Origin of the sequence: Azospira sp. I13 (genome assembly GCF_003112695.1) — a bacterium.
GTDB lineage: Bacteria > Pseudomonadota > Gammaproteobacteria > Burkholderiales > Rhodocyclaceae > Azospira.
The window spans coordinates 166,759-247,920 of the sequence record NZ_BFBP01000007.1 but is presented as its reverse complement, the minus strand read 5'-3'; the positions used below and the strand labels follow the sequence as shown (position 1 = coordinate 247,920).

The 81,162-nt window shown below is 65.9% G+C and carries 71 protein-coding genes and 1 pseudogene (1 of these 72 only partly in view); 36 read left to right on the top strand and 36 right to left on the bottom strand.

The features are described from left to right. Together AZSI13_RS17540 and AZSI13_RS18300 are read left to right on the top strand one after the other, a co-directional pair. On the top strand, nt 1-555 hold a 555-nt coding region (locus AZSI13_RS17540; protein WP_268807513.1), incomplete at its 5' end, for a calcium-binding protein. Between the two features lie 79 nt (nt 556-634). Continuing rightward, entirely contained in the window at nt 635-4,555 is a 3,921-nt protein-coding gene (locus AZSI13_RS18300; RefSeq protein WP_109040637.1) for a M10 family metallopeptidase C-terminal domain-containing protein, read from the top strand. A 37-nt stretch (nt 4,556-4,592) separates the two neighbouring features. On the opposite strand, the gene AZSI13_RS07960 is transcribed toward AZSI13_RS18300, so the two are convergent. From AZSI13_RS07960 to AZSI13_RS07925, 8 genes and pseudogenes are all read right to left on the bottom strand, one after another. Next, nucleotides 4,593-5,513 (bottom strand): bestrophin family protein, encoded by a 921-nt coding sequence (locus AZSI13_RS07960; protein ID WP_109040636.1) that lies wholly within the window; start codon nt 5,511-5,513, stop codon nt 4,593-4,595. Then, entirely contained in the window at nt 5,510-6,331 is an 822-nt protein-coding gene (locus AZSI13_RS07955; protein WP_109040635.1) for a TatD family hydrolase, read from the bottom strand. Before AZSI13_RS07955 ends, AZSI13_RS07960 begins: the two co-directional genes overlap by 4 nt. A gap of 39 nt (nt 6,332-6,370) precedes the next feature. Further along, a complete protein-coding gene (locus AZSI13_RS07950; RefSeq protein WP_109040634.1) occupies nt 6,371-7,162 on the bottom strand; it encodes an enoyl-CoA hydratase/isomerase family protein in 792 nt (263 codons plus the stop codon). 44 nt (nt 7,163-7,206) lie between these two features. Next, nucleotides 7,207-8,457 (bottom strand): D-amino acid dehydrogenase, encoded by a 1,251-nt coding sequence (locus AZSI13_RS07945; RefSeq protein ID WP_109040633.1) that lies wholly within the window; start codon nt 8,455-8,457, stop codon nt 7,207-7,209. Nucleotides 8,458-8,462: 5 nt separating this feature from the next. Further along, nucleotides 8,463-10,703 (bottom strand): bifunctional (p)ppGpp synthetase/guanosine-3',5'-bis(diphosphate) 3'-pyrophosphohydrolase, encoded by a 2,241-nt coding sequence (locus AZSI13_RS07940; RefSeq protein WP_109040632.1) that lies wholly within the window; start codon nt 10,701-10,703, stop codon nt 8,463-8,465. A 71-nt stretch (nt 10,704-10,774) separates the two neighbouring features. Further along, nucleotides 10,775-10,942 (bottom strand): annotated as a pseudogene (gene rpoZ / locus AZSI13_RS07935) (DNA-directed RNA polymerase subunit omega); the annotation flags it as partial. A gap of 31 nt (nt 10,943-10,973) precedes the next feature. After that, nucleotides 10,974-11,582, bottom strand: a complete 609-nt coding sequence (gmk, locus tag AZSI13_RS07930; protein ID WP_109040630.1) for a guanylate kinase — start codon at nt 11,580-11,582, stop codon at nt 10,974-10,976. 17 nt (nt 11,583-11,599) lie between these two features. Next, nucleotides 11,600-12,466, bottom strand: a complete 867-nt coding sequence (locus tag AZSI13_RS07925; RefSeq protein ID WP_109040629.1) for a YicC/YloC family endoribonuclease — start codon at nt 12,464-12,466, stop codon at nt 11,600-11,602. Nucleotides 12,467-12,584: 118 nt separating this feature from the next. Here AZSI13_RS07925 and AZSI13_RS07920 point away from each other — a divergent pair, with 118 nt between their 5' ends. From AZSI13_RS07920 to AZSI13_RS07855, 14 genes are all read left to right on the top strand, one after another. After that, a complete protein-coding gene (locus AZSI13_RS07920; RefSeq protein ID WP_109040628.1) occupies nt 12,585-13,550 on the top strand; it encodes a serine/threonine-protein kinase in 966 nt (321 codons plus the stop codon). Then, entirely contained in the window at nt 13,547-14,458 is a 912-nt protein-coding gene (locus AZSI13_RS07915; RefSeq protein ID WP_109040627.1) for a PP2C family serine/threonine-protein phosphatase, read from the top strand. Before AZSI13_RS07920 ends, AZSI13_RS07915 begins: the two co-directional genes overlap by 4 nt. A 9-nt stretch (nt 14,459-14,467) precedes the next feature. After that, complete coding sequence (rph, locus tag AZSI13_RS07910) at nt 14,468-15,184, top strand: ribonuclease PH (protein ID WP_109040626.1); 717 nt, start codon at nt 14,468-14,470, stop codon at nt 15,182-15,184. A gap of 14 nt (nt 15,185-15,198) precedes the next feature. Then, nucleotides 15,199-16,116, top strand: coding sequence for a hypothetical protein (locus AZSI13_RS17505; RefSeq protein WP_165833389.1), 918 nt, complete (start codon nt 15,199-15,201; stop codon nt 16,114-16,116). A 5-nt stretch (nt 16,117-16,121) separates the two neighbouring features. Next, nucleotides 16,122-16,721, top strand: coding sequence for an RdgB/HAM1 family non-canonical purine NTP pyrophosphatase (gene rdgB / locus AZSI13_RS07900; protein ID WP_109040646.1), 600 nt, complete (start codon nt 16,122-16,124; stop codon nt 16,719-16,721). Nucleotides 16,722-16,757: 36 nt separating this feature from the next. Next, the gene (gene hemW / locus AZSI13_RS07895) at nt 16,758-17,975 is read left to right on the top strand and encodes a radical SAM family heme chaperone HemW (protein ID WP_109040625.1); all 1,218 of its coding nucleotides are present in this window, start codon (nt 16,758-16,760) and stop codon (nt 17,973-17,975) included. A gap of 290 nt (nt 17,976-18,265) precedes the next feature. Next, entirely contained in the window at nt 18,266-19,420 is a 1,155-nt protein-coding gene (gene nifV, locus AZSI13_RS07890; protein ID WP_109040624.1) for a homocitrate synthase, read from the top strand. Between the two features lie 14 nt (nt 19,421-19,434). Continuing rightward, a complete protein-coding gene (gene nifW / locus AZSI13_RS07885; RefSeq protein ID WP_109040623.1) occupies nt 19,435-19,767 on the top strand; it encodes a nitrogenase-stabilizing/protective protein NifW in 333 nt (110 codons plus the stop codon). Then, nucleotides 19,760-20,605: an electron transfer flavoprotein subunit beta/FixA family protein gene (locus AZSI13_RS07880; protein ID WP_109040622.1), complete on the top strand. Its 846-nt coding sequence runs from the start codon at nt 19,760-19,762 to the stop codon at nt 20,603-20,605. The genes nifW and AZSI13_RS07880 overlap by 8 nt, the downstream gene beginning before the upstream one ends. Nucleotides 20,606-20,626: 21 nt before the next feature. Then, nucleotides 20,627-21,709 carry an electron transfer flavoprotein subunit alpha/FixB family protein gene (locus AZSI13_RS07875; protein ID WP_109040621.1) on the top strand — a complete coding sequence of 361 codons (1,083 nt, stop codon included), beginning with the start codon at nt 20,627-20,629 and terminating at the stop codon, nt 21,707-21,709. Between the two features lie 12 nt (nt 21,710-21,721). Continuing rightward, nucleotides 21,722-23,020, top strand: coding sequence for an FAD-dependent oxidoreductase (locus AZSI13_RS07870; protein ID WP_109040620.1), 1,299 nt, complete (start codon nt 21,722-21,724; stop codon nt 23,018-23,020). 16 nt (nt 23,021-23,036) lie between these two features. Then, a complete protein-coding gene (locus AZSI13_RS07865) occupies nt 23,037-23,324 on the top strand; it encodes a ferredoxin family protein (protein WP_109040619.1) in 288 nt (95 codons plus the stop codon). Nucleotides 23,325-23,550: 226 nt separating this feature from the next. Further along, on the top strand, nt 23,551-24,006 hold the full coding sequence (locus tag AZSI13_RS07860) for a ferritin family protein (RefSeq protein WP_109040618.1): 456 nt from the start codon (nt 23,551-23,553) through the stop codon (nt 24,004-24,006). A 9-nt stretch (nt 24,007-24,015) separates the two neighbouring features. After that, on the top strand, nt 24,016-24,336 hold the full coding sequence (locus tag AZSI13_RS07855) for a ferredoxin (protein ID WP_109040617.1): 321 nt from the start codon (nt 24,016-24,018) through the stop codon (nt 24,334-24,336). A gap of 76 nt (nt 24,337-24,412) precedes the next feature. Here AZSI13_RS07855 and AZSI13_RS07850 read toward each other — a convergent pair whose 3' ends face one another. Beyond that, nucleotides 24,413-25,153: a hypothetical protein gene (locus AZSI13_RS07850; RefSeq protein ID WP_109040616.1), complete on the bottom strand. Its 741-nt coding sequence runs from the start codon at nt 25,151-25,153 to the stop codon at nt 24,413-24,415. Nucleotides 25,154-25,195: 42 nt separating this feature from the next. Then, the gene (locus tag AZSI13_RS07845) at nt 25,196-26,410 is read right to left on the bottom strand and encodes an HD-GYP domain-containing protein (RefSeq protein WP_109040615.1); all 1,215 of its coding nucleotides are present in this window, start codon (nt 26,408-26,410) and stop codon (nt 25,196-25,198) included. Between the two features lie 177 nt (nt 26,411-26,587). Here AZSI13_RS07845 and AZSI13_RS07840 point away from each other — a divergent pair, with 177 nt between their 5' ends. From AZSI13_RS07840 to purU, 5 genes are all read left to right on the top strand, one after another. Then, nucleotides 26,588-28,492 (top strand): ATP-binding cassette domain-containing protein, encoded by a 1,905-nt coding sequence (locus AZSI13_RS07840; RefSeq protein ID WP_109040614.1) that lies wholly within the window; start codon nt 26,588-26,590, stop codon nt 28,490-28,492. Between the two features lie 74 nt (nt 28,493-28,566). Beyond that, a complete protein-coding gene (locus AZSI13_RS07835) occupies nt 28,567-29,403 on the top strand; it encodes a phosphate/phosphite/phosphonate ABC transporter substrate-binding protein (protein ID WP_109040613.1) in 837 nt (278 codons plus the stop codon). 7 nt (nt 29,404-29,410) lie between these two features. After that, on the top strand, nt 29,411-31,834 hold the full coding sequence (locus tag AZSI13_RS07830; protein ID WP_109040645.1) for an EAL domain-containing protein: 2,424 nt from the start codon (nt 29,411-29,413) through the stop codon (nt 31,832-31,834). Between the two features lie 98 nt (nt 31,835-31,932). After that, nucleotides 31,933-32,541, top strand: a complete 609-nt coding sequence (thrH, locus tag AZSI13_RS07825; RefSeq protein WP_109040612.1) for a bifunctional phosphoserine phosphatase/homoserine phosphotransferase ThrH — start codon at nt 31,933-31,935, stop codon at nt 32,539-32,541. 7 nt (nt 32,542-32,548) lie between these two features. Next, nucleotides 32,549-33,409: a formyltetrahydrofolate deformylase gene (gene purU, locus AZSI13_RS07820; protein ID WP_109040611.1), complete on the top strand. Its 861-nt coding sequence runs from the start codon at nt 32,549-32,551 to the stop codon at nt 33,407-33,409. A 64-nt stretch (nt 33,410-33,473) separates the two neighbouring features. Here purU and AZSI13_RS07815 read toward each other — a convergent pair whose 3' ends face one another. The 5 genes from AZSI13_RS07815 to AZSI13_RS07795 form a co-directional block, all read right to left on the bottom strand. Continuing rightward, nucleotides 33,474-34,262, bottom strand: coding sequence for a phosphodiesterase (locus AZSI13_RS07815; RefSeq protein WP_109040610.1), 789 nt, complete (start codon nt 34,260-34,262; stop codon nt 33,474-33,476). Nucleotides 34,263-34,330: 68 nt separating this feature from the next. Continuing rightward, entirely contained in the window at nt 34,331-34,852 is a 522-nt protein-coding gene (locus AZSI13_RS07810; protein ID WP_109040609.1) for a hemerythrin domain-containing protein, read from the bottom strand. A 196-nt stretch (nt 34,853-35,048) separates the two neighbouring features. Next, nucleotides 35,049-36,545, bottom strand: a complete 1,497-nt coding sequence (amt, locus tag AZSI13_RS07805; RefSeq protein ID WP_109040608.1) for an ammonium transporter — start codon at nt 36,543-36,545, stop codon at nt 35,049-35,051. A gap of 12 nt (nt 36,546-36,557) precedes the next feature. Then, the gene (gene glnK / locus AZSI13_RS07800) at nt 36,558-36,896 is read right to left on the bottom strand and encodes a P-II family nitrogen regulator (protein ID WP_014235874.1); all 339 of its coding nucleotides are present in this window, start codon (nt 36,894-36,896) and stop codon (nt 36,558-36,560) included. Nucleotides 36,897-36,955: 59 nt separating this feature from the next. Continuing rightward, nucleotides 36,956-37,747 carry a TorF family putative porin gene (locus AZSI13_RS07795; protein ID WP_109040607.1) on the bottom strand — a complete coding sequence of 264 codons (792 nt, stop codon included), beginning with the start codon at nt 37,745-37,747 and terminating at the stop codon, nt 36,956-36,958. A 277-nt stretch (nt 37,748-38,024) separates the two neighbouring features. On the opposite strand from AZSI13_RS07795, the gene AZSI13_RS07790 reads away from it, so the two are divergent. The 6 genes from AZSI13_RS07790 to bamE all read left to right on the top strand — a co-directional run bounded on the left by AZSI13_RS07790 (nt 38,025) and on the right by bamE (nt 46,892). Next, the gene (locus AZSI13_RS07790; RefSeq protein WP_109040606.1) at nt 38,025-38,261 is read left to right on the top strand and encodes an accessory factor UbiK family protein; all 237 of its coding nucleotides are present in this window, start codon (nt 38,025-38,027) and stop codon (nt 38,259-38,261) included. 143 nt (nt 38,262-38,404) lie between these two features. Further along, a complete protein-coding gene (locus AZSI13_RS07785) occupies nt 38,405-39,910 on the top strand; it encodes a YifB family Mg chelatase-like AAA ATPase (RefSeq protein WP_109040605.1) in 1,506 nt (501 codons plus the stop codon). A gap of 71 nt (nt 39,911-39,981) precedes the next feature. Beyond that, entirely contained in the window at nt 39,982-41,175 is a 1,194-nt protein-coding gene (locus AZSI13_RS07780; RefSeq protein WP_109040604.1) for a multidrug effflux MFS transporter, read from the top strand. A 55-nt stretch (nt 41,176-41,230) separates the two neighbouring features. Then, a complete protein-coding gene (locus AZSI13_RS07775; protein WP_109040603.1) occupies nt 41,231-45,208 on the top strand; it encodes a response regulator in 3,978 nt (1,325 codons plus the stop codon). Further along, complete coding sequence (locus AZSI13_RS07770; RefSeq protein ID WP_109040602.1) at nt 45,205-46,374, top strand: two-component system response regulator; 1,170 nt, start codon at nt 45,205-45,207, stop codon at nt 46,372-46,374. The genes AZSI13_RS07775 and AZSI13_RS07770 overlap by 4 nt, the downstream gene beginning before the upstream one ends. Further along, nucleotides 46,371-46,892, top strand: coding sequence for an outer membrane protein assembly factor BamE (bamE, locus tag AZSI13_RS07765; RefSeq protein ID WP_201262333.1), 522 nt, complete (start codon nt 46,371-46,373; stop codon nt 46,890-46,892). Before AZSI13_RS07770 ends, bamE begins: the two co-directional genes overlap by 4 nt. A 493-nt stretch (nt 46,893-47,385) precedes the next feature. Here the strand turns inward: bamE and AZSI13_RS18165 are convergent, their stop codons facing one another. From AZSI13_RS18165 to AZSI13_RS07725, 8 genes are all read right to left on the bottom strand, one after another. After that, nucleotides 47,386-50,247: an EAL domain-containing protein gene (locus AZSI13_RS18165; RefSeq protein ID WP_109040601.1), complete on the bottom strand. Its 2,862-nt coding sequence runs from the start codon at nt 50,245-50,247 to the stop codon at nt 47,386-47,388. Continuing rightward, nucleotides 50,244-51,236 carry an ABC transporter substrate-binding protein gene (locus AZSI13_RS07755; protein WP_165833387.1) on the bottom strand — a complete coding sequence of 331 codons (993 nt, stop codon included), beginning with the start codon at nt 51,234-51,236 and terminating at the stop codon, nt 50,244-50,246. Before AZSI13_RS07755 ends, AZSI13_RS18165 begins: the two co-directional genes overlap by 4 nt. A gap of 191 nt (nt 51,237-51,427) precedes the next feature. Next, nucleotides 51,428-52,186 carry a tRNA (guanosine(46)-N7)-methyltransferase TrmB gene (gene trmB / locus AZSI13_RS07750; RefSeq protein ID WP_201262332.1) on the bottom strand — a complete coding sequence of 253 codons (759 nt, stop codon included), beginning with the start codon at nt 52,184-52,186 and terminating at the stop codon, nt 51,428-51,430. A 39-nt stretch (nt 52,187-52,225) separates the two neighbouring features. Continuing rightward, nucleotides 52,226-53,452 carry a hypothetical protein gene (locus AZSI13_RS07745; protein WP_109040599.1) on the bottom strand — a complete coding sequence of 409 codons (1,227 nt, stop codon included), beginning with the start codon at nt 53,450-53,452 and terminating at the stop codon, nt 52,226-52,228. Nucleotides 53,453-53,458: 6 nt separating this feature from the next. After that, complete coding sequence (locus AZSI13_RS07740) at nt 53,459-54,244, bottom strand: thiazole synthase (protein WP_109040598.1); 786 nt, start codon at nt 54,242-54,244, stop codon at nt 53,459-53,461. A gap of 63 nt (nt 54,245-54,307) precedes the next feature. Next, the gene (gene thiS, locus AZSI13_RS07735; protein ID WP_109040597.1) at nt 54,308-54,517 is read right to left on the bottom strand and encodes a sulfur carrier protein ThiS; all 210 of its coding nucleotides are present in this window, start codon (nt 54,515-54,517) and stop codon (nt 54,308-54,310) included. 168 nt (nt 54,518-54,685) lie between these two features. After that, nucleotides 54,686-55,918: a polyphosphate kinase 2 gene (ppk2, locus tag AZSI13_RS07730; protein ID WP_235609708.1), complete on the bottom strand. Its 1,233-nt coding sequence runs from the start codon at nt 55,916-55,918 to the stop codon at nt 54,686-54,688. A 158-nt stretch (nt 55,919-56,076) separates the two neighbouring features. Then, complete coding sequence (locus AZSI13_RS07725; protein WP_109040595.1) at nt 56,077-57,579, bottom strand: sodium:solute symporter family protein; 1,503 nt, start codon at nt 57,577-57,579, stop codon at nt 56,077-56,079. Nucleotides 57,580-57,923: 344 nt separating this feature from the next. Here AZSI13_RS07725 and AZSI13_RS07720 point away from each other — a divergent pair, with 344 nt between their 5' ends. Then, nucleotides 57,924-60,413 carry an EAL domain-containing protein gene (locus AZSI13_RS07720; RefSeq protein WP_109040594.1) on the top strand — a complete coding sequence of 830 codons (2,490 nt, stop codon included), beginning with the start codon at nt 57,924-57,926 and terminating at the stop codon, nt 60,411-60,413. Between the two features lie 100 nt (nt 60,414-60,513). Here the strand turns inward: AZSI13_RS07720 and AZSI13_RS07715 are convergent, their stop codons facing one another. The 3 genes from AZSI13_RS07715 to ubiB all read right to left on the bottom strand — a co-directional run bounded on the left by AZSI13_RS07715 (nt 60,514) and on the right by ubiB (nt 65,872). Then, entirely contained in the window at nt 60,514-62,031 is a 1,518-nt protein-coding gene (locus AZSI13_RS07715; RefSeq protein WP_109040593.1) for an aldehyde dehydrogenase family protein, read from the bottom strand. Nucleotides 62,032-62,076: 45 nt separating this feature from the next. Beyond that, on the bottom strand, nt 62,077-64,173 hold the full coding sequence (gene rocD / locus AZSI13_RS18295) for an ornithine--oxo-acid transaminase (protein WP_109040592.1): 2,097 nt from the start codon (nt 64,171-64,173) through the stop codon (nt 62,077-62,079). Nucleotides 64,174-64,330: 157 nt separating this feature from the next. Then, nucleotides 64,331-65,872 carry a ubiquinone biosynthesis regulatory protein kinase UbiB gene (ubiB, locus tag AZSI13_RS07705; RefSeq protein ID WP_109040591.1) on the bottom strand — a complete coding sequence of 514 codons (1,542 nt, stop codon included), beginning with the start codon at nt 65,870-65,872 and terminating at the stop codon, nt 64,331-64,333. 120 nt (nt 65,873-65,992) lie between these two features. Between ubiB and argS the strand changes: the two genes are divergently transcribed. From argS to AZSI13_RS07685, 4 genes are all read left to right on the top strand, one after another. Continuing rightward, nucleotides 65,993-67,735, top strand: a complete 1,743-nt coding sequence (gene argS, locus AZSI13_RS07700) for an arginine--tRNA ligase (RefSeq protein WP_109040590.1) — start codon at nt 65,993-65,995, stop codon at nt 67,733-67,735. A 33-nt stretch (nt 67,736-67,768) separates the two neighbouring features. Next, nucleotides 67,769-68,440 (top strand): SPOR domain-containing protein, encoded by a 672-nt coding sequence (locus tag AZSI13_RS07695; RefSeq protein ID WP_109040589.1) that lies wholly within the window; start codon nt 67,769-67,771, stop codon nt 68,438-68,440. 10 nt (nt 68,441-68,450) lie between these two features. Then, nucleotides 68,451-69,092: a thiol:disulfide interchange protein DsbA/DsbL gene (locus AZSI13_RS07690; protein ID WP_201262331.1), complete on the top strand. Its 642-nt coding sequence runs from the start codon at nt 68,451-68,453 to the stop codon at nt 69,090-69,092. 76 nt (nt 69,093-69,168) lie between these two features. Further along, a complete protein-coding gene (locus AZSI13_RS07685; RefSeq protein ID WP_109040588.1) occupies nt 69,169-69,954 on the top strand; it encodes an SDR family oxidoreductase in 786 nt (261 codons plus the stop codon). 309 nt (nt 69,955-70,263) lie between these two features. Here the strand turns inward: AZSI13_RS07685 and AZSI13_RS07680 are convergent, their stop codons facing one another. The 3 genes from AZSI13_RS07680 to AZSI13_RS07670 all read right to left on the bottom strand — a co-directional run bounded on the left by AZSI13_RS07680 (nt 70,264) and on the right by AZSI13_RS07670 (nt 72,959). Then, nucleotides 70,264-71,163: an adenylate/guanylate cyclase domain-containing protein gene (locus AZSI13_RS07680; protein ID WP_109040587.1), complete on the bottom strand. Its 900-nt coding sequence runs from the start codon at nt 71,161-71,163 to the stop codon at nt 70,264-70,266. A 104-nt stretch (nt 71,164-71,267) separates the two neighbouring features. Beyond that, nucleotides 71,268-72,164 carry a tRNA 2-thiocytidine(32) synthetase TtcA gene (gene ttcA, locus AZSI13_RS07675; RefSeq protein WP_109040586.1) on the bottom strand — a complete coding sequence of 299 codons (897 nt, stop codon included), beginning with the start codon at nt 72,162-72,164 and terminating at the stop codon, nt 71,268-71,270. A gap of 39 nt (nt 72,165-72,203) precedes the next feature. Next, nucleotides 72,204-72,959, bottom strand: a complete 756-nt coding sequence (locus AZSI13_RS07670; RefSeq protein WP_109040585.1) for a pteridine reductase — start codon at nt 72,957-72,959, stop codon at nt 72,204-72,206. A 101-nt stretch (nt 72,960-73,060) separates the two neighbouring features. Here AZSI13_RS07670 and AZSI13_RS07665 point away from each other — a divergent pair, with 101 nt between their 5' ends. Then, on the top strand, nt 73,061-74,224 hold the full coding sequence (locus tag AZSI13_RS07665) for a class I SAM-dependent methyltransferase (RefSeq protein ID WP_109040584.1): 1,164 nt from the start codon (nt 73,061-73,063) through the stop codon (nt 74,222-74,224). A gap of 70 nt (nt 74,225-74,294) precedes the next feature. Then, nucleotides 74,295-75,158 (top strand): type IV pili methyl-accepting chemotaxis transducer N-terminal domain-containing protein, encoded by an 864-nt coding sequence (locus tag AZSI13_RS07660; RefSeq protein ID WP_109040583.1) that lies wholly within the window; start codon nt 74,295-74,297, stop codon nt 75,156-75,158. 104 nt (nt 75,159-75,262) lie between these two features. Here the strand turns inward: AZSI13_RS07660 and AZSI13_RS07655 are convergent, their stop codons facing one another. Next, nucleotides 75,263-75,460, bottom strand: a complete 198-nt coding sequence (locus AZSI13_RS07655) for a hypothetical protein (RefSeq protein ID WP_109040582.1) — start codon at nt 75,458-75,460, stop codon at nt 75,263-75,265. A gap of 168 nt (nt 75,461-75,628) precedes the next feature. Here AZSI13_RS07655 and AZSI13_RS07650 point away from each other — a divergent pair, with 168 nt between their 5' ends. Beyond that, the gene (locus AZSI13_RS07650; RefSeq protein ID WP_109040581.1) at nt 75,629-75,823 is read left to right on the top strand and encodes a YjfB family protein; all 195 of its coding nucleotides are present in this window, start codon (nt 75,629-75,631) and stop codon (nt 75,821-75,823) included. A 151-nt stretch (nt 75,824-75,974) separates the two neighbouring features. On the opposite strand, the gene AZSI13_RS07645 is transcribed toward AZSI13_RS07650, so the two are convergent. Together AZSI13_RS07645 and AZSI13_RS07640 are read right to left on the bottom strand one after the other, a co-directional pair. After that, nucleotides 75,975-76,781: an alpha/beta hydrolase gene (locus tag AZSI13_RS07645; RefSeq protein WP_109040580.1), complete on the bottom strand. Its 807-nt coding sequence runs from the start codon at nt 76,779-76,781 to the stop codon at nt 75,975-75,977. Further along, nucleotides 76,781-77,422, bottom strand: a complete 642-nt coding sequence (locus AZSI13_RS07640; protein WP_235609707.1) for a glutathione S-transferase family protein — start codon at nt 77,420-77,422, stop codon at nt 76,781-76,783. The genes AZSI13_RS07645 and AZSI13_RS07640 overlap by 1 nt, the downstream gene beginning before the upstream one ends. A 65-nt stretch (nt 77,423-77,487) precedes the next feature. Here AZSI13_RS07640 and AZSI13_RS07635 point away from each other — a divergent pair, with 65 nt between their 5' ends. Continuing rightward, entirely contained in the window at nt 77,488-77,682 is a 195-nt protein-coding gene (locus AZSI13_RS07635) for a DUF2905 domain-containing protein (protein ID WP_109040579.1), read from the top strand. 3 nt (nt 77,683-77,685) lie between these two features. Here AZSI13_RS07635 and AZSI13_RS07630 read toward each other — a convergent pair whose 3' ends face one another. The 4 genes from AZSI13_RS07630 to AZSI13_RS07615 all read right to left on the bottom strand — a co-directional run. Further along, entirely contained in the window at nt 77,686-78,903 is a 1,218-nt protein-coding gene (locus AZSI13_RS07630; RefSeq protein ID WP_109040578.1) for a multifunctional CCA addition/repair protein, read from the bottom strand. A 5-nt stretch (nt 78,904-78,908) separates the two neighbouring features. Beyond that, nucleotides 78,909-79,547: a glutathione S-transferase family protein gene (locus AZSI13_RS07625; protein WP_201262335.1), complete on the bottom strand. Its 639-nt coding sequence runs from the start codon at nt 79,545-79,547 to the stop codon at nt 78,909-78,911. A 33-nt stretch (nt 79,548-79,580) separates the two neighbouring features. Further along, a complete protein-coding gene (locus tag AZSI13_RS07620) occupies nt 79,581-80,540 on the bottom strand; it encodes a complex I NDUFA9 subunit family protein (RefSeq protein WP_109040576.1) in 960 nt (319 codons plus the stop codon). 107 nt (nt 80,541-80,647) lie between these two features. Next, nucleotides 80,648-81,162: the 3' portion of a lytic transglycosylase domain-containing protein gene (locus AZSI13_RS07615; RefSeq protein ID WP_109040575.1), read on the bottom strand. The gene runs 1,504 nt beyond the window's last position; 515 of the gene's 2,019 nt are visible here — the last part of the coding sequence; its start codon lies off the right edge, out of view — the gene reads right to left on this strand; its stop codon occupies nt 80,648-80,650.

Genomic DNA, 81,162 nt, shown 5'->3' with positions numbered 1-81,162 from the left:
GAGAACCTGATCCATGAAGGCAGCAAGGCCATCACGGTGACGGGCAACGCCCTCAACAACCGCATTGAAGGCGGCGCCCTGAGTGACACCTTGAAGGGCGGGGCAGGGGATGATGTGCTGGTCGGCGGCGATGGTACCGACACCCTCATTGGCGGTGACGGTAACGACACTCTGACGGGCGGTTGGGGCAAGGATTTTCTGACCACTGGCCAGGGCAACGACAAGGTGGTGTTCGACTTCACCTTCCTGCCCTCCAGCGGCGAAATCGACGTGGTGACTGATTTCGCCGCCGGTGTGGACAAGCTGATCCTCAGCGGCACCGCTTTCACCGGCCTGAACTGGGTGGGCGGGTCCCTGGATGCCAGCCAGTTCGCCTCGGGCGCCGGCATGAAGGAAGCCCAGGGGGCCGATGTCCGGTTGTTCTACGACACCAAGACCGGCAATCTCTATTTTGATGCCGACGGCAATGGCACCGGGGATGGCGCCCATCTGGTCGCCACCCTGGGCACCACGGCCCACCCGGCCCTGACCGCAGGGGATTTCGGCCTGAGCTGATCCCCTTTTCCACCCTTGGTCCGGCCTGGGGCTGTCCCGGCCGGGCCTTCATGGCTCACCCCGCCACAGGAATCTGCCCATGGCTATCGTCAAAAGCTCCTGGACCTCGGCAAGCAGCTTCGAGCAGGCTGCCGCTCCCTTCGAAAACGCGCCGGCCATTGCCGATGCCATCGTTCTTGCCCAGCGGGCCTACTACAACGCCCTGACCTCGGGATTCAGCGGGTTCGATACGGAGAGTCCCACCTATGTGGCCGGCCTGCTCAACAACGGGGATCGGGTGGAGGAGTGGGGGAGCAAGCTGAATACCCTGGCGCCCAGCGTCACGCGTCTTGAATACACTTTCCAGGACACCCCCTACAAGGCCAGCCTGACGGGGGCCGTCACCGCCAAATTCAGTGCCGGTGGTGTCACGCCCGCCGGCACCATTACCGGCATGAAGGTGGTGGATACCCAGGGACGCTGGCAGATTTCCATGACCGGGGCCGACAATGTGGCCGTTGCCGACGATGCCCGGATGTCCCGACTGGAAATCGCTTCCCTGGACGATGCCGGCAATGTGGTGGCGAGCCTGACCTATCTGGGTGCCTTCACCGCTTCCGACAGCAATGGCCAGGTCTCCGGCAAGGTTACCGCCCTGATCTTCAGTGCCAATGGCCAGACCATCAACGCCAGCGGCAACTGGTTGTGGAGCGACGTTGCTGCCCTCGACAGCGCCACCAACAATGCCACCGCCTTCCTTTCCGGCCTGCTCAACGGTGCGGACACCATCACCGGCGGTGACGGCGGCGAGGAACTGAGTGGCTTCGGCGGGGACGACAAGCTGGTCGGCGGCGGCGGGGACGACCGTTTCCTGGCCGAGAGCGGCAATGACACCTATGACGGCGGCAGCGGTACCGATACCCTGGTACTGGAGGGTTTGGCGGCGGACTACAGTTTTTCCATTCCCTCGGCCACCACCCTGCGCATCACGGGTCACGAGCGCACCTTGACCGTCAGCAATGTGGAGCAGGTAGTATTCACCGATGCTCCGAACGTGGTGCGCCTGCTCAACCGCGACGGCGAGCGGGATCTCCTGGCCATGGCGGGTAGCCAGCAGGCAGATATCCTCACCGGGACGGATCAGGCCAATACCCTGGAGGCGCTGGGGGGCGACGACCAGCTTTTCGGCCAGGCTGGCGACGATGTGCTGGAGGGTGGTGCCGGCAATGACCTGCTCGACGGCGGCAGCGGCGCCGACCAGCTACGGGGTGGCGCCGGCAATGACACCTATGTGGTGGACAGTGCGGACGACCAGATCACCGAGCTGGATAAGGCCGGCAACGACACGGTCAATACGGANGAGAACCTGATCCATGAAGGCAGCAAGGCCATCACGGTGACGGGCAACGCCCTCAACAACCGCATTGAAGGCGGCGCCCTGAGCGACACCTTGAAGGGCGGGGCAGGGGATGATGTGCTGCTCGGCAATGCCGGTGACGACAAGCTGCTGGGGGGAGACGGCGACGACCGTTTCCTGGAAGAACTCGGCAACGACAGCTATGACGGCGGTGCCGGGGTGGATACCCTCTATCTCCCCGGCTCTGCTGACGACTACGGCTTCTCCCTGCCCACTGCCAGCGGCGTGAAAATTACCGGCCTGGGCCGTACGCTGACCGTGACGGGGGTGGAACAGGTGGTGTTTGCCGCCGATCCGGCCGCCATCCGCCTGCTCAATCGCGATGGCGCGCGGGATCTGCTGGCCATGGCCGGCAGTCAGCAGGCCGATGTTCTGACGGGTGACGACAAGAGTAATGTGCTCAACGGCGAGGGGGGCGACGATCTCCTGAGCGGCGGCGCCGGCAATGATGTGTTGAACGGCGGCGCTGGCAACGATACGTTGGAGGGTGGTAGTGGGGCCGATGTCATGACGGGCGGTGCCGGCAACGACATCTACATTGTTGATGACACCAGAGATCAGGTGTTGGAGTTGAGCGGTGGCGGCTATGACTGGATCAAGACCAGCCTGGCCAGCTACACCCTGGAAGCCAATCCCCAGGTGGAGGCCCTGAGCTTCACCGGTGACGGTGCCTTCACCGGCACCGGCAACGATCTGGCCAACCGCCTCAGCGGCGGTGCCGGCGACGACATCCTCAACGGCGGCCGCGGTGCGGACCGCATGGAGGGGGGACTGGGCAACGACACCTACTTCGTCGATAACGCCGGCGACGTGGTGCGGGATGAAGGGGGCGAGGCCGATACCATCAAACTGATCGGTGACGCCGTGACCAGCTACAGCCTTGGCGAGGGCATCGAAAATCTGGTCTACCTGGGCAGCAAGGCCATCACAGTGACCGGCAATGCCCTTGGCAACCGCATCGAGGGCGGCGCCCTGAACGACACCTTGAAGGGGGGGCTGGGGGACGATGTCCTGGTGGGCGGGGCCGGCAATGACATCCTGATCGGTGGCGACGGCGACGATGTGGCGGAGTTCTCCGGCAACTGGAGCCAGTATGCTGTGGCCAAGTCCGGTACCAGCTACGTCATCCAGGGCGCCGACGGCAAGGACACCCTGACCGGCATCGAGCGGGTGCGCTTCGGCGATGGTTCGTCCTTCGCCATCGAAGCCCTGCTGCCTGACGGAGGTGTGGACATTGGTGGTGGCAACGGCAACCAGACCCTGCCCTATTCCCTGCCCGACTATCTCCTGCCCGGCCTGATCGAGGATTCCAGCGTGCGCTGGAACAGCAATGCAGCCCTGGGCACGGCGGTCACCCTGAGCTACAGCTTCATGAACCAAGTGCCCTTCTACGCCAAAGTGGACGATGCCCAGGGCTTCAAGCCCATGACGGAAGTCCAGAAAACGGCGGTACGGGAAGCGCTGGCGGAGATTGCCCAGACCGCCAACATCACCTTTGTCGAGGTCAGCGACCTGGGCAGTGGCGGCCAGCTGCGCTTCGGTACCAACTTCCAGGCCGGCAGTGCCGGCTACGCCTATTACCCGTCCCGCTTTTCCAGCCTGGGCGGCGATGTGTTCCTGGCCAATAACCAGGATTCCAACACCGACTTCTCACCGGGCAGCTATGGTTGGGCCACGGTTATCCATGAAATCGGCCACGCCCTGGGGCTCAAGCATCCCCATGAATCCCCGGTGCTGCCGACGGCGGTGGATAGCGAACGCTACACCATCATGTCTTACGAACATCCGGCGGACAGCTATGTGGTGGAAGTCTCCGGCACGGCCCAGGCCTACAGCTACACCGCCTTTGAGTGGAGCGCCGAGTCCCTCATGACCTACGACATTGCCGCCCTGCAATACCTGTACGGCGCCAATGCCAACGGCCACGGTGGAGCCGATACCTATGCCCTGCCGACGGACCGTCCCTTCTTCATGACCCTGTGGGATGGCGGTGGTCTGGATACCCTGGATTGCTCCAACCAGACCCGGGCCTGCGCCATCGACCTGACGCCGGGCAGCTATTCCTCCATCGGCATGCTGACTTCGGCCTATGACCTGCTGCCGGCCTTCTATGCCGGGAGCCAAGTGCCCACCTACCTGGGCCATGACAACCTGGGCATTGCCTACGGCACGGTCATCGAGAATGCCGTTGGCGGCAGCAAGGACGACCATCTGACCGGTAACGGCGTGGCCAACACTCTGGATGGCGGCAATGGCAACGACTGGCTGTTCGGCGGGGCTGGCCGCGATGTCTTCCGGTTCACTACCCTGCTTAGTGCTACCGACAATGTGGACCGCATTGCCGATTTCACCACGGGTACCGACCGGATTGCTTTGGACACCAGCGTGTTCATGAGCCTTCAGGTGGGCAGCCTGTCCGGCGACGCCTTCTATGCCGCAGCTGGCGCTACGGCGGCCCAGGATGCCGGTGACCGCATCATTTACGACACCCAGAGCGGCGCCCTGTATTACGACCAGGATGGGGTGGGCGGCATGGCGGCCATCAAGTTTGCCATGCTCGACAACCATGCCGGCCTGACCGTGAAGGACTTCCTGCTCATCTGAGCATCCCGAACGTCAGGCCACCGGCCAGGGCTGGTGGCTACAGCAGCACGTAGCCTTGGGGCTGGCTGTCCGGCGGCAGGTCCGTATCGCCCAGGGCCTCGCCGAGGTCCACTTCCAGCATGCGTACCAGGGCATCCAGGGGCAGGTCGTTTTCCAGGGTACCGAAGGGCTCCTCCAGCTCATCGCCCAGGGCGTCCAGGCCGAAGAAGGTATAGGCCAGCACCGCCGTCAGCAGGGGCGTCGCCCAGCCGACGGAGCGGGCCAGGCCGAAGGGTAGCAACAGGCAGAAAAGATGGGCCGTGCGGTGCAGCAGCAGGGTGTAGGCAAAGGGGAGGGGCGTATTACGGATACGCTCGCAGGCGGCTTGCACAGCAGACAAGGCGAGCAACCGCTGGGTCAGCCCCTGGTACAGGATGTCGCCCAGGTGCTGGGCCCGCAGGGCGGCCACCAGTTCCTCGGCTTGTCTCCGCAACAGGGCGTCGGGCAGATTGCGGGTGCTGCCCAGTCGGGCCGTTTCTTCTTCTGGTAGAAAGGGAGCTGCTTCAGCCAGTGCATCGCGACCCCGCAGGCGGGCGGCCAGGGCGTGGGCGAAGGCCAGGCTGCGGCGAACCAGCCGGCGACGCAGGGCGACACCGGCGGCATCGTTTTCCAGCACCAGGGTCTCCCGGGCCAGGGAACGCAACTCCACGATCAGCGCGCCCCATTGCTTGCGTGCTTCCCACCAGCGGTCATAGCAGGCGTTGTTGCGGAAACCGAGGAAGATGGAAAAAGCCAGGCCCAGCAAGGCGAAGGGGGCGGCGGAATAATCGGGGAAGAGGTCGCCGTAGTGCTGTGCCGCCCAGGTGATGAGGGCGGCAAAGGTGGCGACAAAGGTGATCTGGGGCAGCACGTGGGGCACGATGGAACCGCGCCAGATGAAAAAGAGCTGGAGCAGGGAAGGGCGCTTGCGGACGATCATGGGGCAGCTCGGAAAGTGGCGGCCAGGCCCGGCAGGGCAGCCAGGGCGTTGGCGCTGGTGGCGGTAGTCACCGCTGCCAGGGGAATGCCCCGCAGTTCAGCCAGGGCCAGGGCAAAGCGGGGCAGGTATTCGGGTTTGTTGCGTCGGTCACTGCCGGGGGTGAGAAAGGCAGGGGGAATGTCCGGTGCGTCGGTTTCCAGCACGAGGGCCTCGAGGGGCAGGGTGGTGGCCAACTCCCGGATGCGGGTGGAACCGCTGAAGGTCATGCTGCCGCCAAAGCCCAACTTGAACCCCAGCGCGATGAACGCTTCCGCCTGCTGGCGGCTGCCGTTGAAGGCGTGGGCGATGCCACCCCGGGGGCGGAAGCGGCGCAGCTGCTTGAGGATCGGATCCACCGCCCGGCGGATGTGAAGAATCACCGGCAGGTCGAAATCCCGGGCGATTTTCAGCTGTTCGACGAAGAATGCCTCCTGCCGCGCCAGGCCTTCCCCCTGTTGCAACTGCGGGACATACAGGTCGAGGCCGATTTCCCCCACGGCCACCGGGGCCTGGGGGCCGCCCAGCTCCGCCGTCAGCCAGCGGCGCAGGATTGCGCAGTCCTCGTTCCCGGCGCGGGGAGTGTACATGGGGTGGATGCCGTAGGCGGGGAAGCAGCCGCCATAGCGGCGGCAGCAGGCCTGCACGTCCACGAAGGTGGCGGCCGCTACCGCCGGCACTACCTGGGCGCCTACCCCGGCCGCTTGGGCCCGGGCAAAAATGTCGTCCCGGTCGGCGGCGAATTCCGCCGCATCCAGGTGGCAGTGGGTGTCGATCAGCATGGCGGCCGGCGTGGCAGCGGGCAGGCGGTAGGCAGAGGGTCAGCTGCGGCCGAAGGCGGGTTTGCGCTTTTCCAGGAAGGCACCCAGGCCTTCGGCGAAGTCGTCGTGCACGGAGCAGGCAGCAAAGCTGGTCTGCTCGGCAAACAGCTGCTCGGGCAGGGAACTGCTGCTGGAAGCCTGGAGCAGGGCCTTGGTGCGGGCCAGGGCTTCCCGCGGGCCGGCGGCCAGGCGGCGGGCCAGCTTGAGGGTCTCGGTCTCGAGTTCGGCAGCGGGCACTACCCGGTTGATGAGGCCCCAATCCTTGGCCTGGGCGGCATCGAAACGATCCCCCAGCAAGGCGATTTCGGCGGCCCGCTTGGCGCCGACGGCTCGGGGCAGAAACCAGGTGGCGCCGCCATCGGGGGAGAGGGCGATGTGGCAGTAGGCCAGGGTGAAATAGGCCGTCTCGGCAGCCACTGCCAGATCGCAGGCGAGCATCAGGGAGAGACCGAAGCCCGCGGCGGCGCCATTGACGGAGGCGATCACTGGCTTGCCCATGCGGCGCACCTGCAGGGTGGTGGCATGGACGGCAGCAATGGTCTGCTCGAACAGGGCCTGGCGCTCTGCCGGCGGGAGGGCCAACTGGCTGTGGAACCATTTGAGGTCGCCACCGGCCATGAAATGCTCGCCGCCACGGATCACCACGGCCCCTACGTTGGCATCGTGTTCGGCCCGGGCGGTGGCGGCCCGCAGGTCTTCGATCATGGCCAGATTCAAGGCATTGAGGGATTCGGGACGATTGAGGGTCAGGGTCAGGACCCCGTCTTCCAGATGGGAAAGCACGGTGCTCATGGGTTGTCTCCTTTTTGGGTGGTGGTGGGGTGGCCTTTGCGGCCTTATGGTTGTGCCGTTCCGAGGAACGGGAAATCCGGCTCCGGCCGTTTGCCGGAAATGAGGTCTGCCAGGGCGGCGGCAGATCCGCAGGACAGGGTCCAGCCCAGGGTGCCGTGGCCGGTGTTGAGCCACAGATTGGGCAGACGGGTCCGGCCGACGAGGGGCACGTTGGACGGGGTGACGGGCCGCAGGCCGCACCAGTAAAGGGGTTCGGCGGCAGGGCGTAACTCCGGGAATAGCTCCAGGGCCCGCTGCAACAGGGCCTGGCAGCGTACCGGGTTGAGATCCAGGTTGTAGCCATTGAACTCGGCGGTGCCTGCCACCCGCAGGCGATCCCCCAGACGGGAAATGACGATCTTGCGCTCGTCGTCGGTGAGGCTGACGCTGGGAGCGACGCTGTCCGGCCCCAGGGGAATGGTGGCGGAATAGCCCTTGCCCGGATAGATAGGAGCGGCGACGCCGGTGCCTTGCAGCAGGTGTGGCGAATAGCTGCCCAGGGCCACCACATAGGCATCCGCCAGCAGCAGGTCGCCGCCGGCCACTACCCCGGCTACCTGGCCGCCAGCCACGGCGATTTTCTCGATGGTGCAGCCGTAGCGGAACTGGACCCCCCGGGCCGCCGCCTTTTCCGCCAGCAGGCGGGTGAACTGGTGGGCGTCGCCGGATTCGTCGCTGGGCGTGAAGTCGCCACCGACCAGACGGGACTGGATGCCGGCCAGGGCCGGTTCGATGGCGACACAGCGGGCGGCATCCACCGGCTCCCGGTCCAGACCGAATTCCCGCATCAGGGCCGCGGCACGGCAGGCTGCGGCGAATTCCTCGGGCTGGGTATAGATATGCAGGATGCCCTGGCTACGCTGGTCGTAGGCCAGAGTCAGCTCCTGGCGCAGGGCCTGCAGCCGGCCCCGGCTGTAGAGGGCAAGGGCGACGATACGACGGATGTTTTCCCGCGTGCGCCCGGGCGTGCATTGGGCGAGGAAGCGGACGCTCCAGGCCAACAGGGCCGGGTCCCAGCGCAGACGGAAGAGCAGGGGCGCATCTTCCTTGCCGAACCATTGCAGGGCCTTGAAAGGAGTCCGTGGATTGGCCCAGGGCTCGGCATGGCAGACGGAAATCTGGCCGCCGTTGGCGAAGCTGGTTTCCAGGGCGGCGCCGGGCTGGCGGTCCACCACCGTCACTTCATGGCCGGCCTGGGCAAGGTACCAGGCGCTGGTGACACCGACGACGCCGGCGCCGAGGACGATGACGCGCACCCGGCCTAGTCCTCCTGGCGTTCCCGGGTGATGCGCACTACTTCGGGAATCAGCCGCACCGCCCGCAGCACCCGGGCCAGGTGGGCCCGGTTGGCCACCTGCACGGTGAAGTTGAGGGTGGTGTAGAAGCCCGGGTCCGGGGCCATGGAGACCTTCTCGATGTTGGAGCCGGACTCGGCGATTTCGGTGGCCACCTTGGCCAGCACGCCCCGGGCATTGCGGGCGGCGACATGGATATCCACGTCGAAGAGCTTGCCGGGTTCCGGTTCCCACTCCACGTCGATCCAGCGCTGGGGTTCAGCATTGCGGGACTTGCGGATGAGCGCGCAGTCGTGGGTATGGACCACCAGGCCCTGGCCCTTCTTGATGGAACCGATAATGGGGTCGCCCGGAATGGGCCGGCAGCAGTGGGCCAGCTGGATAGCCATGCCTTCGGTGCCGCGGATGACCACGGAGGTATGGGTGGTCGGCTCTGCATTGGGTAGCGTCGCCTCGTGGGCCAGCAGGCGCCGCGCCACCACGGCGGCCAGGCGCTTGCCCAGGCCGATGTCGGTGTAGACCTCCTTGGTGGAGCGGCTGCCGCCCTCCCGCAGAACGGCTTCCCAACTGGCATCCGGCAGCTCCGAAGGGGTCATGCCGAGGCCGAACAGTTCCTGGTTCAGCAGGCGCTCGCCCAGGGCTGCGGATTCCTCGTGCTGGCGGGTCTTCAGGAAGTGGCGGATCTTGCTGCGGGCGCGGCCGGTCTTGACGTAGGAGAGCCAGGCCGGATTGGGGTTGGCGTGGGCGGCGGTGACGATTTCCACCTGGTCGCCGCTGTTCAGCTCGGTGCGCAGGGGCATCAGCTCGTAGTTGATCTTGGCGGCGACGCAGCGGTTGCCCACGTCGGTGTGCACGGCGTAGGCGAAATCCACCGGGGTGGCGCCCTTGGGCAGCGAGAAAATCTTGCCCTTGGGGGAGAAGACGTAGACCTCATCCGGGAAGAGGTCGATCTTCACATGCTCGAAGAATTCCGCCGAGTCACCGGCGGTGCTTTGCAGCTCCAGCAGGGATTGCAGCCAGCGGTGGGTCTGGTACTGCAGTTCGGCGGCGCTCTTCTCGGCATCCTTGTAAAGCCAATGGGAGGCCACGCCCTCCTGGGCCATGTGGTGCATTTCCTCGGTACGCAGCTGTACTTCCACCGGCGTGCCGTAGGGGCCGATCAGGGTGGTGTGCAGGGACTGGTAGCCATTGGCCTTGGGAATGGCGATGTAGTCCTTGAACTTGCCCGGCAGGGGCTTGTACAAGGCGTGCAGGGCGCCCAGGCCGAGGTAGCAGCTGGGTACATCCTTGACGACGACACGGAAGCCATAGATATCCAGCACCTGGGAGAAAGAGAGGCGCTTTTCCACCATCTTGCGGTAGATGGAGTAGAGGCTCTTTTCCCGGCCGAAAACCTGGGCGTCGATGCCGGATTCCCGCATCTTGGTCTGGATGCCGTCGAGAATCTTCGACAGCACCTCGCGCCGGTTGCCCCGGGCGGCCATGACGGCCTTCAGCAGCACCTGATAACGCATCGGGTGGGTGTGCTTGAAGGAGAGGTCCTGCAATTCCCGGTAGACGGTGTTCAGGCCCAGCCGGTTGGCGATGGGGGCGTAGATCTCCAGGGTTTCCAGGGCGATGCGGCGGCGCTTGTCCGGGCGCATGCAGCCCAGGGTCTGCATGTTGTGCAGCCGGTCGGTGAGCTTGATGAGGATGACCCGCAAATCCCGGGCCATGGCCAGGAGCATCTTGCGGAAGTTCTCCGCCTGGGCTTCCTGGTAGGAGGAAAACTCGATCTTGTCGAGCTTGGAGAGCCCATCCACCAGATCCGCCACGCCCTTGCCGAAGCGCTCGGCCAGCTCCTCCTTGGAGATGCCCGTATCCTCCATGGTGTCGTGCAGGAGGGCGGCGATGATGGCGGTGGCGTCGAGCCGCCATTCGGCGATGGCGCCGGCCACGGCCAGCGGGTGGGTGATGTAGGGCTCGCCGGAAAGGCGTTTCTGGCCCCGGTGGGCAGCCTCGCCAAAGGCAAAGGCTTCCTTCACCTTGGCGATTTCTTCCGGCTTCAGGTAATCGAGGCTGTCCAGGAAGACCCGGTAGGCCGGGTCGTCGTTGAACGGGTAGGGTGCGGCAGCCGCCGCAGGGTCAGGCGCCGGTGCGAAGGAAGTGGCAGACGGCGGCGTCGGAGAAGCGGGGGTGGGCGGGGCGGGGTCGGTAGCCGTATCCATGCCGTAAATCCTTCATCCCGCCCGATGCCTTATCAGGCCTGACCGCGATTGAGGATTTCGACGCCGAACTGGCCGGCAGCCAGTTCGCGCAGGGCCACCACGGTGGGCTTGTCCTTGCCGGCTTCCTGCATGGGAGTGGCGCCGTTGGCCAGTTGGCGGGCCCGGTAAGTGGCTGCCAGGGTCATCTGGAAGCGGTTGGGAATACGTTTCAGGCAATCGTCAACGGTAACTCGGGCCATGGTCCATCCAATCAATCAAAATTCGGAAAATTTAGAGCAGCGAAGCGAACAATCCGGCGTGGCGTTCCTGCTGCTCGGGAAGCTTCAAGCGCGTTGCGCGCACCACGGCCAGCAGGTCGGCGAGGGCCGTCTGCAGGTCGTTGTTAATAATAACATAGTCGAATTCGCCTACATGGCGCATCTCGTCCCGGGCGGCGGCCAGGCGACGGGTGATCACCGCTTCGCTGTCGGTGCCGCGGCCGGCCAGGCGACGAGCAAGCTCCTCCATGGAGGGCGGCAGGATAAAGACACCGATGGCGTCACCGAAGACCTTGCGCACTTGCTGGGCGCCCTGCCAGTCGATTTCCAGCAAGACATCCTGGCCGGCGGCCAACTGACCTTCGATCCAGGTACGGGAGGTGCCGTAGTAATTGCCGTGCACCTCGGCCCATTCGAGAAAGTCGCCGCGGGCGGCCATGGCCTGGAAGTCGGCGACGGCAGTGAAATGGTAGGCCTTGCCGTTTTCCTCACCGGCACGGGGTGCCCGGGTGGTGTGGGAAATGGAGAGGCCGATGGCTGGGTCGTTCTCCAGCAGCAGGCGGACCAGAGTGGTCTTGCCGGCGCCGGAGGGGGCGGTGACGATGTAGAGATGGCCGCTCATGGCTGTTCCTGACGTCCTTACTCGATGTTCTGGATTTGCTCGCGCATCTGCTCGATAAGCAGCTTGAGATCCATGGAGGCCTTGGAAACATCCGTCAGCACCGACTTGGAACCCAGGGTGTTGGCTTCCCGGTTCAGTTCCTGCATGAGGAAATCCAGGCGCTTGCCGGCGTTGCCGCCGGCCTTGAGGATGCGCTCCACCTCGGTGAGATGGGCCTGCAGGCGGGTCAGTTCCTCATCCACGTCGATGCGGGTGGCGTACAGCACCACTTCCTGCCGCACCCGCTCGTCGTCGGCGCTACCCAGGGCTTCCACCAGACGCTGCTTGAGCTTGTCCTGATAGGTGGCCTGGGCCTGGGGAATGAGGGGGGTGACGGCGGCGACGGTGGCGCGAATCTTGTCGACCCGTTCCTGGATCAGGCCGGCCAGCTTGGCACCTTCCCGGGCCCGGCTGGCGGTGAAATCGGCCAGGGCTTCCTGCAGCAGTTCCTGCACGGCGGCGTGCAGGGCAGCGGTATCGACTTCCTGTTCCCCGAGCATGCCGGGCCAGCGCAACACTTCGGCAACGGAGAGGGGGGCGGCGCCGGGCAGGGTCTGGCGTACTTCCCCTTCAAGAGATTTGAGTTGCGCCAACAGTTCGGCATTGACGGCCAGTTGGCGGTTCTGGTTCTGACCGGCCACCAGGTTCAGACGCAGTTCCACCTTGCCCCGGGAGAGGCGGGCGGTGATGGCTTCGCGCAGGGCCGGTTCCAGCACCCGCAGGTCGTCCACGATGCGGAAATGGATGTCGAGAAAGCGGGAATTGACGCTACGCAATTCGAGGTGCAGGGAGCCTCCCGCCACCTCGCGGGTTTTGGCGGCGTAGCCGGTCATGCTGTAAATCATGGAATTCCTTGGAATCGGAGGACGCGCGGCAGGGGGCGGCGAAGGGATATGCCAGCTTTACAGCCCGTGGGCAAAGCCTGACAATGCGCGGAAGAACCGTATCATAGCGTCGGATTTCATGGCGTCACAAGCCAACACACCCCTGCCTGCCGGATTTGTCTTGGAGGACTACCGCATCGAGAAACAGATCTCGGTGGGTGGTTTTTCCATCGTTTACCTGGCCCAGGGGCCGGACGGCAAGCCTGTGGCCATCAAGGAATACCTGCCGGCCAGCCTGGCCCTGCGGGGTGACGGGGAAACCAGGCCGAATATTTCCCAGGAGCATCTTTCTGCCTTTCGCTACGGCATGAAATGCTTCTTTGAAGAGGGGCGTGCCCTGGCCAAGCTGTCCCATCCGAACGTGATCCGGGTGTTGAACTTCTTCCGTGCCAATGACACCGTTTACATGGTGATGGAATACGAGCGGGGGCGCACCCTGCAGGAGTTCATCCAGAAGCACAAGGGCCACATCCACGAGAATTTCATCCGCGGCGTGTTCACCCGCATGCTCAACGGCCTGCGGGAAGTCCATTCCCACAAGCTGCTGCACCTGGACCTGAAGCCCTCCAACATCTACCTGCGGGCCGACAACACGCCGGTCCTCATTGATTTCGGTGCCGCCCGCCAGACCCTGCATTCCGACACCCCGATGCTGAAGCCCATGTACACCCCGGGCTTCGCCTCACCCGAGCACTATTTCAAGCGGGACGAACTGGGGCCCTGGAGCGACATCTATTCCGTTGGCGCCTCCATGTACTCCTGTCTCGCAGGGGCAGCACCCCAAGCGGCGGATGCCCGCATGGAGAAAGACCAGCTGCAGCCCGCCTCGGTACGCTGGGAGGGCCATTATTCAGACCAGTTGCTGGAGACTATCGACTGGTGTCTGTGCCTCAATCACCTGTATCGCCCCCAAAGTGTTTTCGCCCTGCAAAAAGCCCTCACCGAAGTGGTGGAGATGCCCGTCAAGGGCAAGCCTCAGGCAGATGAGCGAAGCGGCTGGCTGGACCAGCTGGTGGGCAAGATCAAGGGAATGACCGCTAAATGAAATTCACCGTCTATCAGGAAAGCCGCGTCGGCAAGCGGCAGAACAACGAAGACCGCATTGCCTACTGCTATTCCCGGGAGGCCGTGCTGCTGGTCGTCGCCGACGGCATGGGGGGGCATCACCATGGCGAGGTTGCGGCCCAGATTGCCGTGCAGAGCCTCACCTCCGCTTTCCAGCGGGATGCCCAGCCGGAAATCGACGATCCCTTCCTCTTTCTGCAGAAGGGCATGACCAATGCCCACCATGCCATCCTGGATTATTCCCAGGAACACCGGCTGAAGGATTCCCCCCGCACCACCTGCGTCGCCTGCCTCATCCAGGACAACATTGCCTACTGGGCCCATGCCGGTGATTCCCGGCTTTACCACATGCGCGACGGCAAGGTGCTGGCTACCACCCGGGACCATTCCCGGGTCCGCCTGCTGATGGATGAAGGCCTGATCAGCGAAGCTCAGGCTGCCACCCACCCGGACCGTAACAAGGTCTATAGCTGCCTGGGGGGCGAGAATCCGCCCGAGATCGAGTTCTCCCGCAAGACCCCCCTGGAAGTCGGCGATGTTCTGGTCCTCTGCACCGATGGCCTGTGGGGGCCGCTGCCCGGCGACATCATGGCCAGTTCCCTGAAGGGCGCCAACCTGATGCAAGCCGTGCCGATGCTGCTCAATCAGGCGGAAATCCGCTCCGGCCCCTATGGCGACAACCTTTCCGTAGTGGCCGTGCGCTGGGAACAGAGCTACAGCGAGGAAGCCTCCAGCACGGTGATGACCCAGACCATGCCCCTGGATGCGGTGACCACCAAGCTCGGCGAGTTCGGCCGGGACCCCACCTACAAGACCGATCTCTCCGACGACGAGATCGAAAAGGCCATCAGCGAAATCCGCTTCGCCATCCAGAAATACTCCAAGTAAGGAAATTCCATGCGTCCCAGCCAGCGCTCCGCGGACCAGCTCCGTACCGTCCGCATCACCCGCCGCTTTACCCGCCATGCCGAAGGTTCGGTGCTGGTGGAAATGGGCGACACCAAGGTGCTGTGCACCGCCAGCGTGGAAGAGAGCCTGCCGCCCTTCCTGCGGGGCAAGGGCCAGGGTTGGGTCACTGCCGAATACGGCATGCTGCCCCGCTCCACCCACACCCGTAGCGCCCGGGAGGCGGCTAAGGGCAAGCAGACCGGCCGTACCCAGGAAATCCAGCGCCTGATCGGCCGCTCCCTGCGCGCCGTCACCGACCTGAAGGCCCTGGGGGAGCGCCAGATCACCCTGGACTGTGACGTACTGCAGGCCGATGGCGGCACCCGCTGTGCCTCCATCACCGGCGCCTGGGTAGCCCTGTGGGATGCCTGCCAGTCCCTGGTGGCTGCCGGCAAGCTGGCGGAAAATCCCATTCGCGAACATGTGGCCGCCATTTCCGTCGGCATCTACCAGGGCACTCCGGTCCTCGACCTGGATTACCCGGAAGACTCCGGCTGCGATACCGACATGAACGTCATCATGACCGGCAGCGGCGGCCTGGTGGAAGTCCAGGGAACCGCCGAGGGCGAGCCCTTCAGCCGGCAGCAGATGAATGTCCTGCTGGATCTGGCCGAGGCCGGCATTCGTCAGCTCATCCACGCCCAGGAAACCGCCCTGGCGGATTGATTCGGAGCCATCCCATGCATCGCGCCAAGGATCAGGGGCTAGATCCCATCAAGGCCCTGTTGGACGACCTGGAACAGTCCATCGCCGATTTTGATCAGCGTCTGGAAAATGCCGTGGCCGATCCGGCAGTCACCGGCTTGCGTTCCCAGGCCAAGGATTTTCCCGCCATCGCGGCCGATGCCAAGCGGCAGCTGCCGCCGGAGCCGGCGCGGGCGCCGCAAGGTGTTGCGGCCCCAGCCGAGCCGGAGCCTGCGCTCCCATTCGTGGACCTGCTGGCGGAACTGGCCGAGGCGGCAGCCACCCGGACGGTGGACGATGCCGAGCAGCAGCGGCAACAGCAGGCCATGACCGAGCAGTTGCACCAGGATTTGAAGGCGGTGTTCGATTACTTCAACCAGCTCGTCCGCCACGCCAACACCCTGAAGCCGGCCCTGCCCCGGGTCTATCGCCTCAATGCCCGCAACCATTTCTCCGGTCTGGCCTGGCATGACGGTTTCGTGGATTACCGCAGCACCACCCGCTTCGATCGCAGCTACTACGAGAAGGTGCTGTTCCAGGTGCGTTACCAGGCGCCCCAGCCCCTGGTGGCGGTCTGCCCCCTGGACCAGGCTGCCATCCTGCGCAAGGAGCTGGAAATGGTGAACCTGCGGGTACAGCAGGAAGACAGCACCATGCTGCCGGAAGGCGGCCCCGGCCTGCGTTTCACCCTGCCGGAAGCCATTCCCATGCAGCTTTCTGTGGAGGCTGACTTCGCCAACCATGCCCTCGTCCTGCGTTGCCGCAATGCCGGTGCTTTCGGCCTTTCCGCCTTCCGCGTTGCCGGTGGCAGGATCACCCGCGCGCTCCTCGACGGCATCGGTCTGGTGCTGCTGGGCCGGAGCGATGCCATGCCCAAGGAACTGCAGCGCGTTCCCTACCAACGTCTCGATTGATGGCCATGCAAAAGATCGTTCTCGCCTCCAATAACGCCAAGAAGCTCAAGGAACTGTCGGCCCTGCTGACGCCCCTGGGCATCCAGCTTATTCCCCAGGGCGAACTGGGGGTACCGGAGGCGGAAGAGCCCCACCACACCTTCCTCGAGAACGCCCTCGCCAAGGCCCGCCATGCTGCCCAGCTGACCGGCCTGCCGGCCCTGGCCGACGATTCCGGCCTGTGCGTCAAGGCCCTGGGTGGCGCTCCCGGTGTGCAGTCGGCCCGCTACGCCGGCGAACCCAAGTCCGATGCCCGCAACAACGAGAAGCTGCTGGCCGCCCTGCAAGGTGTGGCCGACCGCCGTGCCCATTTCGTCTCCCTGCTGGTGCTGGTGCGCCACGGCGAAGATCCCCAGCCCCTGGTGGCCGAGGGCGAATGGCACGGCGAGATCATCGGCGATTACCGCGGCGAGGGGGGCTTCGGTTACGACCCCCTGTTCTACGTGCCGGCGGAACAGGCCACGGCCGCCGAGCTGGACGCCGAGGTGAAGAACCGTCTTTCCCACCGGGGCCAGGCCATGGCCCGGCTGATTGAACGCCTCAAGCAGGAACTCCCGGCGGCCTGAGGGTTCTCAGGACCGTCCGCTTCCTTTCGAGTTTCTGTGTCCCGCATCATTCCCATCGCCGTCGCCGGCAGCGCCCGCGCCGGCGGCAGCCCGCTGCACTTCACCAGCCCGCCGCCCCTGGCCCTCTACATCCACGTGCCCTGGTGCGTGAAGAAGTGCCCCTACTGCGACTTCAATTCCCACGAAGCCCGGCTGGAAAACGAAGAGGTCGCCTATGTGGCCGCCCTTATCGCCGATCTGGAGAGTGCCCTGCCTTCGGTGTGGGGGCGCAAGATTTCCTCCATCTTCATCGGTGGCGGTACCCCCAGTCTGCTCTCCGGCGACGCCCTCCATGAGTTGCTGACGGCGGTGCGTATGCGCCTGCCTCTGTTGCCTGAAGCGGAAATCACCCTGGAGGCCAATCCGGGCACGGCGGAGGCCGGCAAGTTCGCAGCCTTCCGCGAGGCCGGGGTGAATCGCCTGTCCCTCGGCATCCAGAGCTTCAACGACCGTCATCTGCAAGCCCTGGGCCGCATCCACGACAGCGCCGAGGCCCGCTTTGCCATCGAACTGGCCAAGCGCCACTTCGAGCGGTTCAATCTCGACCTGATGTACGGCCTGCCGGAGCAAAGCCTGGCCGAAGCCCAGGCCGACCTGGAAACGGCCCTCTCCTTCACCCCACCCCACCTTTCCTGCTACCAGCTGACCCTGGAGCCCAATACCCTCTTTGCCGCCCGGCCACCCGAGCTGCCGGAGGGCGATACCTGCGCCGACATGCAGGACGCCATCGAGGCCCGCCTGGCAGAGGCTGGTTACGTGCATTACGAAACCTCGGCTTTCGCCAAGCCCGGCTACCAATGCCGGCACAACCTCAACTACTGGACCTTCGGCGACTACCTGGGGATCGGCGCCGGGGCCCACGGCAAGCTCACCCTGCCGGACCAGGGGGGCTTTTCCGTGCAGCGGCAGATGCGCTGGAAGCAGCCCAAGCAGTACCTGGAACAGGTGGGTGCCGGCCGGCCCATCCAGGAGCAGCATGGGGTGACGGTGGACGACCTTCCCTTCGAGTTCCTCATGAATGCCCTGCGCCTCAACCAGGGCTTCGATCCGGCCCTCTTCGAACAGCGTACCGGCCTGCCCCTGCTGCTGGTCCGCCAGCAACTGGTGGCGGCCGTAGATGACGGCCTGCTCACCCAGACAGCCCAGTGCATCGCCCCCACCGACCAGGGGCGGCGCTTCCTCAATGCCCTGCTGACCCGCTTCCTCGCGGCGTGATTCTGGCGGGCGGTGTTCTCCCGCCCGCCGTTGCTTCCCTCAAACGCTCCGTTTCTCCCGGTCTTCCCCGGTTTCCCTCCAGCACTTTGCCGGCCTGAACCCAGGCCCCGCTAGCGGCTGTCTCCCCGCAGGGGCGAATTCCCTGCTGTGGGAAAAGCGACATTTGTCGCATTTCCGTCGTGTCCCATCAGCTCCTGCGGCAATTAAATAATTTGTTGATTTAATTGTGTTTATTTTGATGATCCAGGGCTGGCACCCTTATTGCTGAAGTCAGGGCAAGAGGCCATGCCATGACAACCATCACCATCAACGACACCACCCTGCGCGACGGCGAACAGACCGCCGGGGTGGCGTTCACCGCCGAGGAGAAGCTGGCCATCGCCCAGGCCCTGGCGGCTGCCGGGGTGCCGGAGATGGAGGTGGGCATTCCCGCCATGGGCGACCTGGAGCAGGAAGTGATCCGGGCCATTGCGATCCTCAAGCTGCCCAGCCGTCTTATGGTCTGGGGCCGCATGTGCGCGTCCGACCTGGCCGCCGCCCGCCGCTGCAATGCCCATATCGTCAATCTCTCCATGCCTGTATCGGATCAGCAGATCCGCCACAAGCTGAACAAGGACCACCGCTGGGTGCTGGAAAGCATCCGCCGTACCGTGGCCGAGGCCCGGGCCGCCGGGCTGGAAGTGGCGGTGGGGGGCGAGGATGCCTCCCGGGCCGATCCCGATTTCCTGCTGCGGGTCATGGAGGCGGCCCAGGCCGCCGGCGCCCGCCGCTTCCGCTTCGCCGACACCCTGGGCGTGCTGGACCCCTTCATCACCCACCAGCGCATCGCCGCCCTGCGGGCCAACAGCGACCTGGAAATCGAAATCCACGCCCACGACGACCTGGGGCTGGCCACGGCCAACACCCTGGCCGCGGTAACCGCCGGCGCCACCCACATCAACACCACGGTGAACGGCCTGGGCGAGCGGGCCGGTAATGCGCCCCTGGAGGAGTCAGTGATCGCCCTCAAGCACCTCTACGACATCGACAGCGGCGTCGATCCCCTGCAGCTGCCGGCCATCTCCGACCTGGTGGCCAAGGCTTCCGGCCGCCCCGTGGCGGTGAACAAGAGCATCGTCGGTGCCAATGTGTTCACCCACGAGGCCGGCATCCATGTGGATGGCCTGGCCAAGCACCCGGACAACTACCAGGCCTTCGATCCGGCGGAAGTGGGCAAGGGCCACCGCATCGTGCTGGGCAAGCATTCCGGCTCCACCGCCGTGATCCACGCCTACAAGGACCTGGGCATCGACATCGACGAGGGCATGGCCCGTCGCATCCTCTCCCGGGTACGCAGCTACGCCATGGCCTTCAAGCGCCCCCCGGGCTTTCGCGAACTGATGAGTTACTACCTGGAAGGCATGCAGGGGAGCGGCCGCCCGGCCCCCCGGCTGCACGTCGTCTGAACAAGGAGAAGCGTATGGAAACCCTGATGGACGAATTGCAGAAGCTCTCCACCGCCGAGGAATTCCTCAACTATTTCGGCCTGGACTTCGACCCGGCGGTGGTCAGCGTCTCGCGCCTGCACATCCTCAAGCGCTTCAACCAGTACCTGGCCCGGGAGGGCGGTCTGGAGGGCCTCAACCCCGGCCTGGCCCGCGCCAAGTGCGCCGAGCTGCTGGCCCGGGCCTATACCGATTTCGTCCATTCCAGCGGAGTGGAGCAGAAGGTTTTCAAAGTGTTTCAACAGGGCGTGCAGCGGGTGTCCCTCGACAGCCTGCGCCGCTCCCTAGGAGAGGCAAGCCATGCATAGCGTCGTCTGTATCAAGCAGGTGCCGGACTCGGCCCAGATCCGGGTGCATCCGGTGACCAACACCATCATGCGCCAGGGGGTGCCGGCCATCATCAACCCCTACGACCTGTTCGCCCTGGAAGAGGCCCTGCGCCTCAAGGACAAGTTCGGCGGCACCGTCACCGTGGTCACCATGGGCCCGCCCATGGCCGAGGCGGCCCTGCGCAAGTGCCTCTCCTACGGGGCCGACGACGCCATCCTGGTGTCCGACCGGGCCTTTGCCGGTTCCGACACCCTGGCCACCTCCTACGCCCTGGCCACGACCATCCAGAAGATCATGGGCAACATGCCGGTGGACCTGATCTTCACCGGCAAGCAGACCATCGACGGCGACACCGCCCAGGTGGGTCCCGGCATTGCCAAACGCCTCGACTACCAGCTGCTGACCTACGTCTCCAAGATCGTCGATCTGGATCTGGAGAAAAAGGAAATCACCGTGGAGCGCCGGGCCGAGGGCGGCGTGCAGCTCCTGAAGACCGCCACCCCCTGCCTGATCACCATGCTCGAGGGCACCAACGAGATGCGCTTCGGTGACCTGGACGACCTGTTCCGCGCCGCCCGTTACGACCTCAAGGTGTGGAACCGGGAAGCCGCCGGCATCGACGATGCCGAGATGATCGGTCTCAAGGGCAGCCCCACCGTGGTGAGCAAGGTCTTCGCCCCCCGCCCGCGCAGCCAGCGGGCCGAGATGGTGGAGACGGTGGACAACGATCCGAAGAACCTGGCCGTGACCCTCCTGGCCAAGGTGTTTACCCAGCATCCCAAGCTGGAAAAGGAAATCGCCAAGCGGGCGGGTTAACCAGGGAAGAGGACAACAGCCATGAGCGAACAAGCGAAAAAGCCGGCGAAGAAAAAGGTCGAACTGGACCCCCGCTTCGTCAATTACAAGCACGTCTGGGTGGTCATCGAGAGCGAACGGGGCGAAGTGCATCCGGTCTCCTGGGAACTGCTGGGCGAGGGCCGCAAGCTGGCTGATGCCCTCGGCGTACAGCTGTGCGGCGTGGTCATCTGCGGTCCTGGCGAGCGGGGCAAGGGCATCTGCGGCGAGGCCTTCACTTACGGCGCCGACAAGTGCTACCTGGTGCAGGATGATGTGCTCAAGGACTATCGCAACGAGCCCTACACCAAGGCCCTCACCGATGTGGTGAACGCCTTCCAGCCGGAAATCCTCATGCTCGGCGCTTCGACGCTGGGCCGGGACCTGGCCGGCTCCGTGGCCACCACCCTGGGCACCGGCCTGGTGGCCGACTGTACCGAGCTGGTGATCGAGACCGAGACCCGCAACCTGGCCTCCACCCGCCCCACCTTCGGCGGCTCCCTGCTCTGCACCATCATGACCCAGCGTCACCGGCCCCAGATGGCCACCGTGCGCCCCCGGGTGATGGCCATGCCTGAGGCCGACGCTAGCCGCACTGGCGAGATCGTCGAGGTGCCCTTCTCCATGATCGAATCCACCATTGTCACCAAGGTGCTGGAGTTCATTGCCGACGACACCCGGGACAAGCCCAACCTGCCCTTCGCCGACATCATCGTCTCCGGCGGCCGGGGTCTGAAGAAGCCGGAAAACTTCCAGCTGGTGTGGGACCTGGCCAAGGTCCTGGGGGCCGAGGTGGGCGCCTCCCGCCCGGTGGTGCAGGCCGGCTGGGCCGAGCTGGACCGCCAGGTGGGCCAGTCCGGCAAGACGGTGCGGCCCAAGCTGTACATCGCCGCCGGCATCTCCGGCGCCATCCAGCACCGGGTGGGCATGGACGGGGCCGACGTCATCATCGCCATCAACAGCGACCCCAACGCTCCCATTTTCGACTTCGCCCACTACGGCATCGTCGGCAACGCCATGACCATCCTCCCGGCGCTGACCGAAGCCTTCAAGGCCCACCTGGCGCAAGCCAGGAAAGCCGGCTAACAGGAGAACACCATGGCTGAAAAATTTGACGTGATCGTGGTCGGCGCCGGCATGGCCGGCAACGCCGCCGCCTACACCCTGGCCAAGGGCGGCCTCAAGGTGCTGCAGATCGAGCGGGGCGAAACCCCGGGCTCGAAGAACGTACAGGGCGCCATTCTCTACTCGGACGCCATCGAGAAGATCATTCCCGACTTCCGCGATGATGCGCCCCTGGAGCGCCACCTCATCGAGCAGCGGGTGTGGGTGCTGGACGACAGCTCCTATGTGGGTACCCACTACCGCTCCGAGGACTTCAACAAGCCGCCCTACAACCGCTACACCATCATCCGCGCCCACTTCGACCAGTGGTTCAACAAGAAGGCCCGGGAAGCCGGCGCCCTGACCATCTGCGAAACCACCGTCACCGAACTGCTGCTGGACGGCAAGAAGGTGGTGGGGGTGATGACCGACCGCAAGGGTGGCGAAATCTACGCCGATGCGGTGATTCTGGCTGACGGGGTGAACTCCCGCCTGGCCACCAAGGCCGGCTTCCACCCCGAGATCAAGCCCAAGGACGTGGCCCTGGCGGTGAAGGAAATCCACTTCCTGCCCCAGGAGACCATCGAGGCCCGCTTCAACATCGGTGAGGAAGAGGGCGTGGTCATCGAAATGGCCGGCACCATCTCCGACGGCATGATGGGCACCGCCTTCCTCTACACCAACAAGGAATCGATCACCTTGGGGATTGGCTGCATGTTGTCGGACTTCAAGAAGCAGAAGACCACGCCCTACGAGCTGCTAGACAAGATGAAGCAGCATCCTTCCATCGCCCCCCTGATCGAGGGCGGCGAAATGAAGGAATACGCCGCCCACCTCATTCCCGAAGGCGGCTACAACGCCGTACCCCAGGTCTATGGCGACGGCTGGCTGATCGCCGGCGACGCCGGCATGTTCGTGAACGGCATCCACCGGGAAGGCTCCAACCTCGCCATGACTACCGGCATGTTGGCGGCCCAGACCCTGGTGGAACTGAAGCAGGCGGGCAAGGCCTTCACTGCCCCCAACCTGGCCCAGTACAAGGCCAAGCTGGATGACAGTTTCGTCATGAAGGACCTGAAGAAGTACCGCCGTATGCCGGACATCTTCCACAAAAACAAACAGTTCTTCACCACCTACCCGGAGCTGATTTCCAAGGCGGCCCAGAAGCTGATCCGGGTGGATGGGGTGGACAAGAAGACCAAGGAAAAGGAAATCAAGCAGAGCTTCGTTGCGTCACGCTCCGTCTTCGGCCTGATCGGCGATGCCTTCCGTTTCTGGCGTGCCATGGAATAACCCGGAGGAAAGAACCATGTTGAAAGTCGAAGAAAAACTGTTCCAGGACCGCTACCGGGTCGATTCGGGCCGGCCCCACATCCAGATCAAGGACGGGGAAATCTGTACCCACAAGTGCGCCGAGCAGCAATGTACTGTGTGCTGTCCCGCCGGTTGCTACACCCAGGAGGGCAACGGCAAGGTGGTGCTGATTGCCGACGGTTGTCTGGAGTGCGGTACCTGCCGCATCATCTGCGACGAACACCGCAACCTGGAATGGGAATGGCCCCGGGGCGGTTTCGGCATCCTCTTCAAGTTTGGTTGAGGGTTGGAAAAATCTTTGCCACAGAGGGCACAGAGAACACAGAGTAAAGTCAAAACCGACTGGCATGCAGGCCAATAAGGACGCCATTCTTCACTGTGGCATGGCTAGGATAGCCGTCCCTTTTGGCTTCCCGGGCAGGCGCCCGTTACAGTCCTCCCCGCCTGGGAATGGCAAGAAAAACTCTGTGATCTCTGTGCCCTCTGTGGCTAAAAACGAAGGCTTAAAAATGGAAGACATTCACCTGTTCCTCGCCCACGCCATCACTCTGGAGCGGGATTCCGCCCGGCGCTACGAGGAGCTGGCCGAGGGCATGAAAACCCTGGGCGATCCGGAAGTGGCCGCCTTCTTCGAGCAGATGGCCCACTACTCCCGCCTGCATCTGGCCGAGGCGACGGAGCGGGGCGGCTTCCGCCACCCGCCCAAGCTGGAGGCCCACGAATACCAGTGGCCCGACGGCACCAGCCCGGAGACCGCCGCCTGGGCCGGGGTCGATGCCTTCATGGACGTGCCCTCCGCCCTGGCCCTGGCCCTGGACGGGGAGCAGCGCAGCCACGCCTTCTACGCCGGCATCGCCGCCACCACCACCAACCCCCGGGTCAAGCTGATGGCCGAAGAGTTCGCCGCCGAAGAAGGCGAGCACGTGGCCGAGCTGGAAAAACGCATCGCCAAACTTCCCGCCTGAGGAGGCGCCATGAAACCCAAGAAGCACGTTTTCGTCTGTACCCAGGGCCGGCCCCCCGGCCATCCCCGGGGCAGCTGCATGCAGAGCGGCGGTCAGGCGGTGATGCAGGCTTTCCTCAACGAGCTGGGCAGCCGCAACGCCTTCGACCGCTTCGCTGTCACCGCCTGCGGCTGTCTGGGCCCCTGCGACGGCGGCCCCCATGTGCTGGTCTATCCGGAAGGGGTGTTGTATCAGCGGGTGCAACCCGAGGATGCGGGAGAGATTTTCGACCAGCACCTGGAATTCGACGAGCCTGTGGCGCGTCTGCAGGCGGCCCCGGCCGTCTGGTAAGCCGGGCCCGGGAAAGCCTGGGACAGTCGGAGATGGGGCGTCGCCCCAGGACGGGGCGGTAGCCTGCCCTGACCGCCTAACGAGGTAGGGGCTGGTGGGCCTGCTGCTGGCGTTCCCAGGCAGCCCGTTCGGCGGCCCGTTGCCGTTCCTTGGCCAGCCGTTCCTTTTCCTTCTCGGCCACCCGGGCATCCCGGTCGGCCACCCGCTGCCGTACTTCCTCTTCCGAGGTGGCGCTGGAGCGGGCCGGCCCGTTGGGATTGCGGGCCTGCAGGCGTTCTGCCCGAGCCTTGGCCTCGGCCGCCTGCCGGGCGCGCCCGGCGGCAGCTTCCTGCTGCTTTTCCTTCTGGCGCTTTTCCCGATCCGTGGCGGCCTGTTGCTGCGCTGCCCGGTAGCGTTCGCTTTCCGCTTGCTGCTCTGCCGCCTTGCGCGGGGCCTCCGCCTGGCGCCGGGCTTCCCGGGTGGCCAGGACCCGGTTATTGACCTCCCGCTGCCGCGCGTTGGCATCCACTTCCTGGGCCTGGATGGCCTTGATGGCGGTGAAGCGGCGTTGCTTGGCCTCCTGGATGCAGGCGGTGACCAGCACTTTCTGCCAGCAGGCCTTTTCCTCGGCCAGGTATTGCTCCTCCGCCGTGATCCGGGCGGCTGCCGCTGCCTCTTTCTGGGCGCGAATCTGGTCTTCCAGCTGTTGCCGTTCGCTGTCGTTGATGGGGGCCCAGGTCTGGGCAGCAACGGGCAGGCTCAGACCCACCAGCAGGGTGATGCACAGGCGGGCGAGGGCAGGGGCCAGGGGCGGAAGGGCGGGGCGGCAGGGCAGCATGGCGGTGGCAGGCGGGGCGGCGGAGGCGAGAGTATACCCGGCTCAGGCGGGCATCCATTGGCTGGTGTCGATGTCCCAGGCTTCGGGATTCTCGTGGCTGACGATACGGTCCTGGCTGCGGCTGAGGTCGATCTCTTCCGGTGGCAGGTAGTGGCGCTTGTCGCCGTGGTAGAACACCTTCACCCGGGGTAGCAGCAGCTTTTCCGCATTCTGTTCCAGCACCACGCCGAGGCGCCCGCTCTCCAGCCTCACCAGGGAGCCGGTGGGGTAGATGCCGATACTGCGGATGAAGGCATGCACCAGCTCCGGGTTGAAGTGGAACTTGCTCCACTCCAGCAGCTTGCGCAGGGCTTCGGTGGCCGGCATGCCCTTGTGGTACACCCGGTTGGACGTGATGGCGTCATACACATCCACCACCGCCCCCATCTGGCCGTAGAGGCTGATGCCGTCTCCCTTCAGGCGGTTCGGGTAGCCGGTACCGTCGAAGCGCTCGTGGTGTTGGGCGGCGACGTCGAGGGCGATCTGGCTGATGCCCGGGGTGTGCAGGAGGATGATCTTGCTCTGCACCACGTGGCTCTTCATCTTGTCGAACTCGGCGTCGGTGAGCTTGGCCGGCTTGTTGAGGATGCTCTCCGGCACCTGGGCCTTGCCCACGTCGTGAAGCAGGCCGCCGATGGCAATTTCCTTGATGATCTCCCGGGGCAGCTTGAGGGTGCGGGCGAAGGCCACCAGCAAGGCGCAGACGGAAACCGAGTGGAGGAAGGTGTAGTTGTCGTGAGTCTTCAGGCGCGAGAGGGGAATCAGGGCGTCCTGATGGCGGAAGATGGAATCCACCATGTTTTCCACCATGGGCTCGACCTTTTCCATCTCGATCTGCTTGCCCAGGCGGATGTCGCCCATCATGTCCCGCACGATGCGGTGGGCCTCGCCATGGAGCTTGCGGGCCCGGTGCAGTTCCTCCTGCAGGGGCGCCGGGGCGATGTGCTCGAGGGTGGGGTGCTCCGTGTCGGCAATGGCCTCCAGGCGCTGTTCCAGCTCCCGTGCCGCCTCTTCCCGGGTGGGGGCGTGGGCTACATCCAGGCCCTTGAGGGTGTCGATGTACAGCTCGTGCACCCCGCTCTCCCGCACTTTCTGAACTTCCGCCGCATCGTGCACGGCAAAGCTGTTGCGCAGGAAATTGTGGTCCATCCAGCCGATGTTGAGATCGTGGATGTACATTCCGGGCTTCAGTTCGCCAATGGGGATTTTCTTGATCATCGCAGCGTGCGGTCAGCAGGAGGCCATTGGCCCATTATGCCTTCAAGCAGCACGGGGCAGGGGGCAGCGTACAATGGCGGACCGACGGCGGACCTGCGCCCCACCCGGGTGCTGCGCCTACCCGCCGCCGCCCATTGGCCTGCCGCCATCGCCCCGGTTCAACCACTCCGTTTTCCCATGATCAGCCTACGCAATCTCACCTTCGCCCGTGCCGGCCAGCTCCTGGTCAGCGACGCCAACTTGCAACTCCACCCCGGCTACAAGGTGGGCCTCACCGGTGGCAACGGCTGCGGCAAGTCCTCCTTCTTCGCCCTGTTCACCGGCGCTCTCCATGCCGAAATCGGCGACCTGGAACTGCCGGCCAGCTGGGTGGTGGCCCACGTGGCCCAGGAGACGCCCTCCCTGCCCGATCCGGCCCTGGAATTCACCCTCGACGGGGATCGGGAGCTGCGCCAGGTGGAAGCCGACCTCAAGGTGGCTGAAGCGGCCCACGACGGTGAGCGCATCGCCGCCCTGCACGCCCGCTACGGCGAGATCGGCGGCTACGGCGCCAAGGCCCGGGCGGCAGCGCTGCTGCACGGCCTGGGCTTTTCCGATGCCGACTTTGCCCGGCCGGTGAAGGAATTTTCCGGTGGCTGGCGCGTACGCCTCAACCTGGCCCGCGCCCTGATGTGCCGTTCCGACCTGCTGCTGCTGGACGAACCCACCAACCACCTGGACCTGGACGCGGTGCTGTGGCTGGAAGGCTGGCTGAAGAACTACCGCGGTACCCTGCTGATGATTTCCCACGACCGGGACTTCCTCGACGCCGTGGTCAGCCACATCCTGCACATCGAGCAGGGCAAGATGAAGCTCTACAGTGGTCACTACTCGGCCTTCGAGCGGCAGCGGGCCGAGCAGCTGGCCCTGCAGCAGGGCATGTTCGAGAAGCAGCAGCGGGAGCGGGCCCACCTGCACCGCTTCATCGAGCGCTTCAAGGCCAAGGCTACCAAAGCCAAGCAGGCCCAGAGCCGGGTCAAGGCCCTGGCCCGCATGGAGGAGGTGGCGGCGGCCCACGTCGATACGCCTTTCACCTTCCGCTTCCGCGATCCGGTGGCCAGCCCCGATCCCCTGCTGGCCCTTTCCCACGCCCAGGCCGGCTACGGCGAGAAGATCATCCTCGGCAATGTGGAACTGACCCTGCGCCCCGGCGAGCGCATCGCCCTGCTGGGCCGCAACGGCGCCGGCAAGTCCACCCTGGTCAAACTCCTGGCCGGCCGCCTGGCGCCCCTGGCCGGCGACTACAAGGAAGGCAAGGGCCTGACCATCGGCTATTTCGCCCAGCATCAGGTGGACGAACTGCGCCCCGAGGAATCGCCTCTGCAGCACATGGTGCGCCTGGCCCCCACCACTCGGGAGCAGGAGCTGCGGGATTACCTGGGCGGCTTCGATTTCCGCGGCGACATGGCCACCCGGCCCTGCGGCCCCTTCTCCGGTGGCGAGAAGTCGCGCCTGGCCCTGGCCCTGCTGATCTGGCACCGGCCCAACCTCTTGCTGCTGGACGAGCCCACCAACCACCTGGACCTGGAGATGCGCGAGGCCCTCACCCTGGCCCTGCAGGAATACGAGGGCGGGGTGGTGCTGGTCTCCCACGACCGCCATCTGCTGCGCACCACCGCCGACAGCCTGTGGCTGGTGGCCGACGGCAAGGCTGCCCCCTTCGATGGCGACCTGGACGAATACGCCGCCTGGCTGGCCCAGCAGCAGAAGGAAGAGAAGGTGGATACGCTCAAGGAAGCCAGCAAGGAGGAGCGGCGCCAACAGCGGGAAGACGACAAGGCTGCCCGCCAGGCCCTGCTGTCCAAACGCCGGCCCCTGGTGAAGGAAGTGGACACCCTGGAAAAACGCCTTGCCGCCTGGCAGGGCGAACTGAAGCTGCTGGAGCAACGCCTGTCGGACCCCAACCTCTACGCCAATCCAGACCCGACCCTGCTTGATCCCCTGGTGAAGCGCCAGGCCGAACTCACCCGGGATATCGCCACCGCTGAAGAACGTTGGCTGGAGGCTCAGGACGAGCTGGAGCAATTGCCCCTGCCCGAGTGATGCCCTAACATCGGCCACACGATGCCGCCCCGGAAAACTTCGGGGTCGCAATATTCGATCGAAGAGGGAGGCGTATGGGACATTTGCTGCGACGCTGGTCGCTACTCTTGCTGCTCCTGCCGGTTTCCCTGTTGCAGGCCCAGGAAGCCCGTCCCCTATTGTTTGGGGTGATGCCCTATCTCAGCACCCGCATCCTCATCACCACCTATTCGCCTCTCGCCGCCTATCTGGAACAACGCCTGGGGCGGCCGGTGACATTGCAGACCGCCCCCGACTTCGACACCTTCACCAGCCGCGCCTTCGCCGGCGAGTACGACCTGCTGCTGATTGCCCCTCACTACGCCCGGCTGGCCGAGGTGGATTATGGCTACATTCCCCTGGTGCGCCACCGCAATGACATCCGCTGCTATCTGATGGTCCACCGGGATCATCCCCTGTCCACCGTTGAGCAGTTGCGAGGGCAGACCATCGCCATCCACGAGCGGAGCGCCATGGTGCCCATGCTCGGACTCAACTGGCTGGCGGAGCAGGGCCTGGTGGCGGAACGGGATTTCCGCGTGGTGGAAAATGTGACCCAGAGCAGTGCCCTGCAGAGCGTGGTCAGCGGCAAGGCCCGGGCCGCCATCGTTTCCCACTCCACCGTGGCCCAGGCCCCGGCCGACCTGCGGGAGGCCACCCGCATCGCCGGCGAATGCCCGTCGGCCCCGGGCCTGGCCCTGATGGCGCACAACCGGCTGCCGCCGGCCGAACGCCGACGCATCAAGGAAGTCCTCAACGCCTTCGAGCAGACGCCGGAAGGCAAGACGTTCTTCCAGGTCAGTACCCATGGTGGCTATCGGGAGCCGACCCAGGCCGATGCCCGGCTGATGGACAAGGTGCTGCCGGAAACCCGCCGGCTGCTGAAGAAATAAGATGGCTATGGGCTGGCTACATACACTACGGGGCAAACTGATCGTTTCCACCATCCTGGTGGAGGCGGTCATCATTGCGGCCGTGCTTTGGAACGGCCAGCGCCTGATCGAGACCCACCTGCTTGAACAGTTCGAACTGCGGCGCAAGGAAACCACCCTGCTGCTCGATGCCGCCCTGGCGCCGGCCATGGCCCAACGGGATTACGCCGCCGTCAGCGATATCCTGCAGGCCACCCAGGCCATCAACAGCATCGATTACTTGGTCATGTTCGACAACGACGGCCAGATCGTCGCCACCGCCAACTGGGAGCGTCAGCGCCCCGTTCCGCTGGCGGACAATCCGGAGCAGCTGCTGAACGGCAATGGGCTGCAGAACTTTGACCTGCGCATTCCCATGAACATCGGGGGCCGCCAGTTCGGAGAACTGCAGTACGGTCTCGACCTGGGTTTTCTGCGCCAGGCCCGTGCCGATCTGCAGCGCCAGACCATGCTCATTGCCATCAGCGGCCTCCTGCTTTCAGCCCTGGTCCTGGCCTCCATCGGCCTTTGGCTGACCCGTCACCTCAATCGTCTGACCCAGGCCAGCCGTCGCCTGGCACAGGGCAACACCTTCCAGACCCTGCCGGAAAGCGTAGACGACGATATCGGTGCCCTGACCCGGGCCTTCAATCAGATGGGGAGCGCCCTGGCCGCCCGGGTGGAGGACCTGCAGGACTCCGAAAGGGAGCAGCGCCAGCTGGCTGCCACCCTTTCCGCCGAGCAGGCCCGCCTGCATGCCCTGCTTTCCTCTATGCGCCTGGGGCTGTTGTTTGTGTCCCCCGAGGGGCGGGTGGTCTATGCCAATCCGGCCTTTCGTCAGCTGTGGCGCCTCGGTGATGACGATGTTTCGCCCGGAATGTTGCTGGGCGACCTGGCCCAGCGCATTGCCAGCGACCCCCAGCGTTTGTCGGACCCGTACCAGCGGGAACACCTTTTCCTGGCCGATGGCTTGCAGTGGGAACTGCGCCAGGCTGACGAGCGCCTGCTGACCCAGATCAGCGTGGCGGTACCGGCAGCTCCTGGTGAAACCCAGGAAGGCGAGAGCCGGCTGTGGATTTTCGAAGACATCACCCATGAGCGGCAGACCGCCGACCGGCTGCTCTTCATGGCCGAGCGGGACCCCCTCACCGGCCTCTACAACCGCAGCCGTTTCGAGGGCGAACTGCAGCGGCTGGCGGTGCAGTTCGAGCGGGATGCGTCACTGCAGGCAGCGTTGCTGTATTTCGACCTGGACGAGTTCAAGACGGTCAATGACAGCTTCGGCCATCGTGCCGGTGATGCGGTGCTGCTGCGCATTGCCAGCGAAGTGGGGCAGCTGCTGCGGAGCAACGAGATGTTTGCCCGCCTCGGCGGTGATGAATTTGCCGTGGTGGCCCCCGGCGCCGATCTGGCGGCGGCCCAGACCCTGGCCCAGCGTATCGTCGCCGCCGTTGCCGCCCTGGGCTTCGAGTTTGAGGGTACCAGGGTACGTCTGACTTCCAGCCTGGGCATCGCCCTGCTGCCGGAACATGCGCGACGTCCGGAGGAGTGGGTGGCCCGGGCCGATATCGCCATGTATGCGGCCAAGCATGCCGGCAAGAACGGCTGGCGCGTCTTCCGCGAGGAGCTCGGGCAATCCGCCTACATGCTGGCCCAACTTTCCTGGGCCGAGCGCATCCAGGCGGCCCTGGAGCAGGATTTATTCGAGCTCCACTTTCAGGGCATCTACACCACCGGCATCCCGGTGCTCTCCCACCTGGAAGTGCTGCTGCGCATGAAGGATCCGGAAAATCCCGGCCTTTACCTGATGCCCGGCGAATTCATTCCGGCCGCCGAACGTAACGGCCGCATTCTGGACATCGACCGCTGGGTGCTGGAAGCCGGCATTCGTACCCTGGCCCGGCATCCTCAGCTACCGGGTCTGGCCATCAACATCTCCGGGCGCTCCTTTGACGACCCCGGGCTGCCGGATTACATCACCGGCCTGCTGGACACCCACCGGGTTGCCCCCCAACGTCTGCTGGTGGAGCTGACGGAAACCGCGGCCCTGTCGAACATGGCGGATACCCAGCGCTTCATCAGCTACATCCGCGGCATGGGCGGCTCCGTCTGCTTGGATGATTTTGGCGTCGGCTTTTCCTCTTTTGCCTACCTCAAGCACCTGGACGCCAACGTGATCAAGATCGATGGCATGTTCATCCGCAACCTGGTGAACAGCCGGGAAGACCAGGTGTTCGTTCGTGCCATCATCGAAGTGGCCCGGGGCCTGGGCAAGAAGACGGTGGCCGAATTTGTCGAAGACCAGGCGACTTATGTCTTGCTCGGGGAACTGGGCGTGGACCTGGCCCAGGGCTATCACCTCTCACGCCCCTGCGCCGAATTGCCCGACCCGGCCACCCCACTGGCCGCCTGATGGCTTGGTGCCGCCATTCCATGTGGGTGGCGGGGCATCGGAACGGGGGGGCTTCTGCTAAAATCCCGGCTTTTGCGTCCTCAGCCAAGGAGTTTTCCGTGCAGATCGTTTGTCTTGACCTCGAAGGTGTGCTCGTTCCCGAAATCTGGATCGAATTCGCCGAACGCACGGGCATCCCCGAGCTGCGCCGCACCACCCGCGAAGAGCCCAACTACGACGTGCTGATGCAGTATCGTCTGGGCATCCTCAAGCAACACGGCCTGGGCCTGCCGGACATCCAGAAGGTCATCGCCGAAATGGGCCCCCTGCCTGGTGCCAAGGAATTCATCGAGTGGCTGCGCCCCCGCTTCCAGGTGGTGATCCTCTCCGACACCTTCTACGAATTCGCCATGCCCCTGATGGCCCAGCTGGGCTTCCCCGCCCTGTTCTGCCACAAGCTGGAGGCCGATGCCCAGGGCTTCCTGGTGAATTACCATCTGCGCATGCCCAACCAGAAGCAGGAAGCGGTGAAGCGCTTCAAGGAACTGAACTTCAAGGTCATTGCCTCCGGCGATTCCTACAACGACACCACCATGCTCGGCGAAGCCCATGCCGGCATCCTCTTCTGCCCGCCGGAAAACGTCATCCGCGAATTCCCCCAGTACCCGGTGGTGAAGGACTACGAAGCCCTGAAGGCGGAAATCCTCAAGGCCAGCGACCGCATCTAAGACCGCCATGCATCGCCAACGCTTCTACACCCTTACTGCCTCCTGCCCGGACCGTACCGGCATCGTCGCCAAGGTTTCCAGCTTCTTTGCCGCCCATAACGGCTGGATTCTGGAAACCGCCCTGCATGCCGACGATGCGGCCGGGCGCTATTTCATGCGTATCGAAGTGCGGGCCGATTCCCTGCCCTTCATGCTGGCCGAACTGCGGGAGCGCTTCCGCCCCATCGCCGAAGAACTGGAGATGGACTGGAAAATCACAGACAGCGCCGTGAAGAAGCGGGTGGTACTGCTGGTCTCCAAGCAGGAGCACTGTCTCTACGACCTGCTGGCCCGCTGGCAGTCGAAGGAACTGGACATCGAGATTCCCTGCATCATCTCCAACCACGATACCTTCCGCGGTTTCGTGGAGTGGCATGGCATCCCCTTCCACCACATTCCCGTCACGCCGGACAACAAGGCTGCCGCCTATGCCGAGGTGCAGCGCCTGTTCGAGGAAGTGAAGGGGGATGCCATGGTGCTGGCTCGCTACATGCAGATTCTCTCACCGGAACTGTGCGCCGCTTTCCCGGGGCAGATCCTCAACATCCACCACAGTTTCCTGCCCAGTTTCGTCGGGGCCAAGCCCTACCACCAGGCCTATGAACGGGGCGTCAAGCTGATCGGCGCCACCTGCCATTACGTGACCGCTGACCTGGACCAGGGGCCCATCATCGACCAGGACGTGATCCGTATTGACCACTCCGATGCGGTGGAAGACATGGTGCGCTACGGCAAGGACATCGAGAAGACCGTGCTGGCCAGGGGCCTGCGTTACCACCTGGAAGACCGGGTGCTGGTGCATGGCAACAAGACGGTGGTGTTCCGCTGAGCGGCATGCTTTGCCACACCTGGAAAAAGGGCGCTGCGGCGCCCTTTTTTCTTGCCCGAGGCGGCTAAAGATCCCGGTAGCGCTGTACCGGGGCCGGTGTACAGGGCAGGTAGTGGCTGATCAAGGAGCGGCCCGGTGCCCAGAGATGCAGCAGCAAGCCGCCAGGTTCCAGGGTATAGGCCAGGTCGCCGGGCGGGCCTTGCAGGTCCAGGGCGATCTGGTGGGCGGGGGAGGGGGCGGTGAGGGCCGGGCGGTCGGCGAAGCGGGTGCTGATGAAGCGGTGCACGTGGCCGCAGAGCACCGCTTCCACCTGGGGATGCCGGTTCAGCCAGCTTTCCAGCAGGGCGGCTCCGCGGCAGTTGATGGCATCCATGCCGGGAATGCCGACAGGAAAGGGCGGGTGATGCAGGGCCAGCAGGACGCGGCGGTCCGTTGGACAGGAGGCGTCCAGCCAGGCCAGGGTGTCCGGTGTGATCTCCCCGTATTCATGGCCGGGAACCAGGCTGTCGAGTAGCAGCAGCGTGCCACCGGTCAGTTCCCGCCGCTGGTGGCAGCGGGGGCCGGACCAGGCTTGATCCGGGAAGGCGGCTTGCAGGTGCTGGCGGTGGTCGTGGTTGCCCGGCAGCAGGGCCAACGGAATTCCGGTCGTGGCCAGCTGGGCGGCGAGACTCCGGTATTCGGCGGGGCTGCCGCGATCTACCAGATCGCCGCTGATCAGCAGCAGGTCGGGCCGGGGTTGCAGTGCGGCCAGGCGGGCCAGGGCGGTCTCCAGGGCCGCCGCCGTATCCACCCGGCCGTAGAGCAGGCCGGGGGGCGGTACGTAGTGAAGGTCGCTGAGTTGGGCGATGTACATGGCGCCAGCTTAGCAAAGGGCGGGGGCCGCCGCACCCCGGGCGGCTTGGAAGGCTTGGCCTGCCGGGATCAGTAGGCCGGCATGTAGAGTGGGTAGAGGGTTTCCTCTTCGCGGCGGATACGGTTTACCAGCACATCGCCCACCTGCTGCAGGTCGCTGCCGAAGGACACTGCCAGGTTGGCCTGGGTGCCGATGTCCTTGTACTTGGAGAGGAAGGCCAGCACGGCCTTGCCGATGCCATCCATTTCGTGGCGGAAGCCATGCATCAGTTCGAAGCTGTCCGGGTCCTGGCGCAGGGAGTGTTCCAGGTAGATGTAGAAGCGGATGTTCTCGGTCATCAGGTGGTCCAGCACGGCGCCGCGGAAATCCTCCAGCCGGGCGGCGGTGGCGGTGAGGTCGTTGGCCTGGAAGACCCGGGATATTTCGCCGAAGAGGGCCAGCAGCCGGCCATGCTCCTGCTGCAGGCGGGGCACCAGCTCCGGATTGTAGGCAATGCCCTGGGCCTGGGGGGCCACCGGAGCGGTGCCGGGGGCAGGGGCGGTTTCGACGGCCGGCTTCTTGCCGTCGAAGAGGAAATTCCAGAATCCCATGTTGCTTCCTTCGTAAATGGTTATGACATATCGCTAATCACGGGGAAGCTAACGGCTGGAGGAAGCTTCAATCTTTGATCTAGATTAAGAAAATCGCCGGGTGGAGGCCGGATATCCGGGCCGACGAAAAAAAAACGGGCACCCGAAGGTGCCCGTCCTGGTTTGCCGCGAGGGAGGGAGCGGCGTGCCGTGTTGCTTAAAGGTGGTAGGCGCTTTCGCCGTGGGAGGTGATGTCCAGACCTTCGCGCTCTTCCTCTTCGGGGACGCGCAGGCCGATCAGCATATCCACCAGCTTGTAGGCGATCACGGAGACCACGGCGGACCAGACGACGGTCAAGCCTACGCTGGTCAGCTGCACGATCACTTGGTCAGCGATGGAGTAAGTTTCCGCCACAGCGTTGGTGACGTAGTCCCAGATGCCCACGCCGCCCAGGGAGGGGGCTGCGAAGACGCCGGTCAGGGTGGCACCGAGGATGCCGCCGACGCCATGGACGCCGAACACGTCGAGGGAGTCATCCGCACCCAGCAGGCGCTTCAGGCCATTGACGCCCCACAGGCAGACCACGCCAGCCAGCAGGCCGATGACCAGGGCACCGATGACACCGACGAAGCCGGCGGCCGGGGTGATCGCCACCAGGCCAGCGACGGCACCGGAAGCGCCGCCCAGCATGGAAGGCTTGCCCTTCAGCAGCCATTCGGCGAAGACCCAGGAGAGGGTAGCGCCAGCAGTGGCCAGCCAGGTGTTGATGAAGGCCAGGCCAGCGGAGCCGTTGGCTTCCAGGGCGGAGCCGGCGTTGAAGCCGAACCAGCCGAACCACAGCAGGGAGGCACCGATCATGGTCATGGTCAGGCTGTGGGGGGCCATGGATTCACGACCGTAGCCGATCCGCTTGCCGATCAGGAAGGCACCCACCAGGCCGGCAACGGCGGCGTTGATGTGCACCACGGTACCGCCAGCGAAGTCCAGCGCACCCTTCTGGAAGAGGAAGCCGGCAGTGGCGCCCAGCTTCTCGGCGGCGGCAGCATCGATGTAGCCATCGGGGCCGGCCCAATACCAGACCATGTGGGCCATGGGCAGGTAGGAGAAGGTGAACCACAGCACCACGAACACCAGCAGGGCGGAGAACTTGATGCGCTCGGCGAAGGAACCGATGATCAGGCCGCAGGTGATGGCGGCGAAGGCGCCCTGGAAGACCACATAGACGAACTCGGGGATGACCACGCCCTTGGACCAGGTGGCGGCGACGGAATCCGGCGTCACGCCCTTCATGAAGATCTTGTCCAGGCTGCCGAAGAAGGCATTGCCCTCCGTGAAGGCGATGCTGTAGCCGTACAGCACCCACAGCACGGAAATCAGGGAGAAGACCATGAACACCTGCATCAGCACGGAGAGCATGTTCTTGGAGCGGACCAGGCCGCCGTAGAACAGGGCCAGGCCCGGGATGCTCATGAGGATGACGAAGGCGGCGCAGACCATGACCCAGGCAGTGTCGCCCTTGTTGGGCACCGGGGTAGCGGCAGCTTCAGCCGGGGCCGCTGCCGGTGCAGCTGCCGGAGCGGCTACAGCAGGGGCGGCAGCTGCTTCGGCCGCCGGGGCGGTTACCGCTTCAGCGGGCTTGTCGTCGGCGAAGGCCGGCGCGGCGGACAGACCGATGACGCCGAACAGGGCCAGAACAGCAAGAAAGCGTTTCATGGCGTTTCCCCTTTACAGAGCATCCTCACCGGTTTCGCCGGTGCGGATGCGGATGACTTGTTCAACGTCGAAAACGAAGATCTTGCCGTCGCCGATCTTGCCGGTGCTGGCGGACTTCTCGATGGCTTCGATGACCTGATCCAGCAGCTCGTTCTTCACGGCGGCCTCGATCTTCACCTTGGGCAGGAAGTCGACCACGTACTCGGCGCCACGATACAGCTCGGTGTGGCCCTTCTGGCGGCCGAAGCCCTTGACCTCGGTAACGGTGATGCCCTGCACGCCGATGGCGGAAAGGGCTTCACGCACTTCGTCAAGCTTGAAGGGCTTGATGATGGCGGTAACCAGTTTCATAGCTTTCTCCTAAATTGCCCCCGGGGTGAGCCCCGGGGTGCAGCGAACGGAAAAGTGGATTAGAAGGTCTTGGTGAAGGAGAGCAGGGCGCGGCCGTTGCCCAGGTCCTTGTTGAAGGCATTGCAGTACACCGGGGTAGCGTCGCCGCAAGCCTTGGCATCGGTGGTCCAGTAGGACAGGCCGACGGTGCCGAAGCCCACATCCTTGGTCACGCCCACCTTGTAGTCGGTGTAGGAGGCATCGCCGTTGTTCTTGATCTTCTGGTGACCGACGTGGCCCAGCACGCCCCAGCCGTCGCCCAGGTCGTAGGCGGCGTTCAGTTCCAGGTAGCCGGAACCGCGGGTGTTGTCGAGGCCGTTGGCGCCGGTGAAGCCGAAGATGTGGCTGGAGACGACATGGGAGTACTTCAGGGTCAGCCACTTCCAGCCGATGGCGCCATACAGTTCGGTGGTGTCAGCCTTGGTGAAACCGGCGGGGAAGGTGCCGGGGTAGTTGTAGCGCAGCACGCCCAGGTCGTAGTTCCAGTCGCCGCCGGCGAAGGTGTTCTTGTAGCCGCCGTAGAGGTCGATTTCGGCGGAGGAGCTGGTGCCGTTACCGGCATCGCTCAGCCAGGAGATGTTGGAGCCCCAGACACCGGCGTACAGGCCGCTGGCGTGGGAGTAATCGAAACCACCCTGGATGGCGGGCTTGCGGTTGGTCTGGCCGATACCGCGGTAGATGTATTCGGAGGCCAGGGTCACGTTGGCGGTGAAGGTGTGCTCGCTGGCGGGCGCGGCGGCTTCCTGGGCCATGACGGAAGCGGAAGCGGCCAGGGCGGCCAGAACGGCGGTGGCGAGAATGGTCTTGCGCATAATGGGACTCCTGATGTTTTTCGGAAATAAAAAGCTTGCATGGACCGTTAGCACACCCCGTGCCAACTTTATTTTTAATATAAATCAAATAATTAACAAGGCACGCTAGTGCATTTCCCGAAGAGGCGCACCGGGCTGGCGCACCACCATGAAGCGGCGCACCAAAGCAGTGCTGCCCGGAACGGGGCAGTGCCGGGGGCATCAAAGTCTTCTATCGCCCCATGCTAAACTCGGCGCCCATCTGCCCGACCGCCCCTTTTTTTCCGGAGTCCGCGCCATGCTCGATCCCAAGATTTTTGAAGAATTCTCCAGCCGCCTGGCCGGCATCATGGCCGCCACCCCCGCCGCCGACATTGAAAAGAACGTCAAGGCCATGGCCGGCGCCTTCTTCAGCAAGCTGGACCTGGTGACCCGGGAGGAGTTCGACGTACAGGCCCAGATCCTCCTGCGTACCCGGGAGAAGCTGAAGGACCTGGAAGCCCGCATCGCCGCCCTGGAGCAGCAGGGCCGCTGAGTTCCCCTTACCGGGCCGGGCTTCCGGCCCCGCCCGGTGGTTTTCCCGACGGGCAAAGCACCACATTGTTGCCGCAGCGGTTGATAGTCAATTGTCATTGATCCGCCTACACTGTGGGCCTTACTCACTCCGCTGCTGCGACCATGCCCCTCGCCCTCGTTCATAGCCGTGCCCTGGCGGGCATGGAGGCACCACCGGTGGCCGTCGAGGTGCATCTGGCCAACGGCCTGCCCAGCTTCACCCTGGTGGGCTTGCCGGAAGCCGAGGTGAAAGAGGCGCGGGAGCGGGTAAGGGCCGCCCTCATCACCAGCGGCTTCGAATTTCCCGCCAAGCGGGTGACCGTCAACCTGGCGCCGGCCGACCTGCCCAAGGAATCGGGGCGCTACGATCTGCCCATCGCCCTTGGCCTCCTGGCCGCCTCCGGCCAGATTCCCGTCAAATCCCTGGAAGGCTGCGAATGCGTCGGTGAGTTGTCCCTCTCCGGCGCCCTGCGCCCGGTGCGGGGCGTGCTGCCCATGGCGCTGGCTGCTGCCCGGGCCGGCCACGCCTTCATCCTGCCGAAGGACGACGGAGCCGAAGCCGCTTGGGTGCGCCGTGCCCATCCCGCCATGTCCATCCTGCCCGCCGAGAATCTGCTGGCGGTCTGTGCCCACCTGGGGGGCCAGGCGCTCCTGGCGGAGGCCGCCGATCTGCCGCCGCCGGCAGATGACATCTATCCGGACCTGCGGGATGTGAAAGGCCAGGCCCAGGCCAAGCGGGCCCTGGAGATCGCCGCTGCCGGTAGCCATTCCTTGTTGTTGGCCGGGCCGCCGGGCACCGGCAAGTCCATGCTGGCGGCTCGCCTGCCCGGCCTGTTGCCGCCCATGGCCGAGGTGGAAGCCCTGGAGTCGGCAGCCATGCTCTCCCTGGTGCGCCAGTTTCGGCCGGAGCAGTTCTCCCGCCGCGTTATCCGTTCCCCTCATCACACGGCGTCGGCGGTGGCCCTGGTGGGGGGCGGCGTGCAACCCCGTCCCGGAGAAATTTCCCTGGCCCACCACGGAGTGTTGTTTCTCGATGAATTGCCCGAGTTCGACCGCCGGGTCCTGGAGGCCCTGCGGGAGCCCCTGGAAAGCGGCCAGATCCACGTCTCCCGGGCAGCGGCCCGGGCCGAGTTTCCTGCCCGCTTCCAGCTGGTGGCAGCGATGAACCCCTGCCCCTGTGGCTATCGCGGCCATCCGCGGCGGGTCTGTCGCTGCACGCCGGACCAGGTGGCCCGTTACCAGGGCCGCCTTTCTGGACCCCTGCTCGACCGCATCGACCTGATGCTGGAAGTGCCGGACCTGACGCCGGAGGAAATCCAGGCGGCGCCGGCCGGTGAGCCGTCGGCGGTGGTGCGGCAACGGGTGGTTGCCGCCCGGGAGCGCCAGCAGGCTCGCCAGGGCAGGAGCAATGCCCGGCTGGAAGGGGATGAACTGGAGTACCATTGCCGTCCGGACGAAGCTGCAGCAGCCCTGCTCCGGCAGGCCACGCACCGCCTCAACCTGTCGCCCCGGGCCTACCATCGCGTACTGCGGGTGGCCCGCAGCATTGCCGATCTGGCGGCGCTGCCGGACATCGGTGCCCCCCAGGTGGCCGAGGCCCTGCACTATCGCCGCAGCACTGGCGTCTGAGCCTTTCTGTACCCGGCTACCGGCGCGCTTCTCCGGGCCCTTGTCGTCCTGGCCCCCTGCCCGAGTTATCCGTGATCGCCTATCGCCATCTGGCCATTCTGCTGGCCACCCTGTCCGCCCTCGGACCCTTCTCCATCGATACCTACCTGCCGTCCTTTCCAGAGATCGGCAGCAGCCTTGGTGCATCCCCCCTGGAGGTGCAGCAGACCCTCACCGCCTACTTGCTGCCCTTCGCCGTGATGACGCTCTGGCATGGCGCCCTGGCGGATGCCCTGGGTCGCCGCCGGGTCATCCTGGTCGCCCTGGTGCTCTTCGGTCTGGCTTCCGTCGGCTGCGCTCTGGCCACCAGCATCGAGCAGCTGTGGCTGTTCCGTGCCTTGCAGGGGATGACGGCGGGGGCCGGCATCGTCGTCGGCCGGGCGGTGGTGCGGGATGTCTTCCAAGGGGCGGAGGCCCAGAAGTTGATGGCCCACGTGGCCATCATGTTTGCCCTGGCTCCGGCCATCGCCCCCATCATCGGCGGCTGGCTGCACGTGGCTTTCGGCTGGCGTTCCATCTTCGTTTTCATGGTGCTGGCCACCCTGGCCCTGCTCCTCGCCTGCTGGCGCTGGCTGCCCGAAACCCTGCCGGCGGCGGCACGCCAGCCCCTGCACCCCGGCTACCTGCTGGCGGCCTACCGGGCGGTGCTGACCTCCCGGGGCTTTCTCTCCGCCTCCTTTGCCATCGCCTTCAACTTCCTCGGCTTCTTCCTTTACGTCATGTCGGCCCCGGTTTTTCTCATGGAACACCTGGGCCGCTCGGAAACCGAGTTCTACTGGCTGTTCGGCCCCGCCATGGCCGGGCTGATGCTGGGCTCCTGGATCAGCGGCCGGCTGGCCGGGCACCTCTCACCCCTGGCCACCGTGCAGCGGGGCTACGGCCTGATGGCTGTCGGCCTGGCCCTCAACCTTGGCGTCAGCTTCGGCCTGCCGCCGGGCTTGCCCTGGAGCGTGCTGCATTTCGTCGTGTACAACGTCGGCATGGCCATGGCCATGCCCTGCCTGACCCTCATGGCCCTGGACCTCTTTCCCCTGCAGCGGGGCCTGGCCGCCTCCTGCCAGGCCTTCCTGCAGTCGGTGATGAATTCCCTGGCCGCCGCCCTGCTGGCTCCGCTGCTGTGGGGCAGCACCCGGCACCTGGCCCTGGGCTCGGCCTGCCTGCTCGTCCTGGGGGCCGCCTGCACCCTGTGGTATGCCCGGGAGGCGCCGCGTCAGGCATCCGACTGACATTTTTTTGCGCCCCACCGCTATACTGAAATTCCTATGACGGTAGGTGTCGTCGATGCTTTCTGCCCTGACCTCCGCCGCTGCTTCTGCCCGACGTTCGACCATACGCCGCAGCCTGCTGATCCGGGTGGCGGCCCTGGTCTTCGTCTCCATTGCCCTGTTCTCCTTCGGCCTCTACAGCCTCATCATCCGCCCCGCCGTGCAAGACTTGGCGGCCCGGGAGATGCGCAGCGCCATGGCCGCCATGCAGGGGCGCCTGGACCAGAAGGTGATGCAGGTGGAGTACATCGCCCGGGTGGCCCGGGCCTGGGGGGAAAATGGCGAGTTAAGCCTGGACGACGTGCGCCACTTCAACAGCCGGGTGATGCCGGTGCTGCTCCATTCCCCGGTGGTCTCCTCGGCCCTCTACGCCGACAACCGGGGGCGGGAGATCATGCTTTTGCAGCGTCCCGATGGCACCTGGGCCAACCGCCTGACGGATGTGGCCCGCTGGGGCAAGGAAGTGCGCTGGCTGGTGTGGAAGGATGCCCGCACCCTGCTCTCCGAAGAGCGTCAGCGTCGGGATTACGACCCACGGCAGCGCCCCTGGTACCAGGGTGCCCTGGCCCTGGAGCGGGATGACGGCCTGCACTGGACCGAGCCCTACACCTTCTTCACCACCCGGGAACCGGGCATCACCGTTTCCACCCGCTGGCGCCAGGACGGCGAAACCTACGTCATCGCCTTCGACGTGCTGCTGGCCGACCTTTCCCGTTTCACCGGCGGCCTGACCGTCGGCGAGGGCGGCCATGCCGCCATCCTCACTGGCGAAGGCCGCCTGCTGGCCCTGCCACGCCATCCGGCCTATCTCAGCGATGGCGCCATCCAGGCCGCAGTAATGCAGCCGGCGGCGGACAGCCCCCTGCAACCCCTCGGCCAGGCGGTGGCCCACTGGGAGGAACACGGCCGGGGTGCCTACTTCGCCACCCTGGGGGAGGACCACTGGGTAACCAGCATCCAGCCCTACCTGCTGCAATCACGCCAGCTCTGGCTGGTGGCCCAGGCACCGCTGCGCGACTTCGTCCCCGGCGCCCTGCGGGATATCTTCCTGCTGGTCCTGTTGGCCGCCCTGGCCCTGGGCATCGGCATCTTCATGGCGGCCCGCCTGGCCCGGCGAGTGGCGCGACCCCTGGAGCGGCTGGTGGTGGATAGCGAACGCATCGGCAACCTGGATTTCTCCCCCGGTTCCATGGTGCATACCGGCTGGCAGGAAATCGACCGCCTGGCCAGCTCCCAGGCCCACATGCGGGAAACCCTGCAGGATGCCACCCAGCGCCTGGAGGAGCGGGTGGCCCAGCGCACCCGGGAACTGGAGGATGCGCAGGAGGAAGCCGGGCGGCAGTTGCTGCTGCTCGAAGCCATCATCGACAGCATGCCCAACCCGGTCTTCTTCAAGGATGCGGAAGGCCGCTTCCTCGGCTGCAACAAGGCCTACGAAAGCACCTTCGGCGTGCGCCGGCGGGACATCATCGGCAAGACCGTGGCGGACCTGGCGTTCCTCACCGATGACGAGCGCCGGGAGTTGCAGGAAACCGCCCTCACCGTGGCCCGGGAAGGCCTGCTCAGCCACCGGGAGATGACCCTGCAGTTTGCCGACGGCCGCCGCCACGACGTGCTCTACTGGGCCAACGGTTTCCGCAATGAAGACGGTTCCCCCGGTGGCATGGTCGGCGTGGTGGCCGATATCTCCGACCGCAAGGGCATGGAGGAAGAGCTGCGCCGGGCCCGGGAGGCGGCGGAGCAGGCCACCGCCACCAAGTCTCTCTTCCTGGCCAACATGAGCCACGAAATCCGCACCCCCATGAACGCCATCATCGGCATGGCCCATCTGGCCATGAGAACCGAACTCAGCCCGAAGCAACGGGACTATGTCGGCAAGATCCACGGCGCCGCCATTTCCCTGCTTGGCATCATCAACGACATTCTGGATTTTTCGAAGATCGAAGCCGGCAAATTGTCCCTGGAGGAATTGCCTTTTAACCTGGAGGACGTACTGGGCAACGTGGCCAGCGTCCTCGGCATGAAGGCCAACGAGAAGGGGCTGGAGCTGCTCTTCAACCTTAGCCCCGGTACTCCGGTCGGGCTGGTGGGCGACCCCCTGCGCCTCAACCAGATTCTCACCAATCTGGTCTCCAACGCCATCAAGTTTACCGAGGGGGGCCAGATCACCCTCAGCGCCCGCCCGGTGGATCAGGTGGGGGACCGGGTCAAGCTGCAGTTCTGGGTCGAGGATACGGGCATTGGCATGACGCCCGAGCAGAGCGCCCGCCTCTTCCAGGCCTTCACCCAGGCCGACGGCTCTACCACCCGCAAATACGGCGGTACCGGCCTGGGCCTTTCCATCACCCGGCGCCTGGTGGAAATGATGGGGGGCACCGTCTGGGTCGATTCCCGCCTCGGTGAGGGCAGTACCTTCTGCTTCACCGCCTGGTTCGGCCGGGCCGAGGGCCTAGCCCGGCCCCGCGCCCTGCCGGCGGCCCTGGCCGGCCTGCGGGTGCTGGTGGCGGACGACAATGCGGCGGCCCGGGAGATTCTCGGCGAGGCCCTGCGCCATCTGGACCTGCGGCCCGACCTCGCCGCCACCTGCGAAGAAGCCCTGGTGCTGCTGCAGACCGCCCAGCCCTCGTCCGACCCCTATCGGGTACTCTTCCTCGACTGGCAGATGCCCGGCATGGACGGCGTTGCTGCCATCGTCCGGCTGCAGGACATGCTGCCCCCCGAACAATGGCCCCAGGTGGTGATGGTCACCGCCTACGACCAGGAAGAGCTGCGCCAGCAGACGGCCAGCCTGGGGGTTGCCGGCATCCTCATCAAGCCGGTCAGTGCCTCCACCCTGTTCGATGTGCTGGTGGGTTTGGTGGACCAGGGCAGCGAGGCTCCGGTTGGCCACCTGCTGCCGGCCCTGGTGGCGCCCCCGACCCGGCTGGACGGCCTGCGCGTACTGCTGGTGGAAGACAGCGAGATCAATCAGCAGATTGCTGCTGAACTGCTGCAATCCATGGGCGTGACGGTGAGCGCCGTAGATAACGGGCTGCAGGCCGTCGAGCTGCTGGAACGCTCCCCCGACGGCAGTTTTGATCTGGTGCTGATGGATCTGCAGATGCCGGAAATGGACGGCTATGACGCCACCCGCCGGCTGCGCGGGCAGCAGCGCTTCGCCCGCCTGCCCATCCTCGCCATGACCGCCCATGCCATGGCGGAAGAGCGCCAGCACTGCCTGGCCGTGGGTATGAACGACCACCTGGCCAAGCCCATCGACCCGAACGTCCTGGCTGCTGCCCTGGAGCGCTGGGCCCCCCTGGCAGTGCGGTTGCACAGTAGCGCCCGGGCGGCCGGCGACGCCCCCGCCGGCCTGCCGTCCATCGCCGGCCTCGACATGCCCCAGGGCCTGGCCCGCATGGCCGGCAACGGTGCCCTCTACAACCGCCTGCTGTTGCAGTTTGCCGATCGCTACCGGGAACAGGGGAATTGCCTGGCCGACCTGCTGGCCGCCGGCAACCGCAAAGATGCGGAGCGGCTGGCCCACAGCCTCAAGGGCGTGGCCGGCAACCTGGGGGCCGAAACCTTGCAGCAGGCCGCCACCGTTCTCGAAGGCGCCCTGCGCCGGGAGGCGGATGCGGAGGCCCTTTCCAGCGCCCTGGCCACCCTGCAACATGCCCTCGACGAGGTGGTGCAGTCCATCGGCGCCAACCTCGGCAAGGCATCGGCCGCCACCGCGGCCGCCGACGCCCCCGTGCGCGCCGAGGCCACGCCGCCGGCTGCCCGCCTTTCTGCTGCCCAGCAGGCGGAATTGCAGGAAGCCCTGGGCCGTCTGGCCCAGCAGCTGGAGGCCAGCGACATCCAGGCCGGCGACACCTTTGCCGCCCTCCGCCCCCTGCTCGCCCTGGACTGGGCGCCCGCCAGCCTGCTGGCCCTGGAGCGGGCCATCGGCAATTACGACTACGACCACGCCCTGGCATTGCTGCAGGGCCACGCAAAGGAATCGACATCGTGAGCCTTGATCTCGACTTCACCCACAAGCCGGTCGTCCTGGTGGTGGATGACACCCCGGACAATCTGGCCCTCATGGCCGAGCTGCTGCGGGACCGCTACAGCATCAAGGTCGCCAACAACGGCGAGCGGGCCCTGCGGGTGGCCGCCACGGAGCCCCGGCCTGACCTCATCCTGCTCGACATCATGATGCCGGAGATGGATGGCTTCGAAGTGGCCCGGGCCCTGCGGGCCGATCCGGCCACCGCCGACATTCCCTTCATCTTCCTCACCGCCCGCAGCGAGGTGGCGGACGAGCGGCGGGGCTTCGACCTGGGGGCGGTGGATTACATCACCAAGCCGGTCAGCCCGCCCATCGTCCTGGCCCGGGTGCAGACTCACCTGACCCTCAAGGCCTCCCGGGATTTTCTCAAGGACCAGAACGCCTTTCTCGAAGCCGAAGTGCAGCACCGCACCCGGCAAGTCTCGGCCATCCAGGACGTCACCATCATGGCCATGGCCTCCCTGGCGGAAACCCGGGACAACGAGACCGGCAACCACATCCGCCGGACCCAGCACTACGTGCGCTGCCTGGCCCGGCACCTGCAATCCCACCCCCGCTTTGCCGACTTCCTCGACGAGTTCACCATCGACCTGATCTACAAGTCGGCCCCCCTGCACGATATCGGCAAGGTCGGCATTCCCGACCGCATCCTGCTCAAGCCGGGCAAGCTGACGGCGGAAGAGTTCGAAGTCATGAAAACCCACACCACTCTGGGCCGGGATGCGATCTGTCACGCCGAGGACTGTCTCGATTCGCCCAATACCTTCCTTGGCTTTGCCCGGGAAATCGCCTATTCCCACCAGGAGAAATGGGATGGTTCCGGCTATCCCCTGGGCCTCCGGGGTGAAGAGATTCCCATCTCCGCCCGGCTGATGGCGGTGGCCGACGTCTACGACGCCATCATCAGCCGCCGGGTGTACAAGCCGCCCTTTCCTCATGAACAGGCGGTGGACATCATCCGCGAAGGCCGGGGCCGGCATTTCGACCCGGACATGGTGGATGCCTTTCTCGCCTGCGCCGAAGATTTCCGCTGCATCGCCGCACAGTTCCTCGATGGTGAAGCCGACGCCCAGGCCGAGGCGGAACGGGTGCGGGCGGTGTTCGGTGAAGCGGGGGAGGCATCATGAAGCCCGGCCTGCGGCACCGCCTGTGCAGACTATTCCACCTATCCCGTCTGTTTGGCTTGGCCGCCCTGCTGGGGGCCACCGCCGGCTGCGACTATTTCGCCTTGCAGGAATTGCGCCCCGGCGTTTCCACCGCCCGGGAGGTGCAGGAGCGTTTCGGCAACCCGGCCATGGAGTGGCGCAACGACGACGGCAGCCTGACCTGGGAATACCCCCGGGGCCCCCAGGGGGTGGATACCTACATGATCACCCTGGGCCCGGACCGGGTGCTGCGCAGTGTTGAGCAGGTGCTGACGGAGGCCCATTACGCCCGTATCGAGCCGGGCATGGATGAAGCCCAGGTGCGGCGCATCCTGGGCCGGCCGGGCAGCGTCAATCGCTATCCGGCCAAGCCGGAAACGGTGTGGGACTGGCGCATCGCCGGGCCCGCGGCGGCCACGGAAGAGTGGCATTTCCACGTGCATTTCGGCCCCGACGGCAAGGTGGCCGGTACCTCCCGTCGCCAGGAAATCAAGGGCTGAGCTAGGACTGAGCGCGGGCTGGCAAGGGCGCAACCTTGCCGCCCCGCTGCCGCTTCTGGCGGGGTGGAGAAGCCGCGGAGCAGCGTGAGGGAAGGCCGGGTGATGGGTGATCGCGCCATCGCATCCGGCGCGGGGGACCATGTTCTCTGATCGGCTGGATGTCCGTTGCCCGGGCCGTCGTGCTGGTCAGGGAGACCGATAACTGCCCGGAACCCAAGGAAGGACGCGGGCATGGCTGGAGCGCAGCGCCCAGCCTTGATTTCCTGTGGTAGGCGACGAAGAATGGCGTCCTTATTGCCTTCCAGGGCAGTCAAATTTTAACCCTGAGTTCTCCGGGTTCAACTGGATTTGCCTGAATTGCCTTCGGGTTCCGCTTTGGGGGAATGGCGCCGTGGCCGGAGCCGCCGCCATGATTGCCGTCGCCGCGGTTGCGGCTGGCCGTTCCCGGTCGGCTTCAGCCTGAGCAGGAATCTTCAGGCCGGTTCAAGGAGGTTCAGGCCCGGCCGCGCAGATAGGTTTCGCAGGCGTCCACCGGCATGGGCCGGGCGTAGAGATAGCCCTGTACCTCGTCGCAGCCGGTCTCCCGCAGGGCGGCAGCCTGTTCTTCGGTTTCCACCCCTTCACCGATGGTCTTCAGCTTCAGGCTGGCAGCCATCTGCACCACGGCGCGGACGATGGCGGCGCTGTCGCCGTCGCTGGTGATGTCGCGCACGAAGCTCTGGTCGATCTTCAGCTTGTCCACCGTGAAGCGCTTGAGATAGGCCAGGCTGGAATAGCCGGTGCCGAAGTCGTCGATGGAGAGCAGCACGCCCATGGCGTTGAGGGCTTTGAGGGTGGCCAGGGTGGCTTCCGCATCCTGGATCAGGATGGATTCGGTCAGTTCCAGTTCCAGGGCCGAGCCGGGCAGCTGGTTGGCGGCCAGGGCGTCGCCGACGGTCTTGAGCAGGTCGTCCCGGCGGAATTGCAGGGCCGACAGGTTCACCGCCACGGTCATGGGCGGCAGGCCCGCATCCAGCCAGGCCCGGGCCTGGCGACAGGCTTCCTGGATGACCCAGGTGCCCATGGGCACGATCAGCCCGGTTTCTTCCGCCAGGGGAATGAACTGGCCCGGTGGAATCAGGCCTTCCGGCGTTTGCCAGCGCAGCAGGGCTTCCACCCCCACCACCTTGCCGCCGGCCAGTTCCAGCTGGGGCTGGTAGTACAGCACTAGCTCCTGGCGCTCCAGGGCCTGGTGCAGGCGCTGCTGCAGGTTGAGGCGTTCCAGGGTGCTGACGTTCATGGCTTCGGTGAAGAAGCGGTAGGTGTTGCGGCCGCCCTGTTTGGCGTGCACCAGGGCGGTGTCGGCCTTTTTCAGCAGGGTGTCGAAGTCGTTGCCATCGTCCGGCGCCAGGCTGATACCGATGCTGGCGGAGATGCTCAGGGGGTGACCATCCACCTCGAAGGGGGCGGCGAGAGTGGCAAGCAGGGTCTCGGCGGCCCGGGACACCTGGGCCGGCTCCTGGCACTGGGGCAGCACGATGAGGAATTCATCGCCCCCCTGGCGGCTGAGGGTGGCGCTTTCCCGCAGCACACCCTTGAGGCGGCGAACCACCCGCTGCAGCAGCTGGTCGCCGGCATGGTGGCCGAGGGAGTCGTTGATGGTCTTGAAGTGGTCCAGGTCCATCAGCAGCAGGGCCACCGGGGCCGGGGCGCCGCTGGCCCGCTCGGCGGCGGAGGCGATTTGCTCTTCCAGGCGCAGGCGCAGCAGGTTGCGGTTGGGCAGGCCGGTCAGGTGGTCATGCTGGGCGAGGAACTGCAGCCGCTCTTCCAGGGCCTTGCGGTCGGAGATATCGGAGAAGACGGCGACGTGGTTGACGATCTTGCCCTGGCTGTCGCGGATGGCGTTGATGCGGGTCCACTTCGGGTAGATCTCGCCGCTCTTGCGTCGGTCGTAGATTTCCCCCTGCCAGTAACCCTGGGTGTTGAGGGCCTCCCACATGCGGCGGTAGAAGACCTTGTCGTGGTGGCCGGAGGAGAGCAGGCGGGGGTTGCGGCCGATTACTTCCTCCGCCGCGTAGCCGGTGGTTTCGGTGAAGGCCCGGTTCACCGAGCGGATGTTGTTCTCCGCGTCGGTGACCAGAATGGCTTCGTTGGAGGTGTCGAAGACCTTGGCCGCCAGGCGCAGTTCTTCCTCGTTACGCTTGCGTTCGGTGATGTCCACCATCACCCCCACCAGCCCGGCCACCTGGCCCTGGGCATCGCGGAAGGTGGCCTTGTTGAAGATCACGTCGTGGTTCACGCCGTCGGCGTAGCGTACCTGGGCCTCATACACCTGCTTGCCCGGGGCGTTGAAGAGCAGCTCGTCGGCCGCGGCATAGCGGGCCGCCAGTTCTGGCGGCGCCAGGTCGTATACGCTCTTGCCGAGGAAGGCTTCCCGTTCCTTGCCGATGTAGCCGAGGAAGGCCTCGTTGCAGCCCAAGTAGCGGCCCTTTGCATCCTTGTAGAAGAGCGGGCTGGGAATGGCTTCGATCAGGGTGTGCATGAACTGCACGTGTTCCTGCAGCATGGCGTCGGTACTGCGCAGGGCCTCCTGCTTGCGGGTCAGGCTGAGGGCCATCTGGTCGAACTGGTGGGCCAGGGTGGCAATTTCGTCTTCGCCGGCGAGGTTGATGCGCACCCCCAGATCCCCTTCCCCCAGGCGCCGGGCGGCCGCCGAGATGAGGTTGAGGCGGCGGGTCACCCAGCGGTCCAGCAACAGGGAGAGCAGCAGGGCTCCCAGCAGGGAGAGGGCGCCGGTTTTCAGGGATTCGTAAATAGCTTCGCTGCGGGCTGTGGCCAGGGGGGCGGCAATGTCGTACTCGACGTAGAGGATGCCTCGGCGCAGGCCCCGCAGGGAGCCGTGGGTGAGGTCCATGACGATGGGGAAATAGCCGGTGAGGGTTTCGCCGCTTTCGTCCAGGCTCACCTGGTGCTGTTCCCGGACCATGACCTGGCTGGCCTCTTCGGCCTGGTAGCGGCTGACCTGGGCGGCTTCCTCGCCCTGCCAGAGATAACGGTTGGCGAAGATCACCTGGTCGTTGTCGTCGGCCAGGATCAGGGTGCGGATGCGCGGATGCAGGGCCGTGGCAGAGAGACGGGCCTTGGCCTGGGCCATGTTCTCCAGGACCAGGCGCTCCGCCAGGATGTCCTGCAGCTGGCGCATCAGTACCCCCAGGGTTTCCCGGCTTTCCTGCTGGATGCGGGCACTGGCGTTCTGATACCAGTGCACCGCCACATACACCGAGCCGACGGCGGCGAAGAGCAACAGTACCAGGGGAAGCAGCAGGCGCAGGCGGAAGGCCGCGGGAATCCGCTCCAGGCGATCGAGCAGGCTCATGGCGCCAGCACCTTAGCCAGATCGGCCGGCAGCAGGCGACGGCTATCCACAGGTTGGGAGATCAGGTGCTGGCTCTGCATCACCTCGGCCAGGCGCTGCAAGGGCACGGCAATGGCCGGCGGGTGGCCGGCCAGCAGGCGCAGGTTCTCGGCCCGATCGGGCAGGATCAGGCCTTCCAGGGCCAGGCGCATGTCGTTGCCGGAAGTCTGGGTACGGCGGCCGAGGGCGGCAGCGGTGCCCGAGGGATCGGCCCGCAGTTCGTCGAGCACCCGGAACCAGCCGTTGCTGAGGGTCTTCAGGGTGTTCTGGTGCTGTCGCCAGGCCTCCTCCCGCACCACCAGCAGGTCGAAGATACCTTCCGGCATCTGGCGACTGGAATAGAGCTTGCGGGCGCCCAGGCGTTGCAGCCGGGAGAGGGCAGGCTCAAAGGTCACCACTGCGTCGGCGGCCCCGGCCACGTAGGCGTTTTCGTGGGTGTCGGCCGTCAGGGGGACGATGGAAACGTCGGCCGGAGTCAGCCCTGCCTCACCCAGGGCCTGGGTCAGCACGTAGGCGCCGAGGGCCTGGTTTTCCACGCCGATGCGGCGCCCCTTCAGGTCTTCCAGACGCTGGATGTCGGGGCGGGCCACCAGGGCGTCGCCGCCATTGGAGATATCCAGTACCAGCACCACCCGGATATCCATCTGGTCGGCCAGCAGGCCCAGGGCCTCGTCGCCGGTGAGGGCGGCGCCATCCAGGGCACCGTTGCGGAATGCCCGCAGCACTTCGGAGGTGGAGGGCAGCTCGTAAAGGTGGATGGGCGCATTGCCCCAGTAATTGCGCTCCCGGGCCAGGTGCAGTGGCTCATAGCCGGCCCATTCGTTGGTCGCCAGGCGCAGGGGGGGCTGGGGCGCCCCCCGCTGACAGGCCGCGAGCAGGGCAGCGCCGCCTGCCAGGAGCAGGCGCCGGCGTCCGGAACTGAACGGGGCGGCGACGGGGGCAGCGACCATGATTTGACGGGAGAAAGGGAGCGGACAGTATCGCATGAAATCCGGATAAACCCCGGCAGGGGCCTATCGGGGAGGGCCTGACGTGAAGCCAGGCCGGTATCCGGATGAAATTGGCGGGAAAGCCGGATGTAACGCGGGATGCGATGTCAGCTGCAAGCTACATCCGGGGCACACCCGCGTGATACCCGAGGTCAGGCGCGGCGGCGGAAAATCACATCCCACACGCCATGGCCGAGGCGAATGCCGCGCTGCTCGAACTTGGTCAGGGGGCGGTAGTCGGGGCGCGGGGCGAAGCCGCCGTGGCTGTTGTCCACGGTGTTTTCCAGCAGGGGTTCGGCGGAGAGCACTTCCAGCATCTGGAGGGCGTATTCCTCCCAGTCGGTGGCGCAGTGCAGGTAGCCGCCGGGGGCCAGGCGGGAAGCCAGCAGGGTGATGAGGGGCGGCTGCACCAGGCGGCGCTTGTGGTGCCGCTTCTTCGGCCAGGGGTCGGGGAAGTAGATGTGGGCGCCGGCCAGGGAGTTCTCGGGGATCATGTCCCGCAGCACTTCCACGGCGTCGTGCTGGATGATGCGGATATTGCCGATTTCACCCTCGGCCACCAGCTTGCACAGGCTGCCGACGCCGGGGGTGTGCACTTCCACCTCGATGAAGTTGGTATCGGGCCGGGCGGTGGCGATCTTGGCCGAGGTCTCGCCCATGCCGAAGCCGATCTCGAATACCGTGGGGGCTTCGCGGCCGAAGGTGGCGGCGAAATCCAGGGCCTCGGGACGGTACGCGATGCCGACCTTGGGCATCATGTCGTCCAGGTAGCGCAGCTGGGCGCTGGAGACCCGGCCCTGGCGCAGCACGAAGCTGCGGATGGGGCGTTTGGCCAGGGGGTTGTCTTCACCGGCGCCGGACTCGGCGATCAGGTCGGCGGGTTCGATGGCATCGTCGTGCGGGTCTTGCATGGTGTTCCTCAAACGTATCGTGCGGGGCTGGCCGGGAGGTCAGAATTCCGCGTCAAAAGCATGTTCCAGGGCGTGGTGCTTGCCCGCCAGGGCGGCGGCCAGGCCGGGGCAGGCCTCGGCAGCGCCATAGGCCAGGCGCCGGCCGACGGTGCGGCGCAATTCGTCCTGCCATTTTTCCATCATTGCCTGCCCATCCACCGGCTGTTCCGGGTGGCGGGGGTCAGGCTGGCTGCTCATGTCGGCCACCAGGCGTTCCCGGGCTTCACTGGCCTGAAGACTGTTGGCGTCCTCCCAGGCAGCCAGGGCAGCATCCAAGGCTGGCAGATTCTCGGCATCGGCCTGCTGGCGGCACTGGCTGACCAGCTCCCGGGTTTCCGTGGCGCGGCGCAGGCGTTCCACGTCACCCTTGAGCAGCCACTGGGTGGCCAGATCGTAACGGGGCTTGGCAAGGGCTTGGGGCAGGCTGCCGCAGGCCGCTTCCAGTTCCGGGCCATCCGTCGGCAGGCCCAGGTCGGACTTGAGGTTGAGGGCCTGCACCAGATCCAGGCGGCGCACTTCGCTGGCCGGTGGCGTGAAGTAGTAGCGGGCCAGTTCGCTTTCGGCCTGGGTGATGTAGTCCCGGTTGGCGGCTTCCCAGGTGGCGTAGGCCTCTCGGGCTGCTTCGCCGCTACCGGGAACGCGGGCGCAGCTGCGTCCGAGCAGGGCAATACCGTGGGCCAGGCCGAAGAGGGTCTGCTGGGCCAGGATGCGCGGGTGGCCGAAGGCGTAGCCCAGGCGTTCACGGCGCAGCGTGGGGGTACCGGGGGGCACGGCGGGAGCGGCCGCGGTCGGCGGCGGCAAGGGCGCTGGCTGGGCCAGGGATTTTTCTTCGAAGCCGGGGCCGGCCAGGGGCTGGGCCACGGTTTCCTCGCCGGCGGCAGGGGGGGGCAGGGAGGTGGCGGGGGCCTGGGGTTCGGGCGTCGCCTCCGCCGCGAGGGCTGCCGGAGTCTCCGGTGTTTCTGGGGTTGCGGGGGCCACGGTGGTGGCTGCTGCCGGTGTGGCTGACTGGGCTGGATGGTTCGGCAGCACCACACCTCGCGGCGTGGTGCGGGGGCCATTGCCCCCATCTGCCGGTACGAAGAGGCGTTGCAGCAGTTCCAGCAGGTTGGGCTGGCCCGGCTCCAGGGGCATCGCCTTCAGGCCGCCATCCTCGGCCCGCAACGGTGCCTGGGCCAGCAGGGCCAGGCTGGCCAGGGCAGCCAGGAGGGTGGAGCGAAAGCGGCGCATCGGCTCTCAGTTCTTGCCGATGAGGCCGGTGGTGGGGGAGCTGGGGTCGGCGGAATACAGCTTGCGCGGCATGCGGCCGGCCAGGTAGGCCTCGCGGCCGGCCTGCACTGCCTTTTTCATGGCGCTGGCCATGAGCACCGGATTTTGCGCATGGGCGATGGCGGTGTTCATCAGCACCCCGTCGCAGCCGAGTTCCATGGCGATGGCCGCGTCGGAGGCCGTGCCGACGCCGGCATCAACGATCACCGGCACCTTGGCGTTGTCGATGATCAGGCGCAGGTTCCAGGGATTGAGAATGCCCATGCCGGAGCCGATGAGGGAGGCCAGGGGCATTACCGCGGCACAGCCGATCTCTTCCAGCATCTTGGCCTGGATGGGGTCGTCGGCGCAGTACACCATGACCTGGAAGCCTTCCTTGACCAGGGTTTCGGCGGCCTTCAGGGTTTCCGGCATGTTGGGGAACAGGGTGGTGGGGTCCCCCAGCACTTCCAGCTTGACCAGGGCGTGGCCGTCCAGCAGTTCTCGGGCCAGGCGCAGGGTGCGCACGGCTTCGTCGGCGGTGTAGCAGCCGGCGGTGTTGGGCAGGATGGTGAACTGGCTGGGGGGCAGGGCATCCAGCAGATTGGGCTGGTTCGGGTCCTGGCCAATGTTGGTACGACGGATGGCCACGGTGACCATTTCCGCCCCGGAGGCATCGATGGCCTGACGGGTTTCGGCGAAATCCTTGTACTTGCCGGTGCCGACGATGAGGCGGGAGGCGTAGGTCTTGCCAGCGATGGTCAGTTGTTCCATGGATGCGGTTCCAGGCTGAAAAGGGTGAGGAGAGCGTTGCGGCGCCTGTGGCGCAGGCACGGGTCAGCCGCCGCCGACGGCGACGACGATTTCGATGCGGTCGCCATTGGCCAGGGCGGTGTCGCCATGCTGGCTGCGGGGCACGATGTCGCCATTACGTTCGATGGCGATGCGCTTGCCGGCATAACCCAGGGCCGTCACCAGGGCGGCAACGGTAAAGGGCGTGGGGGCAGCGGGGAACTGGCGGCTTTCGCCGTTGATGACGATTTCCATAAGGGGGCGGATTTTACCATGGCCGCCCCCACGTTTTGGCCGGGGAATACCGCCAGGGGGCGGCAAATCCACGGGTCATGGCGTGGAAATCACCGGCCGGCCCCGGCAAGCGGCGCCGGAGCCGAGCGGTGCAATGACACGGAGAAGCCGGGAGGGGCCGGGCGGCCCTTACAGGATGGGGGTTCCTTCCTTCTCGCCGCGCTCGTACACCACGTTGGCCCGGCCCACCAGTAAGGGGTCGAGGGGGCCGATGCGGTCGATGTCCTTATTGTTGTAGGGCAGCTTGTGCAGGATGTAGCGCATGGCATTGAGACGCGCCCGCTTCTTGCAGTCCGACTTGACCACGGTCCAGGGGGAGTCCGCCGTGTCGGTGTAGAAGAACATGGCTTCCTTGGCTTTGGTGTAATCCTCCCATTTGTCGAGGGAGGCCAGGTCGATGGGGGAGAGCTTCCACTGCTTCAGGGGGTGGGTTTCCCGTTCCTTGAAACGGCGGCGCTGCTCGGCCCGGCTGACGGAGAACCAGAACTTGATGACGTGGATGCCGCTGCGCGCCAGGTTGCGCTCGAACTCCGGGCACTGGCGCATGAATTCGGCGTATTCGTCCTGGTCGCAAAAGCCCATGACCCGTTCCACGCCGGCCCGGTTGTACCAGGAGCGGTCGAACATGACGATCTCGCCGGCGGTGGGCAGGTGCTGGATGTAGCGCTGGAAATACCACTGGCCCCGCTCCACTTCCGAGGGCTTTTCCAGGGCTACCACCCGGGCGCCCCGGGGATTCAGGTGCTCGGTGAAACGCTTGATGGCGCCCCCCTTGCCGGCCGCATCCCGGCCTTCGAAGAGGATCACCACCCGCTGCCCGGTTTCCTTGACCCAGGCCTGGAGCTTCAGCAGTTCCACCTGCAGGCGGTACTTCTGCTTCTCGTAGTTCTTGCGGGTCATCAGATTCTTGTAGGGATAGCCACCGGTGCGCCACTCGTCTGAGAGCTGGTCGTCCGGGCTCACCGGCAGTTTGTCCGCCGGCGTCTCGTCCTTGAACAGGGTGTCCCGCAGCATCTTCACATCGTCGGGAGAAGCGCCGGCGACAATGGCTTCCAGGGTCTTGGCCACGGACTTGAGGTCGCTGCCCGGGGTGCGGGCGAGGATGTCGCGCATGGCCACCACCTTGGAATTCTGGGCAGCAGCCACCGCCTGGGCGACTTCGAATTTTTCCACGCCCTCGGCACTCTTTGCCGGCGCCACATCGCCTGCCTGCACCGGGCGGGCGCGGCTGGGGCGGGGTTTGGCGGGGGGCGTGACCGCAGGGGCTGCGGCAGCTTTGGTGGTGGTTGTACGGGCGGGGGTGGCGCGGGGGGCGGCAGGCTTGCTGACCTTCTTGTCCATCGTTCTCTTGCTCCGGGTCATGGGCGGGAATCCGGCGCCCGTCTTGGTCTTCCGGGCGGCGGCAAAGAGAGCATTGTGCGCCTAAATGAAGGTTGTCGGGTGTGACTCAAGTGGCATTTTTTCTGCCGAAGTACTCGGGGTGGCCGTACGTAGCGCCGGGGCGCCGTCGCTGCTTTGGCTCAGCGACTGTCGTGGCGATGGGGGTGTTCGCCCACGTGATGGGTGAGGCCCGCTGCGTGGTGTTCATGGCTCGGCGGCAGGGGGCTGGGGCGGCCCACCCAGTGGGGCAGCAAGGAGCCGGCCACCATGCCGATGGCGGCAACGATGAAGCCGAGCACCTGGGGCGGCCAGGTGGGATTCTCCGGGCCCAGCACCTCCATCAGGATCCAGGCGAAGAAGCCGCCGAAGATGGCAGCCAGGGCGCCCTGGGTATTGGCCTTCTTCCAGTAGAGGCCGGCGAAGAGGGGAATGAAGGCGGTGACCAGGGTGATCTTGTAGGCGTTCTCCACCATGTGGAAGATGCTCTCGTTGGAATTGAGGGCGAACAGCAGCACGGTGGCGGCGAAGCAGACGATCACCGTACGCATGGCGAGGAGGAAGGTGCGGTCCGGCATGCGCGGGAAGAAGCCGCGCAGGATGTTCTCGGAGAAGGCCACGGAAGGCGCCAGCAGGGTGGCCGAAGAGCAGCTCATGATGGCCGAGAGCAGGGCGCCGAAGAACACCACCTGGGCGAACACCGGCGTGTGCTGCAGGATCAGGGTGGGCAACACCAGCTGGGAATCCTGCTGCAGTAGCTCGCCGAACATGGCCGGGTCGATCAGGGTGGCGGCGTAGGCCAGGAACATGGGCACAAAGGCGAAGGCGAAATAGAGGCTGCCGCCCAGCAGCGAGCCGCGGATGGCGGTCTTCTCGTTCTTCGCCGAGGTGATGCGCTGGAACACGTCCTGCTGGGGAATGGAGCCCAGCATCATGGTCATCCAGGCGCCGATGAAGGGCACCCACACCTCCAGCCCGCCTTTGGGGAAGAAGTCCAGCTTGCCCGCCGCTGCCGCATGGCTGACCACGGTGCCGACGCCGCCGGTGAGGCCGGAGATGACGTAGCCGATGTAGAGCATGCCGCCCATGATCACGGTGATCTGCACGAAATCCAGGATGGCGACGGAGAACATGCCGCCGAAGGTGGTGTAGGTCAGCACGATGAGGGCGCCCAGGATCATGCCTGCCTCCTGGGACACGGCACCGCCGGTGACGACGAAGAAGACCAGGCCCAGGGCCTTGATCTGGGCCGAGACCCAGCCCAGGTAGGAGACCACGACGCAGAGGGTGGTGAGCACCTCGACAGTGCGGTTGTAGCGCAGCCGGTAGTAGTCGCCGATGGTCAGCAGGTTCATCCGGTACAGCTTGCTGGCGAAGAAGAGGCCGGCGAGGATGAGGCAGAGGGAAGCGCCGAAAGGGTCGGCAACGACGCCGCCCAACCCTTCCTTGACGAAGGTGGCGGAAACCCCGAGCACGGCCTCGGCACCGAACCAGGTGGCGAACACCGTAGCGGTGACCACCGGCAGGGGCAGACTGCGGCCGGCGACAGCGAAATCCTTGGCGCTATGGACCCGGGTGGCGGCATAGAGACCGATGCCGATGGAGACCAGAAGGTAAAGGATGACGAAGGCCAGGAGCGTGGTCATGGTCGCAAAATCGCCGGGGCAGGCAGGGGAAGTTGAAAAAACGCGCCAGTATAGCTGTTTTTCGACAGCGAACGTTTCCGCTTTAAGCGTGACAAATCAGGGTCTTGGGCCGATTTCCCAGGGTTTTGGAAAATGCACTGGGACGGTGCGCCGGCCGTCTGCCGTGTGACGCCGCCGGGGCGGGCGGCCCGGAATGTCACAAATTCATAATATTCATTGGCTTGGCCGCTACCTCCAGACCTAGGACCAAGTCAGGAATCTCCCTATTGACGTACCGTCCCGGGGAATGGAAAGTGCTTTGACATAACGAAAACCAGAGAGCATTTGCGGTGCAGAGGATAGACATGGACAAATACGGGGAGCCAACAGCACTTGGCTTTTTCTCGAGCGATGGTGAACTGCTACGGCAACTGCTGGAGTGCCTGCCGGTGGGCGTCTGGATTGCCGACGGCCAGGGCCGCATCCTCCTGGGCAACCGCAGCGGCGAAGCCCTGTGGGGCGGCGCCCGCTACGTCGGCCTGGCTGAATACTCCGCCTACCGCGGCTGGTGGGCCGACAGCGGTGCGGCCCTCAAGGCCGAGGACTGGCCCCTGGCCCGGGCGGCGGTACGGGGCGAAACCCGTCGTGGGGCAATGATCGAGATTCAGGGCTTCGACGGTTCCCAGCGCACCATCCTCAGTTCCGCTGCACCCCTGCGGGATGCCAATGGCCAGCAGGTGGGCGCCCTGTCGGTGCATCAGGATGTCACCGACCTCAAGCAGTTGCAGGACAGCCTGAAGCAGGAGGCCGCCTTTTCCGCCGCTGTTCTGGATACGGTGGCTGCCCTGGTGGTGGTGTTGGACCGGAAAGGGCTTATCGTCCGTTTCAACAGTGAAAGCAGCCGTCTTACTGGCTACCGGCCGGAAGAAGTGGTGGGGCGCCATTTCGCCGATTTCCTGATCCCCGAGGAAGACCGGGAAACGGCCCGGGCCCGCTTCCGCCAGCTGCGCGGCCGGGATTTTCCCCATACCTACGAAAACTGTTGGCTGAGCCGGGACGGCCAGCGCCGCCGTATCGTCTGGCGCAACGCCAGCATCACCAACGACGCCGGCCGCCTGGACTACGTGGTGGCCTGCGGCATGGACGTCACCGAGCAACGCCGCACCGAGGCCGACCTGCTGCTGGCCCAGAAAGCTTTCGAGGCCAGCGGCGAAGCCATCATGGTCACCGACACCGAAGGCCGCATCGTCTCCGTGAACCAGGCCTTCTCCGCCATTACCGGCCACCGGCCCGAAGCGGTCATCGGCCAGTCGCCGCGCATCCTCCGCTCCGGTCGCCACGGGCCGGAGTTCTACGCCGCTCTGTGGCAGTCCCTGCGCAACGAAGGGCGCTGGCAGGGGGAAATCTGGGACCGCCGGGCCGACGGCTCCGTCTACCCCAAGTGGCTGACCATCACCGCGGTGCGCGACGGCGGCCGCAGCACCCATTACGTGGCGGTGTTTTCCGATATCAGCGAACGCAAGGCCAAGGAGGAGCGCATCCGCCACCTGGCCGAGCACGACGCCCTGACCGGCCTGGCCAACCGCAACCAGCTGCATACCCGCCTGGTGCAGGAGATCGAGCGTGCCGGCCGCAGCGGCCGCCACTTCGCCCTGCTCTTCCTCGACCTGGATCGCTTCAAGGCCATCAATGACACCTTCGGCCATGAAGTGGGGGACGAACTGCTGATCATGGTCGGCACCCGCCTGCGGGGCGCGGTGCGCAATACCGACCTGGTCTCCCGCCTCGGCGGCGACGAGTTCGTCGTCCTGCTGACGGACCTGGAGGACAACCTGGCTGCCGGCCGTACCGCCGACAAGCTCCTGGGGGCCCTCTCCCTGCCCTTCTTTGCCGCCAGCCACCAGTTGCAGGTGACGCCCTCCATCGGCGTTGCCGTCTATCCCGGCGATGGCAGCGACGGTGAAACCCTGCTGCGCCACGCCGACCTAGCCATGTACGAAGCCAAGCAGCAGGGCCGGGCCATGGTGCGTTTCTTCATTCCCGCCCTCAACGAGCGGGCCGCCGCCCGGGCTTCCCTCGAGCAGCGCCTGGGCCGGGCCCTGGCCCAGGGCGACTTTGTGCTGCACTACCAGCCCCAGGTGGAACTGCCCGGTGGCCGCATCACGGGCCTGGAAGCACTGGTGCGCTGGCAGGATGGCGAGGTGTTGCGGCTGCCGGAAGACTTCATTCCCGCTGCCGAGGCCAGCGGCCTCATCCTGCCCCTGGGGGACTGGATCCTGAATGAAGCCTGCCGCCAGATGCAGGCCTGGCGGCAGGCCGGCTTGCCGCCCCTGCCGGTAGCCGTGAATCTCTCCGCCCGGGAATTCCTGCAACCGGACCTGCCGCGGCGGGTGGCGGCCGCCCTGGCCGCCGCCGGCCTGGAGCCCGGGGCGCTCGAACTGGAGCTGACGGAAAGCGTGGCCATGGCCGATGTCGAGACCACCGGCGCGGTGCTGCAGGAGCTGGCGACCATGGGCGTCGCTCTGGCCATCGACGATTTCGGTACCGGCTACGCCTCCCTCGACTACCTGAAGCGTTTCCCGGTGCGCCGCCTGAAGGTGGACCGCAGCTTTGTCCAGGATCTCGAACACGGCAGCGACAACGCCGCCATCGTCAGCGCCATCATTGGCCTCAGCCAGGGGCTGGGCCTGCGGGTGGTGGCCGAAGGGGTGGAAACCCCCGCCCAGCGGGAATTCCTCCATCGCCTGGGGTGCCACGCCGCCCAGGGCTACCTCTTCGCCCACCCCCTGCCGCCGGAGGCCGTGGCCCAGGTGCTGGCCGGCGCCCCAGGGGCGACGGGAGCCTCGGCCGAGTAGCGGCGGGCGTGGCCGGCAGGAGTGGCCGGATGGCTTGGAATGCTGGAGTGCTGATGTGCCGAAATCGGCCCCGGCTGCAGCCGGGGCCTGCCACCGCGCCTCATGCGTCGAAATGCACGCCCTGGGCCAGGGGCAGCTGGCAGCCGTAATTGACCGTTTGGGTCTGGCGCCGCATGTAGGCTTTCCAGGCGTCAGAACCGGCTTCCCGGCCGCCCCCTGTTTCCTTTTCTCCGCCAAAGGCACCGCCGATCTCTGCGCCGGAAGTGCCGGCATTTACGTTGGCGATACCGCAATCGCTGCCGGCGGCGGAAAGAAAGCGCTCCGCATGGCGCAGGTCCAGGGTGAACAGGGAAGAGGAGAGGCCCTGGGGCACTGCGTTGTTGAGCTTCAAGGCCGTTTCGAAATCCGGGCAGCGGATGAGGTAGAGCAGGGGGGCGAAGGTTTCCCGCTGCACCACCGGCCAATGGTTTTCCGCCACCACCAGGGTGGGTTCCACATAGAACCCATGGCCTGGCAGGGGGCGCCCGCCGTGTAGCACCGTGCCGCCTTCGGCGAGGCTCTGGGCCACGGCGCCGACGAACTCGGCGCGCGCATCCTCGTCGATGAGGGGCCCCAGCAGCACGCCGGGAGCCAGGGGGTCGCCGCTGACGATGCGGCTGAAGGCCCGCGTCAGCCGTTCCTCCACCTCGTCCCAGCGGGCTTCGTGCACCAGCAGGCGACGGGTGCTGGTGCAGCGCTGGCCGGCGGTGCCGACGGCGCCGAAGACCACGGCGGGGATGGCCAGCTCCAGGTCGGCGCTGGCGTCGATGATGGCGGCGTTGTTGCCGGAGCACTCGAGCAGGCAGCGGCCGAAGCGGGCCGCCACGCTCTGGGCCAGCTGGCGGCCAACGCCGGAACTGCCGGTGAAGGAGACCAGGGGCAGGCGCCGGTCGTCCGCCAGGGCCTGGCCCAGTTCCGCCTCATCCGACAGCAAGAGGGTGAAAACGCCCTGGGCGCCATGGTCCCGGCTTACCTCGTCGGCGATGCGCTGGATGGCAATAGCCGTCAGGGGCGCCTTGGGCGAGGGCTTCCAGACCACCGTGTCGCCGCAGACGGCAGCGATGAAGGCATTCCAGGCCCACACCGCAGCAGGGAAATTGAAGGCGGTGATGACCGCTACCGGCCCCAGGGGCTGCCAGCGTTCCAGCAGATGGTGGCGGGGCCGTTCCGAGGGCAGGGTGAGGCCATGGTATTGGCGTGACAGGCCGACGGCGTAGTCGGCGATGTCGACCATTTCCTGGATTTCCCCCTCCGCCTCACTGCGGATCTTGCCCACTTCAATAGCCAGCAGGGTGGCCAGATCGGCCTTGTGCTCCCGCAGGGCGATGGCCAGGTCCCGCACCAGCAGGCCGCGGCGGGGCGCCGGCACGTCGCGCCAGTGCAGGAAGCTGCGGCAGGCCTGCTGCACCACCGCTTCCCGGTCTTCTTCCGTGGCGCGGCCCACCAGGGCCAGGGGCAGCCCCAGCACTGGTGTCATGGAGGCGAAGCCGCCGTGGCCGTCGCGCCAGGAGCCATCGCCCAGGGCGGCGGCGGGATTGAATTCGCCGAGGCCGAGACGGCTGAATAGCTGTTCGCTCATGGCCGATCCTCCCTGCTAGGCCGGGGCCATGGCCCCGGCGGATTGTCAGGCGGCCCGGGGAAAGCGCCGGCCCAGTTCCTCTGCCACCGCTTCTACCTGGTCCAGGCCCCAGTCCAGGGCGCCCTGGCTGATGGTCAGGGGCGGTGCCAGGCGCACCACGGTATGGTGGGTATCCTTCGACAGCACGCCCCGTTGCAGCAGCCGCTCGCAAAATTCCCGGGCGTCGGTGAGGCGGGGTTCCAGCTCCAGGCCGGCGAAAAGCCCCAGGCCGCGCACGGCGCGAATGGCCGGGCTGTCCATGGCCTGCAGCCGGGAGAGCAGGTGGGCGCCGAGGGTGGCGCTGCGCTCCACCAGACTTTCGTCAATCAGCAGGTCCAGGGCTTCCAGGGCGATGCTGGCGGCCAGGGCGTTGCCGCCGAAGGTGGAACCGTGGTCGCCGGGGGTGAAGACCTGCATCACCTCGTCGTCGGCGAGGAAGGCGGAAACCGGTAGCAGGCCGCCACCCAGGGCCTTGCCGAGGATGACGCCATCGGGCCGGATACCGGCATGTTCGCTGGCCAGGAGCCGGCCGGTGCGGCCCAGGCCGGTCTGCACTTCGTCGGCGATGAGCAGCACCTGGTGGCGGCGGCAAATGTCGGCGCAGCGGGCCAGATAATCCCGGGGCGGCAGGATGATGCCGCCCTCGCCCTGTACCGGCTCCACCAGGAAGGCCGCCGTGTGGGGTGTGATGGCCGCTTCCAGGGCCGCGGCGTCGCCATAGGGCACCGTCTTCAGGCCCGGCGGGAAGGGGCCGAAGCCGCGCCGGTACTGGTCTTCGGTGGAGAGACCGACGATGGTGATGGAGCGTCCGTGGAAGTTGCCGGCACAGGCGATGATTTCCGCCTGGTCCGGAGCGATGCCCTTCACCTCATGGCCCCATTTGCGGGCTGCCTTGAGGGCGGTTTCCACGGCTTCCAGGCCCGTATTCACCGGCAGGGCGCGGGCGTAGCCGGTGACGTCGGTGAGGCGCTTGAGGAAGAGGGGCAGGCGCTCGCTATAGAAGGCCCGGGAGGTCACGGCCAGACGCCCGGCCTGGGCCCGCAGGACGGCCAGCAGGCGCGGGTGGGCATGGCCGAAGGAGACGGCGGAATAGGCCGACATGAGGTCCAGGTAACGCTGGCCGTCCACATCCCACAGCCAGCTGCCCTCGCCCTGGGCCAGGACCACCGGCAGGGGGGCGTAGTTGCGGGCGCCGTACTGGCCTTCCCATTCCTTGAGGGTGTCGCCATCCGGCAGGCCGGCCGATTCCACTAGGTCAATGGCCAGGCGGGCGGTGCGGTTTTCCCGGTCCCGTTCTGGGTTGAATTCGGCGATTTCCAGGGCGCTCAGCCGGGGATTGCGCAGCAGGCCCCGCAGGCAGCGGCGCAGCACCTCGCCGGCCAGGCCATGTTCCACCGGGGTGCTGACCCCTGGTGCTTCCAGGGGGTTGAGGGCGTCCAGGTCCAGGCTGATGCCGAAGCCGCCGCCCGCCGGCCCACCGGCGATTTGCACGGCTTCTTCGAGTACGGCTCCCAGGCCCCGGCGGCGGATGTCATCCATGGTGAAAATGCGTACGCCCAGCTGGCGCAGCAGGGCCAGTTCTTCGGCCTCGTAACTGCGGGCAGCCACTACGGCCAGGCGGGCCGGGTCCAGCCGGGGGCCGGGGATGCCCGCCAGTTCCTCGGCGCCGTGGCCGAGCAGGGCGGCCAGAGGCATGCCATGGGGGTTGCCGGTACGGCTGGTGTCGGGGGTGTGGGCATCCAGGTGGGCATCGATCCAGACCAGGCCGGGTTGTGCCGCACCGGCCGTGGCGTAGGCCCGGGCGACACCGCGCCAGGTGCCGGCAGCCATGCTGTGATCGCCGCCGATCACCAGGGGCAGGGCGCCGCTGGCGATGGCCGTAGCGACTTCATCGGCCAGTTCCCGGCTGAGGGCGCCGAGACTGTCGAGGCGGTCGCCCAGAGGGGTTTCCAGGGTGGCGGCCCAACCGGCTTCCAGCCCGGCCCGCCGCAGGGCGGCCAGCAGGCCCATCTGGCGCAGCACTTCCGGCCCCTGGCTGGGGCCGTGGTCCGGCCCGCCGCGGCCACAATTGACGCCGAACAGCTTGATCATTCGTGATGCCATGGCACACCTCCGTCTGACGGGAGAAGTCGAGTGCTTCTGACCTTTAGAGCAGCATACCGCTGGAATCGTTCTGGGGATATGACAAGGGGCAAGCCCGGGCCGGCGATGGTGGCGGCCCGGCGGATCCTGGGCTGGAGCGCCGCGCTCCGCCCGGGGCTCAGGCGATGCTGCGCACCAGTTCCAGGGCGAAGATGCCGGCCACCAGCAACAGGGCGAGGCGCAGCCAGCGTTCCTGGCGGGCCTGGGTGGCCTGGATTTCCGCCAGGGCGGCGGCAGTGGATTCGGGCGCCCGGGAATGGGCGGCCAGGGCCTGCTGGGCCAGGCGGGGAATCTGGGGCAGGCTGCGGGCCCAGTAGGGGGCCTCGTTCTTCAGGTTGCGCACCAGGCCGCGCCAGCCCATCTGGTTTTCCATCCACTTTTCGAGGAAGGGCTTGGCGGTCTTCCACAGGTCCAGGTCCGGGTCCAGCTGACGGCCCAGGCCTTCGATATTGAGCAGGGTCTTCTGCAACATCACCAGCTGGGGCTGGATTTCTACATTGAAGCGGCGGCTGGTCTGGAACAGGCGCAGCAGCAGCTTGCCGAAGGAAATGTCCTTCAGGGGGCGGTCGAAGATGGGCTCGCAGACGGCGCGGATGGCCGCTTCCAGCTCGTCCACCCGGGTATCGGCGGGGGCCCAGCCGGATTCGATGTGGGCCTCGGCCACCCGCTTGTAGTCGCGGCGGAAGAAGGCGAGGAAATTCTGCGCCAGGTAGTTCTTGTCGTTGTCGTTGAGGGTGGCGACGATGCCGAAGTCCAGGGCGATGTAGCGGCCATCGGCATGGACGAAGATGTTGCCCGGGTGCATGTCGGCGTGGAAGAAGCCGTCGCGGAAGACCTGGGTGAAGAAAATTTCCACCCCGGCCCGGGAGAGAGCCTTGAGGTCGGTGCCCTGGGCCTGCAGGCGCTGGGTCTGGCTGATGGGAATGCCGTGCATCCGCTCCATCACCATTACCGACGGGGTGCAGTAGTCCCAATGCACTTCCGGCACCAGCAACAGGGTGGAGCCCTCGAAATTGCGCCGCAGCTGGGAACAGTTGGCGGCTTCCCGCATCAGGTCCAGCTCGTCGTAGAGGTGCTTGGCGAATTCGGCCACCACCTCCCGGGGCTTCAGGCGCTTACCGTCGGCCCACAGCTTTTCGGTGAGGCCGGCCAGGGTGTCCATCAGGGCCAGGTCGTGGCCGATGACCGGCTTCATGCCGGGGCGCAGCACCTTCACCGCCACTTCGCGGCCATCGTGCAGGGTGGCGAAGTGCACCTGGGCGACGGAGGCAGAGGCCACCGGGGTAGGGTCGAATTCGGCGAAGACTTCCGCCAGGGGCTTGCCGTAGGCGGCTTCCACCTGGGCAATGGCTTGGGCCGAAGGGAAGGGCGGCACCTGGTCCTGCAGCTTGGCCAGTTCCTCGGCGATGTCCAGGGGCAGCAGGTCGCGGCGGGTGGACAGCACCTGGCCGAACTTGACGAAGATGGGGCCGAGGGCCTCCAGGGCCAGGCGCAGGCGTTCCGCTTCGCTGCGTTGATCCAGCTTGCGCCAGAAGAACAGGGCCCGGGCCAGCCGCGAAAGGCCCCGGGCGCGGCCCGTGGGCTCGTGTTCCAGGACCATCTGGTCGAGGCCGTAACGGATGCTGACGGTGGCGATTTTGGCGAGGCGCAGCAGGCGCATGGTGAATCGGCGGGAGGCAGGGGGAGGGAGCCGCCGAGAATACCAGAATCCGGCCCGGCCCGCGGCGCCGGGCAGGTATAATCCGCCCTTTCAAGCTATTGGCACCGCCCCGGTTTTCCTATGAGTCAAGACATCAAAGCCCACCTGGCCGAACTGCTGCAAGCCGCGCTGAAGAGCGTGGCCCCGGATCACGCCGACACCCCCATCGCCCTGGAGCGCCCGAAACAGGAATCCCACGGCGACTTCGCCGCCAACGTGGCCATGCAGTTGGCCCGGGCCCTGAAGAAGAACCCCCGGGAGATCGCCCAGCAGCTGGTCAATGAACTGCCGGCCTCGCCCCGGGTGGAAAAGGTGGACATCGCCGGTGCCGGCTTCATCAACTTCACCCTCAAGGCCGATGCCAAGACCGCCGTGGTGGCCACCGTGCTGGGCCAGGGCAGCGCCTATGGCCGTTCCAGCGTAGGCGGCAAGCAAAAGGTGCAGGTGGAATTCGTCTCCGCCAACCCCACCGGCCCCCTGCACGTCGGCCATGGCCGCGGTGCTGCCTATGGCGCCTCCCTCTCCAGCCTGCTGGCTTTTGCCGGCTGGGATGTGACCCGGGAATACTATGTGAACGACGCCGGCCGGCAGATGGACATCCTGGCCGTCTCCACCTGGCTGCGCTACCTGGACCTGTTCGACGTCAAGGTGCCCTTCCCGCCCAACGGCTACCAGGGCGACTACGTGCGCGACATGGCCAAGCAGGTCAAGGACGCTCACGGCAACAAGTACCTGCGCGGTGCTGCCGAAGTGGTGGCCGGCGCCCCGGACGTGGAAGCGGACAAGGAAGGCCACCTCGACGCCCTCATTGCCAACGCCAAGAATCTGCTCGGCCAGGACTGGTCCTACATCCACCAGCACGCCCTTTCCGAGCAGCTGGCCGACGGCAAGGATGATCTGGAAGAGTTCGGCGTGCATTTCGACGTCTGGTTCTCCGAAAAGTCCCTCTTCGATACCGGCCTGGTGGCCAAGTGTGTCGAGCGCCTGGAAAAGGGCGGCCACCTCTACGTGCAGGACGGCGCCAAGTGGTTCCGTTCCACCGCCTTCGGCGACGAGAAGGATCGCGTCGTGCAGCGGGAGAACGGCCTGTTCACCTACTTTGCCTCCGACATCGCCTACCACCTCAACAAGTTCGACCGGGGCTTCGACAAGGTCATCAACATCTGGGGCGCCGATCACCACGGCTACATCCCCCGGGTGAAGGGTGCCCTCAAGGCCCTGGACCAGGATGAAGCCAAGCTGCAGGTGGCCCTGGTGCAGTTCGCCGTGCTCTACCGCAACGGCGAGAAGGCCGCCATGTCCACCCGCTCCGGCGAATTCGTCACCCTGCGCCAGCTGCGCGGCGAAGTGGGTAATGACGCCTGCCGCTTCTTCTACGTGCTGCGCAAGTCCGACCAGCATCTGGACTTCGACCTGGACCTGGCCAAGAGCCAGACCAACGAAAACCCCGTCTATTACATCCAGTACGCCCACGCCCGGGTCTGCTCCGTGCTCAAGCAATGGAGCGAAGCCGGCGGCGACGAGGCCGAGCTGGCCGCGGCCGACCTGTCCCTGCTGGCCCACCCGCGGGAACTGGCCGTGGCCGCCCGTCTGGCGGCCTTCCCCGAAGTTATCGACAGCGCTGCCGCCGACCTGGCTCCCCATCAGGTGGCCTTCTACCTGAAGGACCTGGCTGCCGACTTCCACAGTTATTACAATGCCGAGCGCATGTTGGTGGAGGATGCCGCCCTGGCCCGCTCCCGCGTTGCCCTGGCGGCCGCCGTTCGTCAGGTCATCCACAATGGCATGACCCTGCTGGGTGTATCCTGCCCGGCTTCCATGTAACCGAAACACGCCCGGTGCGTTGAGCAGAGAACCATGAGTCGCGACATGAAACCCCGCAAGACCCCCGCCAGGAAGAAATCCGCCGGCGGCACCCTGATCGGCATTTTCATTGGCCTGATCCTCGGCGTGGTGGCGGCCCTGGGCGTTGCCTGGTACATCAACAAGGCGCCCATGCCCTTCGTCAACAAGACCCAGAACGGTGCGCCCATGCCGCCCGAAGCCCTGCCGGCCAAGGGTGCCGACAAGGCGTCGGGAGCGGACAAGCAGGCTGCCCAGCAAGCTGCCGCACCGGCCGCCCTGCCGGGCAAGCCGGGCGACCCGGTGCCGGACAAGCCCCGTTTCGACTTCTACAAGATTCTGCCGGGCAATGCCGAAGCCCTACCGGCCCCTGACGCCAAACCCGAGGCCAAGAAAGACGCCAAGGAGAAGGATGCGAAGGACAGCAAGGAAGCCGCCAAGGAGGCCGTCAAGGAACCCCTGTTCCTGCAGGCCGGTTCGTTCCAGAAGCCGGGCGATGCGGACAATCAGAAGGCCAGTCTGGCCATGTTGGGAGTGGAGGCCACCGTGCAGCAGGTGATGGTGGGCGACAAGGTATGGTACCGGGTGCGCCTGGGACCCTACGGCAAGATCGACGAAGTGAACAAGGTTCGCGCCGAACTGGCCAAGGCCGGCGTCGAGGCGAACGTAGTCAAATCCAAGGATTAAGGAGTAATCGATGACCCAGATGCTTTCCCTGCGCCGCTGGCTGGCTCCCCTGATGCTGTTGCTGGCCGTAGCCCTGCCGGTTCAGGCCCAGCAGGCCCCCCAGTTCCAGCCCATCAACCCGCCCATTCAGACCGATGCGGGCGGCAAGATCGAGGTGATCGAGTTCTTCTCCTACGGCTGCCCCCACTGCGCCGACTTCAACCCCCTGATCCACGCCTGGTCTGCCCGCCTGGGCGCCGATGTGGCCTTCAAGAAGGTGCCCATCACCTTCGGTCGCCCGGCCTGGACCAACGTCGCCAAACTCTACTACGCCCTGGAAACCACGGGTGACCTGGCCAAGCTGGACGACGTGGTGTTCAAGGCCATTCACGAGCAGCGCGTCAATCTCTTCGACCCCCGCACGGCGGAAGAATGGGTGGCCAAGCAGGGTGCCGACGGCAAGAAATTCGCCGAGGCCTTCGCCTCCTTCGGGGTGAATAGCAAGATGAGCCGTGCCGAGCAGCTGGCCCGTGCCTACAAGGTGGATGGTGTGCCCATGGTGGTGGTGGACGGCCGCTACGTGGTCAAGGGGGAGTCCTTCAAGGATGTGCTGCACAACGCCGACCTGCTGATCGAAAAGGTGCGGGCCGAAAAGGGCGGCAAGAAGAAGTAAGCCAGCCCCGGCCCCCCGCCATCGCCCGGACGGTTCGCCCTCCGGGCGTTTTCATATCCCCTCGCGGAAAATTTCCATGGCTTCCCTCAAGGTCTTCATCACCGGCGCCTCCAGCGGCATCGGCGCTGCGCTTGCCCGGCACTATGCCAATCAGGGGGCAGTACTCGGCCTGGCGGCGCGCCGGGCTCCGGCCCTGGCCGCGCTTGTTGCTGAGCTACCCGCCGCCGCCCACGGTCACGCTACCTACGCACTCGACGTGAGCGATGCCCCGGCCCTGGCGGCAGCGGCAGCAGATTTCATCGCGCGTTTTGGTGCACCGGATATCGTCATCGCCAACGCCGGCGTTTCCGTAGGCACCCTCACCGAATGCCCGGAAGACCTGCAGGCCTTCCGCCGGGTCATGGATACCAACGTCTACGGCATGGCCGCCACCTTTGCCCCCTTCATCGCCGCCATGACGGCGGCCGGCGGCCCGGGGCGGCGCCTGGTGGGCATTGCTTCCGTCGCCGGCATTCGCGGTCTGCCGGGGGCCGAGGCCTATTCGGCCTCGAAGGCCGCTGCCATCGCCTATCTCGAGTCCCTGCGTCTGGAAATGCGGCCCCACGGCATCCGGGTGGTGACCATCGCCCCCGGCTACATCGCCACCCCCATGACCGCCGTCAATTCCTATCCCATGCCCTTCATGCTGCCGGCCGATGAAGCCGCCCGGCGCTTTGCCCGGGCGGTGACGCGGGGCTGCAGCTACACCGTCATTCCTTGGCAGATGGGGGTGGTGGCCAAGGTGCTGCGCCTGCTGCCCAACTGGCTCTACGACCGCCTTTTTGCCAGTGCACCCCACAAGCCCCGGGGGCTGCTGGATTAGTCCTGTTCTTGGCCTGCCGCGAGCGTGTCGGGAGCGGTGGGGGGAGGCTGGGTGCTTCATTGATTGCCATCGACCACCGTGGACTGCCCTAGAACCCAATAGGGACGGGGGTATGCCGGGAACGCCGCATCCCTGCTTGCTGTCCGCAGGGTAATGATGAAGAGTGGCGTCCTTATTGCATCTCCGGGGATATGGCTGACGGCATGGCGTTGGTGCCGCAAAAAAAACACCCCGGGGCTGCCGGGGTGTTTTTGGGAGGCCTTGCCTTGATCGGCGCTGGGCCTTGCCAGCGGGACGGCGCCGGAGACCTCAGAGGTATTCGAACTCCGCCAGCTCCACGTCATTGCTGCTGGCCGAGGAGTGGCCGAAAGCGATGATGCCCTTGTGGCGCAGCACCATTTCCTCCCGCCGCAGGAAGACTTCGGCCTCGCCTTCGATGGAAACGAAGGTGCCGTTGGTGCTCTGGTCGATCAGCACGTACTTGTCGCGGCGGCGCTCGATCTTGGCGTGGCTGCGGGAGGCCTTGCGGTCTTCGATGATGACATCGCTTTCCGTCCCGCGGCCGAGGGTCAGGCTGGAGGCCTTGTCGTCCAGCAGGTAGGCCTTGCCATGATGGCGCACGCACAGCCGCACCACGCCGGGAATCGGCTGGGTCGGGTCGATGCTGGGGGCCTTCATGGTCAGATCTTCGCTCTCCTGCCACAGCACTTCGACGATCTGGATTTCCTCCGCCTTGCCTTTCACCGGCAGGCGGTCCAGATCCCGGGTGGAGGCCAGGAGCAGGGGGGAAACGTCGGCCAGGCTGCCGGCGTTGGAGATGATCTGCCCGGCCTTGGCCAGGCCGGCCATGCGGGCGGCGGTATTCACCGTGTCGCCGAAGAGGTCGTTGTTCTCTTCCAGGGTGGGGCCGAAGTGGAAGCCGACCCGGATGGCCAGCTTGACGCCGGAGACCGGCGGCAAATCCTGCACCCGCTGCTGCATGTCCACCGCTGCCTGAAAGGCGGAATCGGCGTTGGGGAAGGCCACCATCAGCTCGTCGCCGATGGTCTTGATGATGCGTCCCTGGTAGCCCTCCACGGTTCGTTCCATACGCTTGATGCAGCGATCCACGGCGTGGAGCGCTTCTGCATCCCCCAGTTTTTCGTATAGCCGGGTGCTGCCGGAAATGTCGGCAAAGAGTACCGCCAGCTCGGTTTCGGTGGCGCTCATGCCTGCAACTCCTCGAGCCGGACTACGCTCGGAACGAATGTTGATTTGACCATTTTGATTTGATTTATGTTGATACTCCCTAGGCGGGCATCATAACAAACGCATCAGGTAGCAGCTACAACCGGCAGCGGAAAGTCGTCGGCGGCCGGGTCCCGGGGGGCCACCATGGGGGGCAGTTCGGGCGGATCGAAGAGGGTGTCGCCCTCGGCCAGGGGCGTCAGGCCGGCCTTCAGACCCTTGAAGTCGAAGAGCTGGGTGTCCGCCAGATGGGAGGGCACTACATTTTGTAGGGCGCTGAACACCGCTTCGGTGCGGCCGGGGAATTTCTGGTCCCACTCCTGCATCATTTCGCGGATTTTCTGGCGCTGCAGGTTGTCCTGGGAGCCGCACAGGTTGCACGGGATGATGGGGAATTCCATGCCCCGGGAGTAGCGGGCGATGTCGCTCTCGGCGCAGTAGGCCAGCGGGCGGATGACCACGTGGGCACCGTCGTCGGTGACCAGCTTGGGCGGCATGGCCTTCAGCTTGCCGCCGAAGATGAGATTGAGGAACAGGGTGTGCACCATGTCGTCCCGGTGGTGGCCGAGGGCGATCTTGTTGGCGCCCAGCTCCTTGGCGGTGCGGTAGATGATGCCGCGGCGCAGGCGGGAGCAGAGGGAACAGGTGGTTTTGCCCTCGGGAATCTTCTCCTTCACCACCGAATAGGTGTCGGCCTCGATGATGCGGAAATCGACGCCGGTCTTCTCGAAATAGGCGGGCAGGATTTCTGCAGGGAAACCGGGCTGCTTCTGGTCCAGGTTCATGGCGATGAGGCGGAAGTTGATCGGCGCCTTGGCCTGCAGGATGCGCAGCAGGTGCAACAGAGTGTGGGAATCCTTGCCGCCGGAAACGCAGACCAGCACCGTGTCGCCTTCCTCAATCATGTTGTAGTCGGCGATGGCCTTGCCGGTTTCGCGCAGGAGCCATTTTTCGATGCGTTGCAGGGTGTTGGAGCGTTCCACAGGGAGATTCCTTGTTGCGGGATGTCGAAAATTACGGATTTACAGGTGGGCGGTGCGGCCGCCATCCACATTGATCACCTGGCCGGTGATATAGGGGCTGTCGGCAAGCAGGAAGTGCACGGCCCGGGCGATGTCCTCCGGGTGGCCTTCCTGTTGCAGCAGGGTGTCGGCAACGATGGCTTGGCGGGCCGCCGGGTCGAAATCGTCCCCCTCGGGCCAGAGGATGGGGCCCGGGGCCACCGCATTGACCCGCACCCGGGGCGCCAGCTCGATGGCCAGGGCACGGGTCAGGGTCAGCAGGGCGCCCTTGGCGGCGCAGTACAGGGCGTAACCGGCCAGGGGGCGCTCGGCGTGGATGTCGGTGATATTCACCACGGCGCCGCTGCTGGCCTGAAGATGGGGTGCTGCCGCCTGGGTAAGGAAGAGGGGCGCCTGGAAATTGCTGCCCACCAGATCGTTCCAGGCGGCGTTGTCGATGCTGCCGAGGGGCGTGCGATAGAAGCTGGAGGCGTTGTTCACCAGGCCGTCGAGGCGGCCGAAGGTGGCGACGACGGCCGCTACCAGTTCGGGCAGGCGGTCAATCTGCCCCAGGTCGGCCTGAAAGCAGTGGGCAGAGGCGGGACGTCGGGCATTCATTGCCGCCGCCAGGGCTTCGGCTTCGGCGGTGGCTGAACGGTAGTGCAGGGCCAGGCTGGCACCGGCTTCGTGCAGTTGCTGGGCGATGGCCGCGCCGACCCGCCGGGCACTGCCCGTCACCAGAATTACCTTGCCTTGCAGTCGGCCTTCCCCGCCCATGGTTCACCCTGTTGATAAGTTTGCGGATTTTAGCGGATTAGCCCATCATCCGGCCTCTTTCCGCGTACCTTTTGCCGTACTTTTTCCCCAGATTTCTGCCCATGTCGCTGCCCGCCCCCACGCCCGACGCCCTGGCCCACAGCCAGCGCCTGATTGCCGCCATCGTCGCCGACATTGAGGCCCAGGGTGGCTGGATCGGTTTCGACCGCTACATGGAACAGGCCCTCTACGCGCCGGGCCTGGGCTACTACAGCGCTGGCGCCCGCAAATTCGGCGCCGCCGGGGATTTCGTCACAGCCCCCGAACTGTCGCCCCTCTTCGCCCAGTCCCTGGCCCCCCTGGCGGCCCAGGTCATGGCCGCAAGCGCGCCCCACATCATCGAAGCCGGCGCCGGCACCGGCCGCCTGGCCGCCGACCTGCTGGCTGCCCTGGAGGCCCTGGGCCAGTTGCCGGAAAGCTACGCCATCCTCGATCTCTCGCCGGACCTGCGGCAGCGCCAGGCGGAAACCCTGGCTGCCCGCGTGCCCCACCTGGCATCCCGGGTGGTCTGGCTGGATCGCCTGCCGGAGCGCTTCTCCGGCCTGGTGCTGGGCAACGAGGTACTCGACGCCATGCCGGTGCATCTGGTGGCTTGGCGCGAGGCGGGCATTTTCGAGCGCGGTGTGGTCTGGCAGGCCGCTGAAGGCCGTTTTGCCTGGTCGGAGCGCCCTGCTACCGGCAAACTGTTGCAGCGCGCCGAGGCCTTGGCCGAGGAATGCACCATTTCCCCTGCCGGCTACATCAGCGAAATCGGCCTGGCGGCACCGACCTGGACCGCCTCCTGGGCACCCATCCTGGCGCAGGGGGCGCTGCTGCTGCTGGATTACGGCTTCCCGCGGCAGGAGTTCTACCACCCCCAGCGGGGTGGCGGCACCCTGATGTGCCATTACCGCCACCATGCCCATCCGGACCCCTTCCACCTGCCGGGCCTTACCGACATCACCGCCCATGTGGATTTCACCGCCGTGGCCGAAGCTGCCTTTGCCGCCGGCCTGGACGTGCTGGGCTACCTGCCCCAGGGGCCCTTCCTCATGGATGCCGGCCTGCTCGACGCCCTGGCCCGCCTGCCGGCCGGCAGCCCCGACTACCTGAAGGCTGCGGCCATGGTGCAGAAGCTGGTGCAGCCCCATGAAATGGGCGAACTGTTCAAGGTGATCGCCCTGGGCAAGGGGATCGATTCCCCTCTGCCGGGCTTCCGGCGCGGCGACCGTAGCCACACTTTGTAGGAACTATTTCACATTCCTGCAATGGGCAGGGTGTCTACTGGCGACCCACATCGTTGTTGGGAGCGCCCCCATGCATCCGCCCCCTGTTGGCTTTTTTTCCGCCCGCGTTTTCTTCCTCTGCCGCTACCTCGGCCTGATGGCCGCCCTGCTCGGGGGTGGCAATGCCCTGGCCGCTGCTGCGGCCAGTGACCTGGTGGCTGCAGGGCAGCTACGCCTGCAATCCCAGCGCCTGGCCAAGCTCTATCTGCAGGCCGGACTGCAAATCCAGACCGAGAGCGCCCGTAGCCAGCTACAAAAGGCCACCCAACAACTGGAATCGGCCCTTGCCGAGCTGGCGCCCTATGGCCGCCAGGGTCGCACCGCGCCGTCCCTGGCCCGGGCCCAGGGGCTGTGGAGCGAACTGCGCCCGGCCCTGCGGGCCCCCTATTCGCCCCAGGCCCTGCAACGGGTGCTGGCAGTGAGTGACGACCTGATGCTGGTCAGCGGCAAGCTCAGCCTGCTCATCGAGGAGCAGACCGAGGGCAGCGTGGGGCGACTGCTGGATCTTTCCTTGCGCCAGAACATGCTGGCCCAGCGCCTGGCCCGCTTCTACCTGATGGGGGTGGCCGGAGACCGCAGCCAGGGCCGCCAGGTGGATGCTGAGCAGGCCCGCCGGGAGTTTACGGTAGCGCTCGGTGAGCTGGCTTCCGCCCGGGGCAATGCCGCTGCCGTGAAGGAAGCCCTGGAACTGGCCCAGACCCAATGGCTATTTTTCGACCAGGCCCTGACCGGGGGCGGCAGCGGTGCCGGCTCCGACCAGCAGAGCCTGGCCCGCAACGTGGCCACCACCAGCGAACGGATTGCCGAAGTGCTGGACGACGTCAGCCGCCAGTACGCCCAGGCCTATGGCAGCACCCAGGTGGCGGCGGCGCCGGGCGGCCCGCGACGCAACTAGGTTGGACTGGGTTCAAGCGGCCCTCTGCAGCCTCAGCAGGCGCAGCCCCGACCCATGGCCACCAGGAACTCCCCTGGCGGCGGTCGGGGGAGGCTGCACAGCCTTCATTCCTGGGCGGCGTAGAAGGTGGCCAGATAGCCTGCCACATCAATGCGTGATTCCGGCTGCGACGCTGCCACCACTTCGAGGCGGGGCTCCAGGCGGGGCAGCTCGGTCCAGCCGGCGTGCAGCACTTCCTCGTCGTAGCGTTCGGTGAGGGGGTCTTCCCGGCGACCCGAGGCCATATCCATGATGATCAGCATGTCGTTCTCCTTCACCGTAGGGCGCCAGGGCGGGTTTGCCGGGTGCCTGAGGGATTTAACGTCCCGTCGGGGCAAGGGGTTGAGTGACCCGGCGATATTTTTCCGCATGCCTCAAGTTGGGGCGCATTTGGTCGTAGAATGAAGCTATAACCCACCAAGGAGAACGCCATGGACGTCAATGGCATCGCCAGTCTGGCCACCAGTTTTTCCGAATCCCAGAACGCCAATCAGATCCAGGTCGCTGTACTGAAAAAGGCGCTGGATGCTCAGGCTTCCAGCGCCGCCCAGCTGATTCAGGCCCTGCCCCAGAGTGCCGTGAACCTGCCCGACCACCTGGGCAAGAACGTGAATACCTCTGCCTGATCCTGGCCGCCCGAGAGGCGGATGGACTGTTGCAATGAAAATGCCCCGGCTATCCGGGGCATTTTTCTTTTTGGCTTTGCTGCCGGTTTTATTTCGAGACCTCCGGCACCTCCCGTAGTTCCGGTGCCGACACCGGCACCAGGAGCGGTATTCAGCTGACCTGGGTATCCAGCCAGGCCAGCAGGTGGCGGGCTACCTTTTCCCAGTCCTGCTCCAGCATCAGGCCGTGGCCCATGCCCGGAAAAATGTGGGGCGTCAGGCCGTAGGTGCCGGCCGTCATGCGCACCTGGGCTTCCGGCACCAGGGCATCTTTTTCGGCACCGATGATGTGCAGGGGGGGGCGCTTCATGTGCAGCAGCAGGGGCAGGTTGAAGAGGGACATATCCCACACCGCCCGCTGCGATTCCTTCTGCATGTGGGCGTAGTAGCGGGCCAGCCGCTCCGGTTCCACATCCTGGGCAAACAACGCTTGTTCAAGTATGTGGCTGGCCACCTGGCCGCCCCCCAGCAGGTGGTTCAGGTCTCCCATCAGGTCCGGCCGGGAAAAGGCCATCTGCAGGGAGGAACCGAGCAGCCCCTGGGGCGGCACCGAGCACATCAGCACGGCGGCGGGAACGGCGGCCTGTTCCAGATACTTCTGCACCACGAAGCCCCCCATGGAGTGGCCGATCAATACCGGCGCCACCTCCAGTTCGGCCACCGCCCGGCGCACGTCTTCCACGTAGTCCTGGATGCTCCACCAGTCGATGTTGTCGTGGCCCCAGCTGCCGCCATGGCCCCGCAGGGAAACGGCGTGGGCGGCGTAGCCATGCTCGGCGAAGAAACTGAGGAAATGCTCATCCCAGCACCAGGCGCCGGCAAAAGCGCCGTGTACGAAGAGCAGGGGGGTGGTCTTGCGGGGTAGGGTGGGGGAACGGCTGATGATCTCGATGAACTGGGCTTGGGCGCGGGTATCCATCAGGCGGGCACCCCCATGCCGCGAATGACGGCCGGACGCTGGCCGACGGCGGAAGCCCAGCGGGCCACGTGGGGATATTGGGCCAGGTCGATGCCCTGCCATTCATGGCGCATGACCCAGGGGTAGGTGGCCATGTCGGCGATGGAATAGTCGCCGGCCAGGTACTCCTGGCGGCCCAGTTGGCCATCGAGGACGCCGTAGAGCCGTGCTGTTTCCTTGCGGTAGCGTTCGATGGCGTAGGGCACCGGGGCCGGGGCGAAACGCAGGAAATGGTGGGTCTGGCCAAAAATGGGGCCGACACCGCCCATCTGGAACATCAGCCATTGCAGGGCGGCATAGCGCTCGGCGCCGGCAGTGGGCAGGAAGCGCCCGGTCTTTTCCGCCAGATAGACGAGGATGGCGCCGGATTCGAAGAGGTTCATGGCCTGGCCGCCGGGGCCGTCGCTATCGGTGATGGCGGGAATCTTGTTGTTCGGATTGACGGCCAGAAAGTCCGGGTCGAACTGTTCGTTGCGGGTGATATCCACCGGCCGTACGGCATAGGGCAGGCCGCACTCTTCCAGCATGATAGAAATCTTCTGGCCGTTGGGGGTGCCCCAGGTATAGAGGGTGATCATGGCGTTTTCCTTGTTGGGCGGCATGGGGCGGCCGTGTTCTAATCGGGGCCGCCGGAGGCCGGTCCGGCTTCCTAGTTTAAGGCCCCCACATGTTGAAATGGTTTCTCACCCTGGCCCTGGGCGTCATCCTGCTGGGCCTCTTCCTGCCCCGCCAGCCGGGGCGCGTGCGGCGGGGCCTGCCGGGGGATGTGACCTGGCGCTGGCGGGGGCGGGACTACTTCTTTCCCTTCGGCTCCACCCTGGTCTTCTCCGTACTCCTGGCCCTGCTTAGCCGTCTGCTCTGATCTTCACTCTTCCCGCAGGGCCGCCCGCACCGCCACCACCCGGGCCTGGTGGATGGCCTCAGGAATGCGGCTGCGGTCACCGGCTGCCTTGGCCACGGCCCCCGCATCGACGCCGCGGGCAGCCGCCAGGGCCGTGCGCAGCCGCGCCGGGCTGGCGTAGGGACGCTCCTCCCAGTCCTTGCGGCCGTTGTAGTCGCAGGCGCAGGCGGCCAGCATCTGCTCGAAACGCTCCGGACGGCGGAAGGCATCGGTTTTTTCCAGGAGCTTGACCAGGGTAGCCGGGCGCATTTCCAGGCATTTGTGGATGTCGCCGTGGTAACGGGCGGTGAGTAGCGCCAGATCCTTGCATTCCACCGGCACCTTGAGGCGGGCGCAGACGGCCTCCCCCAGTTCCACGCTGCGATGCTCGTGGCCGATGTGGCGGGGCAGGATGTCGGCCGGTGTGGTGCCCTTGCCCAGGTCGTGCAGCAGGGCGGCGAAGCGCACCGGCAAAGGCTCCCGGCGGGTCGCGGCGAGGTCGATGACGCGCATGACGTGATCGAAGGTGTCGATTTCCGGGTGGTAATCAGCCCGCTGGGGCACCCCGTGCAGGCGATCCAGTTCCGGCAAGAGGCGGGCCAGGGCGCCGCATTGCCGCAGCACGGCGAACATGCGGGAGGGGCGGGCCTCCATCAGGCCCTTGGCTAGCTCCTGCCAGACCCGTTCGGCTACCAGGGCATCCACCTCGCCGTTGCGCACCATTTCCTGCATCAGGGCCAGGGTTTCCGGCGCCACGGTGAAGTCGGTGAAGCGGGCGGCAAAACGGGCCAGGCGCAGGATGCGCACCGGGTCTTCGACAAAGGCCGGGCCCACATGGCGCAGCACCCGGGCCTCGATATCGCGCACACCGCCATAGGGGTCAACCAGCAGGCCGTCGGGGCCTTCGGCGATGGCGTTGATGGTCAGGTCGCGCCGGGCCAGGTCCTGTTCCAGGGTGACGTCGGCGGCAGCATGGAAGGCGAAGCCCGCATAACCCCGCCCGGTCTTGCGCTCGGTGCGCGCCAGGGCATATTCCTCATGGCTTTGCGGGTGCAGAAAAACCGGGAAGTCCTTGCCCACGGGCTTGAAGCCCTGGGCCAGCATGGTCTGGGGATCGGCCCCCACCACCACGTAGTCCCGGTCCTGTACCGGCAGGCCCAGCAGGCGGTCGCGCACGGCGCCGCCGACGATGTAGATCTGCATGGACCTCAGGCTTTGCCGTCGGCTTCGGCCCGGGCGCCGCTGGCCCATTCCCGCATGGCGGGCAGGGACAGCAGGGCATCGCGGTAAGCCATGGCCAGGGGCGGCAGGTCGACGCCATAGGTGTGGAAGCGGAAGGCCACCGGGGCGTACATGGCGTCGGCCACGGAGAAGGCGCCGAAGAGGAAGGGGCCGGCGTCGGCAAAACGCTGACGGCAGGAAACCCACAGGCCGGCGACCCGTTCGGCGTCCTTGAGGGCGTCGGGGTGTTTTTCCACATCCGGGTGGAAGGCCGCCACTTCCATGCTCATGTGCTGGCGCAGGGCGGGGAAGCCGGAATGCATCTCGGCGCTGACGGAACGGGCTTCGGCCCGCACCTTGGGGTCTGCCGGCCACAGGGCAACGCCCCGCACGGCAGCCAGCTCGGCCACGTATTCGCAGATGGCCAGGGAATCCCAGACCGTCAGGTCGCCATCAAGCAGCGCCGGTACCTTGCCTGACGGGGAGTAGCGCAGGATCTGCGCCGTGGTGTCCGGCTGGCGCAGCTTGATGGGAATCTCGTCGAAGGGCAGTCCGGCCTGTTTGAGCAGCAGCCAGGGCCGCAGGGACCAGGAGGAGAAGTTCTTGTTACCGATGACCAGTTGCAGCATGGATTCTCCTCCCGGGCGGGGGGTAGGCGTTCAGCGGCCGGCCTGGCCCCGGAACGTGTTGAACTTGGCGTTGGGGTCGGCAGCCAGGTAGGTGGGGGCCACGGATTCCAGGGATGCCGGGCTCCAGCGGGCCGGTACTTTGGCGCCGGGGGTGGCCACGTTGTCCACCTGCATGGAGCGCAGGTTGTCCGGAGACATCATGGGTTTGGGGGCCAGCCACAGCAGGCCGGCCTGCAGATAGGCCCAGCCTTCGGAAAGCTTGAACAGGGGGCGTTCCTTGCCGATCACCTTGCCGGTGTACTGAATCATGTCGCGCAGGCTGAAAACCCCGGGGCCACACAGCTCATAGGTCTGGCCGAAGGTGTCGCTCTCCTCCAGGCAGCCGACAAAGGCCTGGGCCACGTCGTCCACCCAGACCGGCTGGAAGCGGGCATCGGGGAAGCCGATGGGGAAGAAGGGGGCGAGTTTGAGCACGCTGGCGAAGGTGTTGAGGAAGGCATCCCCGGCACCGAAGATGACGGAAGGACGGAACACGGTCACGTCCAGCTTGCCCTGGGCGGCCAGCACGGCAGCTTCGCCGTCGCCCTTGGAACGCAGGTATTCGGAGGGGCCCTTGGTATCGGCCTTGAGGGCGCTCATGTGCACCAGGCGCTTGACGCCGGTTTGCTGCATGGCAGCGACGATCTTCTTGGGCAGTTCCACGTGGGCCTGGGCGAACTTCTTGCCGTAGGGCAGTTCGCTGTCGCCGTGCAGGATGCCCACCAGGTTGATCACGGCATCCTGGCCGCGCATCAGGGCAGCCAGCTCGGCCTCGTTGTTGATGTTGGCTTCCACCACGTCGACCCCGGGCAGGGGCAGCAGATGACGGGCCCGTTCCCGACGGCGGGAGGGCACGGTGATGCGGATGCCTTCACGAGCAGACAACAGATTGGCAATGTGGCCGCCGACAAAGCCGCTACCGCCCAGCAACAGAATGTTTTTGATCGCCATGATTTTCTCAGGTGTGTCGCTTTATAGTCTTTGCGCCGCGCCGGATGCCGGAGCGGTGCTCCCCTCACGTTCCGGCACCGGGTGGCGGCGCCGGGAAACCCAGGATTTTACGGCAAATCTTCCGGTTTTGGCTGGTTCTCGCCACCGCTGCCCTTGGGGGTCACCACCCCCAGCCGGCTTTTCAGGGACTGGGGCCGGCCGTTGTTGAAGAGGGAGGCGTAATACACCGAGTTGCTCATCACCTTCTTGACGTAATCCCGGGTCTCGGTGAAGGGAATGGTCTCGGCATAAATGGCGCCTTCCAGGGGCCGCGCGGCACGCCACTTCTGGGCCCGGCCGGGGCCGGCGTTGTAGGCGGCGGAGGCCAGCACCGGGTGGTTGTCCAGGCTCTCCATGACCATGCGCATGTAGGAGGTACCGAGCAGCACGTTGGTGTCGGTGTTGTTCACCTGGCCGTGGTCGTAATCCTTGAGGCCGATCTTCTTCGCCACCCAGCGGGCGGTGGCCGGCATCAGCTGCATCAGGCCCGAGGCGCCGACGGAGGACTTGGCGTTGGTGATGAAGCGGCTTTCCTGGCGCATCAGGCCATACACCCAGGCATCGTCCAGCTGCTGTTGGCGGG

Coding starts and splice junctions, on each gene's coding strand:
- AZSI13_RS07680 (WP_109040587.1), bottom strand. CDS start 71,163: ATGAGCGCCACCGAAACCGAGCTGGCGGTACTCTTTGCCGACATTTCC.
- AZSI13_RS07665 (WP_109040584.1), top strand. CDS start 73,061: ATGTCGCTGCCCGCCCCCACGCCCGACGCCCTGGCCCACAGCCAGCGC.
- AZSI13_RS07845 (WP_109040615.1), bottom strand. CDS start 26,410: ATGATCAAGAAAATCCCCATTGGCGAACTGAAGCCCGGAATGTACATC.
- thiS (WP_109040597.1), bottom strand. CDS start 54,517: ATGGAAATCGTCATCAACGGCGAAAGCCGCCAGTTCCCCGCTGCCCCC.
- AZSI13_RS07785 (WP_109040605.1), top strand. CDS start 38,405: ATGCCCCTCGCCCTCGTTCATAGCCGTGCCCTGGCGGGCATGGAGGCA.
- AZSI13_RS07740 (WP_109040598.1), bottom strand. CDS start 54,244: ATGGAACAACTGACCATCGCTGGCAAGACCTACGCCTCCCGCCTCATC.
- rdgB (WP_109040646.1), top strand. CDS start 16,122: ATGCAAAAGATCGTTCTCGCCTCCAATAACGCCAAGAAGCTCAAGGAA.
- AZSI13_RS07865 (WP_109040619.1), top strand. CDS start 23,037: ATGTTGAAAGTCGAAGAAAAACTGTTCCAGGACCGCTACCGGGTCGAT.
- AZSI13_RS07640 (WP_235609707.1), bottom strand. CDS start 77,422: ATGCCGCCCAACAAGGAAAACGCCATGATCACCCTCTATACCTGGGGC.
- AZSI13_RS07850 (WP_109040616.1), bottom strand. CDS start 25,153: ATGCTGCCCTGCCGCCCCGCCCTTCCGCCCCTGGCCCCTGCCCTCGCC.
- nifW (WP_109040623.1), top strand. CDS start 19,435: ATGGAAACCCTGATGGACGAATTGCAGAAGCTCTCCACCGCCGAGGAA.
- gmk (WP_109040630.1), bottom strand. CDS start 11,582: ATGAGCGGCCATCTCTACATCGTCACCGCCCCCTCCGGCGCCGGCAAG.
- AZSI13_RS07670 (WP_109040585.1), bottom strand. CDS start 72,959: ATGGGCGGGGAAGGCCGACTGCAAGGCAAGGTAATTCTGGTGACGGGC.
- AZSI13_RS07860 (WP_109040618.1), top strand. CDS start 23,551: ATGGAAGACATTCACCTGTTCCTCGCCCACGCCATCACTCTGGAGCGG.
- AZSI13_RS07950 (WP_109040634.1), bottom strand. CDS start 7,162: ATGAGCACCGTGCTTTCCCATCTGGAAGACGGGGTCCTGACCCTGACC.
- amt (WP_109040608.1), bottom strand. CDS start 36,545: ATGAAACGCTTTCTTGCTGTTCTGGCCCTGTTCGGCGTCATCGGTCTG.
- rocD (WP_109040592.1), bottom strand. CDS start 64,173: ATGGCATCACGAATGATCAAGCTGTTCGGCGTCAATTGTGGCCGCGGC.
- nifV (WP_109040624.1), top strand. CDS start 18,266: ATGACAACCATCACCATCAACGACACCACCCTGCGCGACGGCGAACAG.
- AZSI13_RS07880 (WP_109040622.1), top strand. CDS start 19,760: ATGCATAGCGTCGTCTGTATCAAGCAGGTGCCGGACTCGGCCCAGATC.
- AZSI13_RS07620 (WP_109040576.1), bottom strand. CDS start 80,540: ATGGCGATCAAAAACATTCTGTTGCTGGGCGGTAGCGGCTTTGTCGGC.
- AZSI13_RS07715 (WP_109040593.1), bottom strand. CDS start 62,031: ATGAGCGAACAGCTATTCAGCCGTCTCGGCCTCGGCGAATTCAATCCC.
- AZSI13_RS07855 (WP_109040617.1), top strand. CDS start 24,016: ATGAAACCCAAGAAGCACGTTTTCGTCTGTACCCAGGGCCGGCCCCCC.
- AZSI13_RS17505 (WP_165833389.1), top strand. CDS start 15,199: ATGCATCGCGCCAAGGATCAGGGGCTAGATCCCATCAAGGCCCTGTTG.
- AZSI13_RS07660 (WP_109040583.1), top strand. CDS start 74,295: ATGCATCCGCCCCCTGTTGGCTTTTTTTCCGCCCGCGTTTTCTTCCTC.
- glnK (WP_014235874.1), bottom strand. CDS start 36,896: ATGAAACTGGTTACCGCCATCATCAAGCCCTTCAAGCTTGACGAAGTG.
- AZSI13_RS07840 (WP_109040614.1), top strand. CDS start 26,588: ATGATCAGCCTACGCAATCTCACCTTCGCCCGTGCCGGCCAGCTCCTG.
- AZSI13_RS07720 (WP_109040594.1), top strand. CDS start 57,924: ATGGACAAATACGGGGAGCCAACAGCACTTGGCTTTTTCTCGAGCGAT.
- AZSI13_RS07830 (WP_109040645.1), top strand. CDS start 29,411: ATGGGCTGGCTACATACACTACGGGGCAAACTGATCGTTTCCACCATC.
- purU (WP_109040611.1), top strand. CDS start 32,549: ATGCATCGCCAACGCTTCTACACCCTTACTGCCTCCTGCCCGGACCGT.
- argS (WP_109040590.1), top strand. CDS start 65,993: ATGAGTCAAGACATCAAAGCCCACCTGGCCGAACTGCTGCAAGCCGCG.
- AZSI13_RS07955 (WP_109040635.1), bottom strand. CDS start 6,331: ATGCTGATCGACACCCACTGCCACCTGGATGCGGCGGAATTCGCCGCC.
- bamE (WP_201262333.1), top strand. CDS start 46,371: ATGAAGCCCGGCCTGCGGCACCGCCTGTGCAGACTATTCCACCTATCC.
- AZSI13_RS07960 (WP_109040636.1), bottom strand. CDS start 5,513: ATGATCGTCCGCAAGCGCCCTTCCCTGCTCCAGCTCTTTTTCATCTGG.
- AZSI13_RS07645 (WP_109040580.1), bottom strand. CDS start 76,781: ATGGATACCCGCGCCCAAGCCCAGTTCATCGAGATCATCAGCCGTTCC.
- AZSI13_RS07790 (WP_109040606.1), top strand. CDS start 38,025: ATGCTCGATCCCAAGATTTTTGAAGAATTCTCCAGCCGCCTGGCCGGC.
- AZSI13_RS07695 (WP_109040589.1), top strand. CDS start 67,769: ATGAGTCGCGACATGAAACCCCGCAAGACCCCCGCCAGGAAGAAATCC.
- AZSI13_RS07775 (WP_109040603.1), top strand. CDS start 41,231: ATGCTTTCTGCCCTGACCTCCGCCGCTGCTTCTGCCCGACGTTCGACC.
- AZSI13_RS07690 (WP_201262331.1), top strand. CDS start 68,451: ATGACCCAGATGCTTTCCCTGCGCCGCTGGCTGGCTCCCCTGATGCTG.
- ppk2 (WP_235609708.1), bottom strand. CDS start 55,918: ATGACCCGGAGCAAGAGAACGATGGACAAGAAGGTCAGCAAGCCTGCC.
- AZSI13_RS07630 (WP_109040578.1), bottom strand. CDS start 78,903: ATGCAGATCTACATCGTCGGCGGCGCCGTGCGCGACCGCCTGCTGGGC.
- AZSI13_RS07685 (WP_109040588.1), top strand. CDS start 69,169: ATGGCTTCCCTCAAGGTCTTCATCACCGGCGCCTCCAGCGGCATCGGC.
- AZSI13_RS07635 (WP_109040579.1), top strand. CDS start 77,488: ATGTTGAAATGGTTTCTCACCCTGGCCCTGGGCGTCATCCTGCTGGGC.
- AZSI13_RS07795 (WP_109040607.1), bottom strand. CDS start 37,747: ATGCGCAAGACCATTCTCGCCACCGCCGTTCTGGCCGCCCTGGCCGCT.
- AZSI13_RS18165 (WP_109040601.1), bottom strand. CDS start 50,247: ATGAGCCTGCTCGATCGCCTGGAGCGGATTCCCGCGGCCTTCCGCCTG.
- AZSI13_RS07925 (WP_109040629.1), bottom strand. CDS start 12,466: ATGATTTACAGCATGACCGGCTACGCCGCCAAAACCCGCGAGGTGGCG.
- AZSI13_RS07875 (WP_109040621.1), top strand. CDS start 20,627: ATGAGCGAACAAGCGAAAAAGCCGGCGAAGAAAAAGGTCGAACTGGAC.
- ubiB (WP_109040591.1), bottom strand. CDS start 65,872: ATGCGCCTGCTGCGCCTCGCCAAAATCGCCACCGTCAGCATCCGTTAC.
- AZSI13_RS07725 (WP_109040595.1), bottom strand. CDS start 57,579: ATGACCACGCTCCTGGCCTTCGTCATCCTTTACCTTCTGGTCTCCATC.
- AZSI13_RS07650 (WP_109040581.1), top strand. CDS start 75,629: ATGGACGTCAATGGCATCGCCAGTCTGGCCACCAGTTTTTCCGAATCC.
- trmB (WP_201262332.1), bottom strand. CDS start 52,186: ATGCAAGACCCGCACGACGATGCCATCGAACCCGCCGACCTGATCGCC.
- AZSI13_RS07655 (WP_109040582.1), bottom strand. CDS start 75,460: ATGCTGATCATCATGGATATGGCCTCGGGTCGCCGGGAAGACCCCCTC.
- AZSI13_RS07920 (WP_109040628.1), top strand. CDS start 12,585: ATGGCGTCACAAGCCAACACACCCCTGCCTGCCGGATTTGTCTTGGAG.
- AZSI13_RS07915 (WP_109040627.1), top strand. CDS start 13,547: ATGAAATTCACCGTCTATCAGGAAAGCCGCGTCGGCAAGCGGCAGAAC.
- AZSI13_RS07815 (WP_109040610.1), bottom strand. CDS start 34,262: ATGTACATCGCCCAACTCAGCGACCTTCACTACGTACCGCCCCCCGGC.
- AZSI13_RS07870 (WP_109040620.1), top strand. CDS start 21,722: ATGGCTGAAAAATTTGACGTGATCGTGGTCGGCGCCGGCATGGCCGGC.
- rph (WP_109040626.1), top strand. CDS start 14,468: ATGCGTCCCAGCCAGCGCTCCGCGGACCAGCTCCGTACCGTCCGCATC.
- AZSI13_RS07940 (WP_109040632.1), bottom strand. CDS start 10,703: ATGGATACGGCTACCGACCCCGCCCCGCCCACCCCCGCTTCTCCGACG.
- AZSI13_RS07810 (WP_109040609.1), bottom strand. CDS start 34,852: ATGGGATTCTGGAATTTCCTCTTCGACGGCAAGAAGCCGGCCGTCGAA.
- AZSI13_RS07755 (WP_165833387.1), bottom strand. CDS start 51,236: ATGGTCGCTGCCCCCGTCGCCGCCCCGTTCAGTTCCGGACGCCGGCGC.
- AZSI13_RS07745 (WP_109040599.1), bottom strand. CDS start 53,452: ATGCGCCGCTTTCGCTCCACCCTCCTGGCTGCCCTGGCCAGCCTGGCC.
- AZSI13_RS07835 (WP_109040613.1), top strand. CDS start 28,567: ATGGGACATTTGCTGCGACGCTGGTCGCTACTCTTGCTGCTCCTGCCG.